Source organism: Brevibacterium sp. 239c, from assembly GCF_900169365.1.
Classification (GTDB): Bacteria; Actinomycetota; Actinomycetes; order Actinomycetales; family Brevibacteriaceae; genus Brevibacterium.
Window position 1 is genome coordinate 1 of record NZ_FXZH01000002.1, and the last position, 113,588, is coordinate 113,588.

Consider the following 113,588-nt stretch of genomic DNA (forward strand, 5'->3'; position numbering starts at 1 on the left):
CTGGTGGTCGCGGCCGGACACAAATAAGTGGATGGGCAGAAAACGTGGCCGCCCGTGGGCAGTTCTGGTGGCCATCAGCGGGCACTTTTCGTGTCCGCCCGTGGGCAATTCCTAATGGCCGTTGACAGTCGTGGGCGGTCAGCAGGTTCCAGTTCACCGGGTGCGGCGGCTCCGCCACATCATCCGATGCGTCTTCGGTGCCGGGGTCGTCGTCCAGATCGTCGGGCTCGTCTGGTCCGGGGGTGTATTCGTCCATCGTCAGCATCCCCTTCGGTCACATGCTCACGGACGCAGGCGGCTGCGTGACGGGGCGGTGCTCGGGGGCGGTAAACGCGGCCGCGTCCCGCTCAGGCGCGGCCCGGCGGGGTGTGCGGTCGACGTCGTATCGCGTGCGGGCCATGTCGTGCCCGAGCCGGCGGGCGACGAACTCCTCACCCTCGACCGCTTGACCGTCGCGTTGGTGGGTGTATTCGCGGACGTAGCCCTCGGCGATGAACTTGTCGCCCTTCGCGAGTCGTTCGTGGCCCTGCTCTGCGGCGGCCTTGAAGGCGACCAGGTTGTGGAAGGTGGTCTCCAACTGGGTGAACGACCGGTCGTCCTCCTGCCGGTAGTGTTCCTTGCCGACCTTCATGTACAGCCTGGCATCGCCGTTCTCGGTGCAGGTGAGTTGCGGGTCGGACGCGACGAAGCCCGAGAACGATTGCTGAGTTTGGATAGCCATCGGAATCTCCTCCTGAAACGCGGCGTCCCCGGATCGGGGTCGCTGGTGTCAGGCAGGTGCACATCCCACCCCGGCAGGCGCGCCGGGTCAGGAACCAGGGCGACGCAGCAGCGCCTCGATCTCGGCCCGGTCGGCCTTCAGCTGGCCTGCGTCCGAACGTGACGGCCAGGAGCGTAGGTCGGTGACGATCGGCGGCGCGGCTCGCAGCAGGGTGACACCGGTGCCGAACGGGAGTGTCCTGATGCGGTCTGGTGGGAGGATCGCGACGCGGCGGATGGAGCGTTGGTTGGAGCGGGTGCCGTGGTCGCCGCGGGTGACGGAGTCGGTGTACTCGTCGCGTTCGCCGATGAGCGTGCTCAGGTCTTGGAGGTCGCGGGAGTTGGAGGCGCCGCCGAGGATGATCTTGACGATACTGGCGTCCCAGATTGCTCCGGCGGCGTTGTCGCTCCACTTATCCCGTGCTTGGGCCAGGGACTGGAGGACGGGCAGGGTGGTGATACCGGTACCGCCGCCCTCAGCCATCAACGTGGGCAGGCTGGGAAGTGGTGCGAGGTTGCCGATCTCGTCGAGCGCGAGCAGCAGGGGCGGGTCGAGGCGTGCGCCTGGTGAGCGGGCAGCGATACGGCGGGCAGTTTCGATGAGGTCTTCGACGAACGCCGCCACCAACGCGGAGGATGCACCGGCCCCGGCGCCGGTGGCGAGGAGATAGAGCGTGCCGCGGTCACGGATGAAGGTTTCGGGGTCGAAGCCCTCACCGGGCCCGGGCGAGACCGCGTCGAGGACGCGGGGGTCGGCCAGGGCGCTGAGGGCCAGGGCGACGCCCTGCCAGATCGAATCCCGCGTTTTGGGGTCGGCGTCGATCATTGCTCCGAGGGAGTCCGCCCACCCGGTGGCCGCCTGCGTGGTGTTGGTGAGGATCGCGACGGCTTCAGCGGCGGCGGTGGGGTCGAGGGTCCACCGGAACAGCTCTGCTGGTGGTCGGTGGTCGAGAGCCGCGGCGTGCAGGAGGGCTTGGAGGGCGGTGCGGGTTTTGCCTTCCCAGAAGCCGCCGGATTCGACCCCGCCAGCGGACAGGCCGGTCGCTGCGGAGAGGCCGGTGGCGCGGATCATCGCCGTGAGCGGGTCCTCACATCCGCGGATGGGTGACCAGCGCATTCCGGCGGGGATGCCTTCGGCGAGGCGCTGGGGGTCGAACACCGCCACCGGCCGTCCGCCACGCTGCCTCGCGCGGAGGGTGGCGGTGAGGTTGTCCGGCCGGGTGCTGGTGGTGACGACGGCGCCGGGCGCGTCGAGGATGGCCGGGATGACGATGTGCAGGCCCTTGCCGGAGCGGGGCGGGCCGATGAGCAGGATCGAGTCTTCTACCGACGCCCACACTTCGCGCCCCTTGGACGTGCCGATCCGATAGCCGACATCCGACGGTGCGGGATCGGTCAGGGATGCGCGGAGTGCCTCGGCCCGGCGGAGCAGCGCCTTCGCCGAGGCCGTCTGGGTGACTTCATGGGCCGTGGCGGTGCCGGCGAGGCGGCGTGGGTCGGTCTCGACTCGGCGGGAATGGCGGCGCAGCCGCACCCACCCCCATACTCCGGCGGTCACGAGCCCGGCCAGCATCGCCACGGTGATGATCCAGTACATGGTCGGGTTGAGCCCGTCGGCGTCGAGCGCAGCCGCGGGGTCGCCGGGGTTGAATAACACTCCGAGCCCAGCGGCGGGGCCGGCCTCGGGCTGGGGTGTGCCGGTGAGGAACGCCGCCACGGACCCCGAGGCGCGGAGGATGAGCGCGATCCCGAACATCCCGACCAGAGCGATAAGGGCGGCGTTGGTCAGCTCGTCACCGAACGACCCACCCTGCCGCCCCGGTGGGGCGCTCACGGCAGCCGCCGCACGTGAATAGTCCCCGAGACGCGTCCGAACAGCACGACCTCGCTGGCAACATCGGATGGCAGCGACCGGAGTTGACCCCGGTCCAGGAGGGCGCGGGCATGACCGGTGCTGATGGCATCGGCGTGGGCGATGATGACCGCGACGGCGACGTCTTCGCCGGGTACGAACCCGTCGCCGGTCACTTCGACGGGTTCCGGCCGCCGCTTGCTGCTGCCTTTGACCTGCCTGCCTCGTTCGGCCTCGGTCTCCGCCTCGGTTTCTGGTGGCTTGGGCGCGGTGCGGCGGCGGGTGCGGATGACGTCGGTGAACACGGTGCCGTCGCTCTCGTGCACCTCGATGCGCACCGTGCTGGTCCGGTCCCGGGTGAGGGCGTCCATGAGGGGCCCGAAGGTGCTGCGCGTCCACGCATCGCCGTCTGGTGGTGGGACGTCGGTGCCGTCGACGGTGACGTCCAGGACGCCGGTCTCGGTGACGGTGATGACCGCGTGCGGCAGCACAACCGGCGTCTCTTCCGGTACCGGTCCGGTGGTGTGGCGTGGGGGTTTACGGGTCATCACTTCACCCCCGAGGTGAGCCGCGAGCTGGTGTCGAACAGCTCCAGCTCGGCGGGATGGAGCTGGTGCTGGGTGACGAAAGCCCGGTCCTTGATCCGCCACAGCCCCTGCCCGACGCCCAACGATGGGAGCAGTTTCTGTTCGGTGCCGGTCAGCCCGAGCGCCTGGGCAGTGGGGCCGAGCTGGTCGGATTCCTGCCGGTAGACGATCCGGGTCTCGGCATTGGCCAGCAGACTGTTCGCCAGGGAGCGCATGGCCGAGCCCGCGTCGCCGACGTTGTCCAGGTCGGAGAGTTTGTGGAAGATCAGCATGTTCGCGATCCCGTAATGCCGCGCAAGGCGCCAGTGCGCGTCCATCCGCTTCAACAACGCTGGGTGGGACATCAGGCGCCACGCTTCGTCGTAGATCACCCACCGCTGCCCACCGTTGGGGTCCAGCAGTGCGGACTCCATCCACGCCGACGAGCACGTCATCAACACCGAAATGAGTGTGGAGTTCTCGGTGACCCGGGATAGGTCGAGACTGATCATCGGCAGCGACGGGTCGAACCGGACCGTGCTGGGACCGTCGAACAGGCCGGCGAGGTCACCGGCGACCAGGCGGCGCAGGGCATGGCCGACGAGCCGCCCGTCCTCGGCCAACCTGCCGTCGGCGGCCTCGTCCGGGGTGAGGATGCGGTCGACGACCATCGGCAGGATCGGCACAGTGTTCTCCGCGACGACTGCGGTCAGGGCAAGGTCGATCGCGGTGTGCTCCAACGGCGTTAACCCGCGGGCCAGGACAGTCTCAGCAAGAGCGCCGATGAGATCGCGGCGGCGGGAGGCGACCGTGATGGCCCACTCGTGATCCGACAGCCCGGAGGGCCGGAGTCCTTCATCAAGGGGGTTCAGTCTCGTGCTGAGTCCGTGGCCCAGGACGATTGCCTTCCCGCCGACCGCGTTCGCGACGGCGGTGTGCTCGCCCTTCGGATCACCCGGGACATAGACGCGCCGCCCGAACGGCAGCGACCGCGTGTAGAGCGACTTCGCTAGCGAGGACTTGCCCGATCCCACGATGCCGGCGAGGACGACGTTGGGGGCGGTGATGATCCCGCGGGCGTAGAGCACCCAGGGGTCGTAGACGAACGAGCCGCCGGAGTAGAGGTCTTGGCCGACGAACACCCCCTCGGAGCCGAGACCGCCTTCAGCGACGAACGGATAGGCACCCGCCAGCGTCGCGGAAGTGTCCTGGTGGCGCGGGAGGCGGAACCCGCCCGGGGTGCGCAGAGCTGTAGGACCGGACTCACCGGCGGCGGGTAGGTAAGTGGTGGCTCTACGGTCGGCCCGTTCGGCCTCGGCTTTCGCCCTGGCCGCGGCCTGCTCGGCGCGGCGCTGCTCGACTTGGAGGCGTGCGGCGGCCTGTTTGCGTTGCTTGCGGAGCCGGCGACGGTCGGCGGTCGGGGCGACCAGGACCGAGGTGTGCAGGCGTTCGGGCTCGCGCGCGCTCACAGCGACAACCCCCGCCCCGTCGACTCTGAGGAGCGGGTCGGCTCCGCGAACCAGTCCGGCTCCGCTCCCACCGACCCGTGCTGCGTCCGCGCGGATGCGGGCGTCACTTCGGTCTGGGGCGTGCTCGGATCGAGTGGCCCGACGCCGCTGGTGGCCTCACGCGATGTCACCACGTCGGTCCCGTCGATGGTCGGGTCGGGTGTGGCGGCGGGGTGTGCCCGGAGGAGATTGACGTGCCCCATGAACGGGTTGTACGTGAGGGTGTAGTCACCGTCCGTGGCGACCCGGTCGAGTTGTCCGGTGGGTGGTTCCTCGTAGACGTACCCGTTCTCCAGTGCCGCGTCGGTTGTCTCCTCCCCGTAGTCCCAGTTCCTCAGGTGCGTGATCGCCGCGTCGGGGCCGTCCCGGTTGATGAGGTCGAGCACCTCGTCAGCTTCTGAGCCTTGGAGGAAGACGACGCTGAGCCACCGCCGCGGTGCTTCCGTGGACACTGCCTCCCGGTCGAGTTCCTGGGCGGGGGCGTGCCAGGCGATGCGTCCCGAATGGGTCATCGCGGCATTGACGCGCTCCTCGACACTATCGAGGAGCGTTCCGGCGTGGTGCAGGTCGTCTGCCGCGGCGAGGGCTTCGGAGGCACCGATCGCTTGGTCACCGTCATCGTCGTGAGCGCGGCCGCGATGAACGAGATGCGCGGAGCCGAGCTGATCGAGCACCTGGCGCAGCGATCGGACGCCCGAGAGGAGGTCACCGAGCACGCTGTAGGTGTCGGCGGGGTTGTCGAAGACGCGGCTGGCGTGCGCGAGCCCGCGCAGCGCGTCAGATGCCTCGGCGGCATCGGCGAGTGGGTTGTGGAATGTGGGCATCGTGTGGCCTCCCTGAGACGTGGTGTGTCAGGCAGGTGCACTCGCAAGCCCTGCGCGCCTCACGTCGGAGGGAGGCGACCAGACGTGGTGGGTATCCGTGTCACAGTTCAACGCCGGCCGTGCGTGTGTCCGAAGTCCTCGCACACGTGGCCAGTGCGGGACTCTCGACTCTCATGCGAGCAGTTGGTGGTGGGCGAGTTCGCGGTAGAGGGCCGAGGTCTCCAATAGCTCGGCGTGCGTGCCAGTGGCAGTGAGCCGGCCACGGTCCAAGACCACGATCTGGTCGGCGGCCGCGACGGTGGCCAGGCGGTGAGCGACGATGAGCACCGTGCGGCCGGTCGATGCCGAGCGGATCGCTTGGTGCAGGGCCTGCTCGTTGCGGGAGTCGAGGCTCGCGGTGGGCTCATCGAGCAGGAGCAGCGGGGCGTCTACGAGCAAGGCGCGGGCGATGGCCAGGCGCTGGCGTTCTCCGCCGGACAGGCCGGCACCGTCGTCGCCCACAGTGGCATCCAGCCCATCGGGATGGGCGGCGATGCGCTCCAGGAGGTTGACGGCGGCGAGCACGGTGCGGCATTGGTCGTCGTCGGCGGTGGGGTTGGCGAGAACAAGGTTCTCGCGGATCGTGCCGGCCAGCACCGGCGCGTCTTGCTCGACGTAACCGATCTGGGCGCGCAGCACCGCCCTCGGCATGACCCGGATATCGGTGCCATCCAGGCGGATTGCGCCGCGGTCGGGGTCGTAGAACCGCTCGACCAGGGCAAGCAGGGTCGACTTGCCCGCCCCGGACGGACCCACGATCGCGGTGGTGGACCCGCGAGGTGCCGTGAGGGTGACATCGGTCAAGACGCGGTGGCCGGGCCGGAAGGCGAAAGTGACGTGGTCGAAGACGACTTCGGCGCCCTCCGCGGGTGGTGGGGGTTCTTCCGAGGAGGTCCCGGCGCGCCCTGGCACACCCGCGATGACAGGCGGGTCGCCGTCATCCTCCCGCGGTAGGTCGAGGACCTCGTGGATACGGGCCAAGGCACCAAGAGCGGAACGCACGGTGGTGATCGCGGAAAAGAACTGTCCGAGCGGCATGATCATCATGAACAGGAAGAGGATGAAGGTCACCAGGTCGGCCACGGTGAGGGCACCGGCCGCTACCCGGTAGCCCCCGACCCCGAGCACGGCGAGGAATGATCCCTGGACGGCGAGGCCGCTGATGGGCCAGAGCACGGCTTCAACGCCGGCCACACGCACGCCGTAGCCGTAGGCGGCGGACGCCTCATCGTTGAGTCGGGCGATCTCGCGGTCGGTGGCGCCGCTGGCCCGGATGGTGCGGATCGCCGAGACCGCCCGTTCCACGCCCGCGCCGAGCCGCCCCAGTGCCTCCTGGGCCGATTGGGTGAGGGTCTGAATCTGGGCCGAGGCCAGCACGACGCTGACCATGGCCACTGCGACGACGGCCAGGGTGATCCCGAGCAGGACCGCATCGAGCAGCAGCATGGCAATGAGCGAGCCGGCGAAGACCAGGGCGCCACCGAGAGCGTCGACCAGCCCCCCGGTCAGGGCGGCGCGCACCATGGTGGTGTCCGACCCGACCCGGGAGACGAGGTCACCGGCGCGGCGAGTGTCATAGACCCGCACCGGGAGGTGGAGCAGGGCGGCGATCAGTCGGCGCCGCGCGGTCAGCACGACGCCTTCGGCGGTGCGCTCCAGCAAGAACTGCTGCACCGCACCGACCACCCCGGCACCGACCACCAGGACGATGAGCACCCAGATCAGCTGGGCCAGCGGTCGGCCGGTCCCCACCGAGTCGATGAGCCGATTGACCAGCAACGGTTGGGCCAGGTTCAGCCCCGCGCCCAGGATCGACAAAGCGACCACGATGACGAGTGCGCCACGGTGCTCGCGCAGGTAGCCCAGTAGGGCGCGCGACGGTGCCGGGGCGAGCGTCGGGGCGCCTGCCCGTCCCTCCATCACTACTTGTGATCCATCGCGTCGGCGCAGGCGAGCGCGAGGTTTTGTGCACGGACGAGCAGGCCAAGTCCGTTCGACAGACGGATCAGCGGAATCAGTGCGGCGCCGAGCAAGCCGAGGGGACGAACAGCGCGGGTCAGCGTAAGTATTGTGCCACCGTCGACGGCGACAAATCGCAGCTCGTACCAGCCCAACGGCTGGTCGTCCCAGCGAACGTGTCCGTCCTCGTCGGCTGTGGGGGTGAGCCGGAGAGTACGGGTGCGACCGCGCTTCGTCACGTCCACGACTAGCGTGCCGTCGTTTTGCCGCGTCGTGCCGGGAACCATCAACCATTGCGGGGCCACCGTGCTGTCGGTGGCGACTGAACGCACGAGTCCCCGCTCGGCGGGAATGAAGTGCGTCAGCTGCACGGCTGCCATGCGTGTTTCTGCCTGCGATTCGACGGTCTGAGCACGCTGCGGGACGACCGGTGACCAATCTGCGTGGCCACCAACCACCTCGCTGGTCATGGTTTCCAGATCAGCGCCACCGCGTTCGATGAGGTCGCGGATCGTTCCGGATGGCTCTGCGAGCAAGGCATGCAGCAGATCGCGTTCTGTCGCGCGGACACCGAGGCGGTCAATGAGTCGATCAGCCCTTTCGTTCATCGGCACTTCCCCAACATCCCCGCGGTTCAGCTCGTTCAATGGTCGCGGTGCCGGTGCGGGGAGTGCGCGGACGTCCACGCCGAGAAGAGCGACCGCATCAGCATGGACCGCACCGGCGGCGGAGCGCGCAGAGATCAGATCGATGCCGTGGCGGGTGAGTAACTGGGCCGCCTGCCCGCCAGCAGCGATCAGGCCGATCAGAAGGTGATCGAGGTCGATGTAAGGCTCCCGCGCACGGGCGGCCTCGCGCCAGGCGGCGGTCAGGTAGATCGGCATCGTGCGTGCGCTCATCGAGCTCCTCCGTGCTTGGGCGCCAGACCGGGCCGGACCCGGTTGCGGTACTTCTTGTGAACGGCCTGACGGGACACGCCCAGACAATCGGCGATATCGGTCCAGCCCAGACCGGCGGCCAAAGCGGCTTCGACCTGGCGTAGCTCCAGCGTGTCCACCAAGCGACGCAATGCTGCGATCGCTCGCAGTCCCACGCGAGGGTCGGACACGTCAGCCGCCCGAACTGTGAGGTCCATGATCTCCATACAAAGCAACCTACGTTGACATGGCCTCCAAGTCAACATAAGTTGCGTTGCCCGTCGGGACAACGCGTCTAGCCGGGCGCCCACGATGCCGAGGAACGGTGAAGTCAGAGAAGAGCGACTCGATCCCGCACGGGTACGGGCCGAGCACACGAAGCGGAGACGGCGGGCGATCAAAGAGTCTGTGTGCACCAACCCGAATGCCCACGTCACGTACGCAGCCGGCTTCGGGATTGGTACTGGCTCTCCGTTTGACGGGTCAGACTCGGCGACACAGCGGCAGCGCAGCGGCGGTGAACGCGGCGGCCTGCTGTCCCACGAGTAGCCGGGTCTCGCAGGAGGCTTGGATCGCGGCCTGCTCAATCGCGGCCACACCGGCCTCCAGCTCTTCGACGGTGGGTGCGGAGACGCTGATGAGGCCGGTGAACCGCAGCACGCCGTGGCCGGCGGTCAGGTCGGCTTCCTGCTGGAGGACGTCGTGGTACTCGGCGGTCTGGGTGGCGTCTTCGATCTGCCCGATCTTCGCCCGCTGGGCGGCGTCGGAGATGTGCTCGACCTTCTTCTTGCGGATGTCGCGGGCGGCCTGGTCCGAACGCATCGGAGTGCACAGCAGCGAGAAGCTGCGTTGGATGCCGGTGGACAGCAGCACCGGAGACAGGAAGCCCGGGTAGACCATCGAGCGCGGCCACTCCGAGACCCACAGCACTGCGTGGTGTGCGGAGTCGGTGCGCAACCGGGTCCAGGACTCGTTGACGGCCACGGGGCCAGCGGTGGCGAGGTGCTGGCCGAGTTCGCCGTGGCGTTCCAGGGTCGCGGCGATCGCCGGGTCATATGCGCTGCGCAGGATCACCGCGATCTGTCCCGGGCTCAGCCACCCGGAGGGCTTCAGGTCCGCTGAGCGCAGCGCCGCGACCAGGGTCGACATCTCCTGGCGCAGGACGGCCGCGGCCCCGCGGATGCCTCCGCCGGCGGTCCTGATCTGCCGGGCCGCGGTCTTCATATCCAGCGAGAGGGACAAAGTGGTCGCGTGCCGTTCCCCGGCCGGCCCGGCACGCTCGATCAGTTCCGCGTACGTGGTCGCGGCCCAGGTGTCGTCGGCGGTGCCGTGGGAGGCCCACCATTCAGCCAATCCGGTGCCGGAGTCCGGCAAAGTGCGTTCGAGGACTTGGAGGGTGGCGATCCGTCCGGAGCGGCACACCGTGGCCAAGACGCGACCCCAGGAGGTAACGCGGCGTTCCTGCTCGCCCGGGTCCAGGAGCACGAACGCTGGATGGGTCACCTCGCAGACCACGGTGAGGGTCGCGGCGTGGGGGTCATGGATCATCCCGGCCCCGGTGTCGGGGTCGGTGTACTCGCGCATGCGTGCCATGTCCCCGGGCAGCGCGAGCGTCCCGACCGGCCGCGGTGCCACGATGCGGCGCCGATAGAGGAGTTGGCCTGCGGTGGTGCGCCAGAGCCACCAGGATGCGACCGGCAGCCACTCCACGGCTGGGCGTCCGGCGACGGGTATCCACGTCAGCGCCGCGGCGAGCACCCACACCGGAGCCGTGTAAGCCAGCAGGATGCCACCGCCGGCATACAGGCCGCCGACGACGGCAAGGACGCCGGTGGCGAGGGTGATGAGCTGGGCCAGGGACAGGCCAAGGAGGATACCGCGGCGGGTGAGGCGGGAGAACTTGACCGGCACCAGCTCCGTGGAGGACTCCTTCTGCTTCGTCGTCATGGCCGTCTCAGTCCTTCCCGGTCGGCTTCGGTGCCGGCGGCGGCGGGGCCGGCTTCGGCGCAGGCGGCGTCGGTTGCGAGGGACCCGCCGACGGTGTCTTCGGCTCGGCAGGAGGCGGAGCCTTCGTGGTCGGTGTAGACGACGTCGAGGACGCCGCAGGAGAGGGTGTGGCGCCGGTCTGCCCGGCACTGTCGGCGGCGGCCTCGCCCTGGTTGCCAAGAGCCGTGCCGGCCTTCGGACCGGCAGTCGCAGCACCCTTGGCGACCTTCGCCGCGATCACCGCAGCCGCGGCCGGACCAGCCGCCGCAGCACCCGCACCCACCGCACCTGCCCCGGCACCACCACTTGCTCCTGCTCCTGCTCCTGCGCCGGAGGACCCACCCGCGGTGCCAGCGCCTCCAGCAGCACTCGCCCCACCCCCGGATGCCTGGGGCGCGGAGGTCTTGGCCGGAGGCGGCGTCTTCCCACCGCTCCCACCGCTGTCGCCGCTGTTGCCTCCGTCGAGGACCTTCTTGGGGCCGTCGCCGGCTGGTTTCGTCGGGGTGGGGACGGGGCGGTTGAGGGCCTGTTTGGCGTCTTGTTCTGAGCCGATCGCGTGGTACATGTCGAATCCGATGAAGCTGATGAACTTGTAGGTCAGGTAGGGGGCGAATGCGGCCATCGCCATCAGCACGATTCCGGCCAGCGGGTCGCTGATCGAGGACAGGTCCGCATCGATCGGTGCCGATACCTGGGTGATGGCGACCAGGAACATCACGACCAGGACGAGCTTGGAGCAGATCAGCGCGATGACGAACATCGCCCACTTGCCGATCCATCCTCTGCTGGCGTCCCAGGAGGCGCCGGAGAACGCCAGGGGTGCGAACACGATCGCCACCAGCAACAGCGCCTTCCGCACGAGCAGCGACAGCCACACGGTCGCGGCGGCGGCGATCGCCAGGCCGGCGAGGAAGATCGTGATGATCGCCCCCACCCCGGGGGCGGCGATGTTGATCCCCACCAGCCCCGCCGCGAGGAGGGTGATCTTGTCGCCCATCGACTCGGTGGTCTCACCGGCGGCCTGGATGATCCCGACACAGAGCTGGTCGACGATCTCCAGCAGCAACGCCGTCAGCGTGATCACCACGAACGAGCCGAGCACAGACTTCGCCAACCCGAGGGCTGCCCGAGCCAGGGCAGTGGGATCGCGGCGGATCAGACCGGTGAGCAGCTGGAGACAGAAGAAGATCAGCATCACGAACACTGCGATGCCGAACAGCAGGTTATAGACCGCCACATATTCGGGTCGGGTGACATCGACGAGCGTGGTGGTGTCGAACACGGACCACACGGCCTCGAACAACCAGCCAGCGGCGGCACCCATCGCTTGGGCGAGCCAGTCGAACGGTGCCGCCACCAGACTGGCGGCGGCTTCGCCGGCGGTGTCGCACACGGCCGAGATGACGGGGATATCGCATACACCCACCGCAATCACTCCTTTAAGGATCGAGTCAGCGGTTGGTGTCAGACCTGCTGGCCGACGTCCCAGAAGAAGTTGATCAACGTCACGCTGGCGCCACAGATCACCGCGGCCCCGCAGCTCACGAGGACGCCCATCTTTCCCCGGCCCGCGAGGTGTGGATTAGAGGAGTTCGCGCCGAAACCCCACACGATCGCCGAGATGATCAGCGCGAGCACCGACAAGATGAGGCCGACGGTCATCACCGCGCCGACGATGGTGCGCAGCTGGGCGATGCCGGGCAGACCGGAATCGTTGGGGGTGATGTCGACATCCATTGGCATAAGCGCAGGCAGAGCGGTGATGAGATCGAACACGGTGAGTCTCCTGACGAACGGAACCCGCCCTTTCGGGGCGGGTACACGGATGGGTTCGCAGATCAGGTGCGCGACAATCCCCAAGGCCGTCCGAGGCGGCAGTTTCGAGCCTGGGCAGGGATCAGAGTTGCTGGCCGAGGTCGATGAGCCAGTTCATCCACGCCACTCCGGCACCAGCCAGGACCGCGGTGCCGAGGGCGACGAGGACACCGGTGCGGCCCTTCCCAGCCGCGCTGTAGTTGCCGTTCGCAGCTGCGATGGCCCAGATGACGGCTGAAACGATCAGCATCAGGACGCTAGTGATGAGCACGAACGTCAGCAGCGCGCCGATCACCGCGCGCAGGTCACCGATCCCACCGATCCCGTCGAAGTCTGGAAACACATCCATGCCGCTCATGCCTTCGGGCGGCGGCGTCGCATATTCGACGTGCCGGAATAGATGGTGCGAGAGCGGGATTGCCATGCCGTGAAGGTGCGCTGAGGCCGCCCGGCTGCCCGCTGTCGATCAATGCGACGTGGTTCACCCGGCATTGGGAAGACCCGAGGCCGGGCTTGTCAACGCTCTCGGACCTTCGTGCGTGTGGTGTCTAGTCGTGTGCTCCGTTGTCGGCACCTTCGCATCACTGTTCTTGGACGTGCTTCTCACGCGCAGCCCGATCTGCAATAATCTGCGTATGGATGCAGATAAGCAGGTGTGTGGGGTGGACCCGGACAGTCAGTTCGTGGAGCTCGCGGTCGAGGTGTTCGGGCTGCTCGCGGACGCGACGCGGGTGCGGATCATTCTGGCGCTGCGCCGCAGCGAGGAGCTGTCGGTGAATCACCTCGCCGACATTGTGTACAAGTCCCCGGCGGCGGTGTCGCAGCATCTGGCGAAGCTTCGCATGGCACGGATCGTCGCTGCCCGGCAGGAGGGTCAGCGGGTGTTTTACCGGCTGGAGAACGAGCACGCCTCGCAACTCGTGACCGATGCGATCTTCCAGGCCGAACACTCCCTCGATGACCGTCCGCGTCACCACCACTCCGAAAGAGCGGAAGCATGACCGATCACAGCCACTCGCATTCGCACGCCGCCGATCACGAGCACGAGCACTCGCACCCGACCGGGTTCAAAGGATTCCTTTACGGAATCTTCGTGCCGCACTCCCACGACGCGGCGGACTCGATCGACGACGCGATGGAGGCGAACTCTGCGGGCATCCGGGCGCTGAAGATCAGCCTCGTTCTCATGCTCGCCACGACCGTGGCTCAGGCGGTGGTCGTCGCGTTCTCCGGCTCGGTCGCACTCCTCGCCGACACGATCCACAACTTTTCCGACGCGCTCACCGCGGTACCGCTGTGGATCGCGTTCGTTCTCTCCCGCCGCGCAGCGACCCGCCGCTACACCTACGGCTTCAATCGGGCCGAAGACCTCGCCGGGCTGTTCATCGTGCTCATGATCGCGCTGTCCGCGGTCATCGCCGCGTGGGAGGCGATCGACCGGATGATCAACCCGCGCTCGATGGAGAACGTTGGCTGGGTGATCGCCGCCGGCATCATCGGCTTCCTCGGCAACGAGGCCGTCGCCGTCTACCGCATCCGCGTCGGCCGGAAGATCGGCTCCGCCGCGCTCGTCGCCGACGGCGTGCACGCCCGCACCGACGGCTTCACGTCCCTGGCCGTCGTTGCCGGCGCCATCGGCGTCCTCCTCGGCTTCCCGCTCGCCGACCCCATCGTCGGCCTACTCATCTCCGTCATGATCGCGGTGCTGCTCATCGGAACGATTCGATCGGTAGGGCGTCGCCTCATGGATGGCATCGAGCCCGAGCTCGTTGACCGGGTCAAGCACGCTCTCGAACACGCCGCGGAGGTCGAGTCTGTTCAGCGGGTGCGGCTGCGCTGGGTCGGCCATCGCCTCCGCGGCGACGCCGTCGTCCGAACCGCCCAGATGGATCTGGCCCACGCCGATCTGGTTGCCGAGGAGGCCGAAGCAGCCGCGAAGCGGCACGTGCCAAAAGTGGACGAGATCACGATCCGCGTCACGGCATCCGCACCCCATCTTGAGCGGCGATGAACGCTCAAGGTACGAATCTACGGTAGATGTAATCTCGGACCTTAGGCGACGACCGTTACGTGCAGGTGGTCGATGTGTTTGGTCGTGACGTCGGTTCCCCTGGTGTAGGTCCGCCAGCCCTCGGCGTCGCGGGCCAGCGACCAGATCTTGTCCTGCCAGATCAGGTATTCCACTCCGAGAGCCTCGGCGTGGTCCTTCATCCAGTTGGTCAGTTCCCAGCCCGCTTCGAGCTGCGCGGGAGTCGGGACCGATCCGATCGCGTTGCCGAAGGTGATGTCGCATGCCCGCCCGAGGGGATGTTCCGAGACGGTGCCCGGTCGAGGTGACCAGCACGCCCAGGACGTGTCGGGGAAGGCGGCGGTGGCCTGCTGATACAGGTGCAGGGTGCGGGCGGTCATCTGCCCGTCGGAGGTGGGGTCGTCCACCATCTGGTTCGGGTCGCCCTCGAACGGCTCCGGTGCCTGGCCGGGCGTCCCGGCCCCTGGGTCGCAGCCGCCGTTGGGGGCGCCGGTCTCGGGTTCGGGCAGGTCGCCCGCATCATGGGTGTTGAGCCAGGCGGCGGGGTCGATCGCTTCGCCGTTGGTGCCGCCGGGGCGGACCTCGAAATGCAGGTGCGGACCTGTGGAGTTGCCTGAGCTGCCGACGTCGCCGATGTGCTGCCCGGCGGTCACGGTGTCGCCGGGGTTGACGTGGATGCCTTGCTCCCACATGTGTCCGTACGCGGTCGCGACGGCGACGCCGTCGAGGGTGTGCTCGATCACGATGAGCCCGCCATACCCGCCGGAGAACCCTGCGACGGTGACGGTGCCGTCCACGGCGGCGAGGACCGGAGTGCCGTCGGGGGCGGCGAAGTCGGTGCCAGTATGAAACGAGTTCTCCCCGGAGATCGGATGGACCCTCGGCCCGTATTCGCTGGTGAGCACCCAGGTGCCCTCGGGCACCGGGAACACCACCCGGGAGGACTCCGCCGCGAGCGTCTGCGCTGCTGGCACCGCGGCGCCGCCAGTTGCCGCAGCAGAGTTGGTAGCAGGGCCGGGGGTGGTGGTGAGGGTGGTCAGGATGGTTTCGGCGACGGGCTCGTAGTTGCGGTACCGGTCGGGGTAGGCGGAGACTTCCACGGCTTGAGCGGCCTCGCCCTTGTCCATCTGTTCCCAGCCGGGGATGTCCAGCAGCCCGCGCGGTGAGGGGGAGTTCGGTCCTTCGGGTCCGCCGAAAAACGCCCGCGCCTGGTAGACGGGGTCCATGAGGTCGGCGACGGTGCCCCACCCCGATTGGGGGCGCATCTGGAACAGGCCGAGCGAGTCGTTGTCGGAGCCGTCCCCGTCGTTGGGATAGTTGGCCGACTCCGGGTAGACGCTGGTGTTGGCGAGCATCCGCAGGCTCGACTCGGTGAGCGCGGCCATCAGCGCGATCACCAGCCCATCCCGGGTCACTCCCTCGATGCCGGAACCGGTCTCGATGATGGTTGCCGCATGCGTCAACTGGGTGCTGTTGAGCGTGAAGGTCTCACCGTTGGCGGTGGTCACCGTCAACGAGTCGGGGACGTCACCGACGGTGATGTTCGTGCCTGTCACGGTGCAGGTGGCCGACGCTGCCGGGTTCATCACCAGGCCGACGCCGATCAGCCCGAGTGGGGGGCCGAGCAGCACGAGTGCCAGGACGGCGATACCGAGCTTCTTCAACACGACGGCATCCCTTTCGTTCAGTGCAGAGGTTTGTCGAGCTGGGACAGCCGCAGCAGGTGGCAGGTGTCGTAGGTCGGCGCGCAGACGAGGAACACGGTGAACGTCACCGGATGCTCCGAAGTGACGGTCTCGTCGTTCCAGAGCCCTTCGCGGTGGCGGGTGCCCTCGATCGTGTACGCGATCGTGCCCTTAGCGAGCTGCCCCGGCTGGGCCTGCGCCACAGCGTCGGCCCAAGCGTCGGGGACGTAGACGTTGTCGATGGTGAGGTGCTGGGTCGTGGCGTACTGACGCAGTTCGATCCACGCCTCCCGGGTGGGGAGGTAGGTGGCGATGTCGGCGGCGAGCCCGGCCTGCTCCGCACCGGAGGGATCGCCCACCTCTAACACGACGGAGGTGTAGTCCAGGGGCATGAATCCGCTGGCGGTATCCCAGCTGAAAAGCGCCGTGACGACGTTGCCGGCGAACGTCTCGGGGTCCGCCGAAGGCCGCACGACGGGCAGGCGGGGTGGCGCGGTGGGCGCCGGATCGCTGGGCACGGTGACGACTGGCCCCGGCCCGGGGCCCTCATCGCTGCCGGGCTCGTTGCTGGTGGGTGGTCCGGTGATCAGGCCGTAGACCCCGATCCCGGTGAGCACGAGGACCGCCACGAGTGCGGTGAGCACCGCGATCATTCGGTGGTGGGAGCGAGCATCGGAAAGGTCGGGAGTCTTCATGCCCCGTAGGTGCACCGCCACACCCGAGCCAGCGAGGTGGCTACAAGGCGCGCAGGTGGCCGCGCACCGGCCCGGTGTCGGCGCTGCTCCCGCGCTCGCGCGCGGCACGCAGCTGCTCGCCGAATCGGCTGGTGCCCTCAGCAGTGGCGAGGAAGGAATTGATCTGCTCGTCGGTCAGCTCGGCGGCGAGCTGGTCGAGGTCATAGTGGGTCCACCAGTCGGCCAGCTCGCTCCAGGTGAGCACGAACGCGCGCACCGGATACCGCACCGGCTCACCCTCACCCTGACCCGCTGCGGGGGTGGGCCGTGGGGTGCGTCTCTTTGGTGTCGTGGTCTTGATGCGGGCGAGGGCGTCAGCGGCGAGCTGGTGCAGGTCCGCGTCGCGGTCACCGCGTGTCGTGTCGGCCTGTTCCCGGACCTGCCGGTAGAGGGGGTCGACGGGGTTGCCGGCCTCGATGCGTTCCAGCGCGGTCGCTGCCTGCTGGCGAAGCTCCTCGGGTTGGGCGGGGTCCTCGGCGATGTGGTGGAGGAAGCTGATCTTGTCCAGGGTCTTGTAGGACGCGCTGCCGGGGATCATCCGGGCAGCCTGCTCACTGGTCCGGCCGTGGTCGGACGGTGCGGGAAATTTTCCCGCACCGTCGTCTCCGGGTTGCTGCTGCGCGCTGAACTGGGTCGCGGCCTGCCGCCGGGCCGCGTCCTCGGCCATCACCTGTTTCAGCTCCCGATACAGGGCGGCGGCTTCGAGCTGGGTCAGGGGCTTGTGCAGGACGTTGTCGTCTTGCTCGGCCAGCAGGTGTCCGAGGCGGTCGGAGATGCCCGAGCGGACCCAGACGTTCACGGTCTTCCAACCAAGTTGCCGGATCGCCGCCAACCGTCTGGCCCCACAGACGAGCACCCCGTCCGGGGTGATGGTGATCGGTTGGAGGAGGCCGTCGCGGTCGATGGAGGCGGCGAGTGCGTCGATGTCGCCCAGCTCGGTGCGATGCCGCCTGCCCACCTGGATCGAGGCGACCGTGCGCTCCAGCTCGATGAACCCCGCCGGCGCGCTCATCACGCACCACCTTGGGCATCGTCGTGGTTCCGAGGGCGGCGTGGGGCGGCGAGGGAAACCGAAAGGACGAGGTCGTCGTCGCGCAGCAACACGGGCAGGCTTTCGCCGATCAACAGGCGCAGCAGCACACCCCTCCCGAGGCCGGTAGCGGTGTAGGCGGGGTGGGGGTTGCCCAGCAGCGCCTTCAACAGTGCTGTCCAGGACTGGCTGGGGATGTCGAGCAGGGCGCGGGCATGCTTGTCCCGTCGCAGCCCTTCGTAGGCGGCTTGGCGGGTACCGGCCTGGGTGAGCGCTCCGCAGGCGTGCTCGATCGCGGCTCGGGCCGTGTCGGCGGGCCAGTCCAGGAGCGTGAACAGCGCGATCGCGTCTTCGACTGCCGAGCCTGCTGAGGTGCTGGCTCGCTCCGATGCCGGGGTCTCGTCGTTGCCGTCTGGTGCGTCGGCGGCGGGGATGTGGAAGGCGGGGTGGTAGTCGGTCAGTGGGGTCTCGCGGTCGGAGAACCGTTCAGGGTCGTGGAAGGCAGAGATGTGGGGGCGGCGGGCTTGGTGGACCGAGCAGAGCAGTCCCTGGGCGCGTTCTTCGAAGATGCAGGTGATCCGCACCGCGTGCGTGATGACCGCCCACGGATCGTGCGCCTCGCGTGCTGCCCTGGTGCGCATCACATCGAACGCCGCCGAGGCGGCCTCCCACGGGTCCAGCCCGTGCTTGCGCGCCAACGGCGCGTACTTCTTCGCGGTGAACTGCATCAGCTCCGCCGCTTGCGCATCGTACGCCCAGGCGCGCCGCCCGCCGTGGTGGAGCCGGTGCAGCAGTGCGCGCAGACCCTCACCGGTCGTGAAGTCCGCGCGGTCAGATCCTGTGGTCGGGTCGCTGGTGGGGTGTGTGTTCTCGGTCATGGTCAGGGCACCTCCTGACAAGCAGGTGCGCACGCCATCCCCAACATCGCTGTCGGTCCTCGTTGACGCACGCATCGCTTGTCACCGCCCTACTCAGCTCAACCCGACGCCGGGCCGGGACGGAGCGGCCTGCCCCGTGCTGCCACGGCCGAATGCTGCCAGTGGTGGCAACCGGCGGGTCCGCTCACCCAGGTCACGAACACCCGTGGCGAGCGGCGCGCGGGTACGGCGGGCCAGCTCGACCTCGAAATCGACACCCCGGCCAGCGAGGGCCGCGCCCTGGCGAGCGATGAGATCCGTGGGCCGCACCCACTCCACACCCCGCGCACGGCTCACCTCCGCCGCTGGTGTCTGCCGCTCGGTTCCGCGTCGGCGGGAGGCCCGTGCTGCCCGGACCGCGTCCGGTGCCTCGAGTTTTTCAACCGCCTCCGACGCCGGGCGAACGGTCCCTACATCGGGTGCCCGATCGTCAGCATCGGGTCGTCGCAGGTCGTGGTCGTGTTCGGGACTCATGGGGTTGCCTCCTCGTCATCGGTGCTGTCGGTAAGGTGCGCGCCGGTGAACCACCGGCCCACCGTGGAGGGGTGCACGCCCAAATCACGGGCGATCTTCTTGTTCGACCACCCCTGCCCGCGCAGCTGCGCTGCCCGAGCACGCCGATCGGTGCGCGCCACCCCCGAGTCGGTCGTCGGCTCACTGTCCCGATCTGCCGATGCCTGCGCTGTGCCGGGTGCTATAGCCTGTTCGCTCTCCTCTGCTGGCGCCGGCAACGCCGCGATCTCCTCGACCTCGGCCGACGACACCGTCCCCGGCCCAGGTGCCGAAGCCCACTCTTCGATGGGCGCGGATATGTCAGGGGACACGGCGTCGTCGCTGGACATCAGCGTGTCGGGGGCTGGTTGCGGTCGGGTGAGGATGACGGTCAGGTGAGTGATCGCCAGCAGCACCACGGGAGGTACCGCGGCAACGGCCGCGGCCAGCACTCCGGGGACATCAGCATCCGCGGCGACGACAGCGTGGAGGGCGTTGGCGATCACCGACACGGCGGACCCACCGATCAGCAGCGCCCACGGATACCACGCCGACCGCTGACCGGCTAGGGCAACGGCGGCGACGGTGGCGACAACGATGATGCCGTCCACGATCAGCGGCCACGCCCACGCCTGCGAACCGCCGACCCCGGACCGAGCAGCCAGATCGGCCAGCGCGGTGAACGAGAGCCAGAACGCTCCGGCGGCGATGAACACGGTCCCCGCCACCGCGGTGACCACCGCCCAACGCCGGTTCCTCTGCCCGGTGCTGGCATGGATGGTCATGACAGCCCCCGCACCTGAGGGGACGACCGCGCGGCCGCGTCCCGGCTGAACCAACTGCCAGTTGCCGACGAGCCGTCCTGTAGCCGCGAGGAGGTCTGGGGTCGGGGTTGAACGGTGCGATAGGCGGAGCGGACAGTCGCGGTAATCTCTCGCTCACCCAGCCCCGCCTCCGAGGCCGCGGCCGCAAGCACCTCCAGCGCCTCCGGCGCCGGAAGGTCGTTCTCTGCGAGGCGGCAGGCCGCCCAGAACAGGCCACGGTTTCGCTCGCCCTCGCCACGGTTGGCGACCCATTCCGCCAACTGCGACACATCCGCCTGCTGCCCCACGCTCGGGCTCGCCGGCCAGCGCGGCGCGGGCCGGGGGTCGAGGATGTCCCGCAACGCATCCGAATCCACCGTGGTGCTGGGGCCGGTGCTTATCTGCCGAACCCGATACTCGGCGCCCGTGCCATTGCTGACCACCCTGGAGGGCGGGACGATGATGTAGCCGCCGTCGCCACGGAAGTCGATCCCGGCGCGAGCGGCCTGCCACGACCGCTGCACCACGCCCGGCGTCGCCGGGTAGTAGGCGTGCATCCCATCGGACGGCGTGGTCACGAGGAACTGCCATCCACCGACGAGCCCGGCACGGTGGGCGCGGTTGAACGCCGCGAACCCGTTGACGGGGCCGTGGACGTCGACATCGACCACGACGACACCGGAGGCCGTGCCGGTCGGCACGCCAATATTCGCGGTCGGGTGCTTTCTCCACCACGCCTCCGTCTGGTCGGGGTCTCTGGTGGCGTCGTGGAACCCGTGCTCGGTCAGCGGGCGCTTACCGCCCGGTTGACATGGGAACACAGGTACTCCCGCACCGGCGAGTTCCCGCGCGACGGCCGAGGCCGGCCACCGGAAGGTCATGCGCGTTAGTACGCCGGCGAGGCCGTCGGGGGAAGTCATCACAGGCCCCGTTCCTGCGGCACGATGGCGGGGCTGGCCCGGGCGCCAGGTGCGGTCAGCGGCACACTCTGTCGCCGGCGCGCTGGCTGGTCATGTGCCGGCTGGGCACGCTGTGGCGCCTCGCGGTCGAGGCCGGGCGGGGTCCCGTCGCCGAGCTGGGCGGTGTCGAGCTGATCCAGGATCGACAGGGCAGTTTTGCGGACCCGTTCGCCTGTGGCCTTGACGATGTCGGCCGGTTCCTTGCCATCCACGCGGGCGGCCCAAGTGGCGACGTACGGAATCGTGTAATCCGAGGTGTCCATTCCGTGGGCGGCACCTACCATCAGCGCGACCGATTCGGCCTCGACCTCACCGATCCCGCGATGCTGTCGCGCGTCCTCCTGGTCAGGCCCGTGCATGAGCACATGCCCCAGTTCGTGAGCGAGAGTCTTCACCTGGGCGGCGGGGTCCATGTTCTCCCGCACCGTCACCGTCCGGACTTCGAAGTCCGTGACCCCATTGGCGCCGTGGATTATCCCCTCGTGCGGCACCGGCGATACCTCGAACCCGGCCGCGCGGACCTGGAAGGCAAGCCCGTCCCACAGTCCGCCGGGTGCCTCGCCTTTCAGCAGGGTCGGGGTCGGATGCTCCGGGATCGGATCGCCAGCCGTCTGGGAGGCATCCCAGACATATGCCGGCCGCACCCCGACCATGCGGGTCCGGGCCACTTCGCCGGGCGTGGGCTTCTCGCCCCGGTTCAGACGTCTCCACAACTCCGGATCGGCCGGGTTCGCCGAGGCGAACCGGCCCGTGATCGGAGCGAGAATCTGGTAGCCGGCCTGGCCTTTCTCAACCTGGCGGCCCAGCTGCTGCCACTGCTTGTAGCCGGCCACATACGACGGCACCGGGTCAGGCACGCGACCTGCCTCGAACGCTTCCCCGTGCTGCGCCCAGATCAGCAGAACGTTGTTGAAGCTGCGGGACCGGAACCGGGCCGCGAACGACAGGGCCTTCGCCCAGTCCTCACCGGAGACCAGCTGCTCAACCGCGCTCGTCAGTTTCCCATGCAGCTCGTCGAGCTTCGCCTCCCGCGCCCGGCGGGCTTCCTCCCTCGTCGCCATCGTCCGGCCTCCTCCCGGTAGGGCCGGCCACCGGGCTGGTGGTCGGTCCTACACCTGCGAGGTGCGCCAGGAGCATCCGGCGAGTCGAGACGGTCAGCGAACAAGCAAATCGGTAGGTTGGCCGCCAGGAAGCTCGCGTACTCCTGACGTAGACAACGGCATATCAGCCAACACGCCACCGTGGGGCTCAGCACCGCGCAAGGTGTCGTTTAGGTGGGCAGGAATGTCCGATCAATGGGCACATCGCCGCCGATGAACCGCATCGTTCGATAGCGACTCGGTGTGATCCCCACGCACTCTCGGAAGGCCCCCGATGCCCGGTTCCGGGACTGCCAGCCAACCTGGCGACCGGCCTCCGTGACGGACAAGTCGGTTTCCCGCAGGAGCCTGGCCATCTCCTCCACACGGAGCATCGTCAGGTAGGTCATCGGGGTCTTCCCAAAGGCGTCCGCGAACACTCGGGTGAGTTGCTTCGACGACAGATGGACCATGTTGGCCAACTCTGGCAACGTCCATGCCCTGGCCACATCAGCATGTAAAGCGACGTGAACCTCCCGGGCCTCGACACGCAGCGGCGCGAAGCGGCGATCGCGCGGGATTGTCGGCCGAATATGGGCCCGTTGCAGCGGTGAAGTGCGGAGCGGCGAGATGCGGATGAACGGAGCAACCACGTCGATGACCGCGTGCAACAGTGCCTGCATCCGATGGAAGCGCTGCCGGTAGGCCTGACCGATGCTCAAGGCGACCAATTCATCCAACCACGGCATCAACATGCCGGTCCGATCTTCACCGAGGCGGAGCAATTGGGCGGGCTCGGTAAAGGTCGTGTCCGCGAAGCCTTGCGCGTCCAGCCGGTCGTGCAGGAGCTCGACATGCTGCCAGAACAGTTGATCGAGGACGTAGTCAGTGTCGAGGTAGATCGTCGTGACCGTGATGTGCCCCTCCGGCTCCGATCCGCAGAGGACGTTCGCGCCGAGCAGGATCACGTCGCCGACATTGACGGGCTGTTCACCGAACTCGCTGAAGAGGATGGCGCCACCGTCGCGGACCACGATCAGCTTGACGCAGTCGTACGCGACGGGGCCACTGGGATTGTGGATGGTGCGTGTCCGGGCGAGCAGGGGGTCGTACGGTGCCATGTCCGCCCCCCAGCTCTCTCGTTGTTACGCCCGTGTGGAGATGGAGAACGGGCTATCGACAGCTTCTGTCGGTTGACGTGCGTGCGGTGATGACCCATCGAAGTGCATTGCAGCAACGGCTGATCGAGACGCTGACGTCGCCCGAGTCGAGAGCCGATTTCAATGTGTGGGCGAGGGTTCTCATGTGTTCCTCCTCAGGACTTGACGAGTCTGGCGATGGCTTCGGAGGCTTCTCCGATCTTCTCTTCTGCCTCGGCCCCGCCGTTGTGGATGGCTCCGGCGACACAGTGTTTGAGGTGGTCGTCGAGCAGACCAAGGGCGACGTTCTCCAGGGCGGAGGTGATGGCACTGATCTGGGTGAGGATGTCGATGCAGTACGTGTCTTGGTCGACCATCCGGTGGATGCCGCGGGCCTGGCCCTCGATACGCTTGATGCGCGCCAGATAGCGGGTCTTGTCACTGATATAGCCATGGCTGGCTTCGGTCACTGATGTGGTGACGGTGTCCATGACGTCTCCTCCTGATTCGAGTGGTGTCGGCTCCGGCAGCGGCGGCCGTTCATGTGGATGGGCCAGCGTCGAGAAGTCTTGTCGTGCTGGCCGCGGGCTTGAGGTCGAGGCGACGGAGCAGCTGCGCGTTGAGGGCCACGACGACGGTGGAGACGGACATGAGGATCGCGCCGACGCTCATGGGCAGCACGAATCCGATGGGGGCGAGGACGCCTGCGGCCAGAGGCACGGAGATGAGGTTGTAGCCGGCGGCCCACCAGAGGTTCTGCTTCATCTTCCGATAGGTTGCGCGGGAGAGGTCGATGACGGACAGCACCGAACGTGGGTCCGAGGAGGCCAGGATGACGCCTGCCGAACCGATGGCGACATCGGTTCCTGCGCCGATCGCGATGCCGACGTCGGCTCGGGCGAGGGCAGGGGCGTCGTTGACGCCGTCGCCGACCATCGCGACCTTGCGACCCTCTTCTTGGAGGTCGGCAACCTTGGCGGCCTTGTCTTCGGGGCGGACTCCGGCGCAGACCCGGTCGATGCCCAGGTCCTTGGCCACGGTGTCTGCTACGGCCTGGGCGTCGCCGGTGATCATGACCACTTGCGCACCGACAGTGTGCAGGGCGTTGACGGCTTCGCGGGATTCGGGCCTGATCTCGTCGGCAAGGCGTAGTGCGCCGATGATCTGACCGTCGGCGAGTACGTGGAGAATGATCGCGCCTTCCTCCCGCCAGGTGTCGGCGACGGGGACCTCGTCCTGCTGGTGCTGGTCAAGCAGGTAGGGGCCGCCGACGGTGATGACGGTGTTCTGCACGGTGGCTTTCACGCCGACTGCTGGGGAGGAGGAGAAGTCCGCCGCGGCGGGTACGTCCAGTTTGCGGGTGTGGGCGGCGCCCACGATGGCTCGAGCGAGTGGATGTTCGCTGTCGGTCTCAGCGGCCGCGGCTAAGGCAAGCACCTCGTCCTGGCTGCGGTTCCCGACGGGTTCGACCGCGGTGACGGTGGGCTCGCCCTTGGTCAAGGTGCCGGTCTTGTCGAACAGCACCGTGTCGACGGTGCGCATGGATTCCAAGGCGAGGCGGTCCTTGACCAGGACGCCGCCGCGGGCGGCGCGTTCGGTTGCGATGGACACGACCAGCGGGATCGCCAGACCCAGGGCGTGAGGGCAGGCGATCACGAGCACGGTGATGGTGCGGACCACGGCATCGTCGGGCAGCCCGACCAATGACCAGACGGCCGCGGTGATCACCGCAGCGCTGAGTGCGTACCAGAACAGCCACGCCGCTGCCGTGTCCGCGATCCGCTGGGCACGGGAGGTAGAGGCCTGGGCATCGGTGACGAGTTTCTGGATGCCGGCCAAGGCGGTGTCGTCGCCGGTGGCGGTGACCTCGACCCGCAGGCCGGAATCGGTGGCGATGGTGCCGGCGACCACCCGTTCACCGGTCTCTCGCCGGACGGTCTTGGACTCACCAGTGACCATCGACTCGTCCATGCTGGCACTACCGTCGACGATCTTTCCGTCGGCGGGTACCGAGGACCCCGGCCGAACAATAACCAGATCGCCGACGGTCAGGTCGGCGGGTGCCACCTTCACCACGGCGTCGCCGTCGAGCTTCTCGGCCTCGTCCGGTAGCAGCGCAGCCAGCGAATCCAGCGCCGAGGTTGTCTGGGCCAGGGAACGCATCTCGATCCAGTGGCCCAGCAGCATGATGACGACCAGCAGGGCCAACTCCCACCAGAAGTTCAGCTCGTGGCTGATCAGGTACAGGCTCGCGCCCCACGAGGAGGCGAAGGCGACCGTGATCGCCAGGGCAATCAGCAGCATCATTCCGGGTTTGCGGGAGCGGATCTCGCTCAGCCCGCCGGTGAGGAACGGCCAGCCGCCCCAGAAGTACATGACCGTGCCCAGGGCCGGGGAGACCCAGCGAACCCACTCGGCCTCGGGCAGAGAGTAGCCGATGAGGTGGGCAAACATATCGTTGAAACCCACCACGGGGACAGCAACAACGAGCATGATCCAGAACAGCCGGCGGAACTGTCCCACATGGTCACCGTGACCGGCATGGCCGCCGTGCCCGTGATCGTGACCGCCGTGGCTCGTGGGGGCGTCGTGATCCGCGTGCTCGTGATGGTTGGCGAGAGTGACGCCCCCGCCTCGTCCCGAGCGGTCCTCAGAATGGCTGTGGTTCGTATGTTCGTCGTTCATATCCGATCCGTTCTTCTTGTTCCCGTCCGGGAGCACCTAGCCGTTGCCCCTAAGAAGCAGGCTGTATCTCGCTTTCGATGACCTACTTGTGGTTCGTCATCGTCATGCCGTCCGCCTCGTAGTTGACGACGTAAACGGTCTTCTCCGTTGAGTAGGCGATGGTGGCCACGGCGGCCTTCGTGTTGTCGATGCGCAGGGTCATCTCGGTGCTCACCGGGTATTTGGGCTCGGCGGCTGTCGTCATTTCGTCAGGCCCGGTTTGTAGGGGCCTTGGGTTCTCCAACGGGCAAACTCATCGTCCGAACGATCGCTGTGCTCGGTGGCCACAGGGTGAGCACGACTTGTCGTCACGTTCCACTTGCGCCCGGTAGTTGCAGCTTTGAGGAGAAGGACTCCGCGCTTCCCGATGAGTTTGAGAAGCGCGGAGTCTGCCCTGCCCATCGTTACGTGGCTGTGGCGTAGCGATCGGGGTCGGCGTCGAACAGTGGGCCGCACGAGGCGCAGCACAGCCAGTACCGCTGGCCGTTGTGCTCGCGGTAGAGACCGGCGGCCTCAGCGTCGGTCTTGACGACCGGGGTGCCGGCCATCACCGGGCATTCGGCCATCTCGATGTCGGGGGTCTGAGCAACGGCGTCGGCGCTCGGCGCGTGGCCGCAGCAGCCGCCTCCACTGGACGAGTTGTCGGTTAGGTTCAGGTTTTCGTGTGCAGTCATCGGGTTTCCCTTCTTGTTGTGTGATGACGGTTGGTCAGGCGTTCACCGGCTCACGGGCCGGCGTCGAGCCGGCAGGTGCCGGCGCGCTGTCGTCGTCCGCGCGGGCCTTGAAGGTCCGCAATCGGAGGCTGTTGGAGACCACGAACACCGACGACAGTGCCATGGCCGCTCCCGCGAGCATCGGGTTGAGCAGCCCGAAGGCGGCCAGCGGGATCGCGGCGGTGTTGTAGGCGAAGGCCCAGAACAGGTTCGTCTTGATCGTGCGCAGCGTCCGCCGTGCCAGCCGGATCGCGTCGGCGGCGGCACGCAGGTCGCCGCGGACGAGGGTGATGTCGGCGGCCTCGATCGCAACGTCGGTGCCGGTGCCCATCGCCAGGCCAAGGTCGGCCTGGGCGAGGGCGGGCGCGTCGTTGACGCCGTCGCCGACCATCGCTACGACCTTGCCCTCGTCCTGGAGGCGGGCGACGACGTCGACCTTGTCCTTGGGCAGGACCTCGGCGATGACCTTCTCGATGCCAACCGCGGCGGCGACCTGCTCGGCCACGGCCTGATTGTCCCCGGTGAGCAGCACCGGCGTTAGGCCCAGCTCCTTGAATTGGGCGATGGCCTGGGCGCTGGTGGGCTTGACTTGATCGGAGACCACCAGCACGCCGCGCGCGACACCGTCCCAGCCGACCGCGATCGCGGTCTTGCCCTCAGCTTCGGCCGCCTGCTTCGCCGAACGCAGATCCTCGTCAAGGTGCTGGGACCACTCGGCCAGCAGCGTCTCCCGTCCGGCGAGCACGGCGTGGCCGTCGATGACGCCCTGCACGCCCTTGCCTTCGATGTTCTCGAAGGACTCCGGCGTGGGCAGGTCGCCGACCTCACTGGTCGCGCCGGCGGCGATGGCCTGGGCGATCGGGTGTTCCGAGGCATCTTCCAGCCCGCCGGCCAGGCGCAGCAGCTTGTCCCGATCCACCCCGTTGGCGGTGATGACGTCGGTGAGGGTCATCTTGCCGGTGGTGACGGTGCCGGTCTTGTCCAGCACGATCGTGTCGACCTTGCGGGTCGATTCCAGGGTCTCGGGCCCCTTGATGAGCACGCCCATCTGCGCGCCGCGACCGGTCCCGACCAGCAGGGCGGTCGGGGTTGCCAATCCCAGGGCGCACGGGCAGGCAATGATTAGCACCGCCACTGCCGCGGTGAACCCGGCTGACAGCGGGAACCCGGCTCCGATCCACGCACCGAGGGTGGCCACGGCGACGGCGATGGCGATCGGCACGAATACCCCGGAGACCCGGTCGGCTAGCCGCTGGATTTCGGCCTTGCCTGACTGGGCGTCCTCGACCATTTTCGCCATCTGCGCCAGTTGGGTATCTGAGCCCACCCGGGACGCCTTCACGACCAGGCGGCCACCGGCATTGACGGTCGCACCCGTGACAGTGTCACCCTCGGAGACCTCGACCGGCATGGACTCGCCGGTGAGCATCGAGGCGTCGACCGCGGAGTTTCCAGAGGTGATGGTCCCGTCGGTTGCGATCTTTTCACCGGGCCGGACGACGAACTCGTCGCCGACCACGAGGTCGTCGATGGAGACTCGCTGTTCGGTGCCGTCGCGTAGGAGGGAGACTTCCTTCGCCCCCAGTTCCAGCAGGGCGCGCAGGGCGGCCCCGGCGCTGCGCTTGGAGCGCTTCTCGAAGTAGCGGCCCATCAGGATGAACGTGATCACCCCGGCGGCGACTTCGAGGTAGATGTTCCCGAGCCCGTCGGAGCGCGAGATGGTCAGCTCGAAGGGGTGGACGACGCCGGGCTGGCCAGCGGTGCCGAAGAACAGGGCGACGATCGACCAGATCATCGCCGCGGTCGTGCCCACCGAAATGAGCGTGTCCATTGTGGCTGCACCATGCTTGAGGTTCATCCACGTTGCCCGGTGGAACGGCCACCCGGCCCAAACCACCACGGGGGCGGCGAGGACGAGGGAGGCAAAGCCCCAGTAGTCGAACTGCAAGGCCGGGGTCATCGCCATCGCGATCACTGGCACCGCCAGGACCGCAGAGCCGATGAGACGCTGACGCAGAGATCGCAATTCGGCGTCCTCGGACGACTCGCCCTCCTCGTCTGAACTGTTACCGGAGCCCTTGGCACGCGCCGGAAGGGCAGCGGTGTAGCCGGTCTTTTCGACCTCCGCGATCAGAGCCTGCGGGTCCAGGTCGTCGGGGCCCGTGACATTGGCCTTCTCGGTCGCGTAATTCACGCTCGCGGTGACACCGTCGAGCTTGTTGAGTTTCTTCTCGATCCGGTTCGCACACGAGGCGCAGGTCATGCCACCGATCTGCAACTCGATGCCGGCGACCCCAGTACTGGTGTTGTCAGTGGTCATGGCCTTCTCCTTCCTGATGCTCGCCACCCGTGCCCGGCTCCTGACCGGAACCCCCACCATCGGAGTGCCCGTCGCCGCGCAGGCCCGAGCCGGTGGTCGTATCGATCACCAGAGGGGCGGTGTGGACCTCGCCGTCAACCTGGAAATCCAGGTAGAGCAGGTAGCGCCCCTCGGTGGGCGCGGTGGCCTCGAACACGATCTTCGGACCAGACATCTCGCCGGCCTGCGGCTCGTCCCCGTGGGGGTGGACGTGCAGGTAGGCCAGGTCTCCGCCACGCAGGGCGACGAGGTGGCCGAACGCGCCCAGATAGGGTTCCAGCTCAGTGACTGGTTCTCCGGCACGGGTGATGGTCATGGTCAGCGGCGAGGCCTCGCCTGCGGTGAGATCGCCCTCCACGCTGACGTCGAAGCCGTCGACGGTGGTCTCGGTACTCGGCCCGGTGGCCGGTGTGGGCTCGTAGTCGCCGCCCACGTGGACCGAGGTCGACAAGGTGAGTCCTTCCCCGGCCTCTGCGGGAACGAAGTCCGCGAAGACTCGATAGGTCCCGGCCGCGTCCCACTGCCAGGGGATCGTCCAGGTGCCGCCGTCGTTCATCTCTGGGTGGACGTGGCGGAAGTGCTGACCGTCGGCGCGAACGGTTATCAGGTGCAGTTCTTTTTCGTGCTCCAGCTGGAAGTCGGTAACCGGGTTCCCGTCCGGGCCGGTGATCGTCAGGGACAGCTTTTTCTCGGTACCGGTGTCGGTGGGGGCGGTCACTGCGGTGAGCCGGTAACCCTCCTGCGCGATGCCCAGGCCAAGGGCGGCTGTGTCGTCTGTGTGGCCCTCGTGCCCGGCGGTGTTCATGTTGTCTCCTTCGCTCTGATTGGTGTTCAGTTCGGTGCCTTCTGACCAGCTCTGCACGGTCTCCTCGGGGATGACCGCGTTCGCCGCGAATCCAGCCACGGCGAACACGGCCACGAGGACCAACCCGTACAGGCCCAGCCGTGCAGGTGCTTTCATGTCAGCTCCTGACGGCGGCGTATCCGGCCTCGTCGACCGCGGCGAGCACCGCGGTTTCGTCGACCGGTTTGTCGGTGGTGACGGCCAGCCGGCCGGTGGCTGCGCTGACGTCGATATCGGTAACGCCGGGGATCTCGGAGATTTCGGTGCGGATTGCGGTCTCGCAGTGTCCGCAGCTCATTCCGGTCACCTGGTACTCGGTCGTGGTGGTCATGATCACTAACTCCTTCATTCGTGTACGACTTCTGTCAACATATACCCCTATGGGGTATCCATCAAGGGGTGGGTTCCGGTGCTGCCACCCGAGGGCGTCCGGGGATGGCGATGCTGGCGATGATGGTCGCGGCGACCGCACCGATCGCTACAGCGAGGAACGCCTGTTTGAATCCGGCATCGCCACCAACGGTCAGGCTGACCACGGCGATGCTGGAGACGGTCGCAACACCGACGGAAGCACCGATCTCGTGGAACGTGCTCAGCAGACCCGAGGCAATACCCGCCTCCTCCGGCGCGACGTTTCCAAGCGCGGTGACCGAGGCGACGACGAACAGCATCCCGATGCCTAGCGAGCCGAAGCTGATCCCGATGGTCGTGGTCAGTGTGGTGGACCATAGTGCGGGAACAAGCAGGCCGATCGCTCCGACGGTCATGCCGATCGCCCCGAGCTTGCGGGCGCCGAGCCTGCCAACGAGCTTTCCTGCCGTCTGCGCACCGGCCATCGTCGCCAGTGCGACGGGTAGGAACAGTAGGCCGGTTGCCAGCGGGCCGAAGCCGGCGTACTGCTGGAAGTAGAAGGTGCCGAGGAAGAACACCGCGACCATGAGCGCAGTGGCGATCCCGAGCACGAACACGCCAGAGAACACCGGCCGCCTGCCGAGCAGCGATAGGTTCATCAGCGGCGAGCGCGCGGTCTTCTGCCACCAGCCGAACAGCAAGTAGAGCGCGACCGCGACCCCTGCGAAGATGAGCGTGCGCGGCGCCGTCCAACCAATCTCGCCAGCGACAGTCAGCGCGTAGATCGCCAGGCCGGTGGCACCGGTGACGAGGATGGCCCCCAGGACGTCCAACCGTTCGCGGGCACCGGGCTGCGGCGGCAGCGGCGGCAGCACCCGCAGCAGGCCGATGAGGACGATCGCGCCGACGGGAACGTTGATGAAGAACACCCACGGCCAACCGGGTCCGGCGCTGATAAGTCCACCCAGCAGCACTCCGACGGCGGCTCCACCGCCGCCGAGCGCGGACCAGATGCCCAGGGCGCGGTTGCGCTCGTCACCTTCGAACAGGCGCACGACGACGGACAGCGCTCCCGGGGAGAGCATGGCCGCTCCAGCGCCCTGGGCTACGCGCCCAGCGAGCAGCACGGTTCCGGTGTCGGCGAAGCCGGCGGCCAGAGAACCGGCGACGAAGGTCAGTAGGCCGGTGTAGACGATGGGTTTGGCGCCGAACAGGTCGGCACTGCGCCCGCCGAGCAGCATCAGGCCGCCGAAAGCGACCGTGTAGGCGGTGACAACCCACGTCAACGCCTCGCGGGAGAGCGCCAGGTCCGCCTCCATCTGCGGCAGGGCGATCGCCACGACAGTCACGTCGAGGATCAGCATGAACTGGGCCGTGCCCAGCAAGGCGAGCGCCAGCCAGCGTTTCGGGTAGGCCGACGTCGCGCTGTCGGGTTGTGTGCGGTTGGTCATCTCCGACTCCTAACTCAATCAATGGGGTACGAGTTGCAACAGCTACACTATCTCATACATTCCCATACGACTTACGAGGTGGACGATGCCGACGAAGAAGGCTCAGGCGACACGGGGTACCCGACGCGCCCCGACGACAGCGAACCGCGCGGCCAACCAGCGCGCCGACGCCCAGCGCAACCGGGCCAAAATCTTGGCGGCCACGGTGACGGCGATCCGCAAGAATCCCGATGCCTCGGTCGCCGACATTGCGGCGGAGGCCGGCGTGGGGCGGATGACCCTGTATGGCCACTTCCAGACCCGTGCCGAGCTCATCGAAGAAGCGTTGGTGGACAGCCTCGAACACGGCGAGGTCGTGCTGGAGGAGGTGTCTCTCGACGGCGAGGCCGCCCAGGCATTCCAGCGACTGGTTGCTTCCAGCTGGGTGCTCGTCGATCAATCCGGTGCCTTGTTGACGGCTGCGCAGAAGGAGCTTCCCGCAGCCCGCATCCGCGAGCTGCATGAGAAGGCCGAGGCGCGCATGCGCAGCCTACTGCTCCGGGGCCAGCGCGAGGGCGCGTTCCGCGTAGACCTGCCCGTGACCTGGCTGCTGACCACTACCCACGTGGTGATGAACGGCGCAGCCGAGGAAGTCCGAGCAGGACGCCTCGACCCCGATGACGCGCCATGGTTCATCGACGCGATCCTGCTGCCATCCTTCACCGCGAACGGAGCGCGATGAGCACCCGCACCGTTGGCATCATCGGCGCAGGCGCGGCAGGAACCTCCGCCGTGAAGACCTTGCACACCTCGGAGGCTGATGTCGAGATCGATCTCCTCGCCCGAAGCGGCGAACGCCCCTACAACCGGACACTGGTTAACAAGGGCGTAGCGCTCGGACTGCTCGAACCCGACCAGGCCGCGCTATCTGTCACGGATACCCGGACGAGTACCGACACTGTCCGCAGCGTCAACCCGCAGACACGAGAAGTGCATCTCGCCTCTGGTAAAACTAGGGCCTATGACGCGTTGGTCATCGCGACCGGCAGCCGACCGCGCACCCTCGACGAGACAATCATCGGTCGGGACCAAGCCGTGAGCGCCGGCCAGCTGACGACCTTGCACTCAATCGCCGACGCTGTCCGTGTGCGCAACCTGCTCGCGGGAACGCACCCGACGCGGGTACTGATACTTGGAGGCGGGTTGGTGGCTTCGGAGACCGCGTCCCTTCTCATCGAAGCCGGTCACGATGTCGCCTTGATCGCCCGCTCGCTCGTGCCCGGCGCCACCGCCATCGGCGAGCACGTCGCAAGACGCCTGCTCGATCTGAGCCAGCCCCAGCACGCGACCTACTTGGGGCGCCAGCCACGTGCAATCCGCACCCACGCCGATCGGATCACCATCATCCTCGACGACGGCACCCATGTTGAAGGTGACTTGGCGATCGTCGCCCACGGCACCCTGGCCGCCGCGCCAGCTCCCTGGACCGGGCCCGAGGGGATCCCCGTCGACGGCCACCTGCGTGCACTGCACGCCCCACGCCAGCGCATCTACGCCGCTGGCGGAGTCGCGGTGCACCACTATCCCGGTCATAGCTCCTACCGGATTGACCATTGGGAGGACTCCAGCGCCCAAGGGAACCACGCAGCGAGGACCTTGCTGCATGACCTCGCCCTAGCCGACGAACCCTGCCGCTACCTGCCAGCCTCACGATTCTCCGCACGTATCCACGGACATACCTTTACCGGCGCCGGCCACCCCGCGTTGGGTAGCACCACCCGGGTCGTCTCCACCGACCCATTGCTAATCGTCCATCACCTTGGCGACATCCCGGTCGCGTTGACCGGGATCGACTCCACCCGCCTCGTCCAAGACTGGATACCGCACCTGCACCAGCAGGCGATACTCCGCTACTGATCCATAAGCTTGGATCACGACCACTCCGGACACGCTAAGAAGGAACGATCATCCGAACCACAGCCAGAACCCTCAGCACCCTCACCGCCGCGCTCTGCGCGATCGTGCTCGTAACCGCCTGCGCCCCGGCCAGCACCGGCCCCGTTGCGGGCGAGACCGGCAACGCGTGGCTCAGCGACTATGACCTCGATGGGCTCGATGCCCGCGAGGTCATCGAACACCTCGACACCATGCCGGTCACGGAGCGCCCGGACGGCCTCATCGCCTCGGTCCAGCCCGACGTGCTCTTGCTCTCTGACGAGGCCGGCAACGAGTCTTCGCTTGATCTGCTCGAGGACGAGTTCTACGTATCCATCGCCCCGTACTCCGCCCAGACACATGACTGTTTCTCCCACAGCCTCACCACCTGCCTCGGTGAACTCAACAACGAGGACATCGACGTCACGGTCACCGACGCGGTGATCCTCGATGAGACCATCCGCACCCACGACAACGGATTCGCAGGCATCTGGCTGCCCCGCGATATCGATGCCACAGTCACCGTCGAACACGGCGATCAGACCGCGAGTACCACCATCTCGACCGCCAAGGACGATCCCACCTGTATCACCACGCTCCAGCTCACCTAGAACGCTTCCCGGCTTCTGTTTTCGCCCGAATTCGGCGCATCCGGCCAGTGGCGGACAAGCATGCGGAGGACGGGGGAATGAGCTCGGAGGACCAGACCGTCTCGCCGCCGAAGTAGTGCCCGGCGGCGAGGTTGATTGCTTCATATCCGCTGAACAATAAACCGATCATCAGTCCGCGGGCGTGCGTGGCAGTGTGAGGCATGAGAGTTCCGGCAGGTCGGTGAACCCGATCCCGAACCCTCCGTGGACTCCTTCGCCGGGTAGATCACCTACCAGGGCACCACCCACACACTGCATCCCCCTCGTCGTCGCCAGTCCGCCTCTCACTAGCCCGACGACAGCACCATCCACGATCCAGGGCTGCCCAGCCGACTCTCCACCACGCTCGATTCTTACTACCCGCCAGAGCTGCCACGCGTCTTGCAGGTCGAGGTTGAGCCATCGCGAGAGGTGCCGGACTTTGCGAACTACGGTGGGTGTGTGGGTGCCTGGGAAGACGTTGATGGAGTCGTGGATTTCCCAGACGGCCGGCGCGTCAGGGGCACGGGACTCCGCCGTCGGCGCCAGAACGTGCTGCCGCCAGAGTTCGCTGTCTATCTGCTGGGCAAGGACCCTTACATCGAGGACTTCCAGTACCGGTGGGTCCGGTGGCGCGACTTCCGCCTGCCCGACTCCACAGATGACGCTGTGGGTGGGCTGCGCGAGGCTCATAGGCGTGCGGAGTTTGAGCGCGTGGAGATCACCTGCGGCGGCGGGATCGGTCGCACCGGTACGGCCATGGCGCTGCTGGCGGTGATCAGCGGTGTGAATCCAGATGACGCCGTCGCCTGGATGCGAGAGCACTACACCCCTCGACGCCACGGTGGAGCGCTGCACCCCCTTCCCGCGACACCCGATCACATGCGCAGACGCATCGCCGCCTGCCAGACCCACCCTCGTTGTCGCCGCGTCTCCACGGCGCGCGGGTGGTTAACCCCGCGCAATGAACGCAAGGCGGTGGGTTGCATGAGACTCACGCGTCGTTGACGAACGACGACTTGAGCAGGTCGGCGGCATCAGCGAGGTCACCGGCAGCAATCTTCAGTTCGCCAGTCGTGGTGGCGTTGTTGCCGTCCTCGGTCAGGGCCCATGTCACGGCCACTGTCTGTGCTTGGGGGTTGCGTGCGAGGAGCACGTAGTCATCTCGATCGCTGACCCATGGCACGTTGGGTCGAAACGACTCGGGCGTGAGGACGACTTCGACATCGTTGCCGCGGTTGTTCCAGTCCACCGGGTAGTCACGGTGCGCCAGGCGGAGGGCGGATGGGTCGAACCCGAGCCCGTAGGGTTCCTGCCGGCGAATGACGGGTTCGACGAGCTTGTCCCAGTCGGCATCGCCTGGCTCGTGGTAGTCGAATGCCTCGCAGTCATGGAAAGTGATCGTGAGGTGCGGTTTGGCGACGAACCGATCCCGGCTGGTGACCTGGATTCCTGCCCCGGGAAGAGCAACCCTCATGAAGTGTGTACGTCCCGTCTCGATGTGTGCCGGCTTCTCGCGCCTCCAGGATTCAAGTCGGTTCGAACGATCTTCGGGGCTTGCGGGCGGAGACCCGCCCCAGATGTTCTGTGCGAGGAGCGCTGTGGCGGGCGAGACTTCTGGGGCTTCTCGGGGCTTAGTGAACTCTTCTTCCGTGAACTCGTATAGGCGCTCCATCACTTCATCGACCCGCTCGACGCGGCTGATCGACCCGAGGACCTCGACGTCGAGATTGATTGGAAGCTTGCCGCCGCGAGCCCGTTCAACGAGAGCGAGGACTTCACCTGCTCGTGCTGGCCGGGTGTTGCTGGCTCCGCGCACGTAGATCGCTCCATCATCGAGGCGTTCTTGCCCCTTGCCTGCATGGAAACTCTTGTGGCACGGGAAGATCGACTGCCCGTCCTGTGGTGGCTGAGCGATGACGAACAGCACCTCGTGGTCGCCGTCGACGCCGACCCTTCCGAACTCGAACGCGGGAAACTGTGGTCCCAGGTATGGGCGGAGACGATCTTCAAGCTCATGAGCCTCGACACCGCGAGCTACGCCGACCGCATGGTCCTTGTGGGCGCCAAGGACCAGCACGGCGTAACCGTGGAAGTACCGTGAGGCTTCTTGGGGGCGCCGATTCGCTGCCCCGAGGAGGAACTTGGCGACCTTCGCCACACCTTCGGTCGCGGTCAGGTCAAGAGCGCTCTTGACCTCCAAGTAGTTCGTCTCGGCCTCATCTCCGACGGCAAGCACATGATCCAAGATGTTCCGCTGCGCGCGCTCACCGAGAGGGACGACGTCGGTGTCCACCTTCATCACCTCCTTCGCTCTCGGTTTTCCTTCAACGGTAATGCGGCGACCGTGCCCGAGCATGCCCCGACACGTTCACAGCTTCTGCGCACCTCCACTGCATGACGGTCTCGATGCGAGTGATGAGCGCAGGCGATGGGTACAAGTACCTGCTGCGCACGGTCGCCGCCGCCGATGGCGACCGGTCCCTCTCGACCCCGCTCACGAGGTACTACGTCGAGGCGGGAACACCACCGGGCCAATGGCTCGGGTCGGGCGTCGCCTCGCTCGGGAAGGGTCGGCTCGCGGTGGGTGATCGGGTCTCGGAGGCGCAGCTCCAGCTCTTGATGGGGATGGGCCGTGACCCGATCATCGGCGACCCGCTGGGACTGGCGTTCCCCGCATACAAGTCCCCGGCGGAGCGGATCGAGGCCCGCATCGTCGACCTCAGCCCGGCACTGAGACCCGGCGCGAAAGCGGCGGAGGTCGCGCAGATCGAGGCCGAGGAAAGGCAGCGGGGAACCCGGCGAGCCGTGGCCGGCTTCGACTTCACATTCTCAATCCCGAAGTCCGCCTCCGCATTATGGGCGGTCGCCGACGCTGGCACACAAGCGCTCATCGGGGAGGCACACCATCGGGCAGTTGCGGAGGTGGTTGCGTTCATGGAGCGCGAGGTTGCAGCCACCCGCACCGGCGCAACTGCAGGCGACGGTGCGGTTGCACAAGTCGATGTCACCGGGCTCGTGGCTACGGCGTTCGATCACTTCGACTCCCGCGCCGGAGACCCCCACCTTCACACCCACGTCGTCATCAGCAACAAGGTCCAGACGGCGTTCGACGGCAAGTGGCGTAGCTTGGACGGTCGGCCGATGCACGCCGCCGTGGTCGCCCTGTCGGAGCTGCACCAGGCGGTGTTCGCCGACCACATGACCCGCACCTTCGGAGTCGAGTGGGAGTCCCGCGACATGGGCCGCGACCGCAACCCGTCGTGGGCGATCAGTAGCGTGCCGGAACAGCTCGTTCAGGAGTTCTCCACCCGTTCTCGGCATATCGACGCCGAGAAGGGCCGGCTCATCGCCGAGTACGTCGCCAAGCACGGCCACCAGCCTTCCACGACCACGGTCATCAAGCTCCGAGCCCAAGCCACCCTGACCACCCGACCGGAGAAGGAGGTGCGGTCGCTGGCCGACCTCACCAGCGAGTGGCGCACCCGCGCCACCACCGTCCTCGACCAGGACGCCACCTACTGGGCACGCAACGTCATGGACAACGACAAGCCGCTGCTACTGCGAGCCGACGACCTGCCGTTGGACGCGATCGCCGAAGTCGGCCAGGCCGTCGTCGGTGTGGTGGGTGAGAAGCGGGCGACGTGGCGGCGGTGGAACCTGATGGCCGAGGCGTCACGGCAGACGATGGGCTTACGCTTCGCCACCATGCAGGATCGTGAGGCGGTCGTCGGGATGATCACCGACGCCGCCGAACTGGCATCGCTGCGGCTGACGCCGCCCGACCTCGCCACCAGCCCGGTCGCGTTCCGGCGTATCGACGGCACGAGCGTGTTCCGGCCGAAGCACTCGACCGTGTTCTCCTCCGAGCTGTTGCTGGCCGCGGAGGACCGGCTGCTCGACCGCTCTCGCAGCATGACTGCGCCTACCGTCCGGCTGGGAACGGTGGAGAAGATCACCGCCCGGCCGGATAGGGAGGGGCGGCTGCTCGGCGAGGATCAGGCCGACGCTCTGTTGAAGATCGCCGTCTCGGGTCGGGTGCTCGATGTGCTGGTCGGCCCGGCCGGGGCCGGGAAGACCACTGCGATGTCGGCGTTGCGCAAGGCGTGGGAGAAGGAGCACGGTGCCGGCTCCGTTGTCGGGCTCGCACCCTCTGCGGTGGCTGCGCAGGTCCTCGCCGCTGACCTGGGGATCGCGACGGAGAACACGGCGAAATGGTGGCAGAACCACCTCACCCGTGGCACCACTTTCGAGTCCGGTCAGCTCGTCATCATCGACGAGTCATCGCTGGCCGGCACCCTGTCGCTGGACCGCATCACCCACCTGGCCGAGCGGGCCGGGGCGAAGGCCCTCCTGGTGGGCGACTTCGCCCAGCTTCAGTCCGTGGACGCCGGCGGTGCCTTCGGACTCTTGGTCGGTGATCGTGACGATGCGCCCGAGCTGGTCGACGTGCACCGGTTCACCAATGAGTGGGAGAAGGCCGCCTCCCTCGCGTTGCGGCACGGTCGCACGCAGGTGATCGACACCTACCTTGACCACGATCGCATCCGTGAGGGCGAGGCCGAGGCGATGACCGATGCCGCTTACAGCGGCTGGCGCGCCGACCGGAACCGAGGGTTGATATCGGTGCTGGTCGCTGAGACTCGCGACGACGTGAGCGCCCTCAACCAGCGCGCTCGTGCGGACCTGATCCTCGACGGCACCCTCACACCGGGCCGGGAGGTCGAGCTGAACGACGGCGCCACCGCTGGGGTGGGGGACACGATCATCACCCGCCGTAACGACCGTCGTCTCCGCAACGGCAAGGATTGGGTGCGCAATGGTGACACCTGGACCATCACCGGCGTCCGTGACGACGGCTCGGTCACCACCCGCCGCAGCGGACGTCGCTTCGGCGGCTCCATCGTCCTCCCGACCGGATATGTCGCCGACCACGTTGACCTGGGCTATGCGGTCACGGCGCACCGGGCCCAGGGCGTCACCGTCGACACCGCACGCGTCTTGGTCGAGCCGACGACTACAAGGGAGGACTTCTACGTCGCGATGACCCGCGGCAAGCACTCCAACCGCGCCTACGTGATCCTCGACCGCGCCGACGAGCACGCCCACCCGCACCCGGGCGACAACCCGGAAGCCACCGGCCGGTCCGTCTTGTTCGGAGTCCTGCAACATGTTGGTGCCGAGCGGTCCGCGCACGAGACCATCACCGCCGAACACGAGCACTGGGGCTCGATCGCCCAGCTCGCCGCCGAGTACGAGACCATCGCCGCCGCCGCTCAACGAGACCGCTGGGCCACCCTCATCCGTACCTGCGGACTCACTGCCGAACAGGCCGCCGCCGCGGTCGAATCGGAGGCGTTCGGGGCGCTCACCGCTGAGCTGCGCCGCGCCGAAGCGAACCACCACGACCTCGACACCTTGTTCCCGCGCCTGGTCGCCGCGCGCGGGTTCGCCGATGCTGACGACATCGCCTCGGTGCTGCATCACCGGGTCGCGCGTGCCACAGCACGCCCGGCAGGCTCGGGTCGTACCCGCAAGGCGCCGCACCTGATCGCCGGACTGATCCCGTCCGCCGATGGTCCGATGGCCGATGACATGCGCCACGCCCTTGATGAGCGACGAGAACTGATCGAAACCCGCGCTGACGCCGTGCTCGACATCGCATGCGACGGTGGAGAAGCCTGGACCAAATCGCTGGGTGCACCACCTCGCGACCGGCGCAAAAACCAGACGTGGAGCCGGTACGCCCGTACGATCGCCGCCTACCGCGACCGGTACGGCATCACCGATGTGGCCCCGGTAGGAGCACCGGCCGAGAGCGACGTTCAGAAGATCGACCAAGCACGGGCTGCCGCCGCGCTACGGGCGATCACGTTGGCAACGCAGGCCCCGCAGCGCGAGCAACGGCAGGTCAGGCAGGTGACTCGCGGGCTCGGGCTCTGAGGCGGATCGCATCGGTCTGTCATCCTTGTTGAAGATGATTTGGACGGAGGGATGAGCGATGACTCAAGCCGAGCTGGCGGATGAGGTGGCGCGCCGTCTCGGAGTCGGCGCGCATCCCGCCACCACTCAGATCGCCGAAGCGGTGGCGCTGTTCGCCCCGCTCGGGTGGGCGATGTGCGGTCGCTGGCACCAGGCCGGAACCGTCCGGGTCCTTCGCCTTGCTGCGAAGGGTGCTGAGCCGGCGGTAATTGATGAGGCGATCGCCGAGGTCTGGAACTCCGACAGTCAGGTTCTTCTCCGGCACGCGGCGGCACCGATACGCCGATGGTCGAACTCGCACTACCCGTTCAAGCAGGTCATTTGGGATCGCGTCGCTCTCATCGAGAAGGCGATTCAGCATCATCTCGCGGGAGCCTACGAGGCGTCGATCCCGATCATCCTGGCGCAGATCGACGGAATGAGCCGCGATCTGACCGGACAATCGTTCTTCTCCAAGGCCAACGCGGACCCCTACCTTGACGATGCGACGCTGGCCGGGATGGAGGAGAACCTGCCGGTCGTCCGCCGCGTCTTCTCCGAGAATGTAGATGAGTCCGGCAACTTCGGCCTCGTCTCACGCCACGGCGTCCTGCACGGTCGAGACCTTGGCTACGCGACGCGAGTGAACTCGACCAAGACGATCGTGCTCTTCGCAGCTCTGGGCGAGTACTTCCCGCGTATCGCGGATGACGCCGGTGCTCGGTTACGCCGACTCCACGAAGAGTCCGTTATCGGCTCGCGGGAACTCGATGAGATGGGTCGGCTGGTCGATGACCGACACGTCCCCGAGCTACTCAACTTCGCCTACGACTTCGACACCGAGTACCTCAACGCTGTGCTGCTTCGCCCCGGCCCGTTCGATGCACACGCGACGCTCGCAGAGCTTGCCAGGAAGCACAGCCTCGGTCCCGACGCCTTCACCGCCGGGCAAGATCAAGTCGGATGCTGGTGGCACTACACCGTCCCCGCAGGACAGACTCTCGGCTATGCGGCTCGGCCGACGACCAGCACGGAACGGCGCCACCCTGACGTATGGCGATGGGACGCCTCCGATGCGCCCATCCAACCGCCGTGGACGAACGCGGAGGGGTGGCGCTCAGACGATAACTTCCCGCGATCGCCCAACTGGGAGCGTGACCCTGTCACCTGAGGAGGTGACGGTCGGCAAGACAGGAAAATATCGGCAGCGGTGATCGCGGAGAGTGGGAGACGAAGTGAGTGAAGATTCGGTTGGTCGCGCCGAGGACATCATCGCGGGGTTCGACGCGATCTTGCCCGAGCAAGAACGGGTGCTGGAACAGGCCGCTCAGAACGTCAAACTCGGTTTTGAACGAGATTCCCAGGTCTACCGAGGGTTCACGCAGCTTCAATTCTTCATCCTCACGGTCGACTTCGACATGAGGGTCATGCTCCGCGCTCTGCTTGCCGACCCGCAGAATCGGCTCACCGCCGAGAAGTTCCTTGCTCTGACGCTCGAAGAGGCGGAAGAGTCGGCAGGACGGATGGTCAATGCAGTGTCGAGGGCGATGCGGACTCTCCCCAACGACACCGGAATCCACCTGTTCGATATCGCGAAGTTCGATGAAGCCGTGCACGCGTTCAAGCAGGCGATGTCGGAGATGAGGGACGACAAGGAGTTCAACAAGACCCTGCGTCTCATTCGGAATACCGTCTCCGGCCATATCGTCGGCGACGAGGTCGGCGTCCAGAACAGCGCGATCTGGGTCCTTACCCGCCAAGGCGTCCCACGCGATATCGATGGAGTGTTTCGGAGCCAGATCGTCTACTACGCCATCGCGACGTTGAAGGCACTGAGCGACTTCGCACGGGGCCTTCAAGGAACCCTCCGCGCGTGACCCACTCTCCAGAGACCGAGCGGTGCTGACAGTTTCCTAGGCGAACAGCGAGGACCTGCGATGTTCGGAGCGGAGCGTGACGATCGCGCTCCTGGTGCTGCCGACAGGCGTGTAGCCCCACGACGGAGCAGAAACACCGTTTGACGAGCCGATCTCGTCCACGGTCACGATCGTCAGCGGCGTCGAGCGGGAGCACGCGATCCCAACAGACACGTCGTATGAGTCGATGCCCGTTGCCGGGGCAGTCCTCGGCATCAGTGCTGATTCGTCATGCGAGCACGTCAGTGATCGGTCCGTCCGTCACGCCCGGTTCAAGGATGATGACGGGCTTGTAGCGGGGGCCACCCTTCGTGTTGCCGTCCCACTCGTAAACGGTGGTTCGCAGAGTGTTGAGGTAGCGCCCGATGAGTACGGCCATCGTGTAGGGGCCGTGGAAGGCGAGATGCACCTCGGCGCGTCCTTGGCTGGCGGAGAGCCTTTTGATCCGCTGCGCTACGGCCGCACTGAGACGAGCTGCTTCTCGTGGGTCGATACGTTCTGTGCCCGCGACTGAGATCGCCTCGGCTGCGTCGAAGCCATCAAAGGAATCGTTCATAAGCTGCTCGAACGCAGTCCAATCTGCCTGTGGTGTCAGGGTCACGAAGACTGCAACGCGATTCTTGGGCGCCGCCGCTCGGTCCTGTTCGATCTGGACTGGCTCGATCGTCAGCTCGGTGCTCTGCGGGTCATCGTCGGGCGCGGCTGATGTCCAGGCGTTGTCCTCCGTATCAATCACGACCACCTTGCCGATCTTCGTCTCCGGCAGTGCGGCGCCCAGTGCGAGTCCGACTGACAGATGGGCTCCACCCGAGATGCGCACGTTCTTCGCGCCGGCCGCGTACACGGCGTCGCTGATCAGCGGGAGAGTCTTCTCCAGGAGTTCCAGCCCTGTCTGTGAGGGGAGTCGTCCGTCGTCGGACGGTTTGAGCCGGATGTGCAGGTCGTCCTGGTCGGCGTCGAGGGCGGATGAGGCTGGACGGCTTTGCACCCGGATCGTGAAGTCACGTCTTTCGGCGCGGATTATTCGCTTTCGTTGCTCAATGCGGTGCATGATGAGGTCGCGCACGATCTCGGTCTCGCCGGATGGGCGGAGCATGTTGGCCTGCTTCTTGTCGGCCAGAGTCCGTGCTGGTGAGAGCCTCAAGAGCCGGTCCGGGGCATCGTAATCACACTTCGAGTCTTCTCCTGCTATTGCGACCTTGTTCGCGATGCACAGGCTGAAGTTGGGATCAGCGTCGAGCTGGAGCAGGCGAGGCAGTTCGCGCTCGCGGACAATGTCGCTGCACGCGATGTCGGGTGTGACGACGAGTACGCCTGCCGAGAGACCTCTGGTGAGCGCCTGTTCGAGGCGGTCGGTGGTTGTGCCCGGTCGCAGGTCGGTGCGGTCTCTCCACACGACGAGGCCGGCGGCCCTAAGCAGATTCTCCAGCGCTTCCGCCTGTGGAGTCCCGTCTGACTGGCGATAAGAGATGAATACCGGGCCGTCGCCCCGGACAGCGCCGTCAGGTAGTGGGCCTAGCGGATCGAACCGCGGAGGCGGAACGGAGACCGTTCCCTTCCTCGTCGTGGCGCGTCCGAACCGCTGGCGGCTGGCGATGAGTCCGAAGAACTCGTCGGGTCCGCCGGGCGCGTAGACGAGCAGTGCGATCGGACCGGCGCCAACTTTGGCGGTTGCGCGCATCGCGGCGTGATCGATGCGGCTCGGGACGGACGGAGAGGGGTGGCTGTGCCATTCACCGATGTAGCCGGTCGGATCGTCGTCAGCTCGCTGCTCCAGGAACTCCGCCAGGAGCGCGTTCGCGCGAACGTCGTCGCGAACGTACCTGTTCGTGGTCGTCCCTTGCCCGTTCACGACCAGGGCATGAGATGCCACGATGGTGCCGTTCTCCTGGTAGCCGAGGAGGATGCCACCGGTCTCCCGCGGAAGGTGCTTCGCCGTCTCGGACGCGATGGTCTCGTATGCATCAGCCCGCAGGTCGATACGCGTTGGTGGTCGAGTCATTGGCGATTCCTCGCTGCTCCGATCCGTAGGTCTCGCACTTCCCCGGCCGGGTGGAGGGGGCGTTCGACGAGCAGGCCGATTGCGTGGCGCACGGTTGCTGCGGCTGCCTCGATCACCAGGTACGGCGGTGTCGGGGAGATCGGGCTGCCACATCCGGCTTCGAACAGGTCCGGCACGGACTGGTCGACATCGACGGAAGAAGGTGGCAGCGGGTCAGCCCCATCGAGCGGTGGCAGCAAATCAATCCGGTAGCTCGTGCCGTCGTTCTGGATCGCCGCCGAGACGATCCGCTTGGCCAACGTCTGCGCAGTGACGTGGAGGAGTGCGGTGGTGGTGAAATCAGCCGTGTCGTTCACCACGAGGTCGTGGCCGCTCAAAAGCTCAACGGCCTCGTCGCCCGAGGTTAGCGTTTCATCGATCACCGCGATGTCAGGGGCCGCAATCCCGCTGCGTGCAACCAAGTGCTGCTTGACCGCCTCAACCTTCGACCGTCCGACGGCTTCGGGGCCGACAAGGTGACGGATAAGATTACCGGGCATAACGACGTCACTATCGACGAGCGTGAGATGCCGGATACCGGAACGCTCAAGCATGTCCGCGACGAACGAGCCGAGGGCTCCGATACCCACGACCGCAACGCGGCATCCGCGGAGTTCATGAGCGAGAAGACCCGCGCGCGCCATTTTGGCGGCGTCCGTGTCGGCACCTGAGCGCAGGCGTCTGACGGCGGTGCCGCCATCTACAGTGGGCCACACTTCAAGTGTGATTGCGCCGTCGTGAGAGCCACGACGGTAGATCAGCACCACGATCTCGATCGAGTGGTTGCGAATTCTGCGGTCCAGGTCGACGCTGGGGTTGATCCGAGCGGCAACCTCGTCCCATGTTCTTGGCGGCACGTCTACAGCGCCGAGGCCGGCAACATACCCGAAGCGATCCTTGCTGTGTTTCGAAGACTTCGCTGGCTTGGTACCGCCACTGATCCGCATCGTGTTGTTCGCCGTCGGTCGGAACCGAATGAATCCGCTGGGATACCGGGTCAGGTCATCGTAGAGATAAAGGCGCTCATCCTCGGAAGGTTCGAAGTAGCGGTCGAGGTCGAGGTCGAGTCGGTCGTCTTGCCAGCCTGTGGTCGATTGATCGAACCAGGCAGTGACATGTTCGAGGAACGCGGGCGCGTCGGTCCACCACAGCCCCTCATGATCGTCTTCGGCGACCAAACACAGTGATCCGTCCAACTCCCGGTGCCAGGACCAGGCGACCGCGTCTGGGTCGAACGGAACCACGCGGGGTGGCTGGAACGGGTAGCGAGAACGCAGCGCGATCAGAACCTCGGTCGTGCCCCCGGCGTGAATGATTGTCCCTCGCCAGCCGGTCTCATCCTCCGTGAAGCCGGCGCGGATCAAACCCTCCTCGAAGTGCTGCCGTGAGTAGGCGACGTAGTCGTCGTACTTGGTGAGGGTCACCCGAAGGTCCTGGTACCAGCCGGAACAACCCGCGCGCCGGCTGAGATAGCGGACGCGCGCTTCGTCCCGTCCTCGTTGAATCCTGGGGGCATCGGGAACACTGGTTCGTCGTCCCCGTTCTTGCCCAGCAGTTTCTGGAACGTCAGCGCTGCCTTGCCCTCGTCCTCCTCGGCGAGCGCTTCGCGGGCGGTTTCCACCGCGTCAGCGAAACGGGTCTTGGCTGCATCCAGCTCGTCGTCGGTCGCACGAATGCTGATCGTGTGCCCGGGCAACGTGGGGTCGTTCACCCCGATGCCGTAGTTGACATAGCTGTCGATGATCTTGCTGACCTCTTCGAGAGCAGAGACGTAGTACTCCGCATGATCGGTGCCCGCCACCAGCCCGGAAGCGAAGGCCTGGTATGTCGCCACCTCAATGAAGAACCCGCCCGGCTTCTTATCGAGGCCAAGTACGGAGCGTCGGGTCTGACGAAGCAGCTTGACTATCGGAACGTAGTAGCCGTCATGGGCCGTGTTCATCTCGCTCGACAGAGATGTGAGCTTCTCGGGATTGGTACGCACCCACTTGTCTGCATCGCCCTTCTGCGGAATCTCCCACGTCTCGCCGTCCCAGTACGGGCGGGCAGGCACGGCATCGACATACAGGTCGTACTCCGGGAAGGACACCTGAAGGCTGCGGTCCTGACGCTTGGTCCGTCGGTGACCATCGTCATCGCTGCCGAACTCCGCATGCAAGACAGTGAAGAACCGATCGAGGATGTCCTTCGACGTGACATCGCTCGGTACGTCCGGGAGTCGCACGAACACGTCGACATCCTTGACCCGCTTGATCGACACGCTCCTCTTGTAGGAGCCGATCAGGACCGGGTGTACTCCGTATTCGGTGAGCTTCGCGTCGGCTTCGAGCGCATCACGCACCAGCTGGTGTGCCTCTGGCGCGTTGGCCTTGTCATCGCCAGGCTCAATGGAGCTCAGTGCGTCCTTGAACTGCTGCTTGAGGTGAGCCATCGGGCCCTCCGATCTTGTTGTGACTGTCTTCCGTGGCGCTGAGCCTGCCCCACACCACCGACATCGTGAGGCGGGCATCGGTTCAGCGACCTACTTCTTGCCGCGCTTGCCGGTGCTCTCGTTGGTCGTGGTCTTCGGATGACGCTTCACCGTGGACTGCTTCACGAACCGTCCCGTGACGGCGCTGCGCCCTCGCTTGCCTGCCATACTGCTCACCTCCTCCGTGTTCCACACTCGATGCTACGTTTCAATTCTAACACAGACGTGTCGGAGGCGACGAGCCGTTGCAGATGTGACACACTAGGGGTATGGCCAAGACCACGATCAACACGGCCGGGCTGTACTCCGCGCTCGACGCCGCGCGAAAAGAGCGGCAACTCTCCTGGCGAGCATTAGCCGGCGAAATCGGTGTGAGCCCTTCTTTGCTCTCCCGGCTCGGCAACGGGCTGAAGCCGGACACCGACGGCTTCGCGACCATCATCGCCTGGCTCCGACTCCCGGCCGAGGACTTCTTCGAGCACAAGGGACAGCGCGATGCCGATGACACCCGCGAACCCGATCTCATGGCACAGCTCGCGCCGCTTCTGCGGGCGCGTAAGGACCTCAGTGAGACAGACGTCAAGTACCTGCAACAGGTGATCGGCGCGACCATCGAACGTGCACGGGCCCAGGGATGACTCGTGCGTCGAGGATTCAAGACCGAGGCGAAGAGCCTCGCCCTGGAGCTACGGGCCGAGATCGGTCTCGACGCACACATGCCGTTCGATCCCTACACCTTCGCCTCTGAGTATGGCATTCCAATCGTCCAGCTCAGCGACCTCGACGGTGTCGCACGCGACCACTTCTTGCGAGCGGACGGAAGCGCTCTGTCCGGTGCGTTGATCCCGAACGGAAGTGGCGTGGTCATCCTGGAGAATGACGCTCAGCCCTTAACCCGCCGCCGCACCACCATGTGCCACGAACTCGCCCACGTCGTTCTGGAACATGAGTTCGGGGTTTCTCTTTCCGATGAGAGGAAGTGCGGGCTCGGCGGCGACCAAGAAGCCGAAGCTGACTGGCTCTCCGGTGAGATGCTGATCCCCAACGACGGAGCCTTCCGGCTCGCCCGAGCAAACGCCACCGACGAGGACGCAGCCGATGCCTACGACGTCAGCCTCGCTGTCGCCCGCTGGAGGATGAACCATAGCGGCGCCCGCAAGGTCATGGAACGTGCTCGCGCCAAGTGGGGCAAGACCCCCAGCTCCTACCGATAACTGCGATCCAACAACCGACGATCGGCCTACGCTCCGCACCAGTTCGCCAGTGCCTTCCTTCCTGTCGGGCCTGGGCGTAGACTCGATCTTGAGGCAGATTTCTCCTCTGTAATGCGCCGGTCTCGGCAGACCCTCAGGGTCACTCGTCAACGCACTGCCTCATCAGATGCACTGTGCGATGGAGAGGAACAAGTGCCATGATCCGCCTGATCTGGGCTGCGAGCGTCCACACCCGCTACTTCTTGCGGCGTTACATGCCGACCAACATCCTGCTGGATGCGATCCGCACCCGCCGGCGCGGTTTGAAGTGGGGTGTTCCGGCGATGCTGCTCGCGATCCCGTACCTGCTGATCGCGAACGTCTGTGTCCAACTCATCGAGGACGGTGCCCCCGGCTGGCTACACCTCGTCGTGTTGTGGGCGATATGGAACATGCTTAAGATGCTCTGGATCGGGCCGATCAGCGTTGTGCTGCTGATCCGCGCCCGTGTCCGCGAGGCCGTCGACCGGGCCAGCTTGACTGGCCTAGCGAACGACGCCGAAGAGGGTGCTCTCTTGGACGCGGTAGGTATCCGGTGATGTGCGCGGACTCAGGCACTGACCCGGCGACGACCGCCGGGGCGGATCGTGCCACCGCCCGCAATCACCGCCGAGCGCGCGGCCTCGTTGCTGATTCCAAGTCGCGCGGCGACCTGAGCGAGCGTCAGTCCACCTGCGTAAAGCTGGGCTACTTCTTGTCGGATCGGGTCCGGCAGCTCCGGTCGGCGGGCAGCCAAGCCCGCCTGTCGGGCTATCTCGCGCACGGTGCCGCGGTGCACGTTGAATCGAGTCGCCAGCTCCCGCACGGGCACGCCATCGGCGTACCCGGCGAGCAGCTCGACTCGATTGGAGACGCTCAAACGGGTTTGAGATTGACGCGAATTTTGACGCACCGGGCCGCGCTCATCGGTGATCCGAGCACCCTGAGCGCGCGAACGTCGAGCCCGCGCACCCCGCAGAACACGGGAAATCAGCGATCCGAGCGGCTTCCGGGGGTTTGAGAAGCTACTACGGAGGTCCACTCGAGAAGCTATTGAGACAGCACTCGTAAAAGAAGATCCCGCCGACAGCAATATGGAAGCTGTCGGCGGGATCTTTGTCTGTGCAGATTCGAGGATCAGGCTCAGGCGTGGACGCGAATGAGGTGATCGTTCGTGAAGGCCTGGAAGGCCCACTGCGCGTTCTCACGACCGTAGCCCGAGCGGTTGATACCGCCGAATGGGTACTCGGGGCCGGATTCCATGTGGGAGTTGATCAGCGTCATGCCGGCGTTGACCTTGGCAGCGAAACGCTCACCCTTCTCGAGGTCATCGGTCCACACCGAGGACATGAGACCGTATTCGGTGTCATTGGCCAGACGCAGAGCGTCTTCTTCGTCCTTGGCCCGATAGACCATGACTGCGGGACCGAAGAGCTCGTTGCAGCCGAGGTCCGACTTCGGATCGATGTCAGAGAGCACGGCCGGCGACATGAACCAGCCGGGACGGTCGAGCTTCTTGCCTCCGGTGTGCAGCGTGGCACCATCGGACACGGCCTTGTCGATCATTTCCACGATCTCATCGCGGGCACCTTCGGACGACACCGGACCCATGCCGACGTCGGGGTCGTCGAAGGTCGAGACCTTCGTCGCTTCGGCAGCCTTGATGGCTTCGGCAAGGAACTCGTCGTAGAGATCATCGACGACGATCATGCGCTTTGGTGAGGTGCAGACCTGACCGGCGTTCGCCAGACGCAGGCCGACGAGCTTCTTGGCGAGTGCAGGAACGTCCTCGGAGTCGAGGACGACAGCAGGATCGTTGCCGCCGAGCTCGAGCACGGCGCGCTTGTAGTACTTGGCGGCGATAGCTGCCACGGAGGCACCTGCACCCTCGGAGCCGGTGAGGGAGAAGCCCTTGACGCGGAAGTCCTTGAGGACCTCCTCGGCGTGGGAGCTGTCGAGGTAGATGTTCTGGTACACACCCTTGGGCAGACCCGCCTCGGTGAGGAGATCTTCGAAGTACTGTGAGGACTTCGGGCAGATCGAGGCCTGCTTCATGATGATCGCATTGCCGACCATGAGGTTGGGCAGCACAAAGCGGGCGATCTGGTTGTAAGGGAAGTTCCACGGCATGATGCCCAGCAGCACACCCAGCGGCTGGTGTCGCACGTAGCTGCTGGCTGCACCGGCGGCGGCGAGATGCGTAGGAGCCAGATGAGTGGCGGCATTGTCGGCCATCCAGCGGGCCGTGCGAGCAACCTTGTCGACCTCGCCGAGCCCCTGCTTCTTGACCTTGCCCATCTCACGGCCGATGATGTCGGTCATCTCATCGGCATTGGCGTCGACGAGGTCCGCGAACTTCCTTAGGATCGTGGCGCGCTCATGTAGCGGCGTCTCCTTCCACGACATGTGAGCGTCATGGGCACGATCGATGTAGCCGGGAATGTCTTCCTTGGCGACGGAGGCGAACTCCTCCTCAACTTCACCGGTATTGGCATTTGTCACTGCGAACTTGCTCATAGATGGTCCTTTCGCACGTATGAATCAGCTTGTGGTCTTAACAAGAAGAATGACGTGCGCATTCCAGGAGGGCAAGTCGGTCTCACGCCTTGCCCTCCTCCTCTTCTCGGAATGCGGGCTCAGTCCCGAGCGCGGGGGACGTGTCAGTCCTCGATTCGATCCTCGGCGCGGTCAGCAGCGCGGGGAGACGCCTCTGCGGTGGTCTTTGCTTCGCAGAGGGCGCATGCGATGGGCACGGCCCAGAACGAACGATGGCGCGCCGCGAAGATCTCGGCCCGGCGGGGTCGCTGGCTTAGACTGCGATCATGCCCGATCAACGAAGACTGAGCTATTTCGTCGCCTCCTCTCTCGACGGTTTCATCGCAGGACCCGATGGGGGCGACCCGAGTTCCTGGTGGCCGATCACCGACGACTACCTCGACTTCATCCGCTCCGAATATCCGGAGACGTTGCCCGGACCTGCGCGGCAGGCATTGGGAATCACCGACCTCGGGCATCACTTCGACACCGTGGTCGAGGGGCGGCGATCATTCGACCTCGGATTGGCCGCCGGACTGCCGGACGCCTACCCTCATCTGCGCCATCTGGTGGTCTCGAGGACCCTGGAGTCCGCACTCGATTCAGACGTTGAAATCGTCAGCGGCGATCCGATCGAGCGGATCAGGCGGCTGAAGGACGAACCTGGCAAGGGCATCTGGCTAGTGGGCGGAGGCACCCTCGCTGCGAGCCTGCGCCCGGAGATCGATGAGCTGATCATCAAGCTCGGGCCTGTGACACTGGGCGCGGGAATTCCGCTGTGGGGCTTCGACGCGGGCTTCGACAAGGAGACATGGACTCGGACCGAGGCAACTCCCCACCCTGGTGGAATGACCCTTCTGTGCTTCGAACGTAAGTTCACTGTCTGAGCTGCGAAGTGCTTGACCGCACGCCGGGTCGCGCTTAGGTTGTCGTCATGGAACACGTGAGTGGAATCGGCGGATACTTCATACGCGCGAACGATCCGGAGAAGCTGCAGGCCTGGTACCGGGACGTGCTCGGAGTCGACCTCGGCGATCACGGACTCTGGAATCAGGAGGCCGGGCCCACAGTATTTGCCACGTTTGAGTCCGATACCGACTACTTCGGCTCCACGTCTCAGCAGACCATGCTCAACTTCAGGGTGGCCGATCTCGAGGCTATGCTCGTCCAACTGCGCGAGGCCCACGCCCGTGTCGACGACGAGATCCAGGAGATGGAGGGGGTCGGCCTCTTCAGTTGGGTGCATGACCCCGAGGGGAACCGGATTGAACTGTGGCAACCGCCTGCCGATTGACTCTGACAGGTGTCCGCGTCGACTGAACCCGCCTGCCGATTGACCCGGGCCTCAGTCGGCGCCGCCGGAGGTGTCGACTGGGGAACGATCTGCGTCCACCGGTGCTGAAACGGTGCCGCGAAGCACACGCTTCCGCTCGATCCTGATCGCAATCGCAACCACCCCGAGTGCTGCCAGGGCCAACACGATGGCAACGACGACCGGTGCTGTGAAGCCCCAGCCGAGCGCGATGACCGTGGCTCCGAGTGCCGGTCCGATGGCGTTGCCGACATTGAACGCCGAGGTGTTCACGCTGGCCGCCAGGGTCGGTGCCCGGGTGGCGATCTGGAACACGCGGGCGTTGAGGGCCCCGGCGATCGAAAAGCCGCTGGCGCCGACGAGAACGATCATGACGATCGCCGCCCAGCCGTTTCCGGCCACGAGCCACAGGGCGAACAGACTGATGGCGAGGGCGATGAGGCTGCCGATGATATTGCCGAAGATGTTCTTATCAGCGAAGCGCCCGCCCACGACGACTCCGATGAAGGCACCGATGCCGAAGGCGGCCAGAACTCCGGGGACCAATGAGTGGGAGATGCCGGCGACCTGAGTCAGCAGCGGAGAGAAATAGGAGAAGGCAGCGAAGACGGAAGCCTGGAAGAGCGCCGTCGTTGCCAGAGCCAACCAGATTCGAGGGCCTTTGAACGCCTGGATCTCCTCTCTGATCAGAGTGGGTAGGTGAAGGTTTGACTCGCTGCGCTCATCGGGCGAAGTGCGCGTTGTCGCGGCGATGAGGACAGCAGCGAGTGCGGTGACGATCGCTACAGCCCAGAAGGTCGCCCGCCATCCGTACTGCGTGCCCAACCAAGTGCCCAAGGGCACGCCCACGAGGTTCGAAACGGTCAGGCCGCCGACGAGACTGGACAGCGCACGCCCATGCACCTCGGCGGGGGCGATGCGCGTCGTATGGACTGCGGCCACGGCCCAGAACCCACCGCAGGCGATGGCCGCCAGGACACGGGTGACCATGAGGATCGAATAGCTCGGCGACAGCGCGGCCAAGATGTGGAGAGCAGAGAATGCGATGATCGTGATGATCATCGTCGCCCGACGCGGCAGCTTGAGGGTCAGCAGCGCCATTGCCGGTGCCCCGACGATCATTCCCACGGCGAACCCGGTGATGAGCAGACCCGCCTGCGGGATCCCGACCTGCAGATCCGCACTGATGGGCTCGAGGATGCCGGCGATCATGAACTCGCTGGTGCCGAGGCAGAAGATCACCGATGCCAGGAGGTAGACCTGCGCCGGGACACGGACTCTGGTGGGAGTCGAAGTCGTCACTGTGTGCTGCTTTCGGTTGTGATGGGGTGTCCGGGTGTTTTGCGGCCATACGTATGAGGTGCCGTGTGGCCGTGCAGTGCTGCGAAACCCTCGGGGGTGCACAGACCTTCGATGAACGCGCTCGCCTGAGCCAGGACATTGTCGGCGGGCATGACCCGAGCGGCGATCCGCAATCCGGCGAGCACGCTGTGGATGAGTTCCGCGTGAACCTTCGCATCGAGCTCGGAGTGGATGTGACCCTCGACCTGGCCGCGTTCTAAGACGAGCCGATACGAATCCAGCCAGGCCTGACGATCAGGATCGAGGATGGTGCACACCGCGTCGACCTCGCGGCCGAGTTCAGCCGCGGTATTGGCCGACAGGCATCCGATCCGCTGGTCGTCCTCGCACTGTTCGGCCAGCTCCCCACCGAGACGGTCCATGATGAGCGTCGGGGCCGGTGCTGTTCCTGTGCGCAGTTCCTCCCGGGCCGGTATTCCCGTGGCAGTGTAGTCGCGCAGGGCCCGCAGGAAGAGGGCGTCGAGGCTGTCGAAGGTGTTGTAGAAGCTTGAGCGGCCGATGTTCGCACGCTCGCAGACCATGCCGACGTCGGTGCCTGTGTATCCGTGCTCGCTGAAGACGGCAATGGCGGCCCTGATCACCGTCTGCTCGTCGAAGGCCCTCTTCCTGCCCATGGTGCGAGCCTAAAGTATTTTGGACATCTCTGTCCAATAAACTGTCGTGGGCACCCTCTCGGCTGTTCTGACCTCGTCGGAGGCCAACAACAGGTGTACCGTGACGGCAAGGGTCTCTGACACTATCGCGGGTGAGACGCCCGCGAAGAGCTATCCGCGACGAGGAAGGGAACATGCATGAGCACAGTGAGCAGGCAACGCAGGAAGCAGCTTCGCGATGATGATGCGAACTGGAAGTTCGGAATCTTCTACTTCTGTCCCCAGGATCCTTCATTCCTGATCCCGAAGCGTGTCGGCATCGGATGGTCGCTCAACTTCGGCAGCCCGTGGTCGCTGCTGTTCGTCATCGTCGTCATCGCCGTCTTGGTGTGGGGCGTCTTCTTCTGAGGACGAGTTCAAGCACCGAGGGCCACACTCAGACACCGAGGTTGTCAGTCAGACAGGGTCCAGGTCTGTTCTGTCGGAGGCACCCACGCACTACTTCCTGCGAGACGAGAGCACACAGAACTCATTGCCTTCCGGGTCGGCCAGGACAACCCAGGGTTCGTCCGCAGTCTGGCCCACGTCAGCTCGGCGGGCGCCGAGAGCGAGCAGTCGATCAACTTCGGCAGCCTGATCTTCGGGTCGGAAATCGAGGTGAAGGCGATTCTTCACTGTCTTGGTCGCCAGGTCGGCTCCGAAAAGAAGGCCGGGGAGAGTGTGTGCCTCGGCTCTGATCTCCACTTCGTCCTCGTCCTCATCGACGACGCTCCACCCGAGGGCCTCCGCCCACCAGTGGCCGAGCATGTGCGGATCGTGGGCATCGACGACGAGCTGTTCCCATTCCAGTCCCATGTCAACAGATTAATGCGTCCGCATGTGACTGTGAATGGCATTGTGCCGATTCAGGCGCCGACATCCTGCAGGTGATGCCTGAGCTCATGAAACCCATAGCGAGTCAATGAGGTCACGGTGAACTCGCGTCCATCGGAGCGGTAGCCGGTGCGATCCCACTGGTCATCGGTGATCTGGACCAGATCAGCCGCATAGGCCAGCGCTGCCGCTCTCAGGTCGATGGCCACCTCGGTGGGATTCTGATGTCGATAATCGGACTCGATGGCCACGGCGTCGCCGTCGAAGTTCGGCAGGGTCGGGGCCGATTGGGAGACGATCAGCTGCGTGCGTTCGCGGAACAGGTCGAGGATATCGCGCACATGGGCCGCGTACTCGAGGTCCGACCAGCGATCCGGACGGACACGAATATCGGCATTCGGCCTGGTCAGCACCTGATCCCAGGTGTCAGCGGAAGCCGAGACATAACCCGGGACCATGCTGACATCCACATCGCCGGTGAACCCGCATTCGGCGCACCCGGTCTCCAACACGTCAGCCCAATCGCGTGTGTCCGGTTCGATGTTCTGTTGCGCATCGGGCAAAGTGCCCTGTGCATGTGGTTCGGTCTCGCTCATGTCATGCCCCTCTTCCGTTGCCGTCTCGCCCGCTCGCGTTGCCGCTGCCGCCAACGAGACTGCTTTTCGACTACTTCTTGTCCAGAACCTTCTTCAGGACCGTCGCGTCGCTGATGTCGTCGCGCTTCGACGCGGTGAGGAGGGTGAGTTTGCCCTTCTTCGCATAGTCCTTCAGCGCCCTGAGAGCCTCGGCATGGTCATCGTCCTTGAGCTCTTCTCGGTAGCGTCGGGAGAATTCCTCGAACTTATCGGGATCGTGGGAGTACCACTTGCGCAGATCGCTGGAGGGCGCGAGGTCCTTGAGCCAGTCATCGAGATCGGCCTTGTCCTTGCTGATCCCGCGCGGCCAGATGCGGTCGACGAGAATTCGAGTGCCATCGCTGTTGACCGGATCATCGTAGATCCGACGAACCTGAACCTGATGTGTCTCTGCCATGATCGTCCTCCTCAGTCTCTGGTGCTGGTGTCCATCGTGCTGATTTCAGTCTAGGACGGAAGAAGGGGGACGCAAGGCAGAAGCGAACAACTCATTCGATGGGCCCCTCGAGCGTAGACTCAAAGTTTGAAAACCAGAGTGCTGAAGCGAGGTGGCGATGACGGAGATTCCGAAGATCAACCGGCTTTTCCCCGACCAGGTGACGGATGTGAGCCTGTCCGAGGCCCTGGCATTTCCCCGAGAGGTCGACCAGTGGGTGCGGGCAGTATTCGTGTCCTCGGTCGATGGGGCGGCGACCATCGCCGGTCACGCCGGCGGCCTGGGCAATGACATCGACACTCAGCTCTTTGCCTTCAACCGGGCATCGGCAGATGTCATCCTCGTCGGCGCTGGCACTGCCAGGACCGAGAACTACGGTCCTGCCGAGGATGATCGGCAATGGCGGCATCTGCGGGTGGGCCGCAGCCCCACAGCCCCCATCGCGGTGGTCTCCCGCAGCCTGGACCTCGATTTCTCGGCCCCGCTGTTCACCAAGGCTCCCGAATCCGCCCCCACGATTCTCATTACCTGTGCTGATGCTCCCGAGCCGGCCAGAGCCCAAGCTGCTGAGGTCGCCGAGGTGATCGTGGCCGGTCAATCGTCTGTGGACCTGGGCGCGGCGATCGCCGAACTCCGGTCGTGTGGATTCGCCCGGATCATGTGCGAGGGCGGGCCGCAGCTGTTCACCGACCTGGTGGAGGCCGGAGGTGTCGATGAGCTGTGTCTTACCCGAAGCCCGACCCTGGTCGCCGGAACTGAGACGAACATCCTGCGCGGCGCCCAGTTCGACCCACCGGTCGAGCTCGAGCTGACGACCCTCTTCGGCACCGACGACGGATTTCTCTATCTGCTCTACCGACCGGCCGGGTCATAGGGGCCTGGAACGTCACAGGCCCGTCGAACCCTAGTTCAGGTTCACTCTCTTCCGCGCGCTGGTGCTGAGGTTGCTCAGCACCACGGTGCGAACCTGCCGGTCGATGTACTGGCTGAGACTGACCTGCGTCTGCTGGAAATACCAGTGTTTGAGTGCCCACATATGGGCCAAGGCCATGAGGTCGTGTCCGAGCGTGCCGGCGTCGACCTCGTACAGGTCACCCTTGTCCACAGCCTCACCAACGACATCGATGAGCGGCTGCAGAGTGGCCAGCTCCTGAGACTGGATGGACGCCAACCCGTCGCGTGAGAGAGACCTGGAAGTCTGATAGGTCAGAACGACGGCCTGACGATGCTCATCGACGACCTGACAGAACTCGGTGAACGCCGCAATGATCCGATGGACCGGATCTTCACTCGCCTCGATGGCTGCCGGCACGCGCACACGGAAGCCCTCGAGAACTCGGGTGATCGCGGCCAGCAAGATCTGCTCTCGGTCCGAGAAGTATTTGTACAGCAGCCCGACGCTGACGCCGGCAGATTTGGCGATCGCCTGCATCGACACGGCATGTGAGCCCTTCGTCTGCATGAGACTCACAGCCGCCTCGACGATCTGCTTCTCACGGTATTCCGCGCGAGCACCGCGGACTACGGCGTTGACGTCTTGAGTCTCACTTGTCATGCCTGCTGACCACTTCCTCGCGGAGCTTGAACTTCTGAATCTTACCGCTCGGGGTCCGTGGGAACTCATCCAGGATCTGCAGCACCTCGGGCCAGTAGTGTTTGGTCACGCCCTTGGCGGCGAAGAATTCGCGCAGGTCATCCATGGTGAATGTGTGGCCATCTTTGAGGGTGACCACGGCGCACGCGATCTCCTGCAATCGGGGGTGGGGCACCGCTACGATCGCCACTTGGGAGATGGCGGGATGCTCGTACATGACGTTCTCCACATAGGCGACGGGAATGTTCTCCCCACCTCGGATGATGATGTCCTTGGACCGTCCGCCGATCTTGATGAAGCCGTCTTCGTCCATCTCCGCGATATCGCCGGTGTCCAGCCAGTCACCGTCGAAGGCCTCCTCGGTGAGGTTCGGTTCGCTGAGATACCCGACGAACAGAAACGGGCCCTTGACCTGGACCTTTCCTTCCGTTCCGGCGGAGACCGGTTCGCGGAGGGGATCGACGATTCGCACCTGCATATCCCCAAGCGCCCGACCGTCCGTGCTTGTGACCTTCTCATCAGAGTCGCCGGGGGCGGTCATGGTGACCAGTCCGCATTCGGTCTGACCCCAACCGCCGAAGACGTTGAGTTCCGGGAGCACTTCTTTGGCCTCCTGGACCATGACGCGTGGAATCGGAGCGCCCATGCAGCAGAAGTGTCTGAGACTCGACAGATCGCGGTCCGTCGTCGTGGCAGCGTCGATGAGATCGTGCAGGAACGGAGTGGCGCCGGAGGTGTGTTCAATGCCGAACTCTTCGATGAGCTTTGCGAACTCCTCACCGTTCCAGACATCCTGGAACACGCCGGTTCCGCCGATGAGCAGCGGCAGGCAGACCCCATACATGTACCCGGTGAGGTGTCCGAAGGTCGACGCCATGTGGACGACGGAACCCGTCTTGAGTCCCAGGTGGTCCGGCCAGGGAAGGGCGGCCGAGAGCACCGAATTATGGGTGTGCATGACCCCCTTGGGATCACCGGTCGTTCCTGAGGTGAAGAGGATCAGACCGACATCGTTGGGGCCGGGTCTCCGCGCGTTCCAGTCGATGCTGGCGCCCACTGACTCTGAACTCGGCGTACGCTCTGAACCCGCCGTGCTCCGTCCATCACGTTCGAGGAAGTCCGACCATCGTTCGAGTCCCTCGCGGGAGGTGAACGGATCTTCGCCGGGTGCATCGAGGACGATCGTATGGCGCAGGTCAGGCAGATCGTTCTTGAGGCGGTCGACCATGTCCGGGTAGTCGAACTTCCGGAACCGGTTGGGGACGAAGAGGACTGCGACGCCGGACTTCTTCGCCATGTACCCGATCTCACGATCGCGGTAGATGGGGATGAGGCCGTTCGTAACCGCCCCCGCTTTCAGTGCGCCGAGGTGGATGACCAGCCATTCGTACCAATTGGGCAGATGGATCCCCACCACCTCGCCGGGCTGCACACCGAGGTCGATCAGCGCCCTCGCACACGCCTCGGCGTCGGCTGAGAGCTGACGATATGTGTGGGTTCCATAGGGATCCCGAGAGACGACCGAATCGGGAATCTCGGACGTCCAGTGGTCCAGATGATCGAGCAGCGTCTTGTTCTTCCAGGCGCCGGTCGAGGTGTGTTTCTCAATGAGGGAATCAGTGAGGATCGTGTCGAATCGGGTAGGCATGTCAGGGCTCCTTTGCTCTGGTTTGGTGCCGGTGGCGGGAGATCGTTGTGGTGACTCGGTGGGTAGGGCTCAGGCCATGGTGAGCCCGCCGGAGACGGAGAGAGTCTGACCTGTGACGTAGGTGGATTCGGGGCGGGCGAAGAAGGCAACGGCATTGGCCAGGTCATCGGGCTGAGCAAGGCGACGCATCGGGATGGCCTTCTCCAGAGCGGTCCGCAGCTTCGGATTGTCCTCGGAGATCTCAGCGAACAAGGGGGTGTCGGCCGGACCTGGGCACACGCAGTTGGAGGTGATGTTGTGTCGTGCGACTTCGCGGGCGAAGGTCTTGGAGAAGGAGATGATGCCGCCCTTGGCCGCAGAATAGACGGCTTCACCGCTCGAGCCCACGCGTCCGGCGTCGGAGCCGATGCTGATCACGGCCCCTGATTCGGCGGCGATCATGTGGGCTGCGGCCGACTGCGTGCAGTTGAGGGTGCCGATCAGATTGATCGCGATGACGCGGTCCCATGTCTCGGCCGTCGACTCCATGAAGGGTTCGACCTTGTCCCAGCCGGCATTGTTGACGAGCACGTCGATGCGGCCGAAGGTCTCGATCACTTGGGTGGTCATGGCATCGACTTTCGCCCGATCGGTGACATCGACGGCGAGGCCGATGGAGTTGTTGCCCAGCGCCGAGGCGGTTTCCTGTGATTTCGCAGCGTCGAGGTCGGCGACGACGATGGTGGCACCGTCTGCCGCCAAGCGGGTGGCGATCCCTTTGCCGATCCCGGAGGCGGCGCCGGTGACGATGATGATGCGAGAGTCCAGTTCAGACATGATATGTGGTCCCTTCGGATGGTGTCGTTGTCAGATATGTCGGATATGTGTGGCCGGGGTTCGGAGGACGGAGGTGGCTCAGGGGGCGAAGGCACGTCCGGCTGATTCTCGGGCGATGACGAGCTTCATGATCTGTGCTGTTCCGTCCCCGATCTGCATGCCGAGCACATCGCGGAGGCGCTTCTCCACGTCGCGGTTCTGCATGTAGCCGTTCTGGCCGTGCAGGAGGAGGCATTGATGGATGGCATGGTAGGACTCGAGCGGGGCCCACCATTTGCACATGGCTGCCTGTGAGGTGTGGGGCAGGCCTTCGTCGCCGAGCCACAGGGTGTTCAGACACAGGAGCCTGGCGGCTGCCATCTTCGTCTCCGCCTCGGCCAGGGGGAATGAGACGCCTTGGAACGTCGACAGCGGCTGGTCGAAGGCCTCCCTGCCCTTCACGTAGTCCCATGCGTCTTCGATAGCCCTCAACGCGCTGCCGGTGCATTGCAGTCCGATGAGGGCGCGGGAGAAGTCGAATCCCTGCATGACCTGGGAGAACGCTGCTCCCTCCGCGCCGAGGAGGTGATCGGCAGGGATCCTGACATCGGTGAAGTCGACGGAGCCGCGGGCCACCGCCGACTGCCCCATGTCGGTGATCGCTGTGCGGGTCACCCCGGGGGCGTCAAGGTCGACGAGGAAGGCAGAGATGCCCTTTCCCCTCTTCGCATTCGGATCGGTCCTCGCGAAGATGACCGTGGCCGCCGAGGTCAGTGCCAGGGACATCGACTTCGTGCCGTTGATGATCCAATCGTCACCGTCGTGCGTGGCGGTGGTCTGCGGATTCCCGGCGTCCGATCCGGCGTCCGGCTCCGAGAGCCCGATAGCCACTGTCTCCGTACCTGAAGTGATGAGACGGCAATAGTGCTCGGCCACCTCGGCGCTGGCATTGCGGGCAATGACCTGGCCCATCAATGAGCCCACCACCTGCAGGTACGCGACGTTGAGGTCTCCCCGGGCAATCGCCTCGGTGACCAGCCCCGCGGTCACCTTCGTCTGGCCCTGCCCTCCTAACTGGACTGAGAGCTCAGGTGCGATGAGTCCGGCACGACCCATTTCCTGGGTGATCTCAGCCCCGATCTGCCCAGCGGCTTCCCGGTCACGTGCCTCGGAGATGAGGCGCTCCTCGAAGGTCGCTGCGGTGTCGAGCAGTGATTGAGCCTCTGGGGTGATTGCGAAGTCCACTGTGATCCTCAAATTCTGGTGGGATGGTCGTTGTGTGAGCTGGTCCCGGGGATTGGGTACGGCTCAGTAGGCGTTGTCGAAGCCGCTGAAGTCCGGGTCGCGTTTCTCGGCGAAAGCGGCCGCGCCCTCATGCGACTCTGGTGAGTGTGCGTAGAGGTCCAGGGCGCTCATGGCCAGGTTGGTGAAACCGGTCTGCATCTCACTGTCGGCGTTGAATGACTGCTTGAGGAAGCGCAGCGCAGTGGGCGCCTTGAGTCCCAGGGCTCGGGCACGGTCCTTGGCCCGTGGCATGAGGTCTTGGGCCTCGACGACCTCATTGGCCAGCCCCCAGCTCTCGGCCTTCTGGGCGTCGATGAGTTCGCAGAAGTACCACATCTCGCGGGCTCGCTTCTCACCCACGACCCTGGCGAGGAAGGCCGTTCCGTATCCGGCGTCGAAGGACCCGACTTTCGGCCCGGCCTGTCCGAAGCGAGCATGTGCGGCAGCGATCGTGATGTCGCAGAGTGTGTTCAGCACATTGCCTCCGCCGATGGCGACACCGTTGACGGCGGCGATGATGGGCTTCGGCACAGAGCGCATGGTCTTGTGGAGTTCGGAGATACGGAACATGCCGTACCGGCTGGGACCGTAGTCTCCGGTCTTCGCCTTCTGCTTGACGTCGCCGCCGGCGCAGAATGCCTTCTCTCCCGAACCGGTGAGGATGATCGAGCGGACCTGGTTGTCTCCCCAGGCCTGTGTCAGTGCCTCGATGAGTTCGTCGACGGTCTGGGAACGGAAGGAGTTGAACGAGTCGGGACGATTGATGGTGATGACCGCGAAGGATTCTTCGACCTCATAGAGGATGTCCTCGAAGTCCTGTGTGGTAGCAGCGGGTTCGTGTGTCTCTGTCATCTTTGCCTCCTCAAGCTGATGTCCTACGGGGGGCGGCAGCCTGTCCCGCAAGAAAATGAATCTAAGTTCACTCCAAGTGAACACTAGTTCAGTACTGAGGTCAATACCCTTGAGTCGGTGAAGTGGGAGTGGTGAATCCTCATTTCTACTGCGGGTTCGCGGCAGCACCCGTTTCTACTGTGGGTTCGCGGGAGCACTCGGTGCGGAGTGCGAGAATGTGATGGTAGAACCGATCCTCGTAATCCCGTGGTATCCGTGCACAATCGAGAGGGCAGTGATGACTCAACCCCGTGAGACCAGACCTCAGCCGGCTGCCGGCGCGGAGATCGGCTCCCTCATCGGCGGAGCATTCGGCCTGGTGTTCCTCATCGTCAACAGCGCATCGTTTTCGACCCTGGGCCGTATCCTCGTCCTCGTCATGGGGATCGCGGCCTTCGCCGTCATCGTGTTCTTCGCGATTCGTTCACTGGGCCGCATGAAGCGCGCCCAGGTCTCCTCAGCAACGTCCGTCGAGTCCGTCGAGTCCGCTGAGTCCGCTGAGTCCGCCGAGGGGCAGGCTGCGGCCGGACCGCGTCGGACCGTTCCCTTCGGACGCAGCTACTGGATCATCGTCGGGATCGAAGCACTGGCGCTCTTCGGCGGTACGCGCCTGCTGAGCGGTTTAGGGCATCCGGAACTCGGCGTGGCCTGGGTGGCGTTCGTCGTCGGCACCCACTTCTATGCTCTCGGCCACGTGTTCAAACTCAACCGGTTCCATATTCTCGCCACGGTCGTCACCCTGTGCGGCATTGCCGGCTTCATCGCCTTCTTCGCCTCGATCCCAGCGTTCATTCCCATCTTCAGCGGGATCATCTCCGGATTCGTGCTCCTGGCGTTCGGCCTCTGGGCGCTCGTCCCGGTCGACGGTGAGCGTGCGTGAAACGCCGATTTGCTGTCCGCAAACGGTCGCCTGGTCGTTCTGGGGCGAACGTCTGCAGACAGTGAAAACCGTTTGCGGACAGTAATCGGCTGACCGAAGCCCGTGGCCAGTGACTCTTGACGAACAGGTCCCGTCGCCGGCTGCAGCGGTGGCGCGGGCCCAGGTCCTGGTGCTTCGTCGGAGGGTTGGCTCCGTCGCCGGTCCTACTCCGTGGGCGCGCCTGGGGCCTGCACCTTCGGCACCGACTGGACCCGTGGGGCTGGGAACTCGGGCGGTTGGGCCGCGGGTGCATCCTCCAAGCCAGCGAGCACCTCGGCGATGGCACGGTCGAGCTGCAGATCGTCCTCGCTGAACAGCTGCGAGGGATCATGCTCGACCTCGATGTCGGGATCGACACCGTAGTTCTCCACATCCCAGCCCTTGCCTTCGAGCCAGAAGGCGTAGCGCGGCTGAGTCACGCCGGTGCCGTCGACCAGGTCGTAGCGGCCGTCGATGCCGACGACACCACCCCAGGTGCGGACTCCGATGACAGGGCCAAGGCCCTTCGCCTGCACGCGGGCGTTGATGATGTCACCGTCGGAGCCTGAGAACTCGTTGGCGAGGAAGGCCACCGGGCCACGGCGGGTATCCTCCGGATCCGGAAGCATGGTGTCGTAGCTCCTGGACGCGTTCCAGGCGATGACCCTGTCCGCGAAGCGTTCGGCGACCAGGGCACTCGTGTGACCACCCCGGTTGAACCGGACATCGGCGATGACGCCCTCGGCAGACATCGCCTGCCGCAGATCACGGTGCAGCTGAGCCCAGCCACCGGCCATCATGTCGGGGACGTGGACGTAGCCGATGCGACCATCTGACTTCTTCGCCACGTACTCACGCCGGGAGCGGACCCAGTCCTGGTAGCGCAGCTTCTCCTCATTCGCCAGAGGAATGATCGCGACCACACGGTCCTTGCGCCCCCGCCGCAGGGTGAGCTCGACGATCGAATCCGCCGCTCCCACCAGATGGGCTGCCGGGCCGCGGACTTCGTCAACGGACTGACCGTTGACGGCGACGATGAGATCACCTTCGCGGGCTCCGACGCCGGCTTGGCGTAGGGGCGACCTGGCGGCGGGATCGCTGCTCTCACCAGGAAGAATACGTGCAATCGTCCAACCCTGCTCAGTCCGTTCCAGATCCGCACCCAGGAAACCGAGCTTCTTCGACTGATCACCAGGGGGGCTGGATGGTGAGACATAGGCATGTGAGGTGTTGAGCTCACCCACGGTCTCCCACAGGATGTCGACGAGGTCGTCATGGGTCAGCGCCTTCGCAGCGACTCGACGCCAGCGCAGGGTCACACCTTCCCAATTCACCCCGTTCATGTCCGCACGCCAATAGTGGTCACGCATGATGCGGGAGTTCTCCTCGAACATCTGCAGCCATTCGGCCCGCTGATCGAGTTCGAACCGCAGCCGTGTGAGGTCCACGGAGACCGTATCGTCATCATCGGATTCGACCTTGCGGGTGGCTGGTCGCACCGCGACATCACCATCATTGGTCACGATGATGAGTTTGCCGTCACCAGTCACCTCATAGTCATCGGCTTTGTCGACGACGGTGGTGACCTTGCGTTTTGTGAAGTCGAAGTACTGGACCACCTCGCCGGGCTTCTCACCGGCATCCCCTGAATGCTTGTCGCCGAGTTCGCCATCTTCGGCATCACCGGTGCGCATCCACAGGACTCCGCCTTCGGCCGCCTTCAGATTGCGGAAGACACCAGAAGAGACCGGGAACGCCACGATCCTCTCCTCTGCGCCGGCAAGTTCAACCTCTGCGGTGACAACGGTCTTCTCCGCCTTCGCCTTGTCCGCCTTCGAGGTCTCATCGGTGACCTCACCGATCGCCCACCCGCTGGCACTCGGGCCGAAGGGTGCGGGTTCGGTGGAACTCAGCGGCAGCAGCCACGGCCTGGTCACACCATTGAACGACAGGTCGAAGGAATGCTGATTGTAGGAGGGATCGAAGGTCCGATCGGAGAGGAACGCGACGTATTTGCCGTCGACGGTGAATGCCGGCGAGAAGTCATTGAACTTCCCACTCGTCAGCGCCTGACCCTCACGGTCGGACTTGGTGTCGACGATCATCAGCCTCTCCAGCATCTCCTCGCCCTGAGTCGGCTGTGACCACACGAGGTAGCGGCCGTCGGGAGAGAACCGAGGAGTCTTGGCCTCACCGAAGCCCGAATGGCCCACCAGACGAGTCCTGCCATTGCCGACATCGACGAGGCGGATGCTGCCATCGTGAGAGATCGTGGCCAAGGTCTTCCCCGCAGGATCCGAAGCCATGTCGAGGACACGTCCGAGTGCTCCGGCCCCGATCCGCCGAGGCGGTTTGTCACCGGAGACTGCCCGCACCTCGATCGAGTCCTCACCCTCGACATCGGTGATGTACGCGGCGAGTCCGGTCTGTCCGACGACGACGGGCTCACGGGTGCGGATCGACGAATCCGCACACAGCGCCCGTGCAGGACCTTCGCGATGGGCCAGCCAGAAGGTCTTTCCGCGCCATTCCACCACCGAGGCGTTGCCACCATGGTCCGGGACGATGCTCACAGTGCTGGAGGTGGGATCAATGTTGAGCGGCTGCACCCCAGTGCCGGGAAGCTGCACGTTCAGGGTCCTGATCTGTGCGTCGAGACTGTCGAGGATGCGGATATCACCGTGGCTGTGCCACACGATGCGGGTTCCATCGGTGGTGGCATCGCGGACATAGCCCTCGGCCTCGGTTTGGAACGTCAGCTGCCGCGGTTCACCGGTCGCGGCCTGATCCGACGTGGGCTGTGTGGCCAAACCGTCCCAGATCCACAGATTCGCCTGCTCATGAGCGTGATTCGGGAAGGTGGCGGCACGGTCAGAGGTGAAGACCAACGAGTCACCGACCCAGATCGGATCGGTCAGCGACGCCGCTTCCTCACGCAGCAGACGCTGCCACTGGGCACCTGTGCCCGAGGCGTCACCGGCCCGATCGAGCCACAGCCTGGGCGCTGTGCCGCCGCGATAGCGCTTCCAGTGCGCGGGGGGACGAGAAAACGGCGTGGACAGAGCGGTCACGCCCGAGTGATGTCTGCCCAGACCCGAGGCCCGACCCAGCGACAGGCGTTCGACACTGCCGTCGAGGCCGACGGACTTCACAACGTGGTTGCGGACCTCGAACTCACCGGCATTGGACCCGATGAGAATATGGCGCTCATCGGCCCACCCGAGCATTGTCGTAGTCGTTCCACCCAACCAGCTCAGCCGTCGCAAGGACCCGGAGGCCACCTCGGCGAGCATGAGTTCAGGATGCCCGTCGCGGAAGGACACATAGGCGACACGTGTCCCGTCCGGCGAAATCCGCGGACTGCGGACTGGGACATGATCCGAGGTCAGACGCCATGCACGCCCGCCAGCTGACGGGGCGATCCAGACATCGTCGTCGGCGGTGAAGGCGATGAGATCACCATGGATGTGCGGGTACCGGAGGTAAGAATTCTGAGTCACGTGACCTACATTACAAGCTTGGGCGCCGAGGTGACACGGCCCATGCGGCGCAGTCGGTCCCCGACCAATAGAATGGTGACATGCCATCTCTGACTTCGCTTCTCAACGATCGTTTCGCACTTGCCCTCGAACAGTCCTTCGGCGAGGATTTCGCGCGACGCGACCCCGTGATCAGGAGCAGCCAGTTCGCCGACTTCCAGGCCAACGTGGCGCTGCCCCTGGCGAAGGAGCTGAAGTCCAAGCCACGCGATATCGCGACCACGATCGTGGATAATCTCGACCTCGAGGGGATCTGCGTGACCCCGGAGATCTCCGGGCCGGGCTTCATCAACCTCACCTTCACCCCCGAGTTCCTGGCATCGACCCTGAACCAGGGACAGGTCACCGAAGTCGGGGCCGAGACGAGTGCAGCAGCCGACGGCGCAAGCTCCGCCGGACAGCGGATCGTCATCGACTATTCGGCGCCCAACGTCGCCAAGGAGATGCACGTCGGTCACCTGCGGACCACCGTCGTCGGTGATGCGCTGGCCCGCACCCATGAACTCTTCGGCAACACCGTGGTCCGCCAGAACCACATCGGTGACTGGGGCACTCCGTTCGGAATGCTCATCGAGCACCTCCTCGACGTCGGCATCGAGTCCGAGACGGCCCAGGACATCTCGGCCAACCCCAACGCCTTCTACCAGGCAGCCCGCGCGAAGTTCGACAACGACGAGGCCTTCGCCACCCGCGCCCGCGCCCGCGTGGTCGCGCTGCAGGGCGGGGACAGCCAGACCCTCGAGCTGTGGGAACGCCTCGTCGGGTTCTCACGGATCTACTTCAACCACATCTACTCACTCCTCGACGTCACCCTGACCGATGACGACCTCGCAGGTGAGAGCATCTACAACGATGACCTCGCCGCGGTCTGCCAGGACCTCGAGGACCAGGGCCTGGCCCGCATCAGCGACGGCGCACTGTGCGTGTTCCCCGAGGGATTCACCGGCCGCGAGGGCGAACCCCTGCCGCTGATCATCCGCAAATCCGACGGCGGCTACGGCTACGCGACAACAGACCTCGCGGCCGTCCGCCACCGGGTGCGCACACTCAACGCCGACCGTGTCCTCTACGTCGTCGGTACCCCGCAGGCTATGCACTTCGAGATGGTCTTCGCCATCGCCCGGGCCGCCGGCTGGCTGCCAGAGGGCACCGAGTTCGAGCATGTGAAGATCGGCAATGTGCTCGGCGACGACGGGAAGATCCTGCGCACCCGCTCCGGCGCGCCCCTGCGTCTGGCCGAACTCCTCGAGGAGGCGGTCGCCCGCGCCAAGACCACTCTGCAGGAGTCCAACACCGAGTTCGCGGCCGAAGAGGAAGCCGTCGTGGCCAAGGCCGTGGGCATCGGTGCCGTGAAGTACGCAGACCTCTCCGTCGCCCACGACACCAGCTACACCTTCGACCTCGACCGCATGCTCGCCCCCTTCGGCAACACCGCCCCGTACCTGCAGTACGCCGGGGCTCGGATCCGTTCGATCCTGCGCAAGGCGGACGGGGAGGCATATCCGGTCGCGCCGATCCACCTCGGCGAGGCGGCTGAACGTGACTTGGGTCTGGCGCTGCTCGGGTTCTCCGATGTCCTCGCCGATGTCATCGCGGGCTCCGCGCCGCACCGACTGTGCACGTACCTCTTCGATCTCGCCCAGTCGTTCACCTCGTTCTACGAGCAGTGCCCGGTCCTCATCGCCGAATCCGCCGAGGTGCGCGATTCCCGGCTGCGTCTGAGCCAGACCGTCCTCGAGGTGCTCGAAGCGGGTCTCGGAGTTCTCGGCATCCGCGTGCCCGAGCGCATGTGAACCAGCCTGACCCATCCGTTGCCCGGCGGATGCTGCCGTGGATGGTTGTGGGCATCGTCGTTCTGGCGATCAACCTGCGGGCACCGATCATCGCTCCGACGGCCGTCCTCAGTGACATCCAGGACGACACCGGGCTGAGTGCGGCCGGGGTCGGCCTCCTCACGGGTCTGCCGGTGCTGCTGTTCGCCCTGGTCACCCCTGTGGCGGGCAAGATCATCGGACGCTTCGGTGCGGAGGCAGCAGTGCTGTCGTGCCTGACCGGAGTCCTGCTCGGAACCGTGCTGCGCTCCGTGGGTCCGCCCTGGCTCGTGCTTGTGGGCACCGGAATCATCGGGTTCGCCATCACCTTGGGAAATATCGCCGTGCCGGTGATCATCCGCCGCGAGGTCCCGTGGAGCCAGGTGTCGATGGTGACGGGCCTGTACTCGGCCACCATGAACGTCGGATCTATGCTCACGCTGCTCGGCACGGGGCCCTTGGCGGCAGCGTTCGGTTGGCGGTGGGCCATCGCCATCTGGGGCGCCATGGCAATGATCGGACTCGCCTACTGGCTATTCGCGATCCGGCTGCGGGTCCGTCGCAACGCGATCGTCGCAGCGTCGGCCGAAACACCACCGGCACCCCAGCCCACACCGGTACGGCGCCCGTGGCGCGAGGCACCTCCTGAATTCCGTGCCATCATCGCGCTCCTTGTGGTCACCTTCAGCGGACAGTCGATCGCGTACTACACGACCACGACGTGGCTGCCGTCGATCCTGGCGGACACGGGAGGGTTGAGTGCAACCGCGTCGGGCGGCACCGCTTCTCTGTTCCAGGTCGCAGCCATCCTCGGCGCATTCGGTGTCCCGCTGCTGGCGGCCCGAACCAAGCCGTGGGTGCCGGTGGCCATCATCGCGGCGCTGTGGCTCTCACTGCCCGTCGGGCTGCTGCTGGCTCCGAACTCATATGTGCTGTGGGCGATCACCGGGGGTATCGCCCAGGGCGGCGGATTCACTGCGATCTTCTCCATCATCGCCCGCACCGCCGGCAGCGACCGGGAAACCGCATCCGCCTCGGCTCGGGTGCAGGGCGGCGGCTACCTGGCCGCCACACTGGCGCCGCCCTTCGCGGGCTGGCTGGGCAATGTCACCGACGGATGGACGGCCCCGATCCTGCTCATCCTCGCAGCGACCCTGGCCTTCACCATCGCGGGGCTGCTGGCCGTGCGGATCTCCGGCCGCTTCCGTGGCGGTGGGCCTGCCAATAGGCGTGAGGTGCTTGATGGTTGACGACCGGCCTCCTGAGTGACGCTCGCCTGAATGACGAACGGCTCCCGCTGCTGAAGTTGCCTCACGTGGATAAGTGAGGAATTCAGCGGCGGGAGCCGTTCTTTCTGTCTGTGCCAGCCAGCCGACCGGTCAGTTGACCAAGTCGGTCGACTTCTCAGAACAGATCAGTGCTTGGCATTCTTGTCTTCGACTGTCTCGGCGGCCGACTTCGAATCCTCTGCAGGCTTGGCGATGGTCGCCGGTGTGGCCTTGGTGTCCTTGGACTCATTGGCCTCGGTCGCAGGCTTCGGTGTGGTCGTGGCGGCCGCCTTCGACTCAGGCACTGCTGTCTGCGAGACCTCAGGTGCTGTTCCCTGGCGGGATGCGGGGGTCGAACCCACCGGGCGAGCATCTTCGGGACGGTTGTTGGGCAGCGGTGTCGACCATGGGTCCTCGACCGGCTGCGCCTTCTTCCACACGTAGTAGCCGATGCCGGCTGCAGAACCGATGACCAGGGTCCACACGACTGCGGCCTTGCCACCACCGGACTTGCGTGCGGTGTCCTTCTGGATTCGTTTGCCGGCGTTTGTGAGGGCCTTGCGAGCCTTCTTCACGGCTTTCTTGTCGCCGGTCAGGCGCACAGCGAGATCGTCGACGAGCTGAGGAGTCTCAGCGGCTGCAAGCGAGTTCGCGGCGTTGGACGCAAACTTGCCGGCACGTTCGGTGGCTTCGGGACGGTAAGCATCGAGCTTGTCCGCCCAGGCATGAACCTGCTCATTCGCTTTGTCTGCGAACGCTTCGACCTGGGGACGGGCCTTGTCGGCAAGGTCTTCGGCCCGATCGGCCAGTGCTTCAACCTGCGGGCGAGCCTTCTCAGCGAGCGCCTCGACCTGAGGGCGTGCCTTGTCAGCGGCTTCGCGGAGTTTTGGACTTGCGGCCCCGCTGGCATCGGCCAGGACTCGGAGTGACGTCTTCTTCGCGGAATCGAGCTTCGAAGCGAACGGATCTCGAGCTGACTTCTTCGACATGAACATTCCCAATCCTCTTTGTCGGGGGCAATTGATCTGTCTCAGTCTACGGCCTAGGTGCAAGCTGCTGGACATCAGGCCGTCATGAAATTGTCTGCAGAAACGCTGACAGAGTCCGCAAACGGGGCCGAGGGAATCTGCAGAAGCCACGAGGGCGTGGAAGAATGGTCGTATGACTACAGCTTCTACGCACACAGCGATCCTGCACACCAACCATGGTGACATCACCATCAACCTCTTCGGCAACCACGCTCCGAAGACCGTTGCGAATTTCGTGGAACTGGCCAGGGGCGAGCGTGAGTTCACCGATCCCGCCACCGGCGAACCCACCAAGCGTCCCTTCTTCGACGGCCTCAACTTCCACCGCATCATCGCGGACTTCATGATTCAGGGCGGCTGCCCACTGGGCACCGGCACCGGCGGCCCGGGCTACACCTTCGACGATGAGATCCACCCGGAACTCCAGTTCGACCGCAAGTACCTGTTGGCCATGGCCAACGCCGGCAAGCAGATGGGACGCGGCACCAACGGTTCGCAGTTCTTCATCACGACCGCCGAGACCCCGTGGCTCAACGGCAAGCACTCCATCTTCGGCGAGGTCGCTGACGAAGCGTCGCAGAAGGTTGTCGACGAGATCAACAACGTCCGCACCGCGGCCATGGACAAGCCGGTTGAACCAGTCACCTTGGAATCGGTCGAAATCAGCGGCTGATACGGATTCGTCGGTGAGCATCGGTACTTGCAGCTATCGAGTACTGAGACTCACTGAACTGAGTACCATGGTGTGATGGACACACCTGAGGAGGGCTCGGCACGGGAGACCGGCCGGGCCCTTTCTGTGTCTCCACCGCTGGTGACGAGCACGATCATGATCCTTACGGGCGTGGTCTTCCTCGCCCAACTGCTGCCCAGCCTGGATCTCGTCCATCGACTGAGCTTCGTGCCCGCGCTCGTTCTTGACCAGCCATGGCGGATCCTGACCGTGGCTCTGGTGCACGAACAACCCTCGCCGTACCACCTTCTGGCCAATATGATCGGCCTGTTCTTCTTCGGTTCTTTCGTCGAGCGAGCCCTGGGCCGGTGGCGATTCCTCGTCATCTACCTGCTGGGGACGATCGGCGGATCCGTCATGGTCCTCGTTCTGGCCAAGCCGTTCTCCGTGGATTGGGTGACAAACAATATCGGTGCCTCCGGCGCTGTCTTCGCTATCGTCGGCGTGCTGTTGGTGCCGACACGCAGGCTCGACCGCAACATCACAGGGGTCGTGCTGTTCGTGGCTCTCAATTTCGGATACGGACTCCTCGTGGCAGGAGTGTCCTGGCAGGCCCACCTCGGCGGGCTCCTCGCGGGTTTCGTGCTTGGCTGTGGCGCTCTGCTGGTGCCTAAGAAGCGGTCGACGCTGGTCTTTGGACTGACGGCTCTCGGACTGCTGCTGGCAATGGCTGCAGCTGGCACCTGGCGGATCAACGAGGCCTGGCGAATCCTCCCCGTGTGAAGGGTGCCGTGAAGGGTGCCGGGTCCCTGTGTCGGGAGGGTGCCGGGTGGCTCTCAGGCTTATAACAGACTTCGGTGGAAAATTGGCGTCTCCATGGACTGAAATTAGTTGTCCACACCCTTTATCCACATGGTGGATAACTTACATGTGTGTATTTCAGCAGGTCACAGGCCCAAAATAAGTTATGCACAAGCGACGCTCCCGGCTTGGGTATAACTTCGACCTTGTGGACAAGCGTGCTGGCAAGGCAGTTGAAGGGTCAATATCGGGTCACCGACCCACTCGCAGGTGAGCCTGGCGTGGACCTGAGCTGCTTCGCTCCCGCCTTCGAAAAACGGGGGTCGCGTCGACTGCCGGGTTTGTGCCCCCGTGCGTCGACGCAACCCCCGTTAATCGGGAGAAACGTGAACTAGCGCCAGCGCGTGGACATGATCAGTCCCGCCACGAAGAAGGCGAAGCCGATGAGGATGTTCCAGTTGCCCCATGCCTCGACCGGGAAGGCACCCTGCGAGACATAGAAGATCACAAGCCAGATCAGGCCGATGACCAGGAGGCCGATGAGCACCGGCAGGAACCAGCTCGGGTTCGGCTTGATCGTCTGCTGACCGGACTGCGAAGTGTACGAGGCGGTCTTGCGCCCCTGGGGCCGCTTGGCCGGATTGCCAGAACGTGAGGTGCGTTTGGCTGAGGAGCCCTTCGCAGCAGAACCCTTGGCCGTTGCAGCCTTTGCCTTATCGCTCTTCTTCGCAGACTTGCTGTCCTTGTCGGACTTGTCTGTCTTATCGAGCTTCTCGGCCTTCTTGGTTCTCTTGGCCTCAGCGGTCGAGTCATCAGCTGTCTCGGCCTTGTCAGCCTTGTCGGCCTTGTCAGCCTTGTCGGCCTTGTCAGCGTTCTCGGCGTCGCCAGTCTTCTTGGCCGCGGAATCCTTCGACGTGGACTTCTTGCTCGTTGCGGCACCAGCGGCTGTGGGTTTCTTGGCCACCTTGTCGTCTGCGGCCGTGTCGTCGCCTGCAACATCACTGTCGCCAGCAGCATCAGCATCGACGTCGCTGACAGTGTCGGGTTCGTCGGCAACCACATCGGATGAGTCGGAGGAGTCATCCAAGTCGAGGATGTCGCCGTCGAGGCGCTCGTCCTTCAGATCTCCTGTCGACTCAGCCTGCAGATCCTCGACTGCCTCCACATCGTCATTCGGCGCTGCCGTGGTTTCGACATCGGCTTTCGACGAATTGCGAGAAGTGCGCTGGGGGCGCTGGGTCCGTCCGTTGGACTTGGCCACGAGTACTCCTTATACGGTCGACCATTGCTGAGGTCACCGATTGATGAATAGGGACAATCGGACATCAGTCTACTCGTGACATACAGCAGTTTTAAAAACTCCAACTACCCTGAGAACGACCTGTTTGTGGAGCTTCATGCGATAAAGTGCAATACGGTGTCCCCGCTTGCCCTTTGGGCCAGCCCCGGATTCGAAATATTAGGCACGGTGCAGCAGTGGTGAATAGTCCCCCCTCGGGTAACGAATCAGACGCGGATGCGTCTTCGCGACCCACTATTCGTCCTGCTCAGAGGCAGGACTCCTCGCACTACCCGCCCAATGACCGATATCAGCCGCAAGGTGGGTACGGCGGGCACGAAGCTTCCCCGGCCACACAGCCTATGAATGCCGCACCAGATCTTGGTGGTGCTCCGAATTCCGGCGTCGATGCTAACTTCGTCCCCGGTTCGCATCCAGGGGCCGATCAACCGCTTCCCAGCCGGCGCGAACTTCGGCGCCGCGAAGCCGAAGCTGCTGCAGCCAACGGCGCTCCGACCGCCGTGTACTCCGATGCCCCACCCGCGTACCCCGATTCCACTCGGGCCCAACCGGCGGTCAACAGCGGACCAGCGGGCAACGGGGGAACAGACCCCCGCCTCGGCGTCACGATGGGTGCTGCGGCTGCCGGAGGAGCCGGGACTCGTGCCGGAGACCGTCGCACCAATCGTCGGAGGCAGAAGCCAGAGCGCGAGCCACTCGGCCCCGTCCGCGGCACCATCCGCACCTTCGGCGAACTCTGCATCACGGCCGGAATGGTTCTCATCCTGTTCGTGGTCTGGCAGCTGTGGTGGACCGATATCGAAGCCAACCGCGACAACGAAGTGCTGGCAGACAAACTCACCGAAGACTGGTCCAACCAGGACCCCAACAAGCTTCCGGACGACCCCGACGAACCTGTCGTGGCTGACCCAGTGGAGAAGAATCACGCATTCGGCATCTTCTACATTCCACGGTTCGGCGACGACTACTACCGCACGGTCGCCGAGGGCGTCGATCTTGAACCCGTCCTCAACCGGATGGGCGTGGGCCGGTACCCGAACTCCGCGATGCCCGGCGAAGTCGGAAACTTCTCGATCGCCGGCCACCGCGTCACCTACGGCAAACCACTCAACCAGATTGCGAAGCTGCGTCCAGGCGATGAGATCATCGTCCAGACCAAGGACGGCTTCTACACGTACACGTTCCGGAACTTCGACATCATCCTCCCCGATGCCGTCGAGGTGCTTGCCCCGGTCCCCAGCGAACCCAAATTCAAGGGCAAGGACCGGATCCTCACAATGACGGCCTGCAACCCGATGTTCTCGGCCAGGGAGCGCTACGTCGCCTACGCCGAGCTCACCGACTGGACCCCTGCCGGAGACGGCGCACCAGAGAACATCAAGGATTCCAAGGCCTACGACAAGGTCAGCAAGAATGGTGGTGCCTGAGTATGTACGGTCTGATCTGGCGACTGCTTCCGGGCAACTGGTTCGTCAAACTCATCTTCGCCCTCATCCTCATTGCGGCCGTGGTGCTGCTGCTCATGCAGTACGTCTTCCCGGTCGTCGCACCTTATATGCCCTTCAACAACGCAACAGTGACCGATGGAAGCGGTGGCCAGTGACGAAGATCCTCGTCGTCGACAACTATGACAGCTTCGTCTACACGCTTGTGTCTTACGTTCGTGAGCTCGGGGCGCAGACGCACGTCATCCGCAATGACGATATGCCCGCCGAGGCTGTCGTGGCCTTGGCCGCCGACTACGACGGAGTCCTCCTGTCCCCAGGTCCGGGTGTGCCGGCCGAATCGGGAGTGTGCCCGAACCTCATCGCCTGGGCTGAGAAGTCCGGGACCCCGGTGTTCGGAGTCTGCCTGGGCCACCAGGCGTTGGGAGAGGTCTTCGGCGCCACTGTGACTCACTCGCCGGTGCTCATGCACGGCAAGACCTCCGTCATCACCCACGACAGTCAGGGCATCTTCTTCGGCTGCAAGAACCCCCTCACCGTGACCAGATATCACTCCCTGGCGATCGTGGACGAGACCATCGACCTCGAGAAGTTCATGGTCACCGCCCGCACCGAGGATGGCGTCGTCATGGCCATCGAACACCGTGAGCAGCCGCTGTTCGGCGTCCAGTTCCATCCGGAGTCGGTGCTCACCGAATGTGGCTACCTGATGCTGGGCAACTGGCTCGAGGTCTGCGGAATCGAAGGCGCCGCGGCGAAGGCCGCCGCAATGTCTCCGATGGCCTCGGCGATCGCAGCGAAGTCCGTCCCGGCCGGAAACCCCGCCTAAGTCTCAGCGGCTAGCCTAGGCCGCAGCGACGGCTCGGCTGGGCTCAGGCTCTTCCGGTGACCCTGCCCGACATATTAGGATCGTGACACACCAAGCGATCCAGAACTGTTGGCGGATACACGGAACCGAGAGGACCACTGATGTCAGAGTCGAGTTTCAACCGGAGCGAACCATTCTCCGAACTCACCGTGTTCGAAGCGACGCAGATCCCCACCGCGGTGGTGGAGGCGAGAAATGTCGCTTTGGAGGACCTACCCTCACTCTTCGACGCCACATTCTCTCGGCTGATCCCGGCCCTGGCCGAGGCTGAACAGGAGATCGCCGGCCCCGCGTTTGCGCTGTACACGCGCCAGCCCAGCGACACCGTCGATCTGGAGATCGGGCTTCCGCTGACTTCGGGGCTGACTCGCGCCCTGCCACTGGGCGAGGAGCTCATCGCGATCCCATCCCAGCTGCCTGGCGGATCAGTCGCAGCTTTGACCCACATCGGTGGATATGACGGATTGGGTGAGGCCTGGGCGGGGTTGATGAAGGAGGCCGTCGATGCCGGGCACCACCCGGATCTGCCGTTCTTTGAGGTCTACGTGACCGAACCGAGGCCTGACATGGACCCGAAGGACCTGCGCACCGACCTCTACCTCGCCCTGTCTTAAGGGCTCGACTCAATTGGCGTCTGAGAAGCCGTCGAACCAGCCGCCACCGTCGCCAGGACCCATGGAGTTGTCGTCGTCCTTGCCGTTGTCCTTCTCATCATCGCCATTGTCATCGCCGCTGTCGTCGCTGCCACCATCGTCACTCGGTGCGGTGGGAATACCGCCTGGGACCGAGGGGATGCCCGGAGACGACGGCTCCTCAGGCGGCTTCTTGGCCACCTTCACCGTGATCTCTGAACCCTGCTTGACCTCGCTGCCGCCAGCCGATGACTGTTCGAAGACCTTCTTCTCTTCCTCATCGGCGGTCTCGACCTCTTCGGTCTTGCACCCCAGTTGGTAGTCGTCGCCCTTGAGGATCTTGCAGGCTTCCTTCGCGGACTTGCCCGTAACATCGGGGACCTCGACCATTCCCGAGGACACGACGAGGTCGACGTTCGAGTCCACATCCACCTTGGAGCCGTTGCCGGGCTTGGTCTCGATGACCACACCCTTCTCCACGTCCGGAGAGTTCTCGGAGATGTGCGTGCCTGCCTGGAGCTTGGCGTCATTGAGGACCTTGCGGGCATCCTCCTCGGACTTGCCGGAGACATCGGGGACCTTGACGCTCTTCGGGCCGGAGGAGATGATGAGCTTCACGACGCTGTCCTCCTCGACTCGCTGACCGCCGGCAGGGTCGGTCTTGATGGCTTTGCCCTCGTCGACGTCTTCGCTGTACGACTCATCCCTGTCGACTCTCAGGCCCTGTTGGATGAGGGCGGACTCAGCCTCATCAGCGTCCAGGTTGGCCACGTCTGTGACCTCGATCTGGACGGGCGGCTCGGGTTTGTTGATCTCGTAGACCCACAGAGCCACGGCAGCCAGGGCGAGCAGCACGAAGATGCTGCCGATCCAGATCCAAGCGCGCGAGCGCTTCGGCGGCGGTGGTTCGTCCTGCTTGGCCATGATCGTCGACACGGCACCAGTCTCAGGGCCCACCTCGGAGTCCTGAGCGTACTGTGGGGGACCCATCATGGCCCCGGCCATCGGGAACGCCTGGGTGCGATCCAGGTCATCGTCAAAGCTCAGAGGGCGACCGTCACGTGCCGCGAGGACATCCTCGCGGAAGATGTAGGCGTCCTGGTAGCGCTCGTCGCGATCTTTCAGCAGCGAATGCATGAGAAGGCGATCGACTTCAGGGGGAACATTCGGATTGTAGAAGCTCGGCGGCTTCGGCGTCTCGCCCACGTGCTGGTAGGCGACCGCAAGCTGTGAATCGCCGACGAACGGGGGCCGGCCGACGAGGAGTTCATAGAGCAGGCAGGCCGTCGAATACAGGTCGGAACGGGCGTCGACGACCTCACCACGGGCCTGCTCTGGGGACAGGTACTGGGCGGTGCCCACGACCGACTGGGTCTGGGTCAGACCGCTGTTGTCCTTCAGCGCGCGGGCGATGCCGAAGTCCATGACCTTGATGTCACCCTCGGGGGTGAGCATGACGTTGGCGGGCTTGATGTCGCGGTGGACGATCCCGTTGCGGTGGGAGTACTCGAGTGGGGCGAGCACACCGGCGACGACGTTGAGCGCCTCGTCGATGGTCAGGGTGCCGTGTTCGTTGAGGACCTCGCGCAGGGTTTGGCCCTCGACGTACTCCATGACGATGAAGGGCACAGAGACGGAGGAGCCGCCGGTCTCAACGAACTCCTCTTCGCCCGAGTCGTAGACTGCGACGATGCCCGGATGGTTCAGACCCGCCGCGGACTGAGCCTCACGCTTGAGGCGCGTGTGGAACGAGGGATCGCGAGCGAGATCGGACCGCAGAAGTTTGATCGCGACGCGCCGGCCAAGCCTGTTGTCGACGCCCTCGTGCACTTCTGCCATGCCCCCACGGCCGAGGAGCGCACGAACTTCGTACCGCCCCGACAGCACCTTGGGTTCATTCATTCTGGTCCTCCGCTTGGTTCACCCACGTCGTGGGAAAGTACTTCGCATGTCAAGTAGATTACTCGTCTTCTCGGCGCATCGTTTCAGCCAAAGATCGACTCGTCCAAGTTCGCGCCGGCACTCGAATTCTCTTTGTCGCCACCGCCGGACTGGTCCCCGCCGCCGTCGGTCGAACTCGACGAACCGGTGTCCGAGCCGTTGCTGCCCGAGTTCGAACTGCTGCCGTCGCCACCGTTGTCGCCCCCATTGGAACCGTTGTCCGAACCGGAATTTGAGTCCGAGCCCTCGTTCGAGCTCGCCGAGTCATTCGAGGCGCCGCTGTTGGAATCGCTGCTCGAGCCGTTGTCATTCGAGGAGGCGTTGTCGTTTGAGCTGCTCTTCTCATTGTCGCTGTCGGAGCTGGAACCGTTGTCGGAACTCGAACCGTTGTCACCACTGGTCTTCGACGGGCTGGGTTCGTTCGTCGGCTCCGGTTCCTGCGTCTTTTCGGGCGGGCCCGATGAGATGTAGAGCGTAACGGTGTCGCCCTCTTCGAAGGTGTAACCGTTCTCGCCCTCGCCCACATCGGCAACGGTGCCCGCAGCGCGGGAGGACTCGATGGTCTGGGTATCGGCTTCCAGACCCTGCTGTTCGAGGTTCTGAGTCGCCGAGGATTCGGAGAGTCCGATGTAATCGCTCTTGTCGATCTCGATTGTCTTCGCAGCCTCGGAGGTCGTGGGTGCGCTGGTGCTCGGATCCGGCTCGGGTTCTGCATTGCCCCCGCCGAGGAAGAACCACAGCAGAGAACCGACGGCGATGAGTGCGATGATCGCGAGGATCCAGATGAGCGCGCGGCCCTTCTTCGACTGCTTCTCGTCGAGTTCCTTCTCCTCTGCGTTCTCCGCATCGAGCTCGCTGCCATTCGCCGCCTCGGCGCCGGCACCCGCGGCAGCGGCACCCGGGTAGACACGAGTCTCGTCGTTGGATGCCGTGACCGGCATCGCCTTCGTCGTCGGCACGGGTTCGGGGTTGTTGAAGACCTGGGTCAATGCCTCGGAGGCGGCGCTGCCCAGACGCATCTGCGGCAGAATCTCCTCTGCACCGGCAACATCGCCTGCGGCCAGCGCATCGGCGGCTCGGGACACGGCCATGGCGTCAGAGGGCCTGCGTTCGGGCTTCTTCTCCAGCAGGCAGTCGACGAAGCGGCGCAGCGGTTCGGACACCGTGTCCGGCAGCGGTGGATGCTGCTGGTTGACCTGGGCGATGGCGATCGCGACCTGCGAGTCACCGGTGAACGGACGTTGCCCGGCAAGTGCCTCATAGGCGATGATGCCCAGGGCGTAGAGGTCTGAGCCGGGGCCCGAGCCCTTTCCTGTGGCCTGCTCTGGTGCCAGGTACTGGGCGGTGCCCATGACCTGTCCGGTCTTTGTCAGCGGAGCCTGGTCGGTGACGCGGGCGATGCCGAAGTCCGTGATCTTGACCCGGAAGTCCGGAGTCATGAGGATATTGCCGGGCTTGATGTCGCGGTGGATGACTCCGACCTTGTGCGCCGCTCCCAGCGCCTGAGCGGACTGGGAGACGATGCTCAGAGTGTCCGTCTCCGACAGCGGTGCACTGCGTTCGATGATCGCTGACAGCGCCTCACCCGGCACGTACTCCATGACCAGGTACGGTGAACCGCCCTCGTCGCCGTAGTCGAAGACTCCGGCGATTCCGGGGTCGGAGGCGCGTCCCATGTTCTGCGCCTCGGCGCGGAACCGGGCGAGGAACGTGGTGTCGGAGAGGTATTCGTCCTTGAGGATCTTGGCTGCGACTTCACGTCCGAGCACGGAGTCCGTGCCCTTCCAGACCTCGCCCATACCGCCCACGGCGATTCGGGATGTGAGCGTGTATCGGTTTCCCAACACGGTGCCTTCGACGGGTCTCATTTTTCGACCACCGCTTCCATCATGTTCTTGGCGATCGGTCCTGCGACCGTCGCTCCATAAGCTTCGTTACCCGCATTGCCGCCGTTCTCCACGACGACCGCCACTGCGATCTTCGGATCATCGGCTGGGGCAAATGAAATGAACCAGGCGTGCGGGGCCGCGCCAGGTCCGTGCTGCGCTGTACCGGTCTTCGCCGCGACCTTCGTGCCGCCCATCTTGGCCACGGAGGCGGTTCCGTTCTCGACCACGCCTTCCATCATCGTGGTCAGCTGATCCGCGGTCTTACCTGAGACTGGCCGGGACTTCTCCGCCGGACGCATCTCCTTGATGGGTTCGAGAGTGTTCGCGTTCAGCACCCGGTCGACAAGCTGCGGCTTCATCATCTTGCCGCCGTTGGCGATTCCCGCTGTCATCATCGCCATCTGCATCGGCGTGGACCTGACCTCGTACTGACCCAGCGAAGACTGTGCCAGCTGTGGTGGATTGAGGTCATCGGGGAACGTTGAGGGGCTGACCTTCAGCGGAATCTCCATGTCCTGGCCGAAGCCGAACTTCTCCGCCTGGTCCCGAATCGCGTCCTGACCCAAGTCCATGCCGAGTGAGGCGAACGAGGTGTTGCAGGATTCGGCGAGTGAGTCTGCCAGAGACGGTTTTCCGCCATTGCGGCAGGCGCCCGGATGGGAGTTGCCGATTGTGGAAGTGGTCTGGGGCAGGTCGAGCTTCGCCGGACCATTCAGGGTCGAATCCGGTTTGTAGTCGCCTGATTCCAGTGCGGCCGCGGCCACGAGGACCTTGAACGTGGAGCCCGGTGGGTACAGGTTGCCGCCGATGGCCCGGTTGTAGGCAGGCTTGCCCTCAGCATTGTTGAGAGTCTCAAAGGCGGACAGTGCCTTCTCGGAGTCATGGCTGGCAATGGGGTTGGGATCCCAGCCCGGCGTCGAGGCCATGGCGAGGATCTTGCCCGTCTTCGGGTCGATCGCGACGGCCGCACCGTTCTGATTGCCCAGTCCGTCCCACGCAGCCTGCTGCACCTTCGGGTCGATCGTGAGCTCCACGGCCGCCCCACGAGGCTGTTCGCCCGTGAAGAGGCTGCCGACCTTGTCGTAGAACAGGGCGTCGGAGTCGCCGGAGAGGTAGTCCCCGGTCGCGCGCTCCATGCCGGAAGCCCCCGAGACGATTGAGTAGTACCCGGTCATCGAGGCGTACGCGCGGGGGTCGAGGCCCTCCGCGCCGTACTTGCGCTGGTACTTGTATTTGTCGTCGACGGGTTCGGAGTAGGCGATCGGCTTGCCGTCGACGAGGATCGGACCGCGGTCGCGAGCCAACTGGTCGAGGACCCGCCGGTTGTTGAGCGAGTTGTTGTTCAGCGAGTCGGCGGTTACGAACTGGATCCAGCTGGTGGAGGAGAACAGAAGGGCGAACATGACGAACCCGACGATGCTGATGTGTGTCAACGGCTTCTTCATCGTTCACCTCCGGTAGTGCCCAAGTTGGTTGTCGGGTCCTCATCGGACCCGGTTGCTGTGAGGTCGGCGGCGCCGAGATTCGTCGTCGGAGCCTCATCGCTGGTGGCGCGTTCGGTCGCGAGTTCGCCGGCAGCGTGTTCGCGTGCCCCTTCGACGCGTTTCGTATCGTTGCGGTTCTCAGATCTCCTCGCCGAGGTGGCGGAGGCTTCGGGGTCTTCCGTGATCTTGAGGACGCCGGTGTGGAATTCCTCCACCGGACGCCGAGCATTGTCGGAGATGCGCAGCAGCAGGGCGATGATCATCCAGTTGGCGACCAGAGACGATCCGCCTTGGGCGAGGAACGGCGTGGTCAGACCCGTGAGTGGGATGAGGCGGGTGACACCGCCGACGACGACGAAGACCTGCAGAGCGATCGTGAAGCTTAAGCCCGTGGCCAGCAGGGTGCCGAAGCCGTCGCGCAGCTGCTGCGCGGTCTTGATGCCGCGCTGGAAGATGAAGAGGTAGCAGAGCAGGATGACGAAGAGTCCGGCCATGCCCAGTTCTTCGCCGAGGCTGGCGTAGATGAAGTCAGACTCCGCATAGGGGACCATATTCGGTCTGCCCTCGCCGAATCCGGTTCCGGTCAGGCCACCGTTGGACATGCCGAACAGGCCCTGGACCAGCTGGTATGAGCCACCGGGGGCCTTGTTGTACTCCTCAGAGGTGAGCGCATGGAGCCAACCGTCCACGCGCTGTTGGACATGGGAGAAGAGTAAGGTCGCGGCGACCGCGCCAGCGGCGAAGAAACCGAGGCCGAGAATGATCCAGGAGACCTTGCTGGTTGCGACGTAGAGCATGGCGACGAACAGGCCGAAGAACAGAAGTGAAGTGCCCAGGTCCTTCTCGAAGACGAGGATGCCGACGCTGGCCACCCAGGCGATGACGATGGGGCCGAAGTCGCGCAGGCGCGGGAATCGGATGCCGAGGATCTTGGGTCCGGCCAAGACCAATTGGTCACGGTAGGACACGAGGTAGCCGGCGAAGAAGATCGCCAGCAGGATCTTCGCAATCTCACCGGGCTGGAAAGACATTGTTTCGGTGCCGATCCAGATGCGGGCACCGTTGACGGTCTTACCCAGGCCCGGGATGAGCGGAAGCATGAGGAAGATCAGCGCGGCGAAGCCGGACACGAAGGTGTAGCGGCGCAACCACCGGTGGTCGGTGAGGAAGAAGAGGATGCCGACAGCCAGCCCCACACCCAGAGTCATCCAGATCAGCTGCGTCATTCCGCTGTTGAGATACTCAGGCCGGCCGAGGTCGACACGGTAGATCATCGCCAGGCCGAGGCCGTTGAGCAGGACCGCAATAGGGACGAGGACAGGGTCGGCGTACTTGGCCTTCCACCACACGACGACGTGGAGGATGAGACCGAGCGCGGCCAACCACGCCGCGTACTGGTAGACGTTCGCGGGGATCGTGTCCTCGGTGCCGAGTCCCACGAGCGCGTAAGCGCTGGTGGATACCGCGATCGCGAGGATCAGGAGGCCGAGTTCAGCCAGGCGATAAGGCCGTGGCCGCGCGCCTTGGTTGGGGTTCTCGGACATTACTGTGACTCCTCAGTGATGGCATCACTGGGAGCGACCGATTGGGAACTCGGTGGTGACGGTGCCGGATCGCTGGGGCTCGTAGAGTCCTCGACATTGCCCGAGACTGTGCCGGACTTGTCGGCTTCCTGACGCAGGTTCTCAATGATGCGCTCGGCTTCGTCGCGGGAATCGGCCTGGATGGAGCTGCGCAGACGGTCCTGTGAAAAGCGGTTGAGGGTGCCGACTTCGATGTCGGTGGTGTCCTCGAGCCTGCTGAGTTCGATGGGTCCCAACGTGGTGTCAAGACCCCGGTAGAGGGTGACCTTCCCATCGAGATTCGTCAGGTAGTAGTGGTTGTTCATGTAGTTGTAGGCGAAGAATCCGCCGACGGCGATAGCGACGATGACGATGGCGGCGATGATCCAACCCAGGTAGGACCGCTTTTCCACCTCGTCGTCGTCAGCGTCGAGGTCATCCTCCTCGGTGGCTTCGTCCCTGTCGGGCGACTCCGCGTCAGTGCGCTGGGAGGGTGAGACCACCTCGGCGTTGGGCTCCTGCTTTTCGGAATCGGACACCGCCTGCAGAGGCACGGTGTCGGTGGGGATGTCGCCGTTGCCGTAGTGGGGCTGGGTCTCGGCGGCGTCTTCGTCGGTGCCAGCGTCAGCGTCGGTGTTCATGCCGATCATGGCGTACTTCGGGTTGAGGTGGACAGAGCCCACGGAACTGCCCTGCACGGTGTCGACGGTGCCCTCTAGAACGTCACCGATGACGACGGTGACGTTGTCGGCGCCGCCTCCGGCCAAAGCCAGATCAATGAGCTGACGGCAGCATTCGTCGGGGTCGGAGACCTCGGCGAGGATGCGGGCGATGTCATCAACGTCGGCGAAGCCGGTCAGACCGTCCGAACAGAGCATCCAGCGGTCGCCGACGTGGGCTTCGCGCAGGGTGAGGTCGAGATCAGGGGAGGCTCCGACGTCGCCGAGGACCTTCATGACGACCGAACGCTGCGGGTGGGTCTCTGCCTCATCAGGGGTGATGCGGCCTTCGTCGACGAGCATCTGGACGAACGTGTGGTCGTGGGTGACTGTCTGCAGCTCGCCGTCGCGCAGCACATAGCCGCGGGAGTCACCGATGTGAGCCAATGCGAAACGATTGCCGGGAGCTCGCAGGAGAGCGGTGACCGTAGTGCCCATGCCGGCGAGCTCGGGCTGTTCGGCGACACCGCGGCAGATACGGTCATTGGCTTCGAGGATCGAGGTGCGCAGGATCTCCAGAGCGTCTTCGCCGCTGGGTTCCCGATCGAGGTCGGCCAGTCGGGACACGGTGATCGCCGAGGCGACATCGCCACCTGCGTGGCCGCCCATTCCGTCTGCGATGAGCAAGAAGTTCGGACCCGCGTAACCGGAGTCCTGGTTGTTCTTACGCACCAGCCCGGTGTGAGACCGGGCTGCTGAACGGAGGGTGATGGTACCGTCGGTCGTCACGATTGGGTCTCCAGCGTCGTATGGCCGATGGTGATCTGGGTGCCGATCCGCAGGCTGATGGGCGAATGCATGGGCGAGCCGTCGACGATCGTCCCGTTCGTCGAGCCCAGGTCTTCGAGGACCCAGGAGCCGTTGGAGGCCACGATTCGTGCGTGATGGCTGGAGGCGAAGTCGTCACTGATGACGATCGTATTGTCCGGTGCGCGCCCGAAGGTCACGGGTGCCCCCGAGAGCGTGACCAAGGTTCCGGCCAAAGGCCCACCGGTGACCCGGATGGCACCCGGATGAGCGTGTTGCTGCACAGGGGCTGGCGCGGGTGTCGGCGCAGGTCTGCTCGGGGCAGGACTCGGCGCTGCCTTGCGGGACGCCTTGCCGCCTCGGCGAGATTTTCTGGGGCCTTTCTTGGCACCGAAGATATCGCGTTTGAGGACACCGGCCACGCCGAGGACGAAGAGCCAGAGGATGATGAAGAAGGCGAACCGGAAGACGGTGACGGTGAACTCGCTCACTGGGCGTCCTGTTCGATCTCGTGGTAGCGCACCTCTGCGTCTCCGGCCATGAGGACATCACCGTCGGAGAGGTTCGCCGAGGTGAGCTTGCGTCCGCGCAGAAGTGTTCCGTTGGTCGATCCGAGGTCGTTGGCGACCGAATGATCGCGTTCGACGGTGATTTCGAAGTGCCGGCGTGAGACACCCGGATCGTCGATGACGTAGTCGGAGCTGGAGGAGGAGCGTCCGAAGACGTTCGTGCCCTGGCGCAGTTCGTAGTCCTGACCGTGGATGGTCACGTTCGCGACTATCGAGCGAGACCTCGAGGGAGCCGCCTGTCGCACTGGTGCCGAGGCCGGTCGGCTTGTGGCCGTTGGTCGGGCCGGCGCAGGTTCAGGGGTGCGCCTGGGTGCGACCGGACGGGAACCGGAGCTGGCCTGCCCTTCGCCCACGATGTTGTGCGAGCGCGACACGGGGTCATAACCACCGCGGTTGGCCGGTTGGGCCGCAGGAGAACCATCGGGACGCTGAGTACTGGAGACGACACGGTACATTCCCGTGTCGAGGTCTTCCGCTTCGACGAATTCGACGGAGACGGGTCCGACGAAGCTGTAGGCCTGCTCCACTGCGTGATCGCCGATCACCTGGCGCAGGTCGGAGCGAAGTTCGTTCTCGAGGCCCGAGAGCCGGTCGAAATCTGTGGGAGACAGCTCAATGCTGTAGTGGTTCGCCGTCAGTGTCCGTCCGCGTGAAACTACCGCAGCCTTGTTATCGGCTTCGCGTCGCAGAGAACCAGCCAGTTCGACCGGTTCCACCTGAGAGCGGAACGCTTTGGCGAAGGCGCCGTTGACGACATTCTCCAATCCTTTCTCGAAACGATCGAGAATCCCCATGGCACCTCCTCATCCAGGTGTCGTGCGCGTGACGAACCGTTCGCCACCAGCCCGGACTAAGAGTCCGGACGAGTCTGTATCAGTGAATCCGCCCTCGGAAAACGACACCGAGAAGGAGACACCAACACCCAATCCTAACGCGGTGAAGCTCTCAACTCACGTCACTAGGTTTTTCGGGACCGAGGTCTGCACGGATTCCCGGCAGTCGTCCAGCTTAGGGAAGGTCACTGAGTACTCCATGAGCCGCTGACGAGCGGGGATGAGTTCTGGGTCACCTGCGATGCGGGTATTCGGGACAGCGAATGTGAACGTCGACACGTTTCGGGCGTTTCGGGTGACCTCGGTTTCATTCTTCCCGGCCGCGATGCTAGAGTTTTCTCTTGTTCGCGCGAGTGGCGGAATTGGTAGACGCGCTGGCTTCAGGTGCCAGTGATCGCAAGGTCGTGGGGGTTCAAGTCCCCCCTCGCGCACAGTGAACAACAGCCCTTCACCGGGACCCTTCGGGGGCCAAGGTGGAGGGCTGTTTCGTGTGTGGAAGTGTTCGGAGGCCTGGACCGGGGTCAGCTTCCCGAGCGTCGGGACAGTTCCTCGACGTTGATTCCGCGCAGACGGCAGAATTCGCCGAGGCGGCCCCGCGTGAGCAGGTCTGTGCGGGTGAGGTCTTCTGCCGTCTTGGCTCCGAGCAGGGCGAATAGCGCCCTGGTCTGAGACTGCCACGTGTTCACCACTTCAACGAGACGGTCCGCGCCTCCATCGAGCACGGCTTGGAGGAACGTGCCGGCAACCCCGACGGCCCGCGCACCGCAGGCAAGGGCCTTGACGACGTCATAGGGGTTGCGCACCCCGCCGGAGGCGAGGAGCACGGGCCCCTGGTCGGGGGAATCGAGCAGGCAGGCCAGGGCGGATTGGCCGAATCCGGAGAGCATCGAGAAGTCCTCGGCGCCGGCGCGGTCATTCTCGATACGGAGGAAGTCCGTGCCGCCGGCGCCGCTGACATCGGCGAAGCGCACGTCGATCGAAGCCAGCAGCTCCAGCGTGCGACGGCTGAGCCCGAATCCGACCTCCTTGACGATGACCGGCACGGGGCAGGATGCGACGATCTGTTCGAGCCCGTGTGCCCATTCGGAGAAGTCGCGGGTGCCCTCGGACATCGCGGTCTCCTGCACCGGGTTGATATGGATCTGAAGGGCGTCTGCCTGCAGCAGGTGGACGGCACGGCGGGCATCCTCGGCGCTGCGACCAGCACCGAGGTTGGCCATGACGAAGCCGTTCGGGTTCTCCTCGCGGATGATCGTGAAGCCCTTCGCCGCGTCCGAATCGTCGAGAGCCACACTCATCGAACCGCAGGCCATCGGCAGCCCGGTCTTGGCGGCCGCGATCGCAAGGTTGCGGTTGATCGCCGCCGTCGTGTCGGTGCCTCCGGTCATGCCATTGACATAGAAGGGCGTCGGCCAGGTCCACTCGCCGAGGCGGACGCTGAGGTCGACCCGTTCCGGGTTCGTACCTCCGAGGGCATGGTGGATGAACTCGAGATCGTCGAAATCGGTGCGCCGCGGCGCTTCGGACTGCTGCTCGGAGGCCAGCCGGACGTGATCGTCCTTGCGTGTCGCGCGGGCGGAACGGGCCTGGGGACTCTCAGAAGTCATCGATGCTGCCTTCGGGTCGGTGCGGGGTCAGGCTGAGCCGGCGGATGCCGTGGCGCTCCCACTCGCGGAGGATGTCGATCGTGGGCAGTTCGGCGTCGGAGAGGGCGATGCCGCAGTCTCCTCCGCCGGCGCCTGAGGGTTTGGCCGCGGCACCGTAGGTTTCGGCGATATCGCACAACGCGGCCAGCTGTTCGGTCTCGATCTGGCTGTCGGAGGACTCGCCGAGTCGCTGCAGCAGTCGGCGTGCCTGCCGGATGCGGTCGAGGGCGCCGATCGCATCATCCTCGTCGAAGGCGGCGACGAGTGCATTGACCGCGAGCCGGCTCTCGTCGGTGAACGACTCGAAGGGACGCGCCTTCTCCCTGCCCGGGGTGTGCACGCGCTTGACGAGATGGTCAGTCGAGGCCGGGGAACCGGTCCAGCCGACGAGCAGGTGCAGGGAGTCAGGTGGGCTGACGCGGGTGGCCCCTGACCCAAGCCATTCGCTGCAGTGCAGCGCCGAGGCGACTCCGTGGACTTCGCGGTGGAGTTTCAGGGCCGCGCGGTCGGGTGAAGAGTAGCGGATCCACCCTCCGAAGGTGCTCGCTGCGAGATCCCCGCCCGAGGCGTTGGGAGAGATGGCGATCGTGGCCAGAACAGCGAGCTTATAGCGTTCGGTCCGAGTCAAGCCCAATGTGTAGAACTCGTCGAGGGCGGCGATCGTGGCAGTCGTGACCGCGGCCGAAGAGCCGAGACCGAATTTCCGTCCGCTGGCATCGTCGAGCTCGCTGGAGATATCGAGGTCGAAGTACCGCGGCGGTGTCCCCATCTCTGCCCGCAGCTCTTCGACGACCGAGATCGCAGCGAGCACATAGTCTGTGGGCCGGTGGTCGAGCACGATGCTCTGGCTGTCTGCCTCGCGGAACCAGACCAGCGGGGTCTGACCGTATTCGCTGGAGTGGATGCGGCCGGCATCTCGGCTTTCGGTGAGCCGGACGGTGATATACCGGTCCACGGCGACGAGCACGGCGGGTTGGCCGGGTTCGACGACGGCGTATTCGCCGGCGACGAAGAGCTTGCCTGGTGCACGCGTCTCGATCATGAGATCCCCTCTGTCGCTGCGGGCACCTCGGAACCCTCGGGCAGCGGATGGGCTCCCGGTCCGGGGCCGACGATTCGGAGCTCACCGAGTCCGTCGAGGGCCGCAGCCACGGCCTCGGCGTTCTCTGGTCGTACGAGGACGATGACATTGGGCCCTGCATCTGCTGTGGAGTAGGCCTCAAGTCCGTTCTCGCGTAACTTCTCGACCGCGTCGAAGATGGCCACGCTCTGAGGCCGGAGGAACCGGATGGGCGGAGTCGTCGACTGAATGAGAGCATGCATTCTCAGTGCATGCGACTCCGTGATCTCACCAATTCTCGTGAAATCGCCATCTCGACAGGCGTCGATCATTGCCGCCAGGCTGTCCTCGGTCGAACTCACCCAGGCATCGTAGAAGGGAGAGGTGGCGGCGGTCAGGCGCATGGCTGCGCGACTCGACACCGGTTTTCGACCCCGGTCAACGGTGACGACCACCATCCGCATATCCGGTGCGTCGACGGGCTCGGCGTACGAAGCCTGATCATCACCCGCGTGCCACACGGCCACCCTGGGCACGACGGAGCGGCAGGCCGAGCCCGAGCCGAGCCGGGCGAGCCGGCTGAGAGCGCGGGTGTCGAGGTCGAGCTCGAAGGCAGCGGCGGCCGCAGTCGCAAGGGCGGCGAACCCGGATGCAGATGAAGCGAGGCCAGCTCCCGTGGGCACGGAGTTGCGCGAGCGAACGATCACCGGCTGCTCGGAGCCTGCGAGGGAACGGACGTGGTCGAGAAACGCGGTAGTGCGTCGTGTCTGCTCCTCGTCGGCGGGTTGGCCGTCGAGTTCCAAGCTGTCGGCATCACCGGCAGGATTCGGCACGACCGTGGTCGTCGTTTCGAAGGCGTCGAGCGTCACCGACAGGCTGCCCGCCGCCGGGAGAATGCGGGACTCGTCGCGCTTGCCCCAGTATTTGATGAGGGCGATGTTCGGATAGGCGCGGGCGGTTGTGGTTCTCATGTCGTGGATACCTCCGTTGTCCAGGTGCGCGGTGCTCCGGCGGTGCGAAGCGCGAGCGCCAAGCGTTCGGCCTGTTCGTCCGAGTCGGCGAGAGCGAGGACGCAGCCACCGAGGCCGCCTCCGGTGAGTTTGGCGCCGTGCGCTCCGGCTCCAAGGGCTGCCTCGACGAGCGCATCGAGGGCCGGGCTGCTGACTCCGATGCTCCTCAGCAGCTTGTGTGCGTCGAGCATTCGCGACCCGAGCGTGGCGCGGTCGCCGGACCGAACGTCATCGACCGCGTGCTCCGTGAGTTCCGCGAGGTGGGAGATCGCGGTCTCAACGATCTTCGGCTGTGCGGCGCGAAGTTCGCGAACCCCGGCGACCGCCTCGGCGGTGGAGCCTTGCAGGCCGGAGTCTGCGACCACGAAGATCAGTCGCCTGCCGACGTCGATCGCTGCGGCCCGACCGCTTTGGAACCTTATGGGCACCTGAGATGCGACAGCCCATGCATCGATTCCGCTGGGGCGACCGTGCGCAACAGATTCCGCCCTCGCCACGACGGCGTGGAGAGCGTCACGGTCGAGGACCTTCCCACGGAGATCAGCCACTGCCCGTGCGATCGCGGTGGCAACTGCGGCGCTCGATCCAAGGCCGCGACTATGGGGAATCGCACTGCGAATGCCGACCTGGACCTCGGCGGTCTCATCACCTGTGGCCTCGAGGGCCGCGCACAGTCCGGCGACCACGGGCCCCATCTGAGGTGGTGCCGCCTGGGCAGTGCCGGAGAACAGTTGGCTGTCGATGCGCGTCTCCCGACCAGGGGTGAGGCGAATGTCGGCCTGTGCTCCGAGTCCGTGAAGAGGGACGGCGAGTGCAGGGGCTCCGTAGACCACGGCGTGTTCGCCGAAGAGTATCGCCTTTGCATGGGCGTGGCCCTCTGCTGGATTTCCGAGCCCAGCGCCTCGCGCATTGGAGGGGGCGCTTGGGTCGGTCGGAGAGGAATTGTGCATGCGGCGCGAAGTCAGGGGGTGTCGTCGCGGTCGAGGTCGATCGCTGATGACCTCGTGCAAGGGGCGTGATTCTGTGTTTCGGTCATGGTTGTTCCATCCTATGCCGTAATCCGGTTCTGCTGCCGGGCGAGGGCACGGAGACGAGACCGGCGACGGAAACCGCCTATGCCTGTCCGAGCAGACTGCTGAGTACCAAGCCCGATCAGCAAGGAGGCTGACCGGATATGGACCATCTCTGAGGAGCTGACCGGGGTGGGGTTGTCGGTGAAGTGAGAAATCGCCCTGAGTCCTGGGCGCACAGTCTGCCGAGGTCAATCCTGACAGCGCTCGCCAGCACAGCCGTCGGCCTCGTGCTCGCCGGTGAGCACAGACACCGGTGCGGCGCAGCAGGCATCCCCGCGCCATGCTTCGATGCCCTCTCTGATGGCGAAGACGGCGATCACGAGAGCAGCGACGGAGTCCGCCCATGCCCACCCGATGATGCTGTTGAGCAGCAATCCTGCGAGCAGAGCGGCAGAGAGATACGTGCAGATCAAGGTCTGTTTGGAATCTGCGATCGCCGAGGCGGACCCGAGTTCGCGACCCGTGCGACGTTCGAACCAGCTGAGGAACGGCATGACGAGAAGGCTCAGCGCGGCGATGACGATGCCGACGGTGGAATGCTCTGGATCGCGCCAACCGGTCAGGGAGGCGATCGCATCGACGCTGACGTAGATTGCCAGGGCGAAGAAGGACACCGCGATCACGCGCAGGGCCGTCTTCTCCCTCCGCTCGGGGTCGGGCGCTGCGAATTGCCATGCCACGGCTGCCGCGGAGAGGACTTCGACGATCGAGTCGAGCCCGAACCCGATGAGAGCCGCCGACGAGGCTGCCCCACCTGCGATGAGAGCCACAACGGCTTCGATGACGTTCCAAGTGATGGTGATGGCCACGACGATCCTGATGCGTCGACGCAGAACCTGTACGCGTGGTGGAGCTATGGGAACAGCCGTGTTGCTCACGCCTTGGTCCCACTGTCATGGTCCTCGGCAGGTTCGCGATCGCAGCAGCCGGGCACGGTGCAGGAGGGGTTGAGGCAGGGGGCGCTCTCGTCGACTGCGAGAGTGACGTCGAGCAGACTGTTGAGGGCCGAGCTGATGTGGGGATCCGCGATCTCGTATCTGGTCTGTCGCCCCTCAGCCTCGGCAACAACTATTCCGCATCCGCGCAGACAGGCGAGATGATTTGAGACGTTCGTCCTGGTCAGATCCAGATCGCGCGCGAGCTGCGCAGGATATCTGGGAAAGTCCAACAGCGAGAGCAGGATTCGCGAGCGGGTTGAATCGGCCATGGCTCGACCCAGACGGTTCATCACGTCGACGCGAGAAGCAATAGTCAGCATATACTGACCATACAGTATACGCTGACCTATATCGATAGGGCTGAACGTATATGTTGGCCTGTTGGATCACCTTCCGGGTCGCATGACTGCAGAGAGCATGCGCAGCGGTCTGACTCCCGGATCGATGTCCGGGTGAGCGCATGCGCCCAGAAGTTCGAGGCGTCGATCAGGCAGCACGTCCTTTCGTGTATTGAGGGCAACCCGATAGAGCCACCCCCTCGAGATTCGTCGGGACTCCGCGCTCCCGCCACACATCCACGCCGCGTTCGGGAGCCGAGCTCAGGGCTGTACCCAGTGACCGTCTATATAGGAGACTGCCGCCGCTCTGACCTCGACGACTCCATAGCTGGTCCCGGGGAACTTCTCTGCCCAGGCCAGGGTCGCGTCTCGGCTCTCGACGTCGATGACGAAGACTCCGGCCAGCGCCTCCTTCGTTGCTGCGAAGGGACCGTCCTCGATGACGACACAGCCACCTCGGCGAGTGATGGTTGTCGTCTTTGCCTGCGGTTCGAGCATCTCGGCGGCGACGAAGACTCCTGCGGAGTAGAGAGCATCGGCGTAGTCGGACATCAGCTTCTGCATCTCTTCGATCACCTCGGGGGAGGGCTGGTGGCCGACTTCGTGGGGTTCGGGTGCGTGGAAGACCAGTGAGCAGCGCATTGTTTCGCTCCGTTCATCTCATGTGCGACCGCGTTTCGGTCGCTCATCATTGAGACGACTGAGTACACGTCGATTCGACACGTTGAGGACTATTATTACCGGAATTCACCTGTTGCGCGAGAGCCTCAGCGCTTTGCAATCGTCCGCCGCAGCAGAGGAGTCACGCGATACTCCACCATCTGCTTCATCGACACCAGAGTTCGTGTGCGTTCTGGTGGGGCTGGCGCCGGACCCACGGTCGCGGCCACGTCCATCCTTCGCAGTACTGTTGAGGCATGACCAACCCAGCCACCGACATGCCTGAATGGTGCGTGATCGGACGTGCTCCCGACAGCGCCCTCGGCGGCGTGCGGGGTATGGGGTCGAAGATCGCCGTCGTCGACCTCGACGGTGCCCGACAGCGGATCGGCAGCCACCACCTCGGCGCCGATGAGCTGCCCAGGTTCGTGCGCGAATGTGAAGCACAGGGGCGGCCGAGGTGGGTCTTCAGTGACACTCCGAACTGGTACCCAGCCCTGCTGGCTGCCGGTGTGCAGATCGAACGCTGCTATGACCTGCGGCTGGCCCACGCGATCCTCATGCGCTCGGAACTCGTGAGCGACCGCAGCGACGTCGCCGGCGCCGAAGAATGGGACGCGGGCCCAGTGAGCGCACCGACCGCGCCGGAGGCGGAGGCACTGTTCGAGGTCACCGAGCGACGCAGCCACATCAAAACGGTCCCGCACGACATCGAGTCTGCGCTGGCCGAATTCGCACGTCAGTCCACGGCCCTGCAGACTGCCTCCGATCCTGGTCGGCTGCGTCTGCTGCTGGCCGCGGAGTCCGCCGGTGGGCTGGTGGCCGCAGAGATGCAGGCGGCCGGGGTGCCCTGGGACGTTGCCGAACACGACCGCATCCTCGCTGAGGAGCTCGGACCCCGTCCGGCCCGCGATGCGAAGCCGGCCAAGATGCTCGCCGTCGCCGAGGAGGTGCGGACCGCTCTGGATGATCCGCGGGCAAATCTGGACTCCCACGTCAAACTCCTCCACTCTTTGCACAGTGCCGGAATCAACGTCGCCTCGACCTCGAAATGGGAGCTCGAACAGAGCGAACACCCGGCCATCGCACCCCTGCTGCAGTACAAGAAGCAGTCTCGTCTGCTCTCTGCCAATGGTTGGCATTGGCTCGACGAATGGGTCAGCGAGGGTCGGTACCGTCCCGTCTACGTTCCCGGAGGCGTCGTCACCGGACGCTGGGCGGCCAGCGGTGGCGGGGCCCTGCAGATTCCCCGTCAGCTGCGGCCGGCACTGCGTGCGGACCCGGGGTGGCGTCTGGTCTCAGCCGATGTCGCCCAGCTGGAGCCACGCGCACTCGCCGCCATGTCCGGTGATCGGGCCATGGCCGAGGCCGGGCGTGGCCGTGACCTCTACTCGGGCCTCGTCGACGAAGGCATCGTCGCCACCCGGCAGGAAGCGAAGATCGCCGTGCTCGGCGCGATGTACGGTTCGACGACGGGTGACAGTGGTCGGCTCGTGCCCCGCCTGCGCACTAGTTTCCCCGCCGCAATGGGCCTGGTCGACTCCGCCGCCGAGGTGGGCGCGGCCGGAGGCGTCGTGTCCACATGGCTGGGTCGAACCTCTCCGGTGCCAGGCGAAGGCTGGCGACGAGTCCAGTCCGCGGCCAACCAGTTCGACGCCACACCGGCGGATGAGAACCGGGCCCGTCGTGCCGCCGGTGATCAAGGCCGCTTCACCCGCAACTTCGTTGTTCAAGGCACCGCCGCCGAATGGGCGTTGGCCTGGTTGGCCGACCTGAGACTGCGGTTGTCACAGCTGCCGAGCGTCGATGACGGGAACCCGGGCACCGCGTCGGCGGGGGAGCCGGTGGGTCACGTGGCCGCAGCCTCGGGACCGGTGTTCTCCCGGCGGGCTCACCTGGTGTTCTTCCTTCACGATGAGGTCATCGTGCACGCGCCGGCCCAGCAGGCCGAAGCCGCGGCGGAAGCGATCAGGGAAGCGGCCGCCTCGGCGGGGAAGCTCCTATTCGGCAATGCACCTGTCGACTTCCCCCTCGACCTCACGATCTCCGAGCGGGCCGCGAAGGACTAGGGGACGGCAAACGACTAGCGGGCGACGAACCGGCAGCGGACTGTGCAGGGACATCAGCTGTCGCAGAGATCACGGGTGGGCCCCGGAATACGCGACAGATAATCGGTGCTGCATGTAAGGTATCCGCGGCCCCGCAGCGGAGTCGCTACAGCACTCGGAGTCGCCACAGCACAGAGGAGTTTTCATGACCTTCACCGTCAAAGCACTGCAGAAGACCGGCCCTGACGAGCCCTTCCGCGTCGCGAACATCGAACGCCGCGATCCTCGGCCCGATGACGTGGTCATCGACATCAAGGCCGCCGGGATCTGCCACAGTGACATCCACACCATCCGCAATGAATGGGGTGAGGCGAGCTTCCCTCTGACCGTCGGCCACGAGATTGCCGGCGTCGTCGAAGCCGTCGGCAGTGATGTCACCGGTTGGAAGGTCGGCGACCGGGTGGGCGTAGGCTGCATGGTCGATTCCTGCGGCGAATGTGAAGAATGCCGCGCCGGACAGGAACAGAACTGCCTCAACGGCAGCGTCGGCACCTACAACGCCCCTGACGTCGACGGCACCATCACCCAAGGCGGCTACGCCGAGAAGGTCGTTGTCAACGAGCGCTTCGTGTGCCGCATTCCCGACGCCCTCGATTTCGACGTCGCAGCCCCACTGCTCTGCGCCGGCATCACCACTTACGCTCCGCTCAACCGTTGGGGTGCAGGTGAAAGCAAGGACGGTGCACCCAAGAAGGTCGCCGTTCTGGGTCTCGGCGGACTCGGCCACATGGGTGTCCAGATCGCTGTCGCTATGGGGGCCGAGGTCACCGTCCTTTCCCGCACCCTGAATAAGGAGAAGGCGGCGCTCGAGCTCGGCGCGAAGCAGATGCTCGCCACGACAGGCGATGACTTCTTCAGCCAGCACCGTGGAGAGTTCGACCTCATCCTCAACACGATCAGCGCCGGCATTCCCGTCGACAAATACCTGAGCCTGCTCAAGCCGCGCGGAGTCATGACCGTCGTCGGCCTGCCTCCGGAGAAGCAGCAGCTGTCCTTCGCCTCCGTCATCGGCGGCTCCAAGGTGCTGGCCGGATCGATGATCGGCGGCATCGCCGAGACCCAGGAGATGCTCGACTTCTGCGCGAAGCACGACATCGCGGCGAAGATCGAGACCGTCGGCATCGACGAGGCGGATGCGACCTACGAGCGCGTCGTCGCCGGCGACGTGTACTTCCGCGCCGTCATCGACACCGCGGACTTCGAGGGCGCCGAGGTGGTTGCGAACGTCTGATCGTCTCACCTAGGCGGTCACCGTTGGCCGGGGGTCGACGGGTGCGCAGAATACGAGGACTGCGGGAGACCGCAATGCATGTGCTGCCTTAAAGATGTACGGGTAGTCTGAATCGCATGACAGGCAGGCGTGGGCGGATGGGCGATGCGCCCCTTGTGCTGCTGATCCTCTATACCCTGTTCATCGGCTTCGTGACCTTGACCCCGATGCAGCTCGACACCGGCCCTGCTGGCCCGATCGGCAGGCTGCTCCAGTTCTTCGCCGATCATCAGGTGACATCGTGGCTGACCTATACGCTCGTCGAAAAGTTGGCGAATGTCGCCATGTTCGTTCCGTTCGGGTTCCTGATCGCACTGCACAAGGGTCGCAGGCGCTGGTGGGTCGGCTGGGTGGCCGGCGCGGTGTTCACCTGCCTGATCGAGGGAACCCAGGCGACACTGCTCTCACCCACCCGCTACGCCACGATCAGCGACCTCATCACGAACACGCTCGGGGCCGGAATCGGTGCTGTCCTCGCGCTGGTCCTCATGATCCTGCTGCCCTCGCGAGGCGACCCGGACGAGACCGACCGCGTGGTGCGTTGAAGACGGGCGTCTCTGCGGCCTCAATCCTCAAGCTCGACGATCTCAGCTCACGTAGGTGTGCTCTTCGGATCCTCGTTTTCGAGGGCGCCGATGCACAGGTCGAGAGCCTCGCCGAGGTGGGCCTTCAGTTCGGGAGCGAGTGTGGAGACCATGAGTGCGGAGATCCTCTCGACCCGTTCGACGGCCTGATCGAGGGCCTCGCCTCCCTCGGTGGTCAGGGTCGTCGGCAGGGCCCTGCCTGTTTCGGCCTTCGTTGCACGCGTCACGAGACCACTGTCCTGCAAACTTCTCAACAGGGTGTTCATCGTCTGTCGGGTGACGAATGCCCCGCGGGCGAGTTCGGAGTTCGACGCTCCCGGGGACCGACGCAGCAGCTCGAGGCAGGCATACTGCGGGGTTGAGAGGCCCAAAGGCCGCAGTGTCTCGTCCATGCGTGAGCGCAGGACCGACTGCAGGTGCTTGAGCTGGTAGCCGATCATCGCTTCGAGGGCGCCGGGAGCAATTGACTCTTGACTCATGTAAGTATTCTGACATACATTGATTATGTCAGCACACTGACATTGGAAGCAGGAACAGGAGATTGGAGCGATCATGACAGTGACAGGACCGGATTTCCTTGCACTTCAAGTACGAGACCTTGAGAAGGCGGCCGAATTCTACGAAACGCAGATCGGACTCAAGCGGGCGCCGACAGCGCCTCCCGGTGCAGTTCTCTTCGCCACCTCACCGATACCATTCGCCGTCCGTGAGCCTCTGCCCGATGTTGATCTCGACTCGGTCGAGCGACCAGGCACCGGAGTCGCACTGTGGTTCAGTTGCGATGACTCACAGGCACTGCACGATAGTCTCGCCGCCTCAGGCGTCGAGATTCTGCGTGCGCCCGCGCCGAGTCCCTTCGGGCTGACCTTCACCTTCGTCGATCCTGAAGGTTATGCGGTGACGGTCCACGACGCGAGCTGAGCACTACTTCTCGCGATCGCCCAAGCTGTCGCCGAAGTCATCGTCGGCACCATCGTCTGAATTGTCGTCCGTGGTGTCGTCGGAGTCGTCGTCAGAACTGGAGAAGTGCGGAATCCAGCAGGAGACACGTGCAGCGTAGTCGTCGTACTCGGCGCCGAAGCGCTGACGCAGGTCGGCTTCCTCGTGCGGTCGGATCAGCCAGTTCCACAGCAGGGATCCGACCAGGGCGTAGACGATGACCATCCAGGAGCCGATGAAGATGCCGATCGCCACACCCTGGCCGATGCCGGCGATCGCCATCGGGTTCCGGACGAAGGCGTAGGGGCCACGGACGACGAGGTGGTTCGCCATCGCGGCAGGCAACGGCGTACCCGAACCGAAGTTCGCCACGGCCCGCGCCGACCACACGCCCAGGACGCTGAAGAGGGCAAGGAGGGCGAAGCCGGCCACGATCACGAGGATCGGGAACTTCACCGCCAGGTTCCAGCGGTCTTCGAAGGAATTGATGATCGCGGGCAGTACCACGAGGAACACACCCCAGAAGATCACCAGTTGGATCGTGGTCCGCACCAGCAGCTGGCCGCGGATGCGGGTGTGCGAGCTGCGGAAGGCGAACGGACCGGCAATGAGCCGATCAGACGGAATCTTTCCGAGGATCATGAGTGTCCCGGCGATGACGCTGCCGAGTGCGGCGGCCACCATGAGGACTGCGCCCAGTCCCGCCTCGGTGGTCACGGTGGCATAGATGACCATGAAGACCGCGACGAGGGTGGTCCAGGAGGCGGCGATCCACACGGCCCAGCGGAAGTTGAGGGCTGACAGGGCAGAGCCGATGACGAAGAGCGGGATGTCGATGATGGAGACGAGCAGCGGGTCGAGGCCGCCCAGTGTCGCATCGCACACTGCAGGCAGAGTGATGACTCCGAGCCACCAGGCGGCTCCTGCAAGGGCCTGGAGGGCGAAGTACATTCTGCCGTGGAAGATTCGCAGCGGCTTGTCCGGCGTATGGCGTTTGTTGTGCCTGATCCCGGTGACCGGCTTCTTGTCGGTAGGGCTCATGCGAACGCCGTCCCTCGGAAGCACACGGACGTGGGTCCGCCGACCCAGACTTCACCGTCTTCCTGGGAGATCGAGATGACTCCGGCTCGTCCCAGCACTGTGCCCTGGGTGACGGTGTACTTCGACGGTGCCAGGCTCGAACCGATGAGCCATTGCGCGACCGAAGCGTTGAGGCTGCCCGTCACAGGATCTTCGGCGACCCCTGCGCCGGGGACGAATGCACGGATCTCGTACTCATGGTCGCTGTCGTCGGGGTGGGAGCCCAGCACGCCGAGTTTGATGTCGGGAATCTGCGAGAAGTCGGGCTTGAGGCCCAGGACCTGCTGCGCACTCGTCAGTCTCACCGCTGCCCAGCCGGGTCCGTTGTCGACCCATTGGTGACCGAGGATCTCGGCGCGCTCGATGTGGAGTGCTGCGGCGATCTGCTCGACTAAGCCTTCGTCGAGGTCGCCGGTGCGAATCGGGTCGGGAGCGGCGAAAGATAAGGTCTGGCCACCTCGGCGAAGGTTGACGAGCCCGGCACCGCACTCCTGGACCACTGTTCCCTCGTTGCGCGGAATGCCTCCGGCCTCGAGCCATGCGGCCGCCGAGCCGAGGGTGGGGTGGCCTGCGAAGGGGAGCTCACGGGCAGGTGTGAAGATTCGCAGGCGGTAATCGGCGCGAGGGTCACTGGGTGGGAGGACGAAGGTGGTCTCCGAGAGGTTCGTCCAATTCGCGATCCGAGCCATGTCCTCATCGGTCAGCCCGTCGGCATCGAGGATCACAGCCACAGGGTTGCCGCGATAGGGCTCGCTGGAGAAGACATCGACTTGGGCGAAAGCTCGATTATGGGGCAAGAGGGGACTCCTTTGTTGAAAGGGCGCTGTTTCTTGGGGGTGCGCACTTCCTATGGTAAGGGTGCGACCTCGTGGAACAGGCACTGAGGAGGAGTGGGGCGTGTGGGACCTTCCTCACTGCGGCTATCGGCTGAGCGCGGCGGCAATCCGGTCGGGCGACAAAGCCGCGTCGATGGCTAGACGAGCTGCACCCAGGATCGCGGCATCTCCGGCCGCCCGCGATGGGGCGATCGTCAGATGCTCGGTCGACAACGGGATGGAGCGCGCATAGACGACTTCGCGAACTCCGGCCACGAGGTGTTCGGCCGCTTGAGCCATGGTCCCGCCGATGAGAATGAGCGAGGGATTCATCAGGCTCACGCAGGTGGTGAGCACCTCGCCGAGGTCGCGGCCGGCTTGACGGACCGCCTGTATCGCCTGCAGGTCACCTGCCTTGACGAGTCCCACCACGTCGGCCGGTGTCGTGGCTGCCAACCCCGATTGTGCTAGCTCGCGAGCGATCGCCCGTCCAGAGGCGACTGCCTCCAAGCATCCGCGATTGCCGCAGGCGCATGGAATATCGGCTGCGCGAGGTAGGGCGACGTGGCCGATGTCTCCTGCGGCGCCGTGGGATCCGCGGCGCAGAGAGCCGCCGGAGATGATTCCGGCTCCGATGCCGGTCGCGACCTTGACGAAGATGAGATCGGTGGTGTCGGGCCAGGCCGATGTCTGCTCACCGAGGGCCATGATGTTGACGTCGTTGTCGACGAGGACCGGGGCGGAGAACGTCTCTTTGAGAGCTCCTGGCAGATCGAACCGGTCCCAGCCGGGCATGATCGGCGGATTGATCGGGCGCCCGGTTGAGAACTCGACCGGTCCGGGCAGCCCGATGCCCACCCCGACCACGTCCGCGGAGCTTCGGTCGGCCTCCTCGAGCAGACGCAGCGCCGAGGTGGTCAGCCACTCGATGGCACCGACAGGTCCCTCGGAGATCTCGCGTTCCTCGCCGAGCTCCGCAAAGACAGTGCCGGTCAGGTCCGTTACCGCCAGCCGAGCGTGTGAGGCACCGAAGTCCGCAGCGACGACGACCCGAGCCTGAGGATTGAAGGCGAACTGGGAGCTCGGACGGCCCCCTGTGGATACGGCGTCACTGACCGGGGTGATGAGCCCGAGGCTGAGCAGTTGGTCGATTCTCTGTGCGACGGTGGGACGCGAGAGGCCGGTCGATTGAGCCAGATCGGCCCGAGTCCGCGGCTGTCCGTCACGCAGAAGCTGGAAGAGCCCGCCGGCATGCGACAGGTCTGGGGCTTGCGAAACGGTCGCCTGGTTCATCCCTTCAGTAAAACACATTCCGTAATTGTCATTGCCTAAAGATGACGATTGTGAACATACTTTTAAAATTTGCTTGACAAAAGTAGGCAAACTGGCGTCAGAATGGTTCATGGACATTGTCGCCCAGGCTTCTGCCTCACCTCCGCGAATCGGGATGGTGGGCGGCGGCTTCATGGCCCGTACACACACTCGTGCCGCTCGCACCGTCGGAGCTCGCCTCGACGTGATCGCAACCTCGAGCGCAGCGGGTAGCCGGAGGGCCGCGATGGAGTTGGGCTATAAAGCAGCCGTGACCGGTGCCGACTTCTTCGACCACGACCTCGATGTCGTCCACGTCTGCACTCCTAACAGCACCCATGCCGAACACTCACTGCGTGCTCTCGACGCGGGTTTCCACATCATCTGCGAGAAGCCGCTGGCCGTCGATGCTGCCACCGCGCGCACCATCAGCGACCGTGCGAGCGCCCTCGGACTGGGCGGAACAGTCCCGTTCGTCTACCGCTATCACCCGATGGTGCGCGAGGCTCGAGCCCGAATTCGACGCGGAGATGTCGGGGCTCTTCTGACCATCGATGCCAGCTATCTTCAGGATTGGATGCTCAACGCCGAGGACGACAACTGGCGCGTCGATTCCGGTTCCGGAGGGCCGTCCCGCGCATTCGCGGACATCGGCTCCCACCTCGTCGATCTCCTCGAGTTCATCACTGACGAGGCCATCGTGTCCTTGGTCGCAACGACGAGAACCGTCCATCCCCGCCGAGGTGGCGCCGCGGTGACCACGGAAGACACGGTAGCGCTGACGGTCGAGATGAGCGGAGGCGGAATCGGTTCGGTGCTCATCTCCCAGCTGGCACCAGGGCGTAAGAACGGCCTCGTCATCGAGGTCGCAGGGTCGAAGGAGAGTCTGCGGTTCGCCCAGGAGCGGCCGGAGGAGCTGTGGGTAGGCCGCCGATCCGGCAGTCAGCTCCTGATGCGTGACCCCGACATCCTCTCTCCCGATGCCGCCCGGCTGTGTACGGTCCCGGCAGGACATCCGCAGGGCTATCAGGATGCGTTCAACGCGTTCGTCGCCGATTCCTACGCTGTCTTCGCCGGTGAAGAACGTGAAGGTGTGCCGACCTTGGCCGACGGCGTTCGTGCGGCACTGGTGACCGAGGCCGTGCTCGAGTCGGCGACCGAACGTGGGTGGGTCGAGGTCGAACAGCGATGACTCAGACACCGGTGCTCAGTGCCAAGGGGATCCGCAAGCAGTTCTTCGGAGTCGAAGTGCTCCACGATATTGCCCTCGAGGTCCATGCCGGTACGGTCCATGGCCTCGTTGGTGAGAACGGGGCCGGAAAGTCGACCCTGATGAAGATCATCGCCGGTGTCTACCGCAGGGATGGCGGCGAGGTGCGCATCGATGGGGAGATCGTCGACTTCGCCCATCCCGTCGACGCCGGGCGCGCAGGCGTGGCCACCGTGTTCCAGGAATTCAATCTCCTGCCCGATCGAACCGTCGCACAGAACGTCTTCTTAGGACGCGAGCCCCGAAGGCGCGGACTTGTCGATGTGGCCACGATGCGAACTAGGACTCAGGCCCTTCTCGACGACCTCGCCGTAGAGGGAATCACCCCCGATGCGAAGGTCGGCTGGCTGACCGTGGCCGAACAGCAGATCGTCGAGATCATCAAGGCGCTCTCCGTGGACGCTCGGGTGATCTCCATGGACGAACCCACCGCAGCACTGTCTGACAATGAGGTCGCTGTCCTCTACAGGGTCATCGAAGCGCTGACGTCCAAAGGTGTGGCGATCATCTACGTCTCGCACCGACTGCAGGAGGTCTTCGATCTCTGCGACACGATCACCGTGATGAAGGACGGTGCTCTCATCACCAGCAGGCCGGCGGCCGAGATGGATCAGGCTGGGCTTGTGCGTGCCATGGTCGGCAGACCCATCAGCGCGTTCTTCCCCTACCCCGAGGCGGGAACACAGATCGGTGACACCGTGCTCTCGGTGACCGGTGGAGGCAACGAGCAGCTCGATGACATCACCTTGGACCTTCGTGCCGGCGAGATCCTCGGCCTCTCTGGGCTGCAGGGTTCGGGTCGTTCGGAGCTGCTGTCCGCGCTCTTCGGCGCCGAGCCATTCACTCGCGGGATGTTGCGCCTCGACGGGAGGACGGTGCGCATCGCCACTGCCCGACAGGGAGTCCGGCAGGGTCTGGCCCTGGTCACGGAGGATCGCAAGGGCACCGGTCTGGTGCTCTCCCAGTCCATTCGCGACAATGCGCTGCTGGCGATCCGTTCGGTGTTCCCCTCTCGCACTTCGGGCATGCGCGCCAAGATTCCAGAAATCCTCGAATCGCTCGAGGTCATCAGCCGCAATGCGGACCAGGAGGTCCGAGCACTGTCGGGAGGCAATCAACAGAAGGTCGTGCTGGCCAAATGGCTGGCCACCTCCCCACGCGTGGTGCTGCTCGACGAACCGACGCGAGGAATCGATGTCGGTGCGAAGGTCGCGGTCTACACACTGATCCGCAGCCTCGCCCGCCGAGGTGTGGCGATCATTCTCGTCTCCAGCGAGCTCCCGGAGGTCTTGGGAATGTCCGACCGGATCCTCGTCATGTCCGACGGTCGCATTGCCGGAGAGCTTCCTCCGAGTTCGACGGAGGAAGAGGTCCTGACTCTGGCCACTGGAACCGAGGCCCAGGTGGTCAGCGATGATGCGCGTGCAGCCAGCGATGATCCTCGGGTGGTGGGGGAGCGATGAGTGCTTATCTGCGTCGCCTCGATACCACCGCTCTCGTCTACCTCGCGCTCATCGGAGTGCTCATCATCGGTGCCGTCCTGGTCGCTACGACCGGTCGTAACTTCTTCAGTCCGGGAAATATCCGTGACATTCTCACGGGGATGAGCGTGTTGGGATTCGTCGCCATCGGACAGACACTGGTGATCCTCGGAGCTTCCCTGGATCTGTCGGTTCCCTATGTCATGAGCCTGGCCAGTCTGGTCGCGGCACAGACGATGAATGGCAGCGATGCGATGGTGGTTCCCGCAGTGCTGCTGACGCTGGTGGTCACGGCCTGCATCGGGCTGGCCAATGGTCTCATCGTCACCGTCCTCGGAGTTCACGGATTCGTTGCGACCCTTGGGGTCGGACTCATCCTCAAAGGGTATCTGGACACGAACTATCAGGGCACAGAAGGCAGTGTTCCCTGGTCGTTCCAACTCTTCGGTGCGACCGGCGTCGGACCGGTTCCGATCTCGACGATCGTGATGCTCGCCCTTGCCGGGCTCGTGGCCTTCCTCTTAGTCCGAACCAGGTTCGGGCACCATCTCTTCGCTGTCGGCGGCAACTCGGAAGTCGCGCGACTCTCCGGCGTTCGGCAGCGTCTGCCGCTGATCGGCGCCCACATCGGCAGTTCCGTCTGCGCCGGACTGGCGGGCCTGCTGTTGGCGAGTCGCCTGGGGGTCGGCAGCCCGACTGTCGGCTCCCAAGGCAGCTACGATCTGCTTTCGATCGCGGCGGTGGTCCTCGGCGGAACTGTGCTGATGGGTGGGCGTGGCTCGATTTGGGGAACCATCGGCGGCGTCGCGATCTTCGCGGTCCTCGACAACCTCATGAGCGTCATGCAGTTCAACCCATTCCTCAAGGACGTCATCCGTGGACTCGTCATCATCATCGCCGTTGCGCTCTATGCTCGCCGTCGTGTCATCGCTCGCAGAATCCGCTTCGCCGACTCACCTACCGGACCCAATATCGCTGCCGGAGCGGTTCCGGCCGCAAAGTCGGTGCCCGCTGTAGGGCCTGTGTCCGCTGCAGACCCAGAGTCGGCTGCAGAATCTGCGCCCGCCGCAGGGCCAGCGTCCACCGCCGAGTCGGCGCCCGCTGACGCAGACGGAGTGCGCAGTGATCATGAGGGGAGCCGAGGATGAATTCGAGTGCTGCCCAGACCCACCTCGGCGACGGGGGACTTCGTCGCCTGCTCGAGCGGGCCGCGGATCCGCGTGGAGCCGTGGTAGTCCTCCTCATCGTCCTTCTCATCGCCATCGTGGTCCTCAATCCGGGCTTCGCAGAACCCGGGGCACTCATGCGCTTCATCCAGCGGGTCTCGCCCGTGGCCATCGTCGCCATCGGCCAGTACTTCGTCATCGTCAGCGGTGAGTTCGACCTGTCGATGGGAGCAGTGGTCACCGCCCAGGTGATGACCGCGGGGCATCTCATCGGCGAGGACGACTCGAAGACCGTGCCGGTGCTCCTCCTCATGCTGGTCATCGGCATCGTAGTCGGCATCGTCAACGGGCTGGCGACGACGCTGCTCAAGGTCCCCTCGTTCATCGTCACCCTCGGCACCATGCTCGTCATCCACGGCGCAGTCATGTGGTGGACGGGCGGAGCCGCGACAGGTAACCCCGCCGAATCCTTCCGGCGGCTGGGACGTGGCGGCATCGAAGGACTCCCCATCCTCGGCCTCCTGCCCTATGCCGTTCTCATTCTGCTCGCAGTCATCGTGTTCGCCGTTTGGATCTCGCGGCGGCCATACGGCAGGATCGTGGTCGCCATCGGCGACAACGCGCAGGCGGTGGCCTTCGCCGGAGCGAACGTGTGGAGAACGAAGACTTTCGCCTTCGTCCTCTCGTCCCTGGCGGCCACGGTGGCCGGAGTCCTTCTGGCCGGTTATGCCGGAGTTCATCCTTCGGTCGGTCAGGGGTACGAATTCACTGCGATCACGGCCGTGGTCCTGGGAGGAGTGGTCCTCGGCGGCGGACGCGGCACGGTTCTCGGTGCACTCATCGGTGCCTTCACACTCGAGTCGCTGTTCACTCTGCTCAACTTCACCTCGGTGCCAGCGACCATGCGCGACGCGATCCAGGGAGCCATCATCATCGCGGCGGTTGCATACTCCGGCGTGATCTTCGCGAAGAAACGCAAGCGGCCGAGCACTTCGGCGGATACCACCTCGGCGGGGGCAGCTTCGCCGATCCAACTCACCGGCGGCGACGATGCCGCACGGAAATGACAAGGGAGAGGACATCATGAGAAGAGGACTGAGGAGCGCGATCGGCATTGCCAGCGCCGCCGCTCTCATTGCGTTGGCGGGGTGCACGACCGACCCGTCTGTGGAACCGGCGGCCGAAGGCGATGGGGCGCAGGAAGAGGCTCCGTCCGAGGACTGGTTCGACCAAGAGGTCTACGACCAGCAGTTCAAACAACGCGAGGTCGTGCCTGAAGGGCCGGACGACAAGCCCTATCTGCAGATGATCAACCCGGAGATGGGGGACACCTCGGAATTCAAATCCGACGGTGGGAAGAAGATGTGCTTCGCGAACGCATCGATCTCCAACCCCTGGCGCCAAACCGGGTGGATCACGATGAATGAGCAGCTGAAGGAGCTGAAGCAGGACGGTGTCATCACCGAGATGGAGACTCGGGACGCCCAGGACAACGATGACACGCAGATCGCGGACATCGACTACTTCATTGCCGAAGGCAACTGCGACGGCTTCATCATCTCCCCGAACTCGACTGCCGCAATCACGCCGGCCGTCGAGCGCGCCTGCAAGACCGACAAACCCGTGATCGTCTTCGACCGGGGAGTCGAAACGGACTGTGCCGTGACGTTCATCCACCCCATCGGCGGATTCGCCTGGGGCATCGACACCTCACAGTTCCTCATCGACAACCTCAGCAAGGGCGACAAGGTCGTGGCTCTGCGGATCCTGCCCGGAGTCGACGTGCTCGAACAGCGCTGGGCGGCAGCGGACAAACTCTTCGACGAGGCCGGAATCGACGTCGTCGACTACTTCACCGAAGGCGACCCGGCCGAGATCAAGAAGGTCGTCTCCGATGAACTCGCGAAGGGCGACGTTCAGGGTATCTGGATGGACGCGGGAGACGGCGCCGTCTCCGCCATCGAAGCCTTCGAAGACGCCGGCAAGGACTATCCGGTGATGACCGGCGAGGACGAGCTGAGCTTCCTGCGGAAGTGGAAGGATACCGAGATGACCGCTCTGGCGCCTGTGTACACGAACTTCCAGTGGCGGACACCTCTGCTGGCTGCGGAGAAGATCTTCAAGGGCCAGGAAGTCCCGACAGAATGGGTGCTGCCCCAGAGCCCGATCACGGCCGAGGACCTGGATGAGTACCTCGACCGGAACAAGGGAATGCCTGATGGCCACTATGCGAAGTTCGGCGGCGAAGACATGGCCGGATTCCCGCAGGTGTGGCAGGACCGAGTCATCCCCTGATCGGGGAGTTCCAACATGACCAGACCACGTGAGATCGGCGTCAACACCTGGGTGTGGACATCTCCGCTGACCACGGAGAGCCTCGGCGATCTGGCGGACCGAGCCCGAGGATTCGGGTTCGGTCTGCTGGAGCTGCCCGTCGAGCGCCCGGGTGATTGGGATCCAGATGTCACCGCCGAGGTGCTCGCTGAGTTCGGCATGGGTGCCCGGATCGTGGGAGCGATGGGGCCAGGTCGTGACCTCATCGACCCGCTCTACCGTGCCGACACCCAGGATTACCTGCGGCATTGTGTCGATGTGGCTCTCCAAGTAGGTTCACCCACCGTGGCTGGACCGTTCACCGCGGCGACGGGCCGAGTCTGGCGGATGGATGCCGACGAGCGCAGAAAGGTCATTGACACGCTGCGGGAAGCACTGCGACCCGTGGCCGACTACGCCGCCGAACGAGCCGTGACCCTGGCCGTGGAACCGCTCAATCGCTATGAGACTAGCATCATCAACACCGTCGACCAGGCACTTGAGGCCCTGGAGCCTCTGCTGAGACGCGGAGTCGGGCTGGCACTCGACAGCTACCACCTCAACATCGAAGAGCGCTCGCCGGCAGCCGCGATCCGAGCCGCCGGCGCTCACTGTCGGGTCGTGCAGGTGTGCGGCAACGATCGCGGACCCATCGGCGGTGACCATACGGACTGGGATGCCTTCTTCGACGCACTCGACGACATCTCCTACGCAGGGGCTCTGACATTGGAGAGCTTCACCGCAGACAACGACACCATCGCCGTGGCCGCATCCATCTGGCGTCCCTTGGCGAAGACGCAGGACGAGCTGGCGCGGGCCAGCGCCGAGTTTCTGACCGAACTGCAGCGTCGGCGAGCCTCCACAGCAGCGAATATCGACGAGACAGCGAACATGAACGAGCCAGCGAAGATGGACGAGCCAGCGAAGATGGACGACCCAGTGAATCCAACTGCAAAGGAGCAGCAATGACCGACTCATCGCATCCAGTCACCCTATTCACGGGTCAATGGGCCGATCTGCCATTCGAGGAGGTGGCTCGGCTTGCCGCGTCGTGGGGATACGACGGGTTGGAGATCGCCTGCTCGGGTGATCACCTGGATTTGGCCCGAGCCGATGAGGATCCGGCGTACCTGGAGTCACGCCTCGATATTCTGGACAGGCACGGACTCAAGGTGTGGGCGATCTCTAACCACCTGGCGGGGCAGGCCGTCTGCGATGACCCCATCGACTTTCGCCATCAGGCGATCGTGCGTGACTATGTCTGGGGAGATGGTGAAGCGGAAGGCGTTCGCCGACGAGCGGCGGAGGATATGAAGCGGGCGGCACGAGTGGCCCGAAAACTCGGGGTCGACACGGTCGTCGGGTTCACCGGATCGAAGATCTGGCCGTACGTGGCGATGTTCCCGCCGGTGCCTGCCGAGGTCATCGATGCCGGCTACGAAGACTTCGCAGAACGCTGGAATCCCATCCTCGACGTCTTCGACGGTGAGGGGGTGCGCTTCGCTCACGAGGTTCATCCATCGGAGATCGCATACGACTATTGGACGACGGTACGGGCACTGGAGTGCATCGATCACCGGGAAGCATTCGGTCTCAATTGGGACCCGAGCCACCTGCTGTGGCAGGGATTGGACACGATCGGCTTCATCACTGATTTCGCCGACCGCATCTACCATGTCGACTGCAAAGACACACGGCTTCGGCCTGCGAGCGGACGAAGCGGAATCCTCGGGTCACATCTCCCCTGGGGCGAGCCTCGGCGAGGGTGGGATTTCGTGTCGACCGGACACGGGGACATGCACTGGGAGGACGCGTTTCGAGCGCTGAGGTCGATCGGCTACAGCGGGCCGATCTCGATCGAATGGGAAGACGCCGGAATGGATCGACTCCACGGTGCCGCCGAGGCGGTCGTGCGCATCCGTGAATTGCTGTGGAAGGGCCCCGAGACGTCCTTCGACGCGGCCTTCTCCAACCAGTAGCCGGTCACTCTCACACCGCCCGTGCTGCCTATTTGACGCCGCCGGTGGTGAGCCCGCCGACGAGGCGCTTTTCGATGAGCATGAACAGCAGCACGACCGGCAGGATGCCGATGATCGAGACTCCGAAGACATACTGCCAGCTCGTCTCGTACTGCCCGACGAACTTCGTCAGCGCCACTGAGATCGGCTGATTGCCCGCGGTCGAGAGAATGACAAGTGATGCGGCGAACTCGTTCCAGCACGCCACGAAGGTGAAGATGATCGCCGTGACGATGCCCGGCCACACGAGGGGCAGATTGATCCGGAACAGAACGGACATCTGCGAGGCACCGTCCATGCGAGCAGCCTCGTCGATCTCCTTCGGAATCCCGGCGAAGAACGAGTGCATGATCCAGGTCGCGAACGACAGGTTGAATGCGGCGTTGACCACGATCATCGCTGCCCATGTGTCATTCATTCCCAGCATCGAGAACTGGCGGAACAAGCCCGAGGTGAGCACCGCCGGCTGCAGCATCTGCGTGACGATGACGAGGAAGAGGAAGACCATCCGTCCGGGGAACTTGAACCGGGCTGTGTAATAGGCCGCCGGCAGGGCGACAGCGAGGACGAGCAATGTCGCACACACCGCGATGATGACCGTCGAGATCATGTTCTGCACGAGCGGCGTCTCCGGAGTCGACCACATGTCGACGAAGTTCTCCCAGTGCCATTCCTGCGGGAAATACGTCGGATCGACGGACCTGATCTGCGACTTCGTCTTCACCGAACCGAAGAACATGATGAGGTAGGGCAGGATGAAGACCGCGAGTATGAAGAACCCGACGGCCATGCGCAGAATCACGGTGCCCAGGGGGACCTTGTCGGCGGTGTAGCGGCGGGTGCGCGGAACCGGTCCAGATCCGGATCCTGATCCGCCGTTATTGTCCACCGGCGAGGTGGTGGCAGGAGAAGTCGGTGCAGCTTCCATATCAGACCTCTCGCATGGGTTTGACGACTTTGACGTAGACGATGACGACGACGATCACGATGAGGAAGGCGATGACGGACAGGGCACTGGCCACATCGACCTTTCGGTGCAGCTCGATGTACTTGAAGATGAGCGTCATGATCGTGTCCGCGCCGTACCCGGGGATCGACCCGGTCATCACTTTGAGGATCGGCAGCGAATTGAAGACGTTGATGATGTTGATGAGCACAGCGACGCTGAGTGCGCCACGCAGCTGCGGCAGGACCACCGCGAAATACGTGCGGATGGGGCCGGCGCCGTCCATCTTCGCAGCCTCGACCGTATCGACGGGCACCGTGGCCAACCCCGCCAGCAGGGTATATGTCGTGAACGGCAGAGACACGAAGATCGCAATGACGATTGACCAGATGAATCCAGTCGTCGGGTTCTTCGTCCATCCGTATCCGGTCGAATTTTCGATGAAGCCGACATCGACGAGGAACTTGTTGATCACTCCGAAATACGGTTCGAGGCCGTAGTAGAAGACCATGGTCGTCATCACCACCGAGGCGGCCCACGGGATGATCACGGCCATGCGGACCAGCTGGCGACCTGGGAATGCCTTGTTGAGCACCTGTGCAAGACCCAGGGAGATCACGACGGTGAGACCGACAGCGGCCACGACCCACACGAAGGTTCGGAAGATGATCGGCCAGAACTGAGAGAAGCCGAACACCTCGGCGTAGTTGGCGAAGCCCACCGAGCCTTTGTCGAGACCAGAAATCGCGAGGTCCCTGGTTGAGTTGAAGAACATCAGCCCGGCGGGGAAGAACACGACCCCGACAATGAGGATGAGCGCGGGGGCCAGCCAAGGCAGGGCCCGCAGCGTGTCCTTCCAGCCGACCTGACCACGCACGACACCTCTGCCCCCACGAGCTGCACCGATTTTGCTGGTGCCGCGGTTTGCAGCGCCACGTTCAGTGACGCCACCATCAGCGGTGTCCCGGCCGCCGATGGTGCCGACGTCTGAACCCGACTGCGAGTCGGAGGTCGCGCGACTCACCCTTCGTCGACCTGATCCTGGATCTGCTTGAGGACATCAGCGGCCGGCTTGGATTCGAGTTCACCGAAGAGTGACTTGAACGCACCGTCCGCGGCAGACCACTTCGAGTTGGTCGACGGGTAGAACTTCGAATCGGGCAGCAGGTCGAGGAATGGTTTGAGGTCCTCATCGGACTCAAGCTTCTTCGAACCGGACTTCGTCACGGGCAGGAAGCCCTCAGCCTCGACCCAGGGGAGATAGTTGTCGGTGGTGTAGAAGTAGTCGAAGAACTTGGTGATCGCCTCGGCCTTGTCGTCGTCGTTCTTGAACGCCATGAGCTGGTCACCGACGCCTAGGGTCATCGCCGATCCGTCCTTCGTCGGGATCGGGACGACCGAGTAGTCGAGGTCAGGGTTGGACTCCTCGATCTGGCCGACTGTAGGGGGAAGGCCGACCTGCATGCCGATCTTTCCCTGGACGAAGATGTCGAGGAGCGGCGTGCGCTGAGAGGATCCTGGGTCATCCTGCGTTGCACCGGCATCGATCATCTTCTTGATCTGCTCGGCACCCGCCTTGTTCTCCGGGGAATCGATCGTGATCTTCTTTTCGTCGCCGAAGGTGCCTCCTCCGCCCCACAGCCAGATTGCGGCTTCGGCCTGAGCCTCCTCGGATCCCAGCGGCATGCCGTATCCGGCGACCCCATCACCGAGTTTGGAGACCTTCTTGGACGCGGAGAGGAGCTCGTCCCAATCTTTGGGTGCCTCTTTCACGCCGGCCTTGTCGAGCAGTTCGTTGTTGACGAACAGTGCCCTCACCGAGGCGATGAGGGGGACGGCGTAGGCCGTGCCGTCTAGGGTCTCATTCTTGAGGAATCCCTCGTCGAAGTCCGACATGGTCTCGGGGCTCGTGACCTCTTCGGCCTTGTAGAGCAGGTCGTCAGAGGCGAAGCCGGTGAAGGGGCCGCCGTTGTAGATGTCGGGAGCCTCGCCGGCCTGGATCTTCGTTGACACGACCTTTTCGAGGTTGTCCCAGGACTGCACCTCGAGATTGACCTTGATGTCGTCGTTCTCTTTCTCGAATCCCTTGATGACGTCCTCCCACAGTCCCTTCGTTGCGTCGGAATACGTGGGTACGAGGAAGTCCAGGGTGGTCTTGTCTGTATCGCCGTCGGAACTGGATCCTCCGAAACCGCAGCCGGATATCGTCATCGACAGGGCTGCAGCGGCGGCGAGGATGCCAAGGCTGCGTGTTCTCTTCATATGCTGTTCTCCGTGACCAGAATTGGTGTATCCGATGTCCCAGTCGCCGTCGACTCGTCACATTGACCAGAACAGATGCAATGAATGAAAGTATGTAGTGAGTAGGGTCACAGGTCAAGTATATAATCGCATCAGTGATGTAATTGAGGTCAAATCGAGCATTTTGGCGTATTGTTTATCATACTTTCGTGCAAGACTATGCTCTAAGTTTGGTTTTCTAAGGAAGTAGTTCTCAACGGTGAGGCGAGTGAAGGAAGTCTATGGTCAACGTTTCATTGAGCGGTGTGGGGCTGAATTATCCGGGCACGGACCGTCCTGCTGTCTCAGATGTCGATCTCGACGTCGTCGACGGTGAGTTCCTCGTCCTTGTCGGACCGTCGGGATGTGGCAAGTCGACAACGCTGCGAATGCTGGCAGGACTCGAATTTCCGAGCGTCGGCAGTATTCTCTTCGACGGTGAAGACGTCACCGATGTCTCCGCCAAGGTGAGGGACGTGGCGATGGTGTTCCAGTCCTATGCCCTCTATCCCCATATGACTGTCTCGGAGAATATGGAGTTCGCTCTCAAGAATGCCGGTATGCCCAAGGCGCAACGACGGGACCTGGTCGCCGAGGCTGCGGCGATGTTGGAGTTGGAAGATCTGCTCGAGCGCAAGCCCAAGGCTCTCTCCGGCGGTCAACGTCAGCGGGTGGCGATGGGGCGCGCAATTGTCCGACGCCCCAAGGTGTTTCTCATGGACGAGCCCCTGTCGAACCTCGATGCGAAGCTGCGAGTGCAGACGCGCGCGCAGATCTCGGCACTGCAGAGCAAGCTCGGTGTCACCACGGTCTACGTCACGCATGATCAGACCGAGGCGATGACGATGGGCGATCGGGTCGTGGTGATGAACGAGGGGCACATCGAACAGATCGGTACCCCGCGGGAACTCTACAACTCTCCGGCTACTCTCTTCGTCGCCGCATTCATCGGATCCCCGACGATGAATCTCATTTCCGCAACGCGGAACGCAGATGGCAGTGCGAGCGGTTCTGGAATCACCGTGCCTCTGCGCTCGGATCTTCCAGACTCGAGTGACGAGATCGTGCTCGGAGTCCGTCCTGAGGACTTCTCCGTGACCCCGGGTGAGGGCACCAGCCCACTCGACCTCGAGATCTCCCTCGTCGAGGAGCTCGGCTCCGACACCTTTGTCTACGGCACCACCCCGAATCAGGATCCCCTGCGATTGCGGGACAAACCTTTCGTTGCACGCCTGAGCAAGGGCGGAGTGCCCCGCCGGGGTGAGCGGCTGACCGTCCATATCGACCCCACTCAGGTCCGAGTCTTCGATTCCCAGACGCAGCAGCTGGTCGGCTGAGTCGGTGACTGACGCCGAACAGCGTCAGCAGCTGGAACTGAACGGTGTCACTGGCTGGAACTGAACGGTGTCACCGGCTGGATCCGAACGGTGTCACCGGGCTGGCACCGAACACTTTCACTGGCTGGCGAAGGCCAGGGTTCCGCCTAAGCCGATGAGCATGCCGCCGCCGATTCCACGGATACGCGACATCCGCCTCGGCGAGCGAGCGAACCAGCTTCTCGCCGTTCCGGCGATGAATGCCCAGGAGCCGTCGGAGAACAGGGCGAGGGCTTGGAAGAAG

At 64.8% G+C, this 113,588-nt stretch carries 109 protein-coding genes, 1 tRNA gene and 1 pseudogene (1 of these 111 running past the window's edge); 38 read left to right on the forward strand and 73 right to left on the reverse strand.

The window, feature by feature from the left end:
- The 13 genes and pseudogenes from BSP239C_RS20900 to BSP239C_RS01875 all read right to left on the reverse strand — a co-directional run.
- Positions 1–256 (reverse strand): annotated as a pseudogene (locus tag BSP239C_RS20900) (hypothetical protein); the annotation flags it as partial.
- Between the two features lie 18 nt (positions 257–274).
- Positions 275–721 carry a single-stranded DNA-binding protein gene (locus BSP239C_RS01820; RefSeq protein WP_101569923.1) on the reverse strand — a complete coding sequence of 149 codons (447 nt, stop codon included), beginning with the start codon at positions 719–721 and terminating at the stop codon, positions 275–277.
- 87 nt (positions 722–808) lie between these two features.
- On the reverse strand, positions 809–2,593 hold the full coding sequence (locus tag BSP239C_RS01825; protein ID WP_101569924.1) for a TraM recognition domain-containing protein: 1,785 nt from the start codon (positions 2,591–2,593) through the stop codon (positions 809–811).
- The gene (locus tag BSP239C_RS01830; RefSeq protein WP_180958886.1) at positions 2,590–3,159 is read right to left on the reverse strand and encodes a hypothetical protein; all 570 of its coding nucleotides are present in this window, start codon (positions 3,157–3,159) and stop codon (positions 2,590–2,592) included. The genes BSP239C_RS01825 and BSP239C_RS01830 overlap by 4 nt, the downstream gene beginning before the upstream one ends.
- Positions 3,159–4,646: an ATP-binding protein gene (locus BSP239C_RS01835; protein ID WP_101569926.1), complete on the reverse strand. Its 1,488-nt coding sequence runs from the start codon at positions 4,644–4,646 to the stop codon at positions 3,159–3,161. Before BSP239C_RS01835 ends, BSP239C_RS01830 begins: the two co-directional genes overlap by 1 nt.
- Positions 4,643–5,509, reverse strand: coding sequence for a hypothetical protein (locus BSP239C_RS01840; RefSeq protein ID WP_101569927.1), 867 nt, complete (start codon positions 5,507–5,509; stop codon positions 4,643–4,645). The genes BSP239C_RS01835 and BSP239C_RS01840 overlap by 4 nt, the downstream gene beginning before the upstream one ends.
- Positions 5,510–5,680: 171 nt before the next feature.
- Entirely contained in the window at positions 5,681–7,468 is a 1,788-nt protein-coding gene (locus BSP239C_RS01845; RefSeq protein ID WP_101569928.1) for an ABC transporter ATP-binding protein, read from the reverse strand.
- A 2-nt stretch (positions 7,469–7,470) separates the two neighbouring features.
- Entirely contained in the window at positions 7,471–8,406 is a 936-nt protein-coding gene (locus BSP239C_RS01850; protein ID WP_101569929.1) for a Clp protease N-terminal domain-containing protein, read from the reverse strand.
- Positions 8,403–8,651 carry a hypothetical protein gene (locus BSP239C_RS01855; RefSeq protein WP_101569930.1) on the reverse strand — a complete coding sequence of 83 codons (249 nt, stop codon included), beginning with the start codon at positions 8,649–8,651 and terminating at the stop codon, positions 8,403–8,405. The genes BSP239C_RS01850 and BSP239C_RS01855 overlap by 4 nt, the downstream gene beginning before the upstream one ends.
- 256 nt (positions 8,652–8,907) lie before the next feature.
- Positions 8,908–10,371 (reverse strand): SCO6880 family protein, encoded by a 1,464-nt coding sequence (locus BSP239C_RS01860; protein ID WP_101569931.1) that lies wholly within the window; start codon positions 10,369–10,371, stop codon positions 8,908–8,910.
- 7 nt (positions 10,372–10,378) lie between these two features.
- Positions 10,379–11,836 (reverse strand): conjugal transfer protein TrbL, encoded by a 1,458-nt coding sequence (locus tag BSP239C_RS01865; protein WP_101569932.1) that lies wholly within the window; start codon positions 11,834–11,836, stop codon positions 10,379–10,381.
- Between the two features lie 38 nt (positions 11,837–11,874).
- Positions 11,875–12,186, reverse strand: coding sequence for a DUF6112 family protein (locus BSP239C_RS01870; protein WP_101569933.1), 312 nt, complete (start codon positions 12,184–12,186; stop codon positions 11,875–11,877).
- 121 nt (positions 12,187–12,307) lie between these two features.
- Positions 12,308–12,574, reverse strand: a complete 267-nt coding sequence (locus BSP239C_RS01875; protein WP_101569934.1) for a DUF6112 family protein — start codon at positions 12,572–12,574, stop codon at positions 12,308–12,310.
- Positions 12,575–12,860: 286 nt separating this feature from the next.
- On the opposite strand from BSP239C_RS01875, the gene BSP239C_RS01880 reads away from it, so the two are divergent.
- Together BSP239C_RS01880 and BSP239C_RS01885 are read left to right on the forward strand one after the other, a co-directional pair.
- Positions 12,861–13,226, forward strand: coding sequence for a metalloregulator ArsR/SmtB family transcription factor (locus BSP239C_RS01880; protein ID WP_180958887.1), 366 nt, complete (start codon positions 12,861–12,863; stop codon positions 13,224–13,226).
- Positions 13,223–14,236: a cation diffusion facilitator family transporter gene (locus BSP239C_RS01885; RefSeq protein ID WP_101569935.1), complete on the forward strand. Its 1,014-nt coding sequence runs from the start codon at positions 13,223–13,225 to the stop codon at positions 14,234–14,236. The genes BSP239C_RS01880 and BSP239C_RS01885 overlap by 4 nt, the downstream gene beginning before the upstream one ends.
- A gap of 41 nt (positions 14,237–14,277) precedes the next feature.
- Here BSP239C_RS01885 and BSP239C_RS01890 read toward each other — a convergent pair whose 3' ends face one another.
- The 18 genes from BSP239C_RS01890 to BSP239C_RS01965 form a co-directional block, all read right to left on the reverse strand.
- Positions 14,278–15,921: a M23 family metallopeptidase gene (locus BSP239C_RS01890; RefSeq protein ID WP_101569936.1), complete on the reverse strand. Its 1,644-nt coding sequence runs from the start codon at positions 15,919–15,921 to the stop codon at positions 14,278–14,280.
- Positions 15,922–15,938: 17 nt separating this feature from the next.
- Complete coding sequence (locus tag BSP239C_RS01895; protein WP_101569937.1) at positions 15,939–16,634, reverse strand: hypothetical protein; 696 nt, start codon at positions 16,632–16,634, stop codon at positions 15,939–15,941.
- Between the two features lie 40 nt (positions 16,635–16,674).
- Positions 16,675–17,685: a ParB N-terminal domain-containing protein gene (locus tag BSP239C_RS01900; protein ID WP_101569938.1), complete on the reverse strand. Its 1,011-nt coding sequence runs from the start codon at positions 17,683–17,685 to the stop codon at positions 16,675–16,677.
- Positions 17,685–18,581: a hypothetical protein gene (locus BSP239C_RS01905; protein ID WP_101569939.1), complete on the reverse strand. Its 897-nt coding sequence runs from the start codon at positions 18,579–18,581 to the stop codon at positions 17,685–17,687. The genes BSP239C_RS01900 and BSP239C_RS01905 overlap by 1 nt, the downstream gene beginning before the upstream one ends.
- A 93-nt stretch (positions 18,582–18,674) precedes the next feature.
- On the reverse strand, positions 18,675–19,094 hold the full coding sequence (locus tag BSP239C_RS01910; protein WP_101569940.1) for a hypothetical protein: 420 nt from the start codon (positions 19,092–19,094) through the stop codon (positions 18,675–18,677).
- Complete coding sequence (locus tag BSP239C_RS01915; protein WP_180958888.1) at positions 19,091–19,897, reverse strand: DUF2637 domain-containing protein; 807 nt, start codon at positions 19,895–19,897, stop codon at positions 19,091–19,093. Before BSP239C_RS01915 ends, BSP239C_RS01910 begins: the two co-directional genes overlap by 4 nt.
- A complete protein-coding gene (locus BSP239C_RS01920) occupies positions 19,894–20,835 on the reverse strand; it encodes a bifunctional DNA primase/polymerase (protein ID WP_180958889.1) in 942 nt (313 codons plus the stop codon). The genes BSP239C_RS01915 and BSP239C_RS01920 overlap by 4 nt, the downstream gene beginning before the upstream one ends.
- Complete coding sequence (locus BSP239C_RS01925) at positions 20,835–21,935, reverse strand: ArdC-like ssDNA-binding domain-containing protein (protein WP_101569942.1); 1,101 nt, start codon at positions 21,933–21,935, stop codon at positions 20,835–20,837. Before BSP239C_RS01925 ends, BSP239C_RS01920 begins: the two co-directional genes overlap by 1 nt.
- A 209-nt stretch (positions 21,936–22,144) precedes the next feature.
- Positions 22,145–23,074 (reverse strand): helix-turn-helix transcriptional regulator, encoded by a 930-nt coding sequence (locus BSP239C_RS01930; RefSeq protein ID WP_101569943.1) that lies wholly within the window; start codon positions 23,072–23,074, stop codon positions 22,145–22,147.
- A 194-nt stretch (positions 23,075–23,268) separates the two neighbouring features.
- A complete protein-coding gene (locus tag BSP239C_RS01935) occupies positions 23,269–23,583 on the reverse strand; it encodes a metal-sensitive transcriptional regulator (protein WP_101569944.1) in 315 nt (104 codons plus the stop codon).
- A 49-nt stretch (positions 23,584–23,632) separates the two neighbouring features.
- Positions 23,633–25,777, reverse strand: a complete 2,145-nt coding sequence (locus BSP239C_RS01940; protein ID WP_101569945.1) for a heavy metal translocating P-type ATPase — start codon at positions 25,775–25,777, stop codon at positions 23,633–23,635.
- An 82-nt stretch (positions 25,778–25,859) separates the two neighbouring features.
- Complete coding sequence (locus BSP239C_RS21315; protein WP_145997392.1) at positions 25,860–26,021, reverse strand: DUF1541 domain-containing protein; 162 nt, start codon at positions 26,019–26,021, stop codon at positions 25,860–25,862.
- A complete protein-coding gene (locus tag BSP239C_RS20420; protein ID WP_145997393.1) occupies positions 26,018–26,218 on the reverse strand; it encodes a hypothetical protein in 201 nt (66 codons plus the stop codon). Before BSP239C_RS20420 ends, BSP239C_RS21315 begins: the two co-directional genes overlap by 4 nt.
- A 2-nt stretch (positions 26,219–26,220) precedes the next feature.
- Complete coding sequence (locus tag BSP239C_RS01945) at positions 26,221–26,490, reverse strand: YHS domain-containing protein (RefSeq protein WP_101569946.1); 270 nt, start codon at positions 26,488–26,490, stop codon at positions 26,221–26,223.
- Between the two features lie 34 nt (positions 26,491–26,524).
- The gene (locus tag BSP239C_RS01950; RefSeq protein WP_101569947.1) at positions 26,525–28,849 is read right to left on the reverse strand and encodes a cation-translocating P-type ATPase; all 2,325 of its coding nucleotides are present in this window, start codon (positions 28,847–28,849) and stop codon (positions 26,525–26,527) included.
- On the reverse strand, positions 28,839–29,849 hold the full coding sequence (locus tag BSP239C_RS01955; protein ID WP_101569948.1) for a heavy metal-binding domain-containing protein: 1,011 nt from the start codon (positions 29,847–29,849) through the stop codon (positions 28,839–28,841). Before BSP239C_RS01955 ends, BSP239C_RS01950 begins: the two co-directional genes overlap by 11 nt.
- A gap of 1 nt (position 29,850) precedes the next feature.
- A complete protein-coding gene (locus BSP239C_RS01960; protein WP_101570198.1) occupies positions 29,851–30,063 on the reverse strand; it encodes a heavy-metal-associated domain-containing protein in 213 nt (70 codons plus the stop codon).
- 61 nt (positions 30,064–30,124) lie between these two features.
- Positions 30,125–31,534, reverse strand: a complete 1,410-nt coding sequence (locus tag BSP239C_RS01965; protein WP_101569949.1) for an MFS transporter — start codon at positions 31,532–31,534, stop codon at positions 30,125–30,127.
- 85 nt (positions 31,535–31,619) lie between these two features.
- On the opposite strand from BSP239C_RS01965, the gene BSP239C_RS01970 reads away from it, so the two are divergent.
- The 4 genes from BSP239C_RS01970 to BSP239C_RS01985 all read left to right on the forward strand — a co-directional run bounded on the left by BSP239C_RS01970 (position 31,620) and on the right by BSP239C_RS01985 (position 35,085).
- On the forward strand, positions 31,620–32,255 hold the full coding sequence (locus BSP239C_RS01970; protein WP_101569950.1) for a TetR/AcrR family transcriptional regulator: 636 nt from the start codon (positions 31,620–31,622) through the stop codon (positions 32,253–32,255).
- Positions 32,252–33,430: an FAD-dependent oxidoreductase gene (locus tag BSP239C_RS01975; RefSeq protein WP_101569951.1), complete on the forward strand. Its 1,179-nt coding sequence runs from the start codon at positions 32,252–32,254 to the stop codon at positions 33,428–33,430. Before BSP239C_RS01970 ends, BSP239C_RS01975 begins: the two co-directional genes overlap by 4 nt.
- 104 nt (positions 33,431–33,534) lie before the next feature.
- Positions 33,535–34,059 carry a CueP family metal-binding protein gene (locus tag BSP239C_RS01980; RefSeq protein WP_257930012.1) on the forward strand — a complete coding sequence of 175 codons (525 nt, stop codon included), beginning with the start codon at positions 33,535–33,537 and terminating at the stop codon, positions 34,057–34,059.
- Between the two features lie 510 nt (positions 34,060–34,569).
- Entirely contained in the window at positions 34,570–35,085 is a 516-nt protein-coding gene (locus BSP239C_RS01985; RefSeq protein ID WP_257930013.1) for a protein-tyrosine phosphatase family protein, read from the forward strand.
- Here BSP239C_RS01985 and BSP239C_RS01990 read toward each other — a convergent pair.
- The gene (locus BSP239C_RS01990) at positions 35,072–36,379 is read right to left on the reverse strand and encodes a hypothetical protein (protein WP_101569953.1); all 1,308 of its coding nucleotides are present in this window, start codon (positions 36,377–36,379) and stop codon (positions 35,072–35,074) included. The genes BSP239C_RS01985 and BSP239C_RS01990 overlap by 14 nt on opposite strands.
- 107 nt (positions 36,380–36,486) lie before the next feature.
- Here BSP239C_RS01990 and mobF point away from each other — a divergent pair, with 107 nt between their 5' ends.
- The 3 genes from mobF (at position 36,487) to BSP239C_RS02005 (ending at position 41,915) form a co-directional block, all read left to right on the forward strand.
- The gene (gene mobF, locus BSP239C_RS01995) at positions 36,487–40,020 is read left to right on the forward strand and encodes a MobF family relaxase (RefSeq protein WP_101569954.1); all 3,534 of its coding nucleotides are present in this window, start codon (positions 36,487–36,489) and stop codon (positions 40,018–40,020) included.
- A gap of 58 nt (positions 40,021–40,078) precedes the next feature.
- Positions 40,079–41,209: a hypothetical protein gene (locus BSP239C_RS02000; protein WP_101569955.1), complete on the forward strand. Its 1,131-nt coding sequence runs from the start codon at positions 40,079–40,081 to the stop codon at positions 41,207–41,209.
- 64 nt (positions 41,210–41,273) lie between these two features.
- The gene (locus BSP239C_RS02005) at positions 41,274–41,915 is read left to right on the forward strand and encodes a hypothetical protein (protein WP_145997395.1); all 642 of its coding nucleotides are present in this window, start codon (positions 41,274–41,276) and stop codon (positions 41,913–41,915) included.
- A gap of 36 nt (positions 41,916–41,951) precedes the next feature.
- Here BSP239C_RS02005 and BSP239C_RS02010 read toward each other — a convergent pair whose 3' ends face one another.
- The 4 genes from BSP239C_RS02010 to BSP239C_RS02025 are packed head-to-tail and all read right to left on the reverse strand — an operon-like array spanning position 41,952 to position 46,426.
- A complete protein-coding gene (locus BSP239C_RS02010; protein ID WP_101569957.1) occupies positions 41,952–42,170 on the reverse strand; it encodes a hypothetical protein in 219 nt (72 codons plus the stop codon).
- A gap of 13 nt (positions 42,171–42,183) precedes the next feature.
- Positions 42,184–43,956, reverse strand: coding sequence for an SAVED domain-containing protein (locus tag BSP239C_RS02015; RefSeq protein ID WP_101569958.1), 1,773 nt, complete (start codon positions 43,954–43,956; stop codon positions 42,184–42,186).
- Positions 43,953–45,419: a ThiF family adenylyltransferase gene (locus BSP239C_RS02020; protein WP_101569959.1), complete on the reverse strand. Its 1,467-nt coding sequence runs from the start codon at positions 45,417–45,419 to the stop codon at positions 43,953–43,955. The genes BSP239C_RS02015 and BSP239C_RS02020 overlap by 4 nt, the downstream gene beginning before the upstream one ends.
- A complete protein-coding gene (locus BSP239C_RS02025) occupies positions 45,416–46,426 on the reverse strand; it encodes a nucleotidyltransferase (protein ID WP_101569960.1) in 1,011 nt (336 codons plus the stop codon). Before BSP239C_RS02025 ends, BSP239C_RS02020 begins: the two co-directional genes overlap by 4 nt.
- Positions 46,427–46,734: 308 nt before the next feature.
- On the opposite strand from BSP239C_RS02025, the gene BSP239C_RS02030 reads away from it, so the two are divergent.
- From BSP239C_RS02030 to BSP239C_RS02040, 3 genes are all read left to right on the forward strand, one after another.
- Positions 46,735–47,103 (forward strand): helix-turn-helix domain-containing protein, encoded by a 369-nt coding sequence (locus BSP239C_RS02030; protein WP_101569961.1) that lies wholly within the window; start codon positions 46,735–46,737, stop codon positions 47,101–47,103.
- A 3-nt stretch (positions 47,104–47,106) separates the two neighbouring features.
- Complete coding sequence (locus BSP239C_RS02035) at positions 47,107–47,679, forward strand: ImmA/IrrE family metallo-endopeptidase (protein WP_101569962.1); 573 nt, start codon at positions 47,107–47,109, stop codon at positions 47,677–47,679.
- A 197-nt stretch (positions 47,680–47,876) separates the two neighbouring features.
- A complete protein-coding gene (locus BSP239C_RS02040) occupies positions 47,877–48,257 on the forward strand; it encodes a hypothetical protein (protein ID WP_101569963.1) in 381 nt (126 codons plus the stop codon).
- An 11-nt stretch (positions 48,258–48,268) separates the two neighbouring features.
- Here the strand turns inward: BSP239C_RS02040 and BSP239C_RS02045 are convergent, their stop codons facing one another.
- Both BSP239C_RS02045 and BSP239C_RS02050 read right to left on the reverse strand, forming a co-directional pair.
- A complete protein-coding gene (locus BSP239C_RS02045) occupies positions 48,269–48,577 on the reverse strand; it encodes a helix-turn-helix domain-containing protein (protein WP_101569964.1) in 309 nt (102 codons plus the stop codon).
- 263 nt (positions 48,578–48,840) lie between these two features.
- Positions 48,841–50,214, reverse strand: coding sequence for an aldehyde dehydrogenase family protein (locus BSP239C_RS02050; protein WP_101569965.1), 1,374 nt, complete (start codon positions 50,212–50,214; stop codon positions 48,841–48,843).
- Positions 50,215–50,519: 305 nt separating this feature from the next.
- Between BSP239C_RS02050 and BSP239C_RS02055 the strand changes: the two genes are divergently transcribed.
- The gene (locus tag BSP239C_RS02055) at positions 50,520–51,119 is read left to right on the forward strand and encodes a dihydrofolate reductase family protein (RefSeq protein WP_101569966.1); all 600 of its coding nucleotides are present in this window, start codon (positions 50,520–50,522) and stop codon (positions 51,117–51,119) included.
- Positions 51,120–51,166: 47 nt separating this feature from the next.
- Positions 51,167–51,526 carry a VOC family protein gene (locus tag BSP239C_RS02060; protein ID WP_101569967.1) on the forward strand — a complete coding sequence of 120 codons (360 nt, stop codon included), beginning with the start codon at positions 51,167–51,169 and terminating at the stop codon, positions 51,524–51,526.
- Between the two features lie 51 nt (positions 51,527–51,577).
- Here BSP239C_RS02060 and BSP239C_RS02065 read toward each other — a convergent pair whose 3' ends face one another.
- Entirely contained in the window at positions 51,578–52,846 is a 1,269-nt protein-coding gene (locus BSP239C_RS02065; RefSeq protein ID WP_101569968.1) for a Cmx/CmrA family chloramphenicol efflux MFS transporter, read from the reverse strand.
- Positions 52,843–53,520, reverse strand: coding sequence for a TetR/AcrR family transcriptional regulator (locus BSP239C_RS02070; RefSeq protein WP_101569969.1), 678 nt, complete (start codon positions 53,518–53,520; stop codon positions 52,843–52,845). The genes BSP239C_RS02065 and BSP239C_RS02070 overlap by 4 nt, the downstream gene beginning before the upstream one ends.
- A gap of 177 nt (positions 53,521–53,697) precedes the next feature.
- On the opposite strand from BSP239C_RS02070, the gene BSP239C_RS02075 reads away from it, so the two are divergent.
- Entirely contained in the window at positions 53,698–53,907 is a 210-nt protein-coding gene (locus tag BSP239C_RS02075; protein WP_101569970.1) for a DUF5808 domain-containing protein, read from the forward strand.
- Positions 53,908–53,997: 90 nt separating this feature from the next.
- Here the strand turns inward: BSP239C_RS02075 and BSP239C_RS02080 are convergent, their stop codons facing one another.
- The 3 genes from BSP239C_RS02080 to BSP239C_RS02090 form a co-directional block, all read right to left on the reverse strand.
- Positions 53,998–54,354, reverse strand: a complete 357-nt coding sequence (locus BSP239C_RS02080; protein ID WP_101569971.1) for a VOC family protein — start codon at positions 54,352–54,354, stop codon at positions 53,998–54,000.
- A gap of 50 nt (positions 54,355–54,404) precedes the next feature.
- Complete coding sequence (locus BSP239C_RS02085; protein ID WP_101569972.1) at positions 54,405–54,968, reverse strand: DinB family protein; 564 nt, start codon at positions 54,966–54,968, stop codon at positions 54,405–54,407.
- 70 nt (positions 54,969–55,038) lie between these two features.
- Positions 55,039–55,404: a DUF488 domain-containing protein gene (locus tag BSP239C_RS02090; protein ID WP_101569973.1), complete on the reverse strand. Its 366-nt coding sequence runs from the start codon at positions 55,402–55,404 to the stop codon at positions 55,039–55,041.
- Positions 55,405–55,561: 157 nt separating this feature from the next.
- Between BSP239C_RS02090 and BSP239C_RS02095 the strand changes: the two genes are divergently transcribed.
- Positions 55,562–56,317: a pyrimidine reductase family protein gene (locus BSP239C_RS02095; protein ID WP_101569974.1), complete on the forward strand. Its 756-nt coding sequence runs from the start codon at positions 55,562–55,564 to the stop codon at positions 56,315–56,317.
- A 30-nt stretch (positions 56,318–56,347) separates the two neighbouring features.
- Here the strand turns inward: BSP239C_RS02095 and BSP239C_RS02100 are convergent, their stop codons facing one another.
- From BSP239C_RS02100 to BSP239C_RS02120, 5 genes are all read right to left on the reverse strand, one after another.
- Entirely contained in the window at positions 56,348–56,998 is a 651-nt protein-coding gene (locus BSP239C_RS02100) for a TetR/AcrR family transcriptional regulator (protein ID WP_180958890.1), read from the reverse strand.
- Positions 56,988–58,685 (reverse strand): AMP-binding protein, encoded by a 1,698-nt coding sequence (locus BSP239C_RS02105; RefSeq protein WP_101569976.1) that lies wholly within the window; start codon positions 58,683–58,685, stop codon positions 56,988–56,990. Before BSP239C_RS02105 ends, BSP239C_RS02100 begins: the two co-directional genes overlap by 11 nt.
- A gap of 69 nt (positions 58,686–58,754) precedes the next feature.
- A complete protein-coding gene (locus BSP239C_RS02110) occupies positions 58,755–59,501 on the reverse strand; it encodes an SDR family NAD(P)-dependent oxidoreductase (protein ID WP_101569977.1) in 747 nt (248 codons plus the stop codon).
- Positions 59,502–59,579: 78 nt separating this feature from the next.
- A complete protein-coding gene (locus tag BSP239C_RS02115) occupies positions 59,580–60,725 on the reverse strand; it encodes an acyl-CoA dehydrogenase family protein (protein WP_101569978.1) in 1,146 nt (381 codons plus the stop codon).
- 63 nt (positions 60,726–60,788) lie between these two features.
- Positions 60,789–61,616 (reverse strand): enoyl-CoA hydratase-related protein, encoded by an 828-nt coding sequence (locus BSP239C_RS02120; protein ID WP_101569979.1) that lies wholly within the window; start codon positions 61,614–61,616, stop codon positions 60,789–60,791.
- Positions 61,617–61,893: 277 nt separating this feature from the next.
- Between BSP239C_RS02120 and BSP239C_RS02125 the strand changes: the two genes are divergently transcribed.
- Positions 61,894–62,535: a hypothetical protein gene (locus BSP239C_RS02125; protein ID WP_101569980.1), complete on the forward strand. Its 642-nt coding sequence runs from the start codon at positions 61,894–61,896 to the stop codon at positions 62,533–62,535.
- 203 nt (positions 62,536–62,738) lie between these two features.
- Here the strand turns inward: BSP239C_RS02125 and BSP239C_RS02130 are convergent, their stop codons facing one another.
- The gene (locus BSP239C_RS02130; RefSeq protein WP_101569981.1) at positions 62,739–66,053 is read right to left on the reverse strand and encodes a S41 family peptidase; all 3,315 of its coding nucleotides are present in this window, start codon (positions 66,051–66,053) and stop codon (positions 62,739–62,741) included.
- 80 nt (positions 66,054–66,133) lie between these two features.
- On the opposite strand from BSP239C_RS02130, the gene argS reads away from it, so the two are divergent.
- Positions 66,134–67,885 (forward strand): arginine--tRNA ligase, encoded by a 1,752-nt coding sequence (argS, locus tag BSP239C_RS02135; protein ID WP_101569982.1) that lies wholly within the window; start codon positions 66,134–66,136, stop codon positions 67,883–67,885.
- On the forward strand, positions 67,882–69,153 hold the full coding sequence (locus tag BSP239C_RS02140; protein ID WP_101569983.1) for a CynX/NimT family MFS transporter: 1,272 nt from the start codon (positions 67,882–67,884) through the stop codon (positions 69,151–69,153). Before argS ends, BSP239C_RS02140 begins: the two co-directional genes overlap by 4 nt.
- A 164-nt stretch (positions 69,154–69,317) precedes the next feature.
- Here BSP239C_RS02140 and BSP239C_RS02145 read toward each other — a convergent pair whose 3' ends face one another.
- On the reverse strand, positions 69,318–70,160 hold the full coding sequence (locus BSP239C_RS02145; RefSeq protein WP_226841633.1) for a hypothetical protein: 843 nt from the start codon (positions 70,158–70,160) through the stop codon (positions 69,318–69,320).
- Between the two features lie 172 nt (positions 70,161–70,332).
- Between BSP239C_RS02145 and BSP239C_RS02150 the strand changes: the two genes are divergently transcribed.
- Together BSP239C_RS02150 and BSP239C_RS02155 are read left to right on the forward strand one after the other, a co-directional pair.
- Positions 70,333–70,872, forward strand: a complete 540-nt coding sequence (locus tag BSP239C_RS02150; protein WP_101569985.1) for a peptidylprolyl isomerase — start codon at positions 70,333–70,335, stop codon at positions 70,870–70,872.
- Positions 70,873–70,947: 75 nt separating this feature from the next.
- Positions 70,948–71,655 carry a rhomboid family intramembrane serine protease gene (locus BSP239C_RS02155; RefSeq protein ID WP_101569986.1) on the forward strand — a complete coding sequence of 236 codons (708 nt, stop codon included), beginning with the start codon at positions 70,948–70,950 and terminating at the stop codon, positions 71,653–71,655.
- A gap of 409 nt (positions 71,656–72,064) precedes the next feature.
- On the opposite strand, the gene BSP239C_RS02160 is transcribed toward BSP239C_RS02155, so the two are convergent.
- A complete protein-coding gene (locus tag BSP239C_RS02160) occupies positions 72,065–72,934 on the reverse strand; it encodes a cell division protein CrgA (RefSeq protein ID WP_101569987.1) in 870 nt (289 codons plus the stop codon).
- A 380-nt stretch (positions 72,935–73,314) separates the two neighbouring features.
- Between BSP239C_RS02160 and BSP239C_RS02165 the strand changes: the two genes are divergently transcribed.
- From BSP239C_RS02165 to BSP239C_RS02175, 4 genes are all read left to right on the forward strand, one after another.
- Positions 73,315–74,400 carry a class E sortase gene (locus BSP239C_RS02165; RefSeq protein WP_101569988.1) on the forward strand — a complete coding sequence of 362 codons (1,086 nt, stop codon included), beginning with the start codon at positions 73,315–73,317 and terminating at the stop codon, positions 74,398–74,400.
- 2 nt (positions 74,401–74,402) lie between these two features.
- On the forward strand, positions 74,403–74,576 hold the full coding sequence (locus BSP239C_RS20650; RefSeq protein WP_009884833.1) for a hypothetical protein: 174 nt from the start codon (positions 74,403–74,405) through the stop codon (positions 74,574–74,576).
- The gene (locus BSP239C_RS02170; protein ID WP_101569989.1) at positions 74,573–75,247 is read left to right on the forward strand and encodes an aminodeoxychorismate/anthranilate synthase component II; all 675 of its coding nucleotides are present in this window, start codon (positions 74,573–74,575) and stop codon (positions 75,245–75,247) included. The genes BSP239C_RS20650 and BSP239C_RS02170 overlap by 4 nt, the downstream gene beginning before the upstream one ends.
- A gap of 140 nt (positions 75,248–75,387) precedes the next feature.
- Positions 75,388–75,900, forward strand: coding sequence for a GyrI-like domain-containing protein (locus BSP239C_RS02175; protein ID WP_101569990.1), 513 nt, complete (start codon positions 75,388–75,390; stop codon positions 75,898–75,900).
- A gap of 9 nt (positions 75,901–75,909) precedes the next feature.
- On the opposite strand, the gene pknB is transcribed toward BSP239C_RS02175, so the two are convergent.
- The 7 genes from pknB to BSP239C_RS02210 all read right to left on the reverse strand — a co-directional run bounded on the left by pknB (position 75,910) and on the right by BSP239C_RS02210 (position 85,623).
- On the reverse strand, positions 75,910–77,820 hold the full coding sequence (pknB, locus tag BSP239C_RS02180; protein WP_101569991.1) for a Stk1 family PASTA domain-containing Ser/Thr kinase: 1,911 nt from the start codon (positions 77,818–77,820) through the stop codon (positions 75,910–75,912).
- Between the two features lie 83 nt (positions 77,821–77,903).
- Entirely contained in the window at positions 77,904–79,727 is a 1,824-nt protein-coding gene (locus tag BSP239C_RS02185) for a protein kinase domain-containing protein (protein WP_101569992.1), read from the reverse strand.
- Entirely contained in the window at positions 79,724–81,193 is a 1,470-nt protein-coding gene (locus BSP239C_RS02190) for a penicillin-binding protein 2 (protein ID WP_101569993.1), read from the reverse strand. The genes BSP239C_RS02185 and BSP239C_RS02190 overlap by 4 nt, the downstream gene beginning before the upstream one ends.
- Positions 81,190–82,776, reverse strand: coding sequence for an FtsW/RodA/SpoVE family cell cycle protein (locus tag BSP239C_RS02195; RefSeq protein WP_101569994.1), 1,587 nt, complete (start codon positions 82,774–82,776; stop codon positions 81,190–81,192). Before BSP239C_RS02195 ends, BSP239C_RS02190 begins: the two co-directional genes overlap by 4 nt.
- Positions 82,776–84,242 carry a PP2C family serine/threonine-protein phosphatase gene (locus BSP239C_RS02200; protein ID WP_101569995.1) on the reverse strand — a complete coding sequence of 489 codons (1,467 nt, stop codon included), beginning with the start codon at positions 84,240–84,242 and terminating at the stop codon, positions 82,776–82,778. The genes BSP239C_RS02195 and BSP239C_RS02200 overlap by 1 nt, the downstream gene beginning before the upstream one ends.
- A complete protein-coding gene (locus BSP239C_RS02205; RefSeq protein ID WP_101569996.1) occupies positions 84,239–84,751 on the reverse strand; it encodes an FHA domain-containing protein in 513 nt (170 codons plus the stop codon). Before BSP239C_RS02205 ends, BSP239C_RS02200 begins: the two co-directional genes overlap by 4 nt.
- Entirely contained in the window at positions 84,748–85,623 is an 876-nt protein-coding gene (locus tag BSP239C_RS02210; RefSeq protein ID WP_101569997.1) for a DUF3662 and FHA domain-containing protein, read from the reverse strand. Before BSP239C_RS02210 ends, BSP239C_RS02205 begins: the two co-directional genes overlap by 4 nt.
- Positions 85,624–86,009: 386 nt before the next feature.
- Between BSP239C_RS02210 and BSP239C_RS02215 the strand changes: the two genes are divergently transcribed.
- Positions 86,010–86,093 (forward strand) — tRNA-Leu (locus BSP239C_RS02215).
- A 90-nt stretch (positions 86,094–86,183) separates the two neighbouring features.
- On the opposite strand, the gene fni is transcribed toward BSP239C_RS02215, so the two are convergent.
- The 7 genes from fni to BSP239C_RS02255 all read right to left on the reverse strand — a co-directional run bounded on the left by fni (position 86,184) and on the right by BSP239C_RS02255 (position 92,369).
- Entirely contained in the window at positions 86,184–87,269 is a 1,086-nt protein-coding gene (gene fni / locus BSP239C_RS02220) for a type 2 isopentenyl-diphosphate Delta-isomerase (RefSeq protein WP_101569998.1), read from the reverse strand.
- Positions 87,259–88,350 (reverse strand): phosphomevalonate kinase, encoded by a 1,092-nt coding sequence (locus BSP239C_RS02225; protein ID WP_101569999.1) that lies wholly within the window; start codon positions 88,348–88,350, stop codon positions 87,259–87,261. The genes fni and BSP239C_RS02225 overlap by 11 nt, the downstream gene beginning before the upstream one ends.
- The gene (gene mvaD, locus BSP239C_RS02230; protein WP_101570000.1) at positions 88,347–89,339 is read right to left on the reverse strand and encodes a diphosphomevalonate decarboxylase; all 993 of its coding nucleotides are present in this window, start codon (positions 89,337–89,339) and stop codon (positions 88,347–88,349) included. The genes BSP239C_RS02225 and mvaD overlap by 4 nt, the downstream gene beginning before the upstream one ends.
- A complete protein-coding gene (gene mvk, locus BSP239C_RS02235) occupies positions 89,336–90,328 on the reverse strand; it encodes a mevalonate kinase (RefSeq protein ID WP_180958892.1) in 993 nt (330 codons plus the stop codon). Before mvk ends, mvaD begins: the two co-directional genes overlap by 4 nt.
- Positions 90,329–90,639: 311 nt before the next feature.
- Positions 90,640–91,329, reverse strand: coding sequence for a cation transporter (locus tag BSP239C_RS02240; RefSeq protein ID WP_101570002.1), 690 nt, complete (start codon positions 91,327–91,329; stop codon positions 90,640–90,642).
- Entirely contained in the window at positions 91,326–91,709 is a 384-nt protein-coding gene (locus BSP239C_RS02245; protein WP_101570003.1) for a helix-turn-helix transcriptional regulator, read from the reverse strand. Before BSP239C_RS02245 ends, BSP239C_RS02240 begins: the two co-directional genes overlap by 4 nt.
- Positions 91,710–91,988: 279 nt before the next feature.
- The gene (locus tag BSP239C_RS02255; RefSeq protein WP_101570004.1) at positions 91,989–92,369 is read right to left on the reverse strand and encodes a YciI family protein; all 381 of its coding nucleotides are present in this window, start codon (positions 92,367–92,369) and stop codon (positions 91,989–91,991) included.
- 275 nt (positions 92,370–92,644) lie between these two features.
- On the opposite strand from BSP239C_RS02255, the gene BSP239C_RS02265 reads away from it, so the two are divergent.
- From BSP239C_RS02265 to BSP239C_RS02275, 3 genes are all read left to right on the forward strand, one after another.
- The gene (locus tag BSP239C_RS02265) at positions 92,645–94,456 is read left to right on the forward strand and encodes a bifunctional 3'-5' exonuclease/DNA polymerase (RefSeq protein ID WP_101570005.1); all 1,812 of its coding nucleotides are present in this window, start codon (positions 92,645–92,647) and stop codon (positions 94,454–94,456) included.
- A gap of 184 nt (positions 94,457–94,640) precedes the next feature.
- Positions 94,641–95,726 (forward strand): NAD(P)-dependent alcohol dehydrogenase, encoded by a 1,086-nt coding sequence (locus BSP239C_RS02270; protein ID WP_101570006.1) that lies wholly within the window; start codon positions 94,641–94,643, stop codon positions 95,724–95,726.
- A 116-nt stretch (positions 95,727–95,842) separates the two neighbouring features.
- On the forward strand, positions 95,843–96,310 hold the full coding sequence (locus BSP239C_RS02275; protein WP_257930023.1) for a VanZ family protein: 468 nt from the start codon (positions 95,843–95,845) through the stop codon (positions 96,308–96,310).
- Positions 96,311–96,357: 47 nt separating this feature from the next.
- On the opposite strand, the gene BSP239C_RS02280 is transcribed toward BSP239C_RS02275, so the two are convergent.
- The gene (locus BSP239C_RS02280) at positions 96,358–96,828 is read right to left on the reverse strand and encodes a MarR family winged helix-turn-helix transcriptional regulator (RefSeq protein WP_101570008.1); all 471 of its coding nucleotides are present in this window, start codon (positions 96,826–96,828) and stop codon (positions 96,358–96,360) included.
- Positions 96,829–96,901: 73 nt separating this feature from the next.
- Between BSP239C_RS02280 and BSP239C_RS02285 the strand changes: the two genes are divergently transcribed.
- Complete coding sequence (locus tag BSP239C_RS02285) at positions 96,902–97,270, forward strand: VOC family protein (RefSeq protein ID WP_101570009.1); 369 nt, start codon at positions 96,902–96,904, stop codon at positions 97,268–97,270.
- Positions 97,271–97,273: 3 nt separating this feature from the next.
- Here the strand turns inward: BSP239C_RS02285 and BSP239C_RS02290 are convergent, their stop codons facing one another.
- From BSP239C_RS02290 to BSP239C_RS02300, 3 genes are all read right to left on the reverse strand, one after another.
- Positions 97,274–98,329 (reverse strand): isoprenylcysteine carboxylmethyltransferase family protein, encoded by a 1,056-nt coding sequence (locus BSP239C_RS02290; protein WP_101570010.1) that lies wholly within the window; start codon positions 98,327–98,329, stop codon positions 97,274–97,276.
- Positions 98,326–99,165 carry a PhzF family phenazine biosynthesis protein gene (locus BSP239C_RS02295; protein WP_101570011.1) on the reverse strand — a complete coding sequence of 280 codons (840 nt, stop codon included), beginning with the start codon at positions 99,163–99,165 and terminating at the stop codon, positions 98,326–98,328. The genes BSP239C_RS02290 and BSP239C_RS02295 overlap by 4 nt, the downstream gene beginning before the upstream one ends.
- A gap of 123 nt (positions 99,166–99,288) precedes the next feature.
- Positions 99,289–100,476: an ROK family transcriptional regulator gene (locus BSP239C_RS02300; RefSeq protein ID WP_101570012.1), complete on the reverse strand. Its 1,188-nt coding sequence runs from the start codon at positions 100,474–100,476 to the stop codon at positions 99,289–99,291.
- A 109-nt stretch (positions 100,477–100,585) separates the two neighbouring features.
- Between BSP239C_RS02300 and BSP239C_RS02305 the strand changes: the two genes are divergently transcribed.
- From BSP239C_RS02305 to BSP239C_RS02335, 7 genes are read left to right on the forward strand one after another with little or no spacing between them, the layout of a single operon-like run.
- Positions 100,586–101,686, forward strand: coding sequence for a Gfo/Idh/MocA family protein (locus BSP239C_RS02305; protein WP_101570013.1), 1,101 nt, complete (start codon positions 100,586–100,588; stop codon positions 101,684–101,686).
- Positions 101,683–103,227: a sugar ABC transporter ATP-binding protein gene (locus BSP239C_RS02310; RefSeq protein WP_101570014.1), complete on the forward strand. Its 1,545-nt coding sequence runs from the start codon at positions 101,683–101,685 to the stop codon at positions 103,225–103,227. The genes BSP239C_RS02305 and BSP239C_RS02310 overlap by 4 nt, the downstream gene beginning before the upstream one ends.
- Positions 103,224–104,393 carry an ABC transporter permease gene (locus tag BSP239C_RS02315; RefSeq protein WP_257930026.1) on the forward strand — a complete coding sequence of 390 codons (1,170 nt, stop codon included), beginning with the start codon at positions 103,224–103,226 and terminating at the stop codon, positions 104,391–104,393. The genes BSP239C_RS02310 and BSP239C_RS02315 overlap by 4 nt, the downstream gene beginning before the upstream one ends.
- A complete protein-coding gene (locus BSP239C_RS02320) occupies positions 104,390–105,478 on the forward strand; it encodes an ABC transporter permease (RefSeq protein ID WP_101570015.1) in 1,089 nt (362 codons plus the stop codon). Before BSP239C_RS02315 ends, BSP239C_RS02320 begins: the two co-directional genes overlap by 4 nt.
- Before the next feature lie 16 nt (positions 105,479–105,494).
- On the forward strand, positions 105,495–106,706 hold the full coding sequence (locus BSP239C_RS02325; protein ID WP_101570016.1) for a substrate-binding domain-containing protein: 1,212 nt from the start codon (positions 105,495–105,497) through the stop codon (positions 106,704–106,706).
- A 15-nt stretch (positions 106,707–106,721) separates the two neighbouring features.
- Positions 106,722–107,693, forward strand: coding sequence for a sugar phosphate isomerase/epimerase (locus BSP239C_RS02330; protein WP_101570017.1), 972 nt, complete (start codon positions 106,722–106,724; stop codon positions 107,691–107,693).
- Positions 107,690–108,703 (forward strand): sugar phosphate isomerase/epimerase, encoded by a 1,014-nt coding sequence (locus BSP239C_RS02335; RefSeq protein ID WP_101570018.1) that lies wholly within the window; start codon positions 107,690–107,692, stop codon positions 108,701–108,703. The genes BSP239C_RS02330 and BSP239C_RS02335 overlap by 4 nt, the downstream gene beginning before the upstream one ends.
- A 28-nt stretch (positions 108,704–108,731) precedes the next feature.
- On the opposite strand, the gene BSP239C_RS02340 is transcribed toward BSP239C_RS02335, so the two are convergent.
- Genes BSP239C_RS02340 through BSP239C_RS02350 form a run of 3 tightly spaced genes read right to left on the reverse strand, consistent with a single transcriptional unit; the run spans position 108,732 to position 111,950 of the window.
- Complete coding sequence (locus BSP239C_RS02340; RefSeq protein WP_180958893.1) at positions 108,732–109,670, reverse strand: carbohydrate ABC transporter permease; 939 nt, start codon at positions 109,668–109,670, stop codon at positions 108,732–108,734.
- Between the two features lies 1 nt (position 109,671).
- Positions 109,672–110,712, reverse strand: coding sequence for a carbohydrate ABC transporter permease (locus BSP239C_RS02345; RefSeq protein ID WP_257930027.1), 1,041 nt, complete (start codon positions 110,710–110,712; stop codon positions 109,672–109,674).
- Entirely contained in the window at positions 110,709–111,950 is a 1,242-nt protein-coding gene (locus BSP239C_RS02350) for an extracellular solute-binding protein (RefSeq protein WP_101570019.1), read from the reverse strand. Before BSP239C_RS02350 ends, BSP239C_RS02345 begins: the two co-directional genes overlap by 4 nt.
- 260 nt (positions 111,951–112,210) lie before the next feature.
- Between BSP239C_RS02350 and BSP239C_RS02355 the strand changes: the two genes are divergently transcribed.
- On the forward strand, positions 112,211–113,305 hold the full coding sequence (locus BSP239C_RS02355; protein ID WP_101570020.1) for an ABC transporter ATP-binding protein: 1,095 nt from the start codon (positions 112,211–112,213) through the stop codon (positions 113,303–113,305).
- A gap of 117 nt (positions 113,306–113,422) precedes the next feature.
- Here BSP239C_RS02355 and BSP239C_RS02360 read toward each other — a convergent pair whose 3' ends face one another.
- Positions 113,423–113,588, reverse strand: the end of a protein-coding gene (locus tag BSP239C_RS02360; RefSeq protein WP_101570021.1) for a LysE family translocator. The gene runs 515 nt beyond the window's last position; 166 of the gene's 681 nt are visible here — the last part of the coding sequence; its start codon lies off the right edge, out of view — the gene reads right to left on this strand; its stop codon occupies positions 113,423–113,425.

Coding starts and splice junctions, on each gene's coding strand:
- BSP239C_RS02075 (WP_101569970.1), top strand. CDS start 53,698: ATGAGCACAGTGAGCAGGCAACGCAGGAAGCAGCTTCGCGATGATGAT.
- BSP239C_RS02210 (WP_101569997.1), bottom strand. CDS start 85,623: ATGGGGATTCTCGATCGTTTCGAGAAAGGATTGGAGAATGTCGTCAAC.
- BSP239C_RS02335 (WP_101570018.1), top strand. CDS start 107,690: ATGACCGACTCATCGCATCCAGTCACCCTATTCACGGGTCAATGGGCC.
- BSP239C_RS02325 (WP_101570016.1), top strand. CDS start 105,495: ATGAGAAGAGGACTGAGGAGCGCGATCGGCATTGCCAGCGCCGCCGCT.
- BSP239C_RS02300 (WP_101570012.1), bottom strand. CDS start 100,476: ATGAACCAGGCGACCGTTTCGCAAGCCCCAGACCTGTCGCATGCCGGC.
- BSP239C_RS01935 (WP_101569944.1), bottom strand. CDS start 23,583: ATGGACACCGTCACCACATCAGTGACCGAAGCCAGCCATGGCTATATC.
- BSP239C_RS01960 (WP_101570198.1), bottom strand. CDS start 30,063: ATGACCACCACGACCGAGTACCAGGTGACCGGAATGAGCTGCGGACAC.
- BSP239C_RS02105 (WP_101569976.1), bottom strand. CDS start 58,685: ATGCCTACCCGATTCGACACGATCCTCACTGATTCCCTCATTGAGAAA.
- BSP239C_RS02090 (WP_101569973.1), bottom strand. CDS start 55,404: ATGGCAGAGACACATCAGGTTCAGGTTCGTCGGATCTACGATGATCCG.
- BSP239C_RS01945 (WP_101569946.1), bottom strand. CDS start 26,490: ATGACTGCACACGAAAACCTGAACCTAACCGACAACTCGTCCAGTGGA.
- BSP239C_RS02030 (WP_101569961.1), top strand. CDS start 46,735: ATGGCCAAGACCACGATCAACACGGCCGGGCTGTACTCCGCGCTCGAC.
- BSP239C_RS01970 (WP_101569950.1), top strand. CDS start 31,620: ATGCCGACGAAGAAGGCTCAGGCGACACGGGGTACCCGACGCGCCCCG.
- BSP239C_RS01950 (WP_101569947.1), bottom strand. CDS start 28,849: ATGACCACTGACAACACCAGTACTGGGGTCGCCGGCATCGAGTTGCAG.
- BSP239C_RS02285 (WP_101570009.1), top strand. CDS start 96,902: ATGACAGTGACAGGACCGGATTTCCTTGCACTTCAAGTACGAGACCTT.
- BSP239C_RS02000 (WP_101569955.1), top strand. CDS start 40,079: ATGACTCAAGCCGAGCTGGCGGATGAGGTGGCGCGCCGTCTCGGAGTC.
- BSP239C_RS02110 (WP_101569977.1), bottom strand. CDS start 59,501: ATGTCTGAACTGGACTCTCGCATCATCATCGTCACCGGCGCCGCCTCC.
- BSP239C_RS02125 (WP_101569980.1), top strand. CDS start 61,894: ATGACTCAACCCCGTGAGACCAGACCTCAGCCGGCTGCCGGCGCGGAG.
- BSP239C_RS02010 (WP_101569957.1), bottom strand. CDS start 42,170: ATGCCGAGGACTGCCCCGGCAACGGGCATCGACTCATACGACGTGTCT.
- BSP239C_RS02175 (WP_101569990.1), top strand. CDS start 75,388: ATGTCAGAGTCGAGTTTCAACCGGAGCGAACCATTCTCCGAACTCACC.
- BSP239C_RS02340 (WP_180958893.1), bottom strand. CDS start 109,670: ATGGAAGCTGCACCGACTTCTCCTGCCACCACCTCGCCGGTGGACAAT.
- BSP239C_RS20420 (WP_145997393.1), bottom strand. CDS start 26,218: ATGGGCAGGGCAGACTCCGCGCTTCTCAAACTCATCGGGAAGCGCGGA.
- BSP239C_RS20650 (WP_009884833.1), top strand. CDS start 74,403: ATGTACGGTCTGATCTGGCGACTGCTTCCGGGCAACTGGTTCGTCAAA.
- BSP239C_RS02245 (WP_101570003.1), bottom strand. CDS start 91,709: ATGCTGACTATTGCTTCTCGCGTCGACGTGATGAACCGTCTGGGTCGA.
- BSP239C_RS01880 (WP_180958887.1), top strand. CDS start 12,861: ATGGATGCAGATAAGCAGGTGTGTGGGGTGGACCCGGACAGTCAGTTC.
- mvaD (WP_101570000.1), bottom strand. CDS start 89,339: ATGAGAACCACAACCGCCCGCGCCTATCCGAACATCGCCCTCATCAAA.
- BSP239C_RS01900 (WP_101569938.1), bottom strand. CDS start 17,685: ATGAGCGCGCCGGCGGGGTTCATCGAGCTGGAGCGCACGGTCGCCTCG.
- pknB (WP_101569991.1), bottom strand. CDS start 77,820: ATGAATGAACCCAAGGTGCTGTCGGGGCGGTACGAAGTTCGTGCGCTC.
- BSP239C_RS02120 (WP_101569979.1), bottom strand. CDS start 61,616: ATGACAGAGACACACGAACCCGCTGCTACCACACAGGACTTCGAGGAC.
- BSP239C_RS02185 (WP_101569992.1), bottom strand. CDS start 79,727: ATGAGACCCGTCGAAGGCACCGTGTTGGGAAACCGATACACGCTCACA.
- BSP239C_RS01875 (WP_101569934.1), bottom strand. CDS start 12,574: ATGGATGTGTTTCCAGACTTCGACGGGATCGGTGGGATCGGTGACCTG.
- BSP239C_RS02070 (WP_101569969.1), bottom strand. CDS start 53,520: ATGGGCAGGAAGAGGGCCTTCGACGAGCAGACGGTGATCAGGGCCGCC.
- fni (WP_101569998.1), bottom strand. CDS start 87,269: ATGACTTCTGAGAGTCCCCAGGCCCGTTCCGCCCGCGCGACACGCAAG.
- BSP239C_RS01885 (WP_101569935.1), top strand. CDS start 13,223: ATGACCGATCACAGCCACTCGCATTCGCACGCCGCCGATCACGAGCAC.
- mvk (WP_180958892.1), bottom strand. CDS start 90,328: ATGCACAATTCCTCTCCGACCGACCCAAGCGCCCCCTCCAATGCGCGA.
- BSP239C_RS01830 (WP_180958886.1), bottom strand. CDS start 3,159: ATGACCCGTAAACCCCCACGCCACACCACCGGACCGGTACCGGAAGAG.
- BSP239C_RS02275 (WP_257930023.1), top strand. CDS start 95,843: ATGACAGGCAGGCGTGGGCGGATGGGCGATGCGCCCCTTGTGCTGCTG.
- BSP239C_RS02315 (WP_257930026.1), top strand. CDS start 103,224: ATGAGTGCTTATCTGCGTCGCCTCGATACCACCGCTCTCGTCTACCTC.
- BSP239C_RS02255 (WP_101570004.1), bottom strand. CDS start 92,369: ATGCGCTGCTCACTGGTCTTCCACGCACCCGAACCCCACGAAGTCGGC.
- BSP239C_RS01965 (WP_101569949.1), bottom strand. CDS start 31,534: ATGACCAACCGCACACAACCCGACAGCGCGACGTCGGCCTACCCGAAA.
- BSP239C_RS01845 (WP_101569928.1), bottom strand. CDS start 7,468: ATGGAGGGACGGGCAGGCGCCCCGACGCTCGCCCCGGCACCGTCGCGC.
- BSP239C_RS01930 (WP_101569943.1), bottom strand. CDS start 23,074: ATGGCACCGTACGACCCCCTGCTCGCCCGGACACGCACCATCCACAAT.
- BSP239C_RS01840 (WP_101569927.1), bottom strand. CDS start 5,509: ATGCCCACATTCCACAACCCACTCGCCGATGCCGCCGAGGCATCTGAC.
- mobF (WP_101569954.1), top strand. CDS start 36,487: ATGCGAGTGATGAGCGCAGGCGATGGGTACAAGTACCTGCTGCGCACG.
- BSP239C_RS02290 (WP_101570010.1), bottom strand. CDS start 98,329: ATGAGCCCTACCGACAAGAAGCCGGTCACCGGGATCAGGCACAACAAA.
- BSP239C_RS01860 (WP_101569931.1), bottom strand. CDS start 10,371: ATGACGACGAAGCAGAAGGAGTCCTCCACGGAGCTGGTGCCGGTCAAG.
- BSP239C_RS02195 (WP_101569994.1), bottom strand. CDS start 82,776: ATGTCCGAGAACCCCAACCAAGGCGCGCGGCCACGGCCTTATCGCCTG.
- BSP239C_RS01905 (WP_101569939.1), bottom strand. CDS start 18,581: ATGACCGAGAACACACACCCCACCAGCGACCCGACCACAGGATCTGAC.
- BSP239C_RS02265 (WP_101570005.1), top strand. CDS start 92,645: ATGACCAACCCAGCCACCGACATGCCTGAATGGTGCGTGATCGGACGT.
- BSP239C_RS02150 (WP_101569985.1), top strand. CDS start 70,333: ATGACTACAGCTTCTACGCACACAGCGATCCTGCACACCAACCATGGT.
- BSP239C_RS01940 (WP_101569945.1), bottom strand. CDS start 25,777: ATGAACGACGAACATACGAACCACAGCCATTCTGAGGACCGCTCGGGA.
- BSP239C_RS02085 (WP_101569972.1), bottom strand. CDS start 54,968: ATGAGCGAGACCGAACCACATGCACAGGGCACTTTGCCCGATGCGCAA.
- BSP239C_RS21315 (WP_145997392.1), bottom strand. CDS start 26,021: ATGACGACAGCCGCCGAGCCCAAATACCCGGTGAGCACCGAGATGACC.
- BSP239C_RS02305 (WP_101570013.1), top strand. CDS start 100,586: ATGGACATTGTCGCCCAGGCTTCTGCCTCACCTCCGCGAATCGGGATG.
- BSP239C_RS01915 (WP_180958888.1), bottom strand. CDS start 19,897: ATGACCATCCATGCCAGCACCGGGCAGAGGAACCGGCGTTGGGCGGTG.
- BSP239C_RS02330 (WP_101570017.1), top strand. CDS start 106,722: ATGACCAGACCACGTGAGATCGGCGTCAACACCTGGGTGTGGACATCT.
- BSP239C_RS02055 (WP_101569966.1), top strand. CDS start 50,520: ATGCCCGATCAACGAAGACTGAGCTATTTCGTCGCCTCCTCTCTCGAC.
- BSP239C_RS01855 (WP_101569930.1), bottom strand. CDS start 8,651: ATGGAGATCATGGACCTCACAGTTCGGGCGGCTGACGTGTCCGACCCT.
- BSP239C_RS02095 (WP_101569974.1), top strand. CDS start 55,562: ATGACGGAGATTCCGAAGATCAACCGGCTTTTCCCCGACCAGGTGACG.
- BSP239C_RS01910 (WP_101569940.1), bottom strand. CDS start 19,094: ATGAGTCCCGAACACGACCACGACCTGCGACGACCCGATGCTGACGAT.
- BSP239C_RS02100 (WP_180958890.1), bottom strand. CDS start 56,998: ATGACAAGTGAGACTCAAGACGTCAACGCCGTAGTCCGCGGTGCTCGC.
- BSP239C_RS02165 (WP_101569988.1), top strand. CDS start 73,315: ATGAATGCCGCACCAGATCTTGGTGGTGCTCCGAATTCCGGCGTCGAT.
- BSP239C_RS02025 (WP_101569960.1), bottom strand. CDS start 46,426: ATGGCTCACCTCAAGCAGCAGTTCAAGGACGCACTGAGCTCCATTGAG.
- BSP239C_RS01920 (WP_180958889.1), bottom strand. CDS start 20,835: ATGACTTCCCCCGACGGCCTCGCCGGCGTACTAACGCGCATGACCTTC.
- BSP239C_RS02015 (WP_101569958.1), bottom strand. CDS start 43,956: ATGACTCGACCACCAACGCGTATCGACCTGCGGGCTGATGCATACGAG.
- BSP239C_RS02145 (WP_226841633.1), bottom strand. CDS start 70,160: ATGTCGAAGAAGTCAGCTCGAGATCCGTTCGCTTCGAAGCTCGATTCC.
- BSP239C_RS02040 (WP_101569963.1), top strand. CDS start 47,877: ATGATCCGCCTGATCTGGGCTGCGAGCGTCCACACCCGCTACTTCTTG.
- BSP239C_RS02280 (WP_101570008.1), bottom strand. CDS start 96,828: ATGAGTCAAGAGTCAATTGCTCCCGGCGCCCTCGAAGCGATGATCGGC.
- BSP239C_RS02155 (WP_101569986.1), top strand. CDS start 70,948: ATGGACACACCTGAGGAGGGCTCGGCACGGGAGACCGGCCGGGCCCTT.
- BSP239C_RS01925 (WP_101569942.1), bottom strand. CDS start 21,935: ATGGCGACGAGGGAGGAAGCCCGCCGGGCGCGGGAGGCGAAGCTCGAC.
- BSP239C_RS02270 (WP_101570006.1), top strand. CDS start 94,641: ATGACCTTCACCGTCAAAGCACTGCAGAAGACCGGCCCTGACGAGCCC.
- BSP239C_RS01990 (WP_101569953.1), bottom strand. CDS start 36,379: ATGAAGGTGGACACCGACGTCGTCCCTCTCGGTGAGCGCGCGCAGCGG.
- BSP239C_RS01895 (WP_101569937.1), bottom strand. CDS start 16,634: ATGAAGACTCCCGACCTTTCCGATGCTCGCTCCCACCACCGAATGATC.
- BSP239C_RS02190 (WP_101569993.1), bottom strand. CDS start 81,193: ATGAAGAAGCCGTTGACACACATCAGCATCGTCGGGTTCGTCATGTTC.
- BSP239C_RS02225 (WP_101569999.1), bottom strand. CDS start 88,350: ATGATCGAGACGCGTGCACCAGGCAAGCTCTTCGTCGCCGGCGAATAC.
- BSP239C_RS02350 (WP_101570019.1), bottom strand. CDS start 111,950: ATGAAGAGAACACGCAGCCTTGGCATCCTCGCCGCCGCTGCAGCCCTG.
- BSP239C_RS02310 (WP_101570014.1), top strand. CDS start 101,683: ATGACTCAGACACCGGTGCTCAGTGCCAAGGGGATCCGCAAGCAGTTC.
- BSP239C_RS02060 (WP_101569967.1), top strand. CDS start 51,167: ATGGAACACGTGAGTGGAATCGGCGGATACTTCATACGCGCGAACGAT.
- BSP239C_RS01850 (WP_101569929.1), bottom strand. CDS start 8,406: ATGAGCGCACGCACGATGCCGATCTACCTGACCGCCGCCTGGCGCGAG.
- BSP239C_RS02320 (WP_101570015.1), top strand. CDS start 104,390: ATGAATTCGAGTGCTGCCCAGACCCACCTCGGCGACGGGGGACTTCGT.
- BSP239C_RS01955 (WP_101569948.1), bottom strand. CDS start 29,849: ATGAAAGCACCTGCACGGCTGGGCCTGTACGGGTTGGTCCTCGTGGCC.
- BSP239C_RS02355 (WP_101570020.1), top strand. CDS start 112,211: ATGGTCAACGTTTCATTGAGCGGTGTGGGGCTGAATTATCCGGGCACG.
- argS (WP_101569982.1), top strand. CDS start 66,134: ATGCCATCTCTGACTTCGCTTCTCAACGATCGTTTCGCACTTGCCCTC.
- BSP239C_RS01975 (WP_101569951.1), top strand. CDS start 32,252: ATGAGCACCCGCACCGTTGGCATCATCGGCGCAGGCGCGGCAGGAACC.
- BSP239C_RS01820 (WP_101569923.1), bottom strand. CDS start 721: ATGGCTATCCAAACTCAGCAATCGTTCTCGGGCTTCGTCGCGTCCGAC.
- BSP239C_RS02080 (WP_101569971.1), bottom strand. CDS start 54,354: ATGGGACTGGAATGGGAACAGCTCGTCGTCGATGCCCACGATCCGCAC.
- BSP239C_RS02050 (WP_101569965.1), bottom strand. CDS start 50,214: ATGAGCAAGTTCGCAGTGACAAATGCCAATACCGGTGAAGTTGAGGAG.